The 115343-nt window shown below is 73.3% G+C and carries 95 protein-coding genes and 2 pseudogenes; 41 read left to right on the top strand and 56 right to left on the bottom strand.

Features of this window, described 5'->3' with window-relative positions; genetic code table 11:
• Positions 1-80: 80 nt before the first annotated feature.
• Complete coding sequence (locus tag ACIP82_RS07050; protein ID WP_400651699.1) at positions 81-1718, top strand: M4 family metallopeptidase; 1638 nt, start codon at positions 81-83, stop codon at positions 1716-1718.
• A gap of 135 nt (positions 1719-1853) precedes the next feature.
• Here ACIP82_RS07050 and ACIP82_RS07045 read toward each other — a convergent pair whose 3' ends face one another.
• The 4 genes from ACIP82_RS07045 to ACIP82_RS07030 form a co-directional block, all read right to left on the bottom strand.
• Positions 1854-2018, bottom strand: coding sequence for a hypothetical protein (locus ACIP82_RS07045; protein WP_363606208.1), 165 nt, complete (start codon positions 2016-2018; stop codon positions 1854-1856).
• A 63-nt stretch (positions 2019-2081) separates the two neighbouring features.
• Positions 2082-2483 (bottom strand): TIGR03618 family F420-dependent PPOX class oxidoreductase, encoded by a 402-nt coding sequence (locus tag ACIP82_RS07040; RefSeq protein WP_363606210.1) that lies wholly within the window; start codon positions 2481-2483, stop codon positions 2082-2084.
• 111 nt (positions 2484-2594) lie between these two features.
• Entirely contained in the window at positions 2595-3227 is a 633-nt protein-coding gene (locus ACIP82_RS07035) for an MBL fold metallo-hydrolase (protein WP_400651695.1), read from the bottom strand.
• Positions 3224-4309, bottom strand: a complete 1086-nt coding sequence (locus tag ACIP82_RS07030) for an S-(hydroxymethyl)mycothiol dehydrogenase (RefSeq protein WP_363606214.1) — start codon at positions 4307-4309, stop codon at positions 3224-3226. Before ACIP82_RS07030 ends, ACIP82_RS07035 begins: the two co-directional genes overlap by 4 nt.
• Before the next feature lie 402 nt (positions 4310-4711).
• Here ACIP82_RS07030 and ACIP82_RS07025 point away from each other — a divergent pair, with 402 nt between their 5' ends.
• Together ACIP82_RS07025 and ACIP82_RS07020 are read left to right on the top strand one after the other, a co-directional pair.
• Entirely contained in the window at positions 4712-5920 is a 1209-nt protein-coding gene (locus tag ACIP82_RS07025) for a cytochrome P450 (RefSeq protein ID WP_363606216.1), read from the top strand.
• Positions 5917-6210 (top strand): ferredoxin, encoded by a 294-nt coding sequence (locus ACIP82_RS07020; RefSeq protein ID WP_400651692.1) that lies wholly within the window; start codon positions 5917-5919, stop codon positions 6208-6210. Before ACIP82_RS07025 ends, ACIP82_RS07020 begins: the two co-directional genes overlap by 4 nt.
• Before the next feature lie 73 nt (positions 6211-6283).
• Here the strand turns inward: ACIP82_RS07020 and ACIP82_RS07015 are convergent, their stop codons facing one another.
• Entirely contained in the window at positions 6284-7555 is a 1272-nt protein-coding gene (locus ACIP82_RS07015) for a phosphotransferase family protein (RefSeq protein WP_400651689.1), read from the bottom strand.
• A gap of 140 nt (positions 7556-7695) precedes the next feature.
• On the bottom strand, positions 7696-8568 hold the full coding sequence (locus tag ACIP82_RS07010) for a PhzF family phenazine biosynthesis protein (RefSeq protein ID WP_400651687.1): 873 nt from the start codon (positions 8566-8568) through the stop codon (positions 7696-7698).
• 370 nt (positions 8569-8938) lie between these two features.
• On the opposite strand from ACIP82_RS07010, the gene ACIP82_RS07005 reads away from it, so the two are divergent.
• The 3 genes from ACIP82_RS07005 (at position 8939) to ACIP82_RS06995 (ending at position 11596) form a co-directional block, all read left to right on the top strand.
• A complete protein-coding gene (locus tag ACIP82_RS07005; RefSeq protein WP_363606222.1) occupies positions 8939-9742 on the top strand; it encodes an MBL fold metallo-hydrolase in 804 nt (267 codons plus the stop codon).
• 6 nt (positions 9743-9748) lie between these two features.
• On the top strand, positions 9749-10180 hold the full coding sequence (locus ACIP82_RS07000) for a nuclear transport factor 2 family protein (protein ID WP_363606223.1): 432 nt from the start codon (positions 9749-9751) through the stop codon (positions 10178-10180).
• A gap of 156 nt (positions 10181-10336) precedes the next feature.
• Positions 10337-11596 (top strand): NAD(P)/FAD-dependent oxidoreductase, encoded by a 1260-nt coding sequence (locus tag ACIP82_RS06995; protein WP_400651683.1) that lies wholly within the window; start codon positions 10337-10339, stop codon positions 11594-11596.
• A gap of 69 nt (positions 11597-11665) precedes the next feature.
• Here ACIP82_RS06995 and ACIP82_RS06990 read toward each other — a convergent pair whose 3' ends face one another.
• From ACIP82_RS06990 to ACIP82_RS06950, 9 genes are all read right to left on the bottom strand, one after another.
• Positions 11666-12835 carry an alpha-hydroxy-acid oxidizing protein gene (locus ACIP82_RS06990; RefSeq protein WP_400651680.1) on the bottom strand — a complete coding sequence of 390 codons (1170 nt, stop codon included), beginning with the start codon at positions 12833-12835 and terminating at the stop codon, positions 11666-11668.
• Between the two features lie 195 nt (positions 12836-13030).
• On the bottom strand, positions 13031-14062 hold the full coding sequence (locus tag ACIP82_RS06985; protein WP_363606227.1) for an SDR family oxidoreductase: 1032 nt from the start codon (positions 14060-14062) through the stop codon (positions 13031-13033).
• Between the two features lie 54 nt (positions 14063-14116).
• A complete protein-coding gene (locus tag ACIP82_RS06980; protein ID WP_363606228.1) occupies positions 14117-15367 on the bottom strand; it encodes a beta-ketoacyl-[acyl-carrier-protein] synthase family protein in 1251 nt (416 codons plus the stop codon).
• A complete protein-coding gene (locus ACIP82_RS06975; RefSeq protein ID WP_363606230.1) occupies positions 15364-15618 on the bottom strand; it encodes an acyl carrier protein in 255 nt (84 codons plus the stop codon). The genes ACIP82_RS06980 and ACIP82_RS06975 overlap by 4 nt, the downstream gene beginning before the upstream one ends.
• A gap of 92 nt (positions 15619-15710) precedes the next feature.
• Positions 15711-16985 (bottom strand): aspartate aminotransferase family protein, encoded by a 1275-nt coding sequence (locus tag ACIP82_RS06970; RefSeq protein ID WP_400651676.1) that lies wholly within the window; start codon positions 16983-16985, stop codon positions 15711-15713.
• Entirely contained in the window at positions 16982-17473 is a 492-nt protein-coding gene (locus ACIP82_RS06965; RefSeq protein WP_400651673.1) for a type II toxin-antitoxin system RatA family toxin, read from the bottom strand. The genes ACIP82_RS06970 and ACIP82_RS06965 overlap by 4 nt, the downstream gene beginning before the upstream one ends.
• 4 nt (positions 17474-17477) lie before the next feature.
• Positions 17478-18716: a GNAT family N-acetyltransferase gene (locus tag ACIP82_RS06960; protein ID WP_400651866.1), complete on the bottom strand. Its 1239-nt coding sequence runs from the start codon at positions 18714-18716 to the stop codon at positions 17478-17480.
• Between the two features lie 111 nt (positions 18717-18827).
• A complete protein-coding gene (locus ACIP82_RS06955) occupies positions 18828-19958 on the bottom strand; it encodes an acyl-CoA dehydrogenase family protein (RefSeq protein ID WP_363606235.1) in 1131 nt (376 codons plus the stop codon).
• A gap of 63 nt (positions 19959-20021) precedes the next feature.
• Positions 20022-21089 (bottom strand): cytochrome P450, encoded by a 1068-nt coding sequence (locus ACIP82_RS06950; RefSeq protein WP_400651669.1) that lies wholly within the window; start codon positions 21087-21089, stop codon positions 20022-20024.
• Between the two features lie 1010 nt (positions 21090-22099).
• Here ACIP82_RS06950 and ACIP82_RS06945 point away from each other — a divergent pair.
• The 3 genes from ACIP82_RS06945 to ACIP82_RS06935 all read left to right on the top strand — a co-directional run bounded on the left by ACIP82_RS06945 (position 22100) and on the right by ACIP82_RS06935 (position 26201).
• Positions 22100-24394 (top strand): molybdopterin cofactor-binding domain-containing protein, encoded by a 2295-nt coding sequence (locus ACIP82_RS06945; RefSeq protein WP_400651667.1) that lies wholly within the window; start codon positions 22100-22102, stop codon positions 24392-24394.
• Positions 24395-24469: 75 nt separating this feature from the next.
• Positions 24470-24940 (top strand): (2Fe-2S)-binding protein, encoded by a 471-nt coding sequence (locus ACIP82_RS06940; protein ID WP_400651664.1) that lies wholly within the window; start codon positions 24470-24472, stop codon positions 24938-24940.
• Between the two features lie 64 nt (positions 24941-25004).
• Positions 25005-26201: an alpha/beta hydrolase family protein gene (locus ACIP82_RS06935; protein WP_400651662.1), complete on the top strand. Its 1197-nt coding sequence runs from the start codon at positions 25005-25007 to the stop codon at positions 26199-26201.
• Positions 26202-26231: 30 nt separating this feature from the next.
• Here ACIP82_RS06935 and ACIP82_RS06930 read toward each other — a convergent pair whose 3' ends face one another.
• From ACIP82_RS06930 to ACIP82_RS06905, 6 genes are all read right to left on the bottom strand, one after another.
• On the bottom strand, positions 26232-26825 hold the full coding sequence (locus ACIP82_RS06930; RefSeq protein ID WP_400651659.1) for a TIGR03086 family metal-binding protein: 594 nt from the start codon (positions 26823-26825) through the stop codon (positions 26232-26234).
• Positions 26826-26955: 130 nt separating this feature from the next.
• Positions 26956-27711 carry an SDR family NAD(P)-dependent oxidoreductase gene (locus ACIP82_RS06925; RefSeq protein WP_400651657.1) on the bottom strand — a complete coding sequence of 252 codons (756 nt, stop codon included), beginning with the start codon at positions 27709-27711 and terminating at the stop codon, positions 26956-26958.
• Positions 27712-28005: 294 nt separating this feature from the next.
• Positions 28006-28827, bottom strand: coding sequence for a transglycosylase family protein (locus ACIP82_RS06920; RefSeq protein ID WP_400651654.1), 822 nt, complete (start codon positions 28825-28827; stop codon positions 28006-28008).
• 552 nt (positions 28828-29379) lie between these two features.
• Positions 29380-30048, bottom strand: coding sequence for a response regulator transcription factor (locus ACIP82_RS06915; protein WP_363606246.1), 669 nt, complete (start codon positions 30046-30048; stop codon positions 29380-29382).
• Positions 30049-30124: 76 nt separating this feature from the next.
• Positions 30125-31798, bottom strand: coding sequence for a sensor histidine kinase (locus ACIP82_RS06910; RefSeq protein WP_400651652.1), 1674 nt, complete (start codon positions 31796-31798; stop codon positions 30125-30127).
• A 147-nt stretch (positions 31799-31945) separates the two neighbouring features.
• Entirely contained in the window at positions 31946-34483 is a 2538-nt protein-coding gene (locus ACIP82_RS06905) for a SpoIIE family protein phosphatase (protein ID WP_400651650.1), read from the bottom strand.
• 109 nt (positions 34484-34592) lie between these two features.
• Between ACIP82_RS06905 and ACIP82_RS06900 the strand changes: the two genes are divergently transcribed.
• The 3 genes from ACIP82_RS06900 to ACIP82_RS06890 all read left to right on the top strand — a co-directional run bounded on the left by ACIP82_RS06900 (position 34593) and on the right by ACIP82_RS06890 (position 37091).
• Positions 34593-34919: a DUF4326 domain-containing protein gene (locus ACIP82_RS06900; protein ID WP_363606250.1), complete on the top strand. Its 327-nt coding sequence runs from the start codon at positions 34593-34595 to the stop codon at positions 34917-34919.
• Positions 34920-35047: 128 nt separating this feature from the next.
• Positions 35048-36397, top strand: a complete 1350-nt coding sequence (locus ACIP82_RS06895; protein WP_400651648.1) for a PQQ-binding-like beta-propeller repeat protein — start codon at positions 35048-35050, stop codon at positions 36395-36397.
• Positions 36398-36455: 58 nt separating this feature from the next.
• Entirely contained in the window at positions 36456-37091 is a 636-nt protein-coding gene (locus ACIP82_RS06890) for a uridine kinase (protein WP_400651647.1), read from the top strand.
• Here ACIP82_RS06890 and ACIP82_RS06885 read toward each other — a convergent pair.
• The 10 genes and pseudogenes from ACIP82_RS06885 to ACIP82_RS06840 all read right to left on the bottom strand — a co-directional run bounded on the left by ACIP82_RS06885 (position 37039) and on the right by ACIP82_RS06840 (position 46381).
• Positions 37039-37905, bottom strand: coding sequence for a DNA-formamidopyrimidine glycosylase family protein (locus ACIP82_RS06885; RefSeq protein WP_400651644.1), 867 nt, complete (start codon positions 37903-37905; stop codon positions 37039-37041). The two genes, ACIP82_RS06890 and ACIP82_RS06885, sit on opposite strands and share 53 nt — an antisense overlap.
• A gap of 52 nt (positions 37906-37957) precedes the next feature.
• Positions 37958-38419 carry a universal stress protein gene (locus ACIP82_RS06880; RefSeq protein ID WP_363606253.1) on the bottom strand — a complete coding sequence of 154 codons (462 nt, stop codon included), beginning with the start codon at positions 38417-38419 and terminating at the stop codon, positions 37958-37960.
• A 178-nt stretch (positions 38420-38597) separates the two neighbouring features.
• The gene (locus ACIP82_RS06875; protein WP_400651641.1) at positions 38598-39629 is read right to left on the bottom strand and encodes a zinc metalloprotease; all 1032 of its coding nucleotides are present in this window, start codon (positions 39627-39629) and stop codon (positions 38598-38600) included.
• 293 nt (positions 39630-39922) lie between these two features.
• The gene (locus tag ACIP82_RS06870; RefSeq protein WP_363606256.1) at positions 39923-40624 is read right to left on the bottom strand and encodes an AAA family ATPase; all 702 of its coding nucleotides are present in this window, start codon (positions 40622-40624) and stop codon (positions 39923-39925) included.
• 180 nt (positions 40625-40804) lie between these two features.
• On the bottom strand, positions 40805-41914 hold the full coding sequence (locus ACIP82_RS06865; RefSeq protein WP_400651638.1) for a glycosyltransferase family 4 protein: 1110 nt from the start codon (positions 41912-41914) through the stop codon (positions 40805-40807).
• A gap of 6 nt (positions 41915-41920) precedes the next feature.
• On the bottom strand, positions 41921-42892 hold the full coding sequence (locus ACIP82_RS06860; RefSeq protein ID WP_363606260.1) for a phytanoyl-CoA dioxygenase family protein: 972 nt from the start codon (positions 42890-42892) through the stop codon (positions 41921-41923).
• A 115-nt stretch (positions 42893-43007) separates the two neighbouring features.
• Positions 43008-43742, bottom strand: a complete 735-nt coding sequence (locus ACIP82_RS06855) for a class I SAM-dependent DNA methyltransferase (protein ID WP_400651635.1) — start codon at positions 43740-43742, stop codon at positions 43008-43010.
• A 79-nt stretch (positions 43743-43821) separates the two neighbouring features.
• Positions 43822-44742: pseudogene (locus ACIP82_RS06850) on the bottom strand (YcaO-like family protein); the annotation flags it as partial.
• 270 nt (positions 44743-45012) lie between these two features.
• Positions 45013-46107, bottom strand: coding sequence for an aKG-HExxH-type peptide beta-hydroxylase (locus ACIP82_RS06845; RefSeq protein ID WP_400651632.1), 1095 nt, complete (start codon positions 46105-46107; stop codon positions 45013-45015).
• 118 nt (positions 46108-46225) lie between these two features.
• Positions 46226-46381, bottom strand: coding sequence for a hypothetical protein (locus tag ACIP82_RS06840; protein ID WP_363606267.1), 156 nt, complete (start codon positions 46379-46381; stop codon positions 46226-46228).
• A gap of 293 nt (positions 46382-46674) precedes the next feature.
• On the opposite strand from ACIP82_RS06840, the gene ACIP82_RS06835 reads away from it, so the two are divergent.
• Positions 46675-48120 (top strand): N,N-dimethylformamidase beta subunit family domain-containing protein, encoded by a 1446-nt coding sequence (locus tag ACIP82_RS06835; protein WP_400651629.1) that lies wholly within the window; start codon positions 46675-46677, stop codon positions 48118-48120.
• An 82-nt stretch (positions 48121-48202) separates the two neighbouring features.
• Here ACIP82_RS06835 and ACIP82_RS06830 read toward each other — a convergent pair whose 3' ends face one another.
• Positions 48203-49159, bottom strand: coding sequence for an LLM class F420-dependent oxidoreductase (locus tag ACIP82_RS06830; RefSeq protein WP_363606270.1), 957 nt, complete (start codon positions 49157-49159; stop codon positions 48203-48205).
• Positions 49160-49321: 162 nt separating this feature from the next.
• Between ACIP82_RS06830 and ACIP82_RS06825 the strand changes: the two genes are divergently transcribed.
• Entirely contained in the window at positions 49322-49675 is a 354-nt protein-coding gene (locus ACIP82_RS06825; RefSeq protein WP_363606272.1) for a DUF6401 family natural product biosynthesis protein, read from the top strand.
• Positions 49676-49696: 21 nt separating this feature from the next.
• On the opposite strand, the gene ACIP82_RS06820 is transcribed toward ACIP82_RS06825, so the two are convergent.
• Positions 49697-50506 carry a mechanosensitive ion channel family protein gene (locus tag ACIP82_RS06820; RefSeq protein WP_363606273.1) on the bottom strand — a complete coding sequence of 270 codons (810 nt, stop codon included), beginning with the start codon at positions 50504-50506 and terminating at the stop codon, positions 49697-49699.
• Positions 50507-50700: 194 nt separating this feature from the next.
• Between ACIP82_RS06820 and ACIP82_RS06815 the strand changes: the two genes are divergently transcribed.
• The gene (locus ACIP82_RS06815) at positions 50701-51495 is read left to right on the top strand and encodes an alpha/beta hydrolase (RefSeq protein WP_400651625.1); all 795 of its coding nucleotides are present in this window, start codon (positions 50701-50703) and stop codon (positions 51493-51495) included.
• Between the two features lie 159 nt (positions 51496-51654).
• Here the strand turns inward: ACIP82_RS06815 and ACIP82_RS06810 are convergent, their stop codons facing one another.
• The 3 genes from ACIP82_RS06810 to ACIP82_RS06800 all read right to left on the bottom strand — a co-directional run bounded on the left by ACIP82_RS06810 (position 51655) and on the right by ACIP82_RS06800 (position 56549).
• Entirely contained in the window at positions 51655-52914 is a 1260-nt protein-coding gene (locus ACIP82_RS06810; protein ID WP_400651622.1) for a serine hydrolase domain-containing protein, read from the bottom strand.
• Positions 52915-53168: 254 nt separating this feature from the next.
• Positions 53169-55736, bottom strand: coding sequence for an FtsX-like permease family protein (locus ACIP82_RS06805; RefSeq protein ID WP_363606275.1), 2568 nt, complete (start codon positions 55734-55736; stop codon positions 53169-53171).
• A 3-nt stretch (positions 55737-55739) separates the two neighbouring features.
• Positions 55740-56549, bottom strand: a complete 810-nt coding sequence (locus ACIP82_RS06800) for an ABC transporter ATP-binding protein (RefSeq protein ID WP_363606276.1) — start codon at positions 56547-56549, stop codon at positions 55740-55742.
• A gap of 259 nt (positions 56550-56808) precedes the next feature.
• On the opposite strand from ACIP82_RS06800, the gene ACIP82_RS06795 reads away from it, so the two are divergent.
• Together ACIP82_RS06795 and ACIP82_RS06790 are read left to right on the top strand one after the other, a co-directional pair.
• The gene (locus tag ACIP82_RS06795) at positions 56809-58038 is read left to right on the top strand and encodes a sensor histidine kinase (protein WP_400651618.1); all 1230 of its coding nucleotides are present in this window, start codon (positions 56809-56811) and stop codon (positions 58036-58038) included.
• Positions 58026-58670, top strand: coding sequence for a response regulator transcription factor (locus ACIP82_RS06790; RefSeq protein ID WP_363606279.1), 645 nt, complete (start codon positions 58026-58028; stop codon positions 58668-58670). Before ACIP82_RS06795 ends, ACIP82_RS06790 begins: the two co-directional genes overlap by 13 nt.
• Before the next feature lie 356 nt (positions 58671-59026).
• On the opposite strand, the gene ACIP82_RS06785 is transcribed toward ACIP82_RS06790, so the two are convergent.
• Positions 59027-61546: a DEAD/DEAH box helicase gene (locus ACIP82_RS06785; protein WP_400651616.1), complete on the bottom strand. Its 2520-nt coding sequence runs from the start codon at positions 61544-61546 to the stop codon at positions 59027-59029.
• A gap of 32 nt (positions 61547-61578) precedes the next feature.
• Here ACIP82_RS06785 and ACIP82_RS06780 point away from each other — a divergent pair, with 32 nt between their 5' ends.
• Genes ACIP82_RS06780 through ACIP82_RS06755 form a run of 6 tightly spaced genes read left to right on the top strand, consistent with a single transcriptional unit; the run spans position 61579 to position 66406 of the window.
• On the top strand, positions 61579-61701 hold the full coding sequence (locus ACIP82_RS06780; protein WP_363606284.1) for a lasso RiPP family leader peptide-containing protein: 123 nt from the start codon (positions 61579-61581) through the stop codon (positions 61699-61701).
• A gap of 36 nt (positions 61702-61737) precedes the next feature.
• On the top strand, positions 61738-63615 hold the full coding sequence (locus tag ACIP82_RS06775) for an asparagine synthase-related protein (RefSeq protein WP_400651614.1): 1878 nt from the start codon (positions 61738-61740) through the stop codon (positions 63613-63615).
• Complete coding sequence (locus tag ACIP82_RS06770) at positions 63612-63872, top strand: lasso peptide biosynthesis PqqD family chaperone (RefSeq protein WP_363606287.1); 261 nt, start codon at positions 63612-63614, stop codon at positions 63870-63872. Before ACIP82_RS06775 ends, ACIP82_RS06770 begins: the two co-directional genes overlap by 4 nt.
• A complete protein-coding gene (locus ACIP82_RS06765) occupies positions 63869-64327 on the top strand; it encodes a lasso peptide biosynthesis B2 protein (protein ID WP_400651610.1) in 459 nt (152 codons plus the stop codon). Before ACIP82_RS06770 ends, ACIP82_RS06765 begins: the two co-directional genes overlap by 4 nt.
• The gene (locus ACIP82_RS06760) at positions 64324-65244 is read left to right on the top strand and encodes a phytanoyl-CoA dioxygenase family protein (RefSeq protein ID WP_400651607.1); all 921 of its coding nucleotides are present in this window, start codon (positions 64324-64326) and stop codon (positions 65242-65244) included. Before ACIP82_RS06765 ends, ACIP82_RS06760 begins: the two co-directional genes overlap by 4 nt.
• A 1-nt stretch (position 65245) precedes the next feature.
• Positions 65246-66406, top strand: a complete 1161-nt coding sequence (locus ACIP82_RS06755) for a tryptophan dimethylallyltransferase family protein (protein ID WP_400651606.1) — start codon at positions 65246-65248, stop codon at positions 66404-66406.
• Between the two features lie 58 nt (positions 66407-66464).
• On the opposite strand, the gene ACIP82_RS06750 is transcribed toward ACIP82_RS06755, so the two are convergent.
• The 5 genes from ACIP82_RS06750 to ACIP82_RS06730 all read right to left on the bottom strand — a co-directional run bounded on the left by ACIP82_RS06750 (position 66465) and on the right by ACIP82_RS06730 (position 77898).
• On the bottom strand, positions 66465-67451 hold the full coding sequence (locus ACIP82_RS06750) for a heme A synthase (RefSeq protein ID WP_400651604.1): 987 nt from the start codon (positions 67449-67451) through the stop codon (positions 66465-66467).
• A 338-nt stretch (positions 67452-67789) separates the two neighbouring features.
• Positions 67790-69145 carry a GH1 family beta-glucosidase gene (locus ACIP82_RS06745; protein ID WP_400651601.1) on the bottom strand — a complete coding sequence of 452 codons (1356 nt, stop codon included), beginning with the start codon at positions 69143-69145 and terminating at the stop codon, positions 67790-67792.
• A 341-nt stretch (positions 69146-69486) separates the two neighbouring features.
• Entirely contained in the window at positions 69487-69762 is a 276-nt protein-coding gene (locus ACIP82_RS06740) for a hypothetical protein (RefSeq protein ID WP_400651598.1), read from the bottom strand.
• Between the two features lie 489 nt (positions 69763-70251).
• Complete coding sequence (locus tag ACIP82_RS06735; protein WP_400651596.1) at positions 70252-70740, bottom strand: hypothetical protein; 489 nt, start codon at positions 70738-70740, stop codon at positions 70252-70254.
• A 12-nt stretch (positions 70741-70752) separates the two neighbouring features.
• Positions 70753-77898, bottom strand: a complete 7146-nt coding sequence (locus ACIP82_RS06730; protein WP_400651594.1) for a polymorphic toxin-type HINT domain-containing protein — start codon at positions 77896-77898, stop codon at positions 70753-70755.
• Between the two features lie 494 nt (positions 77899-78392).
• Between ACIP82_RS06730 and ACIP82_RS06725 the strand changes: the two genes are divergently transcribed.
• On the top strand, positions 78393-81926 hold the full coding sequence (locus ACIP82_RS06725) for a ricin-type beta-trefoil lectin domain protein (RefSeq protein WP_400651591.1): 3534 nt from the start codon (positions 78393-78395) through the stop codon (positions 81924-81926).
• A gap of 229 nt (positions 81927-82155) precedes the next feature.
• Here the strand turns inward: ACIP82_RS06725 and ACIP82_RS06720 are convergent.
• A pseudogene (locus tag ACIP82_RS06720) lies at positions 82156-82551 on the bottom strand (glycoside hydrolase family 1 protein); the annotation flags it as partial.
• Between the two features lie 284 nt (positions 82552-82835).
• Here ACIP82_RS06720 and ACIP82_RS06715 point away from each other — a divergent pair.
• A complete protein-coding gene (locus tag ACIP82_RS06715; RefSeq protein WP_400651588.1) occupies positions 82836-83012 on the top strand; it encodes a hypothetical protein in 177 nt (58 codons plus the stop codon).
• An 85-nt stretch (positions 83013-83097) separates the two neighbouring features.
• Here the strand turns inward: ACIP82_RS06715 and ACIP82_RS06710 are convergent, their stop codons facing one another.
• Together ACIP82_RS06710 and ACIP82_RS06705 are read right to left on the bottom strand one after the other, a co-directional pair.
• Positions 83098-84363: a sensor histidine kinase gene (locus ACIP82_RS06710; RefSeq protein ID WP_400651585.1), complete on the bottom strand. Its 1266-nt coding sequence runs from the start codon at positions 84361-84363 to the stop codon at positions 83098-83100.
• A complete protein-coding gene (locus ACIP82_RS06705) occupies positions 84360-85025 on the bottom strand; it encodes a response regulator transcription factor (protein WP_363606295.1) in 666 nt (221 codons plus the stop codon). Before ACIP82_RS06705 ends, ACIP82_RS06710 begins: the two co-directional genes overlap by 4 nt.
• A 124-nt stretch (positions 85026-85149) precedes the next feature.
• Here ACIP82_RS06705 and ACIP82_RS06700 point away from each other — a divergent pair, with 124 nt between their 5' ends.
• From ACIP82_RS06700 to ACIP82_RS06675, 6 genes are all read left to right on the top strand, one after another.
• Positions 85150-85653: a hypothetical protein gene (locus tag ACIP82_RS06700; RefSeq protein ID WP_400651581.1), complete on the top strand. Its 504-nt coding sequence runs from the start codon at positions 85150-85152 to the stop codon at positions 85651-85653.
• Positions 85643-86734 carry an efflux RND transporter periplasmic adaptor subunit gene (locus ACIP82_RS06695; RefSeq protein ID WP_400651578.1) on the top strand — a complete coding sequence of 364 codons (1092 nt, stop codon included), beginning with the start codon at positions 85643-85645 and terminating at the stop codon, positions 86732-86734. Before ACIP82_RS06700 ends, ACIP82_RS06695 begins: the two co-directional genes overlap by 11 nt.
• Positions 86731-87441, top strand: coding sequence for an ABC transporter ATP-binding protein (locus ACIP82_RS06690; protein ID WP_400651576.1), 711 nt, complete (start codon positions 86731-86733; stop codon positions 87439-87441). The genes ACIP82_RS06695 and ACIP82_RS06690 overlap by 4 nt, the downstream gene beginning before the upstream one ends.
• Entirely contained in the window at positions 87438-88634 is a 1197-nt protein-coding gene (locus tag ACIP82_RS06685; RefSeq protein ID WP_400651573.1) for an ABC transporter permease, read from the top strand. The genes ACIP82_RS06690 and ACIP82_RS06685 overlap by 4 nt, the downstream gene beginning before the upstream one ends.
• Before the next feature lie 456 nt (positions 88635-89090).
• Positions 89091-89339, top strand: a complete 249-nt coding sequence (locus tag ACIP82_RS06680) for a hypothetical protein (protein WP_400651571.1) — start codon at positions 89091-89093, stop codon at positions 89337-89339.
• Between the two features lie 109 nt (positions 89340-89448).
• Positions 89449-90543 carry a hypothetical protein gene (locus tag ACIP82_RS06675; protein ID WP_400651569.1) on the top strand — a complete coding sequence of 365 codons (1095 nt, stop codon included), beginning with the start codon at positions 89449-89451 and terminating at the stop codon, positions 90541-90543.
• On the opposite strand, the gene ACIP82_RS06670 is transcribed toward ACIP82_RS06675, so the two are convergent.
• Together ACIP82_RS06670 and ACIP82_RS06665 are read right to left on the bottom strand one after the other, a co-directional pair.
• Positions 90512-91294, bottom strand: a complete 783-nt coding sequence (locus tag ACIP82_RS06670; RefSeq protein ID WP_400651567.1) for an N-acetyltransferase — start codon at positions 91292-91294, stop codon at positions 90512-90514. The genes ACIP82_RS06675 and ACIP82_RS06670 overlap by 32 nt on opposite strands.
• A 26-nt stretch (positions 91295-91320) precedes the next feature.
• On the bottom strand, positions 91321-92166 hold the full coding sequence (locus tag ACIP82_RS06665; protein ID WP_400651565.1) for a class I SAM-dependent methyltransferase: 846 nt from the start codon (positions 92164-92166) through the stop codon (positions 91321-91323).
• Between the two features lie 239 nt (positions 92167-92405).
• On the opposite strand from ACIP82_RS06665, the gene ACIP82_RS06660 reads away from it, so the two are divergent.
• Positions 92406-93854 (top strand): N,N-dimethylformamidase beta subunit family domain-containing protein, encoded by a 1449-nt coding sequence (locus ACIP82_RS06660; RefSeq protein ID WP_400651563.1) that lies wholly within the window; start codon positions 92406-92408, stop codon positions 93852-93854.
• Here ACIP82_RS06660 and ACIP82_RS06655 read toward each other — a convergent pair.
• Together ACIP82_RS06655 and ACIP82_RS06650 are read right to left on the bottom strand one after the other, a co-directional pair.
• The gene (locus ACIP82_RS06655) at positions 93805-94563 is read right to left on the bottom strand and encodes an HAD family hydrolase (protein WP_400651561.1); all 759 of its coding nucleotides are present in this window, start codon (positions 94561-94563) and stop codon (positions 93805-93807) included. The genes ACIP82_RS06660 and ACIP82_RS06655 overlap by 50 nt on opposite strands.
• 10 nt (positions 94564-94573) lie before the next feature.
• Positions 94574-95749, bottom strand: a complete 1176-nt coding sequence (locus ACIP82_RS06650) for a serine/threonine protein kinase (RefSeq protein WP_363606308.1) — start codon at positions 95747-95749, stop codon at positions 94574-94576.
• Positions 95750-96068: 319 nt separating this feature from the next.
• Here ACIP82_RS06650 and ACIP82_RS06645 point away from each other — a divergent pair, with 319 nt between their 5' ends.
• From ACIP82_RS06645 to ACIP82_RS06630, 4 genes are all read left to right on the top strand, one after another.
• Complete coding sequence (locus tag ACIP82_RS06645) at positions 96069-97232, top strand: extracellular solute-binding protein (RefSeq protein WP_400651558.1); 1164 nt, start codon at positions 96069-96071, stop codon at positions 97230-97232.
• The gene (locus ACIP82_RS06640; RefSeq protein ID WP_400651555.1) at positions 97222-98136 is read left to right on the top strand and encodes a carbohydrate ABC transporter permease; all 915 of its coding nucleotides are present in this window, start codon (positions 97222-97224) and stop codon (positions 98134-98136) included. The genes ACIP82_RS06645 and ACIP82_RS06640 overlap by 11 nt, the downstream gene beginning before the upstream one ends.
• Positions 98133-98957: a carbohydrate ABC transporter permease gene (locus ACIP82_RS06635; RefSeq protein ID WP_400651552.1), complete on the top strand. Its 825-nt coding sequence runs from the start codon at positions 98133-98135 to the stop codon at positions 98955-98957. Before ACIP82_RS06640 ends, ACIP82_RS06635 begins: the two co-directional genes overlap by 4 nt.
• Before the next feature lie 62 nt (positions 98958-99019).
• Positions 99020-100117 carry a radical SAM protein gene (locus ACIP82_RS06630; protein ID WP_363606312.1) on the top strand — a complete coding sequence of 366 codons (1098 nt, stop codon included), beginning with the start codon at positions 99020-99022 and terminating at the stop codon, positions 100115-100117.
• Positions 100118-100120: 3 nt separating this feature from the next.
• Here ACIP82_RS06630 and ACIP82_RS06625 read toward each other — a convergent pair whose 3' ends face one another.
• From ACIP82_RS06625 to ACIP82_RS06615, 3 genes are read right to left on the bottom strand one after another with little or no spacing between them, the layout of a single operon-like run.
• Positions 100121-101116 carry a mevalonate kinase gene (locus ACIP82_RS06625; protein WP_400651548.1) on the bottom strand — a complete coding sequence of 332 codons (996 nt, stop codon included), beginning with the start codon at positions 101114-101116 and terminating at the stop codon, positions 100121-100123.
• Positions 101113-101607, bottom strand: a complete 495-nt coding sequence (locus tag ACIP82_RS06620) for an NUDIX domain-containing protein (protein WP_363606314.1) — start codon at positions 101605-101607, stop codon at positions 101113-101115. Before ACIP82_RS06620 ends, ACIP82_RS06625 begins: the two co-directional genes overlap by 4 nt.
• Positions 101608-101666: 59 nt before the next feature.
• Positions 101667-102749, bottom strand: coding sequence for an NAD-dependent epimerase/dehydratase family protein (locus tag ACIP82_RS06615; protein ID WP_400651546.1), 1083 nt, complete (start codon positions 102747-102749; stop codon positions 101667-101669).
• Positions 102750-102997: 248 nt separating this feature from the next.
• On the opposite strand from ACIP82_RS06615, the gene ACIP82_RS06610 reads away from it, so the two are divergent.
• The 4 genes from ACIP82_RS06610 (at position 102998) to ACIP82_RS06595 (ending at position 108131) form a co-directional block, all read left to right on the top strand.
• The gene (locus tag ACIP82_RS06610; protein ID WP_400651544.1) at positions 102998-104677 is read left to right on the top strand and encodes a hypothetical protein; all 1680 of its coding nucleotides are present in this window, start codon (positions 102998-103000) and stop codon (positions 104675-104677) included.
• Positions 104678-104865: 188 nt separating this feature from the next.
• Complete coding sequence (locus ACIP82_RS06605; RefSeq protein WP_400651541.1) at positions 104866-106254, top strand: uracil-xanthine permease family protein; 1389 nt, start codon at positions 104866-104868, stop codon at positions 106252-106254.
• 117 nt (positions 106255-106371) lie between these two features.
• Positions 106372-107343, top strand: a complete 972-nt coding sequence (locus ACIP82_RS06600) for an ATP-binding cassette domain-containing protein (RefSeq protein ID WP_363608106.1) — start codon at positions 106372-106374, stop codon at positions 107341-107343.
• Complete coding sequence (locus tag ACIP82_RS06595; protein WP_363608107.1) at positions 107340-108131, top strand: ABC transporter permease; 792 nt, start codon at positions 107340-107342, stop codon at positions 108129-108131. Before ACIP82_RS06600 ends, ACIP82_RS06595 begins: the two co-directional genes overlap by 4 nt.
• On the opposite strand, the gene ACIP82_RS06590 is transcribed toward ACIP82_RS06595, so the two are convergent.
• From ACIP82_RS06590 to ACIP82_RS06575, 4 genes are all read right to left on the bottom strand, one after another.
• Complete coding sequence (locus ACIP82_RS06590) at positions 108112-111237, bottom strand: AfsR/SARP family transcriptional regulator (RefSeq protein WP_400651538.1); 3126 nt, start codon at positions 111235-111237, stop codon at positions 108112-108114. The two genes, ACIP82_RS06595 and ACIP82_RS06590, sit on opposite strands and share 20 nt — an antisense overlap.
• Before the next feature lie 193 nt (positions 111238-111430).
• A complete protein-coding gene (locus tag ACIP82_RS06585) occupies positions 111431-111613 on the bottom strand; it encodes a hypothetical protein (RefSeq protein ID WP_363608109.1) in 183 nt (60 codons plus the stop codon).
• Between the two features lie 97 nt (positions 111614-111710).
• Positions 111711-112526 (bottom strand): hypothetical protein, encoded by an 816-nt coding sequence (locus ACIP82_RS06580; protein ID WP_363608110.1) that lies wholly within the window; start codon positions 112524-112526, stop codon positions 111711-111713.
• A 387-nt stretch (positions 112527-112913) separates the two neighbouring features.
• Positions 112914-114305 (bottom strand): ParB/Srx family N-terminal domain-containing protein, encoded by a 1392-nt coding sequence (locus ACIP82_RS06575; RefSeq protein ID WP_400651535.1) that lies wholly within the window; start codon positions 114303-114305, stop codon positions 112914-112916.
• Between the two features lie 345 nt (positions 114306-114650).
• Here ACIP82_RS06575 and ACIP82_RS06570 point away from each other — a divergent pair, with 345 nt between their 5' ends.
• Complete coding sequence (locus tag ACIP82_RS06570) at positions 114651-115205, top strand: EF-hand domain-containing protein (protein WP_363608112.1); 555 nt, start codon at positions 114651-114653, stop codon at positions 115203-115205.
• Positions 115206-115343: the final 138 nt, after the last annotated feature.

Below are 115343 nucleotides of genomic sequence, written 5' to 3'. Positions count from 1 at the left end.
GTCCAGCCGCCGCGCCCGCTCGGCGGCGCACCTTGCCGTGCGCCGCCGCCGCGGCCTTCGCCGAGAACCCGAGGAGCACGATGCCGTTCAGCATCCGAACGACCGCCGGTGCCATAGCCGTTGCCGTCGCGGCGGTCACCTTCACCGCCACCGCCCTGCCCGGCACCGCCTTCGCCGCCCCCGAACCGGGCCCGGCCGCCTCCGCCGCCCCCTCCTCGGCCGCCGTCTCGGCCGCCGACGCGGCACTCGCCGCCAACGCCGCCCGGCTCGGCATCACCCCGGCGCAGAGCCGCACCGTCCGGGACGTCGTCGCCGACGCCGACGGCGGCCGGCACGTCCGCTACGACCGCACCTTCGCCGGACTGCCGGTGCTCGGCGGCGACCTGGTCGTCCACCTCGCCCCGGGCGGCGCCTTCACGGGAGCCGACCGGGCCGCCGGCGATCTCGCGGTGCCCACCACCACGCCCGCCGTCCCGGCCGCCACCGCGCGGGCCCAGGCCGTCCGGGCCCTCGGCCCCGCCACCCGAAACGCCGACGCCACGGCCGAGCTGGTGGTCGACGCCCTGCACGGCACGCCCCGGCTCGCCTGGCAGACCACCGCCGCCGGCCAGGACTACCTCGGCAACCCGGTCGCCCGCACGGTGCTGTCGGACGCGGCCACCGGCGGCACCATCGCCACCTGGGACGCGATCGAGACCGTCACCGGCGACGGCGCCTCGCTCTACAGCGGCACCGTCCCGCTGGAGGCCACCGCCGCCGGCGGCTCCTACCAGCTCAAGGACCCGACCCGGGGCGGCACCTACACCGGCGACGCGCAGAACAAGACCGACCTCTGCATCGGCAGCATCTGCATCAGCCGGGCGCCCGCCGTGCTCTTCACCGACGCCGACAACCACTGGGGCACCGGCACCACCGCCGACCGGGCCACCGCCGCCGTCGACGCCCAGTACGGCACCGACGTCACCTGGGACTACTACAAGAACGTGCACGGCCGCAACGGCATCGCCGGCGACGGCAAGGGCGCGTACAACCGCGTCCACTACGGCAGCGGCTACAACAACGCCTTCTGGCAGGACAGCTGCTTCTGCATGACGTACGGCGACGGCGACGGGACGACCTTCGGGCCGCTGGTCTCGCTGGACGTCGCCGGGCACGAGATGTCGCACGGCGTCACCTCGCGGACCGCCAAGCTCACCTACTCCGGCGAGTCCGGCGGGCTCAACGAGGCGACCTCCGACATCCTCGGCACCCTGGTCGAGTTCTACGCCGCCAACCCCGCCGACCCGGGTGACTACCTGATCGGTGAGCAGATCGTGCAGCCCGGCTTCGGCAAGGCCGCGCTGCGGTTCATGGACCAGCCGTCCAAGGACACCAAGTCGGCGGACTGCTGGAGCTCCGGCGTCGGCAACCTCGACGTGCACTACTCCTCGGGCGTCGCCAACCACTTCGCCTACCTGCTCGCCGAGGGCAGCGGCACCAAGGTGGTGGGCGGCGTCACCTACTCCAGCCCCACCTGCGACGGTTCGACCGTGACCGGCATCGGCCGGGACAAGCTCGGCGCGGTCTGGTACCGGGCACTCACCGTCTACATGACGTCCGGCACCACGTACGCCGGCGCCCGGACGGCCACCCTCAAGGCGGCCACCGACCTCTACGGCGCGGGCAGCGCCGAGTACGCCGCGGTCGCCGCCGCCTGGTCGGCCGTCGCGGTCGGCTGACCCTCGCCGCCACCACCCGCCACCGGCCCGGGGCGCCCCCGCGTCTCGGGCCGGTGTGCGCCCCCGCCTGGTCCCGGCCCGCGCTGCCAGAGCGGCACCACCGCCACCGGACCACCGGCCGCCGACCGCCCGCGCTCACACATCCCGGCTCGCGACCGCCGCCGGCCCCGTCCGCCGGTCCGCCGCCAGCGAGTGCTCCAACCGCGCCAGCAGCGCCCGGAACCGCTCGGTGTCCTGCTCTGTCATCCGCCCGTCGGGCCGCACCCGCGCACCCGGCACCTCGGCCGTTCTCTCGTTCATGCCCCCGACGTTATGCCCCGGCGATCAACAGCCGATAAACACCCCCGCCGTCGGGCGGCCGGATCACGCCCGGCCGAGCACCCGGTCGACCGCTATCTCGATGACCACCCGGTCCGGGTTCACCCGCGGCTCCCGGTACCGCTCCGTGTAACGGCGCACGGCCTCGGCCACCTCCCCCGGTTCGTCCCGGACGACGGCCACGCCCTCCAGCGTCGACCAGCGCGCCCGGTCCACCTGGCAGACCGCCACCCGCATCCCCGCAGGGCCGGCCGCCAGCACGTTGCGCACCTTGCGGCTGGTCCGGCTGCTGATCACCCGCGCGACCGCCGTCTCCGGCTGGTACGTCACCCCCACCGGCACCACATGCGGCGAACCGTCCGGCCGCCGGGTGGTCAGCGTGGAGATGTGCCGCTCCCGCCAGAACGAGAGAAAGGCGTCGTCGAGCTCGCGCGGATCATGGGCCATGCCCGCGATCGTACGACGTCCGGCCCGGTGCGCGGGCACCGGGCCGGACGGCGACGCACCGCCTCGGCGCAGGTCCTGGCGACGCCGCACCGCCTCGGCGGCGAGCACGGCTCAGTGACCGCGGGCGATCCAGTCGGCGAGGGCCGGGGCCTCGGCACCGATGGTGGTCGGGTCACCGTGCCCGGTGCGGACCACCGTCTCCGGGGGGAGGGAGAGCAGGCGGTCGCGGATCGAGTCGATGATGGTCGGGAAGTGCGAGAACGACCGGCCGGTGGCGCCCGGGCCGCCCTGGAAGAGGGTGTCGCCGGTGAAGACCGTCCCGAGGTCCGGCGCGTACAGGCAGACCGCGCCCGGCGCGTGCCCGGGCGTGTGCAGCACGGTCAGCACGGTGCCGGCCACCTCGATCCGCCCGCCGTCGGCGAGTTCGGCGTCCGGCAGCCGCTCGGGGTGGGTGAGCTTCCAGAGCGGAAGGTCGTCGGGGTGCAGCAGGATCGGCGCGCCGGTCCGGGCGGCGAGCGCGGGGGCCGCGTCGATGTGGTCGTTGTGCGCGTGGGTGGAGACGATGGCCAGCAGCCGGCGCCCGCCCAGGGCCGCCTCGATCGCGTCGGCGTCATGGGCCGCGTCGATCACCACGGCCTCGGCGTCGTCACCGACGATCCAGACGTTGTTCTCCACCTCCCAGCTGCCGCCGTCGAGTTCGAAGGTGCCCGCGGTGACCAGCCGGTCGATGCGCGCGGTGGTCACAGGACCACCACCGAACGGAGCACGTCGCCCTGGTGCATGCGCTCGAACGCCTGCTCCACCTGGTCGAGGTCGATGGTCTCGGTGACGAACGCGCCGAGGTCCAGACGGCCCTGGAGGTAGAGGTCGATCAGCATCGGGAAGTCCCGCGAGGGCAGGCAGTCGCCGTACCAGGAGGACTTCAGCGCGCCGCCCCGGCCGAACACGTCCAGCAGCGGCAGCTCCAGCGCCATCTCCGGCGTCGGCACGCCGACCAGGACGACCGTACCGGCCAGGTCGCGGGCGTAGAACGCCTGCTTGTACGTCTCCGGACGGCCGACCGCCTCGACCACCACGTCCGCGCCGTGGCCGCCGGTCAGCTCGCGGATCGCCTCGACCGGGTCACTGGTACGGGAGTTGACGGTGTGGGTGGCACCGAGCCGCTGCGCGGTGGCCAGCTTGCGGTCGTCGATGTCCACCGCGATGATCTTCGACGCGCCGGCCAGGCGCGAGCCGAGCACGGCGGCGCCGCCGACCCCGCCGCAGCCGATCACCGCGACCGTGTCGCCGCGGCCGACGTTGCCGGTGTTGATCGCGGCGCCGATGCCCGCCATCACACCGCAGCCCAGCAGCCCGGCGACGGCCGGGTCGGCGGCCGGGTCGACCTTGGTACACTGCCCGGCCGCGACCAGGGTCTTCTCGGCGAAGGCACCGATCCCCAGGGCCGGGGAGAGCTCGGTGCCGTCCAGCAGGGTCATCTTCTGCTTGGCGTTGTGGGTGTTGAAGCAGTACTGCGCCCGGCCGCGCTTGCAGGCCCGGCACTGACCGCAGACCGCGCGCCAGTTGAGGACGACGAAGTCACCCGGCTCGACCTCGGTCACGCCCGCGCCGACCGACTCGACGATGCCCGCCGCCTCGTGGCCCAGCAGGAACGGGAACTCGTCGTTGATACCGCCCTCGCGGTAGTGCAGGTCGGTGTGGCAGACACCGCAGGCCTGAATCCGCACCACCGCCTCGCCCGGTCCCGGGTCGGGCACGACGATCGTCGTGACCTCCACGGGCGCGCCCTTGGCGCGCGCGATGACTGCCTTGACCTGCTGGGCCATCCGATTCCACCTCCGTCGGCCGGCGCGCCTCCGCACCGGCGTGACCTGCATCAATGACTTGCCCACGAAGCGTAGCGCCCGTCCGGCCGCGCCCCCGGCGTACGGGCCTGGTGATCCGGCTCACCGTGACCCGGTCGGCCCGGCCGGCCGCGTCGGCCGGGGCGCGCGCACGGCACCGAGCACCCGTCATCGTGCCCTGAACCGGCCGCCGATGGCTGGAAGTGCCGCTGACTGCGGACCGTCACCCACGTACGGTCGAAGCTGACCTGCCACACCCCGACCGAACCACCCCGGCCGAACCACCCCGACCCGCGCCGAACCGTCCCCGCCCGCGCACCTCCCCGGATCCACCCCCCGTCGGGCCGCCCCGTGCGGCCCACCGCCCTGGAGTCTGGAGTACGGATGTCCGCCGAGAACAGTGCGACCGGCACCGCCCAAGCGCCCCTGATCCCGCTGCACTGCCTGCGCCACCTGGAGCCGGGCCCGCCCCGCCTGGCCGCGCTGCCCACCGGCACCCCGGTCTGGCTGGTCAGCCGGCACACCGACGTCCGGCAGGTGCTCACCGACCCGCGTCTGGGCCGCGCCCCGCTGTACGCCGCCGACGCGCCGCCGCTGTCGCTCACCCCCAACATCCTGGACGACCCGCAGAGCATGCTGAACATCGACGGCACCGGGCACCAGCGGCTGCGCCGCACCGTGCAGCGGGCGTTCACCCCGCGCGCGATCGCGCGCTGGCGCCCCTGGGTGGCCTCGGTGGTCGAGTCCCTGCTGGACGAGCTGATCGACCAGGGCTCCCCCGCCGACATCGTCGCCGCCTACTCCCGCCCGCTGCCGATCGCCGTGATCAGCCGCCTGATGGGGCTGGACGGCCTCGACAGCAAGCGCCTCGCCCACTGGAGCGACCACGCGCTCTCCGCCACCGCCTTCTCCGCCGAGGCGATCCGGGCGGCCATGGACGACTTCGCCGCGTTCGGCACCGAGCTGATCGCCGAACGCCGCGCCGCCCCCGGCGACGACCTGGTCAGCAGTCTGCTCACGGCGGCCGACGAGAGCGGCGACATCGGCGAGGCGCAGTTGGTCTCGCTCGTCATCGGCCTGGTGGTGGCCGGGCACGAGACCACCATGACCACGCTCGGCAACGCCCTGGTCTACCTGCTCGGCGACGGCCGGGACGCCTGGCAGCGGCTCGCCGCGGACGAGCAGAGCGCGGCCGCGGCCACCGAGCAGTTGCTGCGCGCCGTCCCGCTCGGGGACGCCAAGATCCTCCCCGGGCTGCTGCGGCGCACCGTGGAGGACGTCGAGATCGGCGGGGTGGTCATCCCGGCGGGCAGCGTGGTGGCCGCCGACACCGGGGCCGCCAACAAGGACCCCGGGGTGTTCACCGGGGACCTGCTGACCGAGCTCTTCTCCCCGCTCGCCGCGCCGATGTACACCTTCGGGGCCGGCCCCCACCACTGTCTGGGCGCCTGGCTGGCCCGGATGGAACTGGAGCTCGCCCTGCACCGGCTGGCCCGCCGGCTGCCCGCGCTGCGGCTCGCCGGGGCGACGGACATCGACTGGCGGCGCGGCCTGCTGACGCGCAGCCCGAACTCCCTCCAGGTCGCCTGGTGACCGCCGACGCGGCGGACGCCGACGCCGTGGTGGTCCGGGTGGACCGGGACCGCTGTATCGGCTCCGGGATGTGCGCGCTCACCGCACCCGGCTCGCTGGCGCTCGGCGCCGACGGGCTGGCCCGCCCGGTGCGCGGATCCGTCGACGGCGCGGGCGGCGGCGGTGACGGCAGCGGCGGCAACGGCGAGCGGCTGACGGAGGCGCTGGCCGAGGCCGTGGACTTCTGCCCGGTCGAGGCGATCGCCCTCTACTCCGCCCGCCACGGCCACCGGCTCGCCCCGGCCGAGTGACGCCCGCGCCGGTGCCCCGCCCTCCCCGGGAGGGCGGGGCGCCGGTGACGGTCCGCCCGTCCCGGACGGGCGGTCAGGCCGGGACCTGCCCCGGCTCGCCCGCCCAGGCCAGCGCCTTGCGGATCTCGCTCGCCGGATCGCCCTCGTGGTACGGGCGCTCGCTGGTCTCGACGTGGTCCAGGAACTCCTGGTACCGCACCGCGTACGAGAGGTGGTAGAGCGGCTCGACCAGTTCCAGGGCGCGCTCCGGGTCCGAGCCGGGGGCATGCTCCCGCCAGGCGCGCGCCCAGACACCGGCGATCTGCGCCCAGCGCTCGGCGGAGACGTACTGACGCGGGCGCAGCCCGTCCAGCGCCGGGTGGCCGAGGCAGGAGTCCGCGTAGTCGACGATCACCGTGTGCGTGCCGTCGGAGCGCCAGTTGCCGGGGTGGAAGTCGCCGTGCACCAGCGTCTCGGGGAGTCCGCAGGCGGCCAGTTCACCGACCAGTGCGGGCAGTCGCGCGGCGAGGGCGCGGGCGGCGGCGAGTTCACCGGCCGTCAGATCGGAGCGGGCCGGGCCGGTGCCGGCCTCCAGCCGGTCGAGCAGGGAGTCGACCTGGCCGAGGAGGGTGCGCGGGGTGCGGTCGCGCAGACCGGCGGCGGCCGCCCGGCCGTCCGCCGCGAGCGCCGCCTGGGCGGCGACCAGCCGGGGCAGCACGTCCGCGACGGTCTCGGCGGACGGGCCCCAGCAGTCCTCCCCGGGCACATGGTCGAGCAGCAGCAGCCCGCGCTCCGGGTCGGCGCCGAGCACCGGTGGCACCAGGGTCGCGTCGAAGCCGCCGAGCAGGGCGATGACCTCGCCCTCGCGCGCGTTGAACACCGGGTTGATCGCCTTCAGCCAGGCGTCGCCGCCGGTCGTGGTCGAGTAGCGGAACAGGCCGGACAGGTTCCACGTCCTGAGCTGCCGGGCCCGGCCGGCCACGGGACGACCCGTCTGCCCCAGCGTCCGCTCCGCCCAGTCCAGGACGTCGCGCAGCCCGGCGGGCGTGGCCCAGCCGGCCCGCCGCTCGGCCGGGCCGAGCAAGGCGGCCAGGTCGGCGCCCGGCTCACGCGGGGCCGGCGCGGCGGGCCGCTCCAACGCCTCGGCGTGGTAGACCACATGCCCGCCGCTACCGCCCTCGCCGCTCGCCACCTCGGCCAGCCGGACCACCGCCACCGGCACTCCGGCCACGGCCGAGACCCGTTCGACCACCGGCCCGACGGCCGACCACCACCCTCCGTCCACCTCGAACGGGCCCACCGGCCCGAAGTAGTCGTCCCCGTGGGTGAGGTGGACGCTGACCGTCCGACCGTTCGCTCGTTCCATCCGGGCAGGTTCCCTCATCCGGCCCGCCCTCGCGACCGAATTTCGGCCCGCCGGTACGGCGTAGGCGCTGGGCCCGTCCGGGGCCGGCCGCCCGGCCCGCCGGTGCCGGTGCCTCCGTCCCGTCGGCCCCGGTGGCACGGCTACGGGATCGCCACGGCGGCCCCCGAGACCCGCACCCGGGCGTCACCCTCGCGGAGTTCGACGTGCAGCAGGCCCGGGCGGCCGAGATCGTCGCCCTGGTGCAGCGTCAGTGTGGCCGGCACCGTCACCGCGCCCAGTTCGCGCAGGTAGGCGCCGAAGGCGGCGGCGGCGGCACCGGTGGCGGGATCCTCCACGACGCCGCCGACCGGGAACGGGTCGCGGACGTGGAAGACGTCCTCGCTCTCGCGCCAGACCAGTTGGAGGGTGACCAGATCGCGGGCCGTCATATAGGCGGCGAGGCCGTCGAAGTCGTACGCCAGCCGGGCGAGCCGGTCACGGGTGGCCGCGGCGAGCACCAGGTGGCGGGCGCCGCCGTAGGCGATCCGGGGCGGCAGCGCGGCGTCCAGGTCCTCGGGCGACCAGCCGAGCAGGGCGAGCGCCTCGGCGACGTCCGCCTCGCCGGCCTCCTCGACGTGCGGCTCGACGCTGGTGAGGGTGGCGCGCAGCACGCCGTCCGCGTCCTTGTCCACCTCGATCGGCACCTCGCCGGCCGGGGTGGCGAAGACGTAGTGGCCGGGACCGGTCCGCTCGGCGAGCGCGACGGCGGAGGCGACGGTGGCGTGACCGCAGAACGGCACCTCCAGCAGCGGGCTGAAGTACCGCACGGTGTAGGTGCCTTCGGCCCGGCCGGGTATCAGGAACGCCGTCTCCGAGTAGCCCACCTCGGCGGCGATGGCGAGCATCCGCTCGGTGGAGAGGCCGGAGGCGTCCAGCACGACGCCGGCCGGGTTCCCGCCGTCCGGGCGGGTGGTGAAGGCGGCGTAGCGAAGGATCTCGCCGCCGGGGGGCACGGGCACGGTGTCACTGGTCATGACCGCTCGAACGCCGTCCGTCCGACGGCTGTTCCCGTTCGTCGGCCGCAACTGGTGTCACTCGGATCGCCACGCGCCCCCTCCGCCCCGCCCACGCCCCCTCAGCCCAGGCCCTCTCAGCGCAGCACGGCCCGGGTGGCCGCGCGCCGGCCCCCGCGGTGCTGACGGCGCTGCTGACCACCCGGCGGCGGCCCCGGTCCGGTGGGTCCCTCCCGGCGCCGACGAGCCCGGCCCCGTACCCGGCCGGCCGCACCACGCCCGTCCCCCGCCCGGCCCAGTCCGGCGTGCGGGCGGGCACGTCGGAGCCGATGCTGGGCGGCGACGCGCGCCCGGCGTACGGCGGCCGGGCCGGCCCGAGGAAGGACACCCCATGAGCTCCCTCGACTTCGAGGTCATCGACAGCCCCGACAGCTCACTGAACAAGACCTCCGTGCTGGTGACCGGTCCGAACGACGCCCTGCTGGTGGACGCCGGGTTCACCCGCTCCGACGGGCGGCGGCTGGCCGAGCGGATCCGCGCCACCGGCAAGCGGCTGACCACGGTGTTCGTCAGCCACGGCGACCCGGACTTCTACTTCGGCGCCGAGGAGGTCCAGGCCGCCTTCCCGCAGGCCCGGTTCCTGGCCACCGCGGCCACCGTCGAGCACATCCAGGAGTCCTACGAGGACAAGCTGAAGGCCTGGGCCCGTCTCGGGCCGGAGCTGCCGACCCGGCTGGTGCGGCCCGAGGTGCTGCACAACGACGAGCTCGTCTTCGAGGGCCACCGGTTCGAGCTGCGCGGCGCCGACTTCCACCTGCCGGAACGGCACTACCTCTGGCTCCACCACCACCACGCGATCCTCGGCGGGGTGCTGCTCTTCGAGGGACTGCACGTCTGGACGGCCGACACCCCGACCCCGGAACAGCGGGCCGCCTGGATCGACCTGCTGGACGGGATGGAGGCGCTGGAGCCGACGTTCGTGGCGGCCGGCCACCGGACCGCCGGCGCACCCACCGACACCACCGCGATCCGACACACCCGGGACTACCTGCGGGCGTTCGAGACGGAGATCGGCCGCACCACCGACGCGGCCGCCGCCAAGGAGGCGCTGGAGCGCCGCTTCCCGGATCTGGGCCTGAAGCTGGCGGTCGACCTCGGGACGAAGGTCGCCAAGGGCGAAATGGCCTGGGGCTGAGCCGCGATGATCGAGATTCCGAAGGCCGCGGCCTCGTTCGCCGAGTCCGACGCCCCCGCCGACGTGGTGCGCCGCCAGTACCTGGCCTCGGCCCGCGGGGACCTGGCCGCACTGCGGGCCACCCTGGCCGACGACGTGGAGTGGACCGAGATGGCGGGCTTCCCGCTGGCCGGCACCTACCGCACGCCGAAGGGCGTCACCAGCAATGTGATGGAGCGCCTGGCCGCCGAGTGGGACAGCTGGACGGCGCACGACGACCGCTATGTGGTGGACGGCGAGAACGTGGTCGTGCTGGCCCGCTACACCGCCGTCAACAAGGCCACCGGCCGCCCCCTGGCGGTGCGGGTGGCGCACCACTTCACGGTGCGCGGCGGCCGGATCGTCCGGTTCGAGCAGTTCGTCGACACCGCCCTGGTCAGGGCCGCGATGACGGCCTGACCCGCGCAGAACCACCTAGCGCCCGCTCTAAACCCGCTCGAACCCTGCTTCACCCGTTCGGGGGAGCCTGTCGCGGCGCGCCCGGCGCGGCCTCGACAGGCCCGCAGGACGGCGGCAGGCTGTCGGTGATTCCGGCCGGAGAGCGAGGAGTTCAGCATGAGCACGAACACGGCGGGGACGGCCGACGGCGGCGGGCGCGAGCGCCCGTACGTGATCGTCGGGGCCTCCCTCGGCGGCGCGAAGGCCGCGCAGGCACTGCGCGAGGCCGGGTACGGGGGCGGCATCGTCCTGATCGGCGACGAGCACGAGCGGCCGTACGAGCGGCCACCGCTCTCCAAGGGATACCTGCTCGGCAAGACCCCGCGGGAGAAGATCTACGTCCACCCGCCGCAGTGGTACGCCGAGCACGACATCACCCTGCGGCTGGGCACCGCGGTCGCCTCGATCGACCCGGCCGCGCACACCGTCACGCTCACCGACAACGGCGAGATCGGCTACGACAAGCTGCTGCTGACCACCGGCTCGGTGCCGCGCCGGCTGCCGGTGCCCGGCGCGGACCTGGACGGGGTGCTGTACCTGCGCCGGGTCGAGGACAGCGACCGGATCAGGGCGGTGCTGAGGCCCGGCGCCCGGGTGGCCGTGATCGGGGCCGGCTGGATCGGCCTGGAGACGGCGGCGGCGGCGCGGGCCGCGGGCGCCGAGGTCACCGTGCTGGAGGCGGCCGAGCTGCCGCTGCTGCGGGTGCTGGGCCGCGAGGTCGCCCAGGTCTTCGCCGACCTGCACCGCGACCACGGCGTGGAGCTGCGGTTCGGCGCCGGCGTCCAGGAGCTGACCGGCGCGGGCGGCGCGGTCACCGGCGTACGGCTCGCGGACGGCGCGACGGTGGCCGCGGACGCGGTGATCGTCGGCATCGGCATCACCCCGGACACCGCGCTCGCCGAGGCCGCCGGGCTGGAGATCGACAACGGCGTCCGGACCGACGAACGGCTGCGCACCTCCGACCCGGACATCTACGCGGCGGGCGACGTCGCCAACGCCTTCCACCCGCTGTTCGGCCGGCACATCCGGGTCGAGCACTGGGCCAACGCGCTGAACCAGCCGCAGACCGCGGCCCGCGCGATGCTCGGGCAGGACGAGGTGTACGACCGGGTGCCGTATTTCTTCTCGGACCAGTACGACGCAGGCCTGGAGTACGTCGGCTACGTCGAGCCCGGCGGGTACGACCGGGTGGTCTTCCGCGGCGACCCGGCCACCCGCGAGTTCATCGCCTTCTGGGTCGCCGAGGGCAGGGTCCTGGCGGGCATGAACGTCAACGTCTGGGACGTCACCGACCCGATCCGCGAACTGGTCCGGTCCGGCCGGGCGGTGGACCTCAAGGCCCTGGCCGACCCGGCCGTCCCGCTGACGGACCTCTGACGGACCTCTGACGGGCCGCTGACGGACCGCCGAGGCGCGCGGCGGGCCGACGGGCGCCCTGCCGCGCGCTCAGAGCCGCCGCAGGGCGCCGTCGGCACGCAGGTCGGCGAGCGCCGGGTAGCCGTCCACCGCCATCAGCAGGTCCGCCTCGGCGAGCAGCGAGCGCAGGACGTGCACCACACCGTCCTCGCCGCCCAGGGCCAGCCCGTACGCGTACGGGCGGCCGACGCCGACCGCGGTGGCGCCGAGGGCGAGCGCCTTGACCACGTCCGCGCCGGTCCGCACCCCGGAGTCGAACAGCACGGGCAGGCCGTCGGCGGCCTCGACCACGCCGGGCAGCGCGTCCAGCGCCGGCAGGCCGCCGTCGGCCTGCCGGCCGCCGTGGTTGGAGCAGTAGACCGCGTCCACGCCGCCGTCCCTGGCGCGGCGGACGTCCTCGGGGTGGCAGATGCCCTTGAGGACCAGCGGCAGATCGGTGAGCGAGCGCAGCCAGGGGAGGTCGTCCCAGGTGAGCGGGTTGCCGAAGACACCGGCCCACTCCAGCACGGCGGCCCTCGGGTCCTCCTCCGGGGTCTTGGCGAGGCGGGCCCGGAACACCGGGTCGCTGGTGTAGTTGGCCAGCGCGTGACCGCGCAGCTGGGGGAAGTTGCCGGTGGCGAGGTCGCGCGGCCGCCAGCCGGTGAGCCAGGTGTCCAGGGTGATCACGATGCCCCGGAAGCCGGCCCCCTCGGCGCGGCGCACCAGGCTCTCGGCCAGTGCCCGGTCGGTGGGCGTGTAGAGCTGGAACAGACCGGGGGTGTCGCCCAGCCGGTCGGCGACCTGTTCCATCGGGTCGACCGACAGGGTGGAGGCGACCATCGGCACCCCGGTCCGGGCGGCGGCCCGGGCGGCGGCGAGGTCGCCGTGGCCGTCCTGGGCGCAGAGGCCGATCACCCCGATCGGGGCCAGGAACAGCGGCGAGGGCAGCCGCAGGCCGAACAGGTCCACGGTGAGGTCGCGCTGCCGGGCGCCGACCATCATCCGGGGCACCAGGCCCCAGCCCTCGAAGGCGCTCACGTTGGCCCGCTGGGTCCGCTCGTCACCGGCGCCGCCCGCGACGTACGACCAGACCGAGGGCGACAGTGCGGCCCGGGCCCGCGTTTCGAGGTCCGCGAAGGTCATCGGCAGGGTCGGCTGGACGCCGAACAGCCCGTCGAAGTAGATCTCGTTCTGGTAGTCGCCGAACTGCTGCCCTGCCATCGCCGGTCGCCGTCCTTCCGTGGGCCGCCGGGCCCGGGCCCGTCCCGGGCGGCGGCAGCCCCCACCCTGCCAAACCCGCGGCCCGGCGGGGAGGAGGAGGACCGGTGCGGGACCGCCCGGTGCGGCGCGTTCAGTGCGTGACCAGCGCGCCGTGCCGCATCCCCGGCCCGGCTGGACGGCGGATCGGACGGCGGGTCAGACGGCGAGCAGGGTCCAGGGTTCGGGGCGGGCCAGGGCGAGGCGGGGTTTGCGGGCGGCCCAGTGGCGGACGGAGGCCGCCATGACGGCGGCCGGGTCGTGCACCGTCCGGGTGGGTTCGAAGGGCTCGCTCATGCTGGTGTAGCTCTGGAACATGGCGAGCAGCTTGACCGCCTGGCTCTGGAACGGCGAGAGGTACTGGTCCGCGAGCGGCAGGAAGAAGCGGTTCCAGCTGTCGCCGGACACCAGGGGCGGCCGTTCGATGGGGGCCACGCCGTGGGCGGCGCGCCATTCGTTGAGGGTGCCGCAGATGACGTCGAGCAGGGAGTCGAGGGTCAGGCTGCCGCGGCCGGCCGCCAGCACCTCGGTGCGCGGGACGTCCGGGGGCGCGCCGAGCGCGGCCTCGGCGACGAGGGCGGCGACCTCGTCCACCGGGCTGATCTCGGCATAGCCGGCCGGGTCGCCCACGACCACGGCGGCCAGGCCCGAGACGAGCGCCTGTAGCACGGTGTAGGGGCCGGAGAAGCGGGCGATCTCGCCGCTGTCGCGGCGGCCGACGATCAGCGGCGGGCGGACCAGCGTCAGCGGGCCGTCGTGCTCCGCGCGGACGACCTCCTCGCAGACCGCCTTGGACCACTCGTAGCCGTTGCGGTACCCCTCGAACTCGGCGCCCCGCAGGTCCTCGGGGTTGCGGACGCCGCCGACGTAGGCGGTGGAGAGGTGGACGAGGTGGGTGTCCCGGTCGGCGAGGGCCAGGACGGCCCGCAGCGGGTCGATGTTGGCGGCGGTCGCCTCCGCCCGGCTGAGGGTCCAGCGGGTGGAGGCCGCCGAGTGCACGATCACGTCCCAGTGCCCGGCGAGGACGGCGGGCGCGGGCTCGGCGCCGATCCGCCAGCAGAGCACGGAGTCGTCGGCGGCCCGCCGGGCGACCCGGGTGACGGTGTGCCGGGCGGGGCCGTCGGCGGCGCGCAGCCGTTCGACGACCTCGGCGCCGACCACACCGGTCGCTCCGGTGACCAGGATTCGCATGGCTTCCTTTCTGTCGGGGTGCGGCTGTTCTGTCGCGCTGCGGGCGGAGCCTGGTCAGCCGGCCGGGACGAGAACCAGGCAGGCGTTCTGGCCGCCGAATCCGAAGGAGTTGGAGAGGACGGGGGCGGGCCGGACGGAGCGCGGCGCGCCGCGGACCAGGTCCACCAGGTCGGCCTCCGCGCTGGAGCGGAGGTTGGCGATCGGCGGGACCACCCCCCGGGCGGCGCAGAGCAGGCCCAGCACGGCCTCCAGGGCTCCCGAGCCGCCGATCAGATGGCCGGTGACGCCCTTGGAGGCGGTGAGCGGCGGCGGCTGCCCGGCGAAGCAGCGGTCGACCGCCCGGGCCTCGGCACGGTCGTTGAGGAGCGTCGAGGTGCCGTGGGCGTTGATGTGGCCGATGTCGGCGGTGGACAGCCCCGCGTCGGCGATGGCCTGCCGCATGCACCGGGCGGCGGTCCCCCCGTCCTCCTGCGGGGCCACGATGTGGGAGGCGTCGCAGGTGTCGGCGTAACCGGCGACCTCGCCGTAGATCCGCGCGCCCCGGGCGAGGGCGGCGTCCCAGCGTTCGAGGACGAGCACGGCCGCGCCCTCGCCCATGACGAAGCCGTCCCGGTCGGTGTCGAACGGACGGCTGGCCAGCTCGGGTTCGGTGTTCCTGGTGGACATCGCCCGCATCCGCGCGAACGCCCCCACGACGACGGTGGTGACGGCCGAGTCGACGCCCCCGGCCAGCGCCACGTCGAGCTCCCCGTACCTGACCTTCCGGGCGGCCTCGCCGACGGCGGTGGTACCGCTGGCACAGGCGCTGGAGTACGTGGTGCAGGGGCCCTGGAAGCCGTACCGCATGGCCAGTCGGCAGGCCGGCGAGTTGGCCATGGTGCGGGGCACGGTGTGCACCGGCATGTCCCTGGGCCGGTCGCCGTGGCTCAGGGTGACGGCCTCCATGCTCGGCAGGCCGCCGATGCCGGTGCCGATCTGCACCCCCACCCGGTCCGGCGGCAGTCCGGCCGGCAGGGTGGCGTCGGCCACGGCGTCGGCGGCCGCGCAGAGCAGCAGTTGGGTGGTGCGGTCGATCTGACGCGACTCACGGCGGGTGAGGTAGGCGTCGAGGTCGAACGGCGGTACCAGACAGGCGAACTGGACCGGGTGGTCCTGCTCGGCCAGCCACCCGGCGACGGTGGCGGCGGTGCGGTCGGCCTTCAGTACGGTGGTGAACGCCTCCTCCGGGTCGTTGCCCGCCGGTGACTTCACGCCGATGCCGGTGACGGCGACGCGGTGTCCGCCCGAACGGTGACGGCCGGTCATGCGGGCTCCGCCGTGCGGATCCGGAGCAGGTCGATGGCCTGGCCCACGTTCTGCGCGGCGGTCAGGTCCGCCACCTCGATCCGCAGTTTCAGGGCCCGTTCCAGCCGGGCTCCGATCTCCATCAGTTCCAGGCTGTCGATGCCGTAGTCGGCCAGCAGGCTGGTCCGCTCGTGCACCTCCTCCACCTCGGTGCCGAGCACATCCGAGATGGTGGTCCTGACCAGCAGGGCCAGGTCCTCGCGTGTGGGCATGTCCGTCGTTCCTTTCCGATACGGGGCGGTGCGGGTCGGTGCGGCCGGGCGGGTCCCGTCCGGTCGGGTCCGGTCGGGTCGGGTCCGTGGTGTCAACCCGCCGCGGTCGCGGCGATCGCGGCGTCGAGGATCCCGGTCGCCTCCGCGATCTCCGCTCCGGTGCCGACCAGTGGGGGCAGCAGGCGCACGGTGGTCGGCCGGCCCAGGCAGGGCGAGACCAGCAGCCCGGCACCGGCCAGCTCGACCACGACCGCGCCGGCCGCCCGGGGCGTGGCGAAGTCGATCCCCCGGAGCAGGCCCCGGCCGCGCACCTCGGTCACCACACCCGGGTAGCGCTGCCCGAGACCGTCCAGCGCGAGGTCCAGAAGACGGGACAACTCGGCCCCGTGGCCGGCCAGTTCCTCGATCGCGGCGAGGGCCGCCGGCAGCGCCGCGCAGCTCAGCGGATGGCCGCCGAACGTGGCGGAGTGCAGGAACGGGTCGGCGGCCAGCGGGGCGTACATCCGCTCGGAGCAGAGCAGCGCGGACAGCGGCACCACCCCGCCGCCCAGCGGCTTTCCGAGCAGCACCGCGTCGACGGGGAGGCCGTCGGCGAGGGCGACCGACCGCTCGCCGCACCGGCGCAGCCCGCACTGGATCTCGTCCGCGATGGCGAACGCGCCGTGCCGGTGGGCGTCCTCGCACCACTGGCGCAACACCTCGGCCGACAGCGGGACGGCACCGTTCTCGCCCTGGACGGGCTCGAAGACGACGGCGGCCACATCGCCGGCGGAGGCCTCGCGGAGCACCGCGTCCGGGTCCTCCGGGTCCAGATGGACGACGTCCACCGCACAGCCGCGCAGGCCCACCCGGTAGAGCGGGCTGTGGGTCAGCGCGAGCGCGCCGAGCGACTTGCCGTGGAAGCCGCCGCGCACCGCCAGGACCCGGGCCCGGCCGGTGGCGAGCCGGGCCAGCTTGACCGCGACCTCCACCACGTCGGCACCGTTGAGGCCGAAGTAGACCTTCGGCAGCGCGTCGCCCAGGTAGCCGGCGAGGCAGGCCGCCGCCCCGGCCGCGACCGGGTTGGCCAGGCTGCGGGTGGAGGTCGGCATGGTGTCGAGCTGCCGCCGGACGGCGGCCACCACCGCCGGGTGGCGGTGGCCGAGCAGGGTGACGGCGTACGAGCCGAAGTCCAGCGCCGAGCGGCCGTCGGAGAGCGTCACCCGGCACCCGCCGGCGGACTCCTCGACGGCTCCGCGCCCGGCGAAGCTGCCGGTCAGGGCGAGCTTCGGGGAGAGGTGGCGGCGCAACTGGTCGAACACCCCGGTGGCGGTGGCCGGGGCGGTGGAGGCGGCGGTGGCCGGCCCGGCCGCAGGCGCGGCGGTCACGGCGCGACCGCCGGGTCGAGCGGGCGGTGGGTGCCGGCGGCGGGCGCGGCCCCCAGCAGCCGCTGTTCGAGGGCGGCCAGTATCTGGGCGGCGTTCTCCCTGAGGGCGTCCGCGGCCACCGGGTTGAGCATCGCGGCGAGCAGCGGGATGCCGATGTCGAAGTCGACGTGCAGGGAGACGGTGCTGCCGCCGCCCGGTGCCGGGCGGACGGCCCAGTGGCCGGCGAAGTGTCCGAGGTCACCGCTCACCTGGTGGAAGGAGAAGCGGCGGGCCTCGGGGTCGATCACCTCGGCCTCGGTCCAGTGCAGGACCGATCCCTTGAGGCGGACCGACCACGCGGTCGTCCGGTGCCGGTCGTCGGTCCGGTCGGTGACCACCACCGAGTCGACGCTCTCCATGCAGTCCGGGTAGCTCTCCACGTCGACCACCGCCGCCCAGGCGGTGTCGGGCGGAACCTCGATGGGCAGATCCACTTCCACGCGTGGCATGGCTTCACCTTTCTCCGTCGGGGGCGGCCGGCACGCCGACCGGTGGGCCGGCCGCCGGACCGGCCGCCGGAGCGAGCGGGCCCGGACCGGCCGGGGCGTTCGGGCCCAGGGCCTCGGCCACCGAGGCGGCCAGGGCGGGCGGGAGCAGCCGCCGCAGCACGGCGCGGGGCAGCGGCCGGACGTGGGTCATCGCGTGCCGCTGTTCGACCAGGTCGCAGCCGAGTTCGAGTTTCGGCTCGTACGCCGTCTGGGCGAAGCGGATGTGGCGGCAGCCCGCCTCGATCGCGAGCCGGATCGCCGCGTAGTGCACGTTGTGGTAGAGCCGGGCCTCGTGGGCGAGGCGGTAGTCGAGACCGATCCTGGCGCCGACGGCTCCCGACCCGGCGAAGAGGCAGAGCAGGAACGCGACCAGCCGGTCCCCCTCGAAGCAGGCGACCAGCCGGCGGTCCGGGTCGGTGCCGGCGTGCACGGCGGCCAGGAAGGAGCCGTCGAGGACGTCGAGGGTCTGGTCGGCGCGCGCCATCACCTGCCGGTAGAGGGCGAGCACCTGGGGCAGCAGGTGCCCGAAGTCGTCGAGGACCTCGATCCGCAGGTCCGGCCGGGCCTGGAACTTGCGGATCTTGCTGCGGGCGTTGCGCCGCGGCTTGGCCGGCAGCGCGGCGACGTAGTCGTCGAACGAGCCGTACCCGAGGCGGAGTTCGGTGTCGGGCAGGCCCGGGGCGAAGAAGAAACCGGACTCCTCCAGGGCCGGGCGCAGCCGGTCCAGCTCGGCCGGGGCGAAGTCCTTGAAGAGGACGGTGCCCAGCCGCTCCCGCCGGGCGAAGTCGAGCACCGCGCGCACCAGCAGCCGGCCGGCCTCCTCGTCCAGCGGGCCCGGGGCCAGGACGTGCCCCTGGCCCAGCAGGTTGCCGCAGAACAGCATCGGCACCCGCAGCAGCCGCGGCGCCACCCGGCGGACGGGCGCCAGCAGCCGGCGCTCGCGCGGGCCGACCACGTGGTCCAGCCGGAGCTCCCGGAACAGGGAGAGCGGCAGCACCGCGACCACCTGGCCGGCGCGGCGCACCACCAGGCAGGCATAGCCGTCGGGCCCGACGGAGGAGTGCGCCAGCGCGGTGAAGACGCCGCGGGCCCACATCGGGTCGTCGCCGGGGGCGAGTTCCGCCCACAGTTCGCGGGGCAGCGCGTCGACGCCGGGAAGGATCTCGACGCGGTAGCCGGGGTGGCGGGCGGCGGCCGGGTCCATCGAGGTCACCTGCTCACGGGTCGGAGGGACGGGTCGGGGTGGCGGGTCGGGGCACGGGGCGCGGATCACGGATCCGGGCCGGGAGGCGCGGGCCGGCGCCGGGGACGGACGTCAGCCGATCCGCAGCGGGCGGCCGTCCAGGAAGTCGCGCAGCGGGCGGGCCATCCGGTTCCGGGACGGCGGGTGGAAGGTCAGGCCGACGGCCGCCGACGCCAGGTAGGAGCCGTCGGGCGAGCCGATGAACGCCATGCCGCCCAGCGCCGCCAGGCAGGTCCTGGTGGTGCGGGCGATGGCGTCCTGGGCCGCGTACCTGGCGGTCAGCGCCCGGACGAGCAGGGCGTCGCCCCACTCCTCGTCCTCCATCGCGCGGGCGACCGCCTCGACCGCGAGCATCGCGGCCTCGACCCCCACCAGGTACGGGGTCGGGTCCTCCTCGGCGCCGCCCGGCCGGTTCAGGACCCGTTCCACCAGGGCGCTGGCCACCCCGAGATAACCCGCCGTCAGCAGCAGCTCGAACCAGAGGAACCCGGCCACGTTCAGCGAGTCCGGGACGGCGTCGGCGGTGACGTCGGTGAGCACCACCATCTGCGGGTCGAGTTCCACCTCGGTGAGCACCACCTGGTCGCTTTCGGCGCCGGCCAGGACCGGGGTCCGCCAGAAGGGCCGTACCTCGATCCCCGGGGTGTCGGCCGGGACGAGCGCGACGGCGAGCCGGTCGACGCCGTCCTCGTCGGCCATGGTGACGGAGGCCGTCAGCAGGTCCATCGAGCGCGAGAGGCTGCAGGGCATCTTGCTGCCGTTCAGCACGATGCGGTCGCCGCGCCGTTCGGCGGTGATGTGCGGCCGGAGGATGTTCTGGCCGGTGTTGCCCTCGGCGAAGCCCGAGGCCAGCAGCAGCCGGTCGGTCGCGACCGCCTCCAGCAGCTGGCCCTCCAGCCCGCTGCCGTACTTGGCGGCCTCGACCAGGCCGGCGACCGAGAAGTGGTGCATGGTGGTGGCCACCGCCAGCGAGGGGCAGCGGGCGCCGACGGCCCGCTGCACCCGGACGGCCTGCAACGCGGTCGCGCCCGAGCCGGCGTTCTGGGCCGGTACCAGCAGCCCGGGGCCACCGGCCTCCCGGAACGCCCGGATCGCCGGGCTGGGCGCGCTCTCCAGCTCCGCCAGCGGGTGTCGGGCGAGCGCCGCGTCGAGTCCGGGCAGGAAGGTCTCGAGCGTCGCGCGTTCGAGGTGCAGGAAGTTCACGGGAGGCCCTTCGGGGGACGGCTGTGCGGGAGTGCGGGCGGGCGGCGGCCGGCCGCCGGGCCGCTAACCGGTGGCGGCCAGGGGGAGGTCGTCGAACGAGCGGAGGCTGACGGCGGCCCGCCGCACCGGTGGGCCGGCGATCGCGAGATCCGGGAATCTGTCCAGGAGTTGACCGAGCAGGGCGGCGCCCTCCAGGCGGGCGAGCGCCGCGCCCAGGCAGTAGTGCGCCCCGGCGCCGAAGCTGAGCACCCTGGTGTCCGGCCGCCGGACGAGGAAGGCGTCCGGATCGCGGTGCCGGGCGGGATCGCGGTTGGCCGCGGCGAGCACCACGGTCACGCTTCCTCCCGCGGGCACCACCGTGCCGGCGAGCACCAGGGGGCGGGCGGCGATGCGTTCGGTCATCATCACCGGCGAGTCCCACCGGAGCGACTCCTCGACGGCACCGGGCCTGAGCGCGGGGTCGGCGCGGACCAGGGCCAGCTGGACCGGGTGGGTCAGCAGGGCGAACACCATCAGGCCGAGCAGACCGGTGGTGGTCTCGAAACCGGCGACGAACACCAGCAGCAGGAGGTCGACCAGCTCCCGCTCCGTCAGCCGCGCCTCGGGGGCGCCCCGCTGGTCGAGCAGGGCCGAGGCGAGGTCCTCGGCCGGGCGGGAACGGCGCTCGCGCAGCAGGGCGGCGAAGTACTCCCGCAGCGCCACGACCGCGCGGTCGGCGCGGTCCCAGTCCTCCGGGGTGCGCACCGGCTCCAGCAGCCGGCTGGCTCCCCGGCCCAGTTCGTCGAACTGCCCCTGCTCCTCCCGGGGGACGCCGATGAGCTGCCCGACCACCGCGACCGGGAGCGGATACCCCACCAGTTCCTGGAAGTTCGCCGCACCGCCGCCGGAGGTCGCGTCGGCGAACCGGTCCAGCAGCCCGGCGGTGATCCGCTCGACCGCCGCCCGCAGCGCCGCCACCCTCCGGGCGGTGAACGCGCCGGCCACCGGCCGCCGCAGGCGCTCGTGGTCCGAGCCGTTGCGGGCGAGCATCGAGGAGTAGAAGAAGTCCGCGGCCGGATGCCCCGGCCACTCCGGTAGTGCGTGGGCACACCACTCCCGGTCGGGCACCAGGAAACCGGGATCGGCCAGCACGCTCTGGCAGTCGTCGAACCGCGTCAGAAAGCGCGTCCCGAAAGTCTCATGATAGTGAATCGGGTCGATTCTCCGGATTTCGGCCAGCAGCGGATAAGGATTGCTCCTGCCGTCCGCCGTGAAAATCGAAAAAAGAGTCGACTCCGTATCCACCAGCCCCGCCCTCGACTCCCGCCTACCACACCGAGGCCGCCAGGCGGCGGCACGAACAGTTCGCCAATACTCCAGGGGAGGCTAGTCGAGATATACGGCGGGCGCCACGACATACGCGCCCGAATTCACCGGCATATTGATCCTATAATCACCTCTGCCATTCTCCGGGAATTCCCGGCCGGGCGGCCGGTGGCCCCGACCGGGAACGGCATCGCGGGCCGGTCGAACACCGACCGTCCGACGTCAACCCCACTCCCCCGGAGTGTCTCCACGGGCGCGCGGACTCGGTAGCCTTCGCGGGCGACCCAGGGCCGTCCACCGTCGGCCTGGGCCGGAAGGAGGCCGAATCCCATGAGTCCACCCGCCGCACGACGCCCGGCGTTCACGCTCCCGGGGGCGCGCAGGCCGGCGCGGACCGCGAATCCCGCGCCGCCCGGGGCGCCGGCGCTCCAGGCCGCAGGCCGAACAGCGCGAGGGACGCACCCGCACCGGCGGACCGGCGCGCCCGCCCCCACCCCCGCCGCGGGCGGTCCGGCCCGCCCGATACCGCCCTCATCCGTACCGGCACACGGGCACTGAACCCCCGTACGACACCCCGCGTCCGCACCCGGACGGCGGTACCGGACGCCCGACCCAATGTGTCCGGTGCCGTCCGTACCCACCCGACCCGACGTCCGATCAGATGTCCGATCGGGACCGAAACGCCCGTGTTGACCGGCCAGTAGCACGCTCCTATGCTCGTCCGCGTTCGCGTTCGCGTTCGCGATCCGGCACCGGGGCCGGGGCCGCCGAGGCCCGCCCGGCCGGAGCCGCCATCGGCTCGAAGGGCTCCTCCCATCAGCACCTCCATCGACCCAGTGGACAACGCGCGGGACGCCACGGCCCCCGAGGCCGGGTGCGGCACGGCCCGGGACGGCGTCACCCCCCGCGTCCCCGGGCCGCCCCACCGGAGGCCGCCGGCCGCCCGCCGCCGCTTCCTCACCTATCTGCTCGCCGCCCCGACCCTCACCGTCGCCGCCGGGCTCGGCCGGGACACCGCCCCGTCGGCCGCCGGCGCCGTCGGCCGCCCCGAAGGGCCTTCCGGCGGGGTCAGGTTGCCCGGCGTGTCCGGCGTCCCCGACGTGCTCAGCCTCGGCGACGCGCTCATCGTGGCCGGGCTGCCGACCTCCCACCTCCTCGTGCTGGAGATCACCACCGCCGGGCGCGCCGTGCTCCACCTCCCCCGGCTCGAAGTCGGCCAGGGCCTCACCACCAGCGTCGCGATGCTGGTCGCCGACGAACTCGACGCCCGGCTGACCGACGTGGACGTCCCGCTCTCCGACGGCCGCCCGGACCTCCTGTTCAACCAGCTCACCGGCGCGTCCAACTCGGTCCGCTCGCTGTACGACCCGGTGCGCGCCGCGGCCGCCGGGGCCCGTGCCCGGCTGGTGACCGCCGCCGCGCAGCGCTGGGGACTGCCCGCCGCCGGCCTGCGCACCGCCGGCTCCGCCGTCCTCGCCCCCGACGGCCGCCGGGCCGGCTACGGCGAACTCGCCACGGCGGCGGCCGCGATCGCCACCCCGGCCGTGCCCGCCACCCCCAAACCGCCCGACCGGCTGCGCCTGGTGGGCCGGCCGACCGGCCGGATCGACGCCCGTGACATCGTCACCGGCCGCGCCAAGTACGCCGGGGACCTGACCGTCCCCGGCGCCGTGCCCACCGTGGTCGCCCGCCCCCCGACCATCAACGGCACCCTCGGATCCCTGGACGCCGCCACCGCCCGCACCATGCCCGGCGTCCTCGGCGTGGTCACCATCCCCACCGGTGTGGCCGTCCTCGCCGAGACCTTCGACCAGGCCCTCAGGGCCCGCGACGCGCTCCGCACCACCTGGAACCCCGGCCCGCTCGCCGCGCTCTCCGACGCCGGGATCCGGACCCGGCTGCGCGCTGCCCACGCGCCGTTCCTCGTCCCGCCGCTGCTCACCCACCAGGTGGACGGCGAGTTCGACTTCGCGTTCGTCAACCACGCGCCGCTGGAGGTGCTGACGGCCGTCGCCGACGTCCGTGCCAACCGCGCCGAGGTGTGGTTCGCCTCCCAGACCCCGGTCATCGCCCAGCAGACCATCGCCGCCGAACTCGGCCTGCCGCAGAGCGCCGTGACCATCCACGTGGTGCGCGGCGGCGGCTCGTTCGGCCGGCGGCTGTTCTTCGACGCCGCGCTGGAGGCCGCACTGGTCTCCAAGGCGGCCGGCCGGCCGGTCAAGCTGATGTGGACCCGCAACGACGACATGCGCCACGGCCGGATGCGCCCGGCCAGCCACCACCGGGTCCGCGCCACGTTCAGCCTCGGCGAGGTGCTCAGCTACGAACACCGGGTCGCCACCGTGCAGACCGACTTCGGGCACGGCCTCGGCGAGTTGCTGACCGCCGCCGGCTTCAGCCCCTCGGCGGCCGGGCTCAGCGCCTCCCAGGCCTTCTTCCTGCTCAGCGAGCGGAACCCGTACGACGTCGGCGTCCCCACCCAACTGCTGTCCGAGGTACCGCTGAAGATGCACACCGGGAGCTGGCGGTCGGTGTACTCGGGCACCGTCCGGGTCGCCGACGAGATCATGATGGACGAACTCGCCCAACGGCTCGGCCAGGACCCGATCGCCTTCCGGCAGGCCAGGCTGCGCCGCCCGGAGGGGCGGGCCGTCCTCGACAGGGCGGCCCAGGCAGGCCGCTGGGGCCGCCCGATGCCCGCCGGACAGGGCCAGGGCATCGGCTACCACGAGGAGAACGGCGGGCGCGTCGCCTACCTGGTCGAGCTCGACGCCGCCGACCCGCGGCAGCCGCGCGTCACCCGGGCGGTGATCGCCGCCGACCTCGGCCAGGTGATCAACCCCCGTGGTCTGGAAGCCCAGTTGACCGGCGCGCTGGTCGACGGCATCTCGGTGATCCTCCAGGCCGGCAACCACATCGACCACGGCGCGGTCCGTGAGGGAAGCTACGCCGACTTCCGCTACGCCCGGCAGCGGCACACCCCGCCCACGGTCGAGATCCACCTCCTGCCACCGAACGGACCGCCCGGCGGCGCCGGCGAGCTGGGCGTCCCGGCGGCCTCGGCCGCGGTCGCCAACGCGTACGCCCGTGCGACCGGCACCAGCCCGCGCTCCTTCCCGATCGACTTCTGACCCCGCCCGCCCCGCGCGCCCTCCGGCACCCACGACAGCGCCGGCCGCGCCTCCCCCGAAGGGCCCGAACTCCCCATGCCCAGCCACACCTTCGTCCTCAACGGGCGGCCGGTCACCGTCGAGGCCCCCGACGACATGCCGCTGCTCTGGGTCCTGCGCGACAAGCTCGGCGTCACCGGCCCCAAGTACGGCTGCGGGGTGGGCGTCTGCCGCGCCTGCACCAGCCACCTGGACGGCGAGGAGTTCCAGCCCTGCACCCTGGCCGTCCGGGACTGCGCCGGACACAGCGTCACCACCATCGAGGGCCTGGCGGACGGCGAGACACTGCACCCCGTCCAGCAGGCCTGGCTGGAGTGCGACGTCGCCCAGTGCGGCTTCTGCCAGCCCGGGCAGATCATGACGGCGGTCGCGCTGCTGCGCCGCACCCCGGCCCCGACGGACGCGGACATCGACCAGATCCACAACATCTGCCGCTGCGGCACCTACCCCCGCATCCGCGAGGCGATCAAGAAGGCCGCGGCCCGGCGGGCAGCCACCAAGCCCTAGCCTTCGCGGTCCAGACCACCTAGGGTGATCAGCCATCAGACCGACCGATCCGAAGGGCGGATGGATGATCAGGCGCCGTTCACTGCTGGCACTCGCGGGGCTGGGCGGCGCGACGCTCGCCCTGCCCACCACCGTCGCCCAGGCCGTTCCGGCGCCCGCCCCGGCGCTTACCCCAGCACCCGCTCCGGCACCCGCCACCGGGCGGCCCCGGGCGATCACGCTGCCGGCCCCGACCGGCGACCGCCCGGTCGGCACCGTCGATCTGCACCTGGTCGACCGCTCCCGCCGGGACCCGTTCGCCCCCGTACCCGGCCCGCGCGAACTCATGGTCCAGCTCTGGTATCCGGCGCTCGGCACCGGCGGCCGCCCCCGCGCGCCGTACACCACGGCCCGGGTGGCGGCGGTCATCGACGAGATCCTGCCGGTGGACCCGGGCACGATCAGCACCGTCCGCCCGAGCGCGCACACCGGCGCGCCCGCCGTCCCCGGTCCGCTGCCGCTGCTGCTGCTCGGTCACGGCCGCACCGGCGGGCGCAGCAACTGCACCGCCCTGGCCGAGGAGTTGGCCTCCCACGGCTATCTGGTGGCGGCGATCGACCATACCTACGACGCGGCCGCCGTGGAGTTCCCGGACGGCCGGCTGGTGCGTACCGTCCTGTCGAACGACCCGCCGGACCGGGACGCCACCGAGCGCAAGGAGATCGCCGCCCGCGTGGGCGATCTCCGCTTCGTGGCCACCGAGTTGACCTCCCGCCGGCCCGGCAGGCCGTCGGTGGACCCCCGGCGGATCGGGGTGCTCGGCCACTCCATGGGCGGAGCGGCCGCCGCCGAGGCGGTCCGCCAGGATCCCCGGTTCGTGGCCGGGCTGAACCTGGACGGCGGCCTGTTCGGCTCGCCGGTGCCCGAACTCGGCCTGGACCGCCCGTTCCTGATGCTCACCTCGATCGCCGACCACGAAACCTGGCAGCGCTGGCGCGAGCACCAGCGCGGCTGGGGAAGGCAGCTGAGGGTCGGCGGGGCCGGCCATCTCAGCTACACCGACCTGGTGCACGTCGCCGTCCCCGGCGGACTGCCGGGGCACGTCCCGGCCGACCTCTACGTCGCGATCATCGGCACCCTGGCCCCGGCCCGGGCGACCGAACTGACCCGCGCGTACACCCGGGCCTACTTCGACCGGTTCCTCGGGAACCGCCGGTCACCACTGCTCGACGGCCCCTCGACGCGCTTCCCGGAGATCGAGTTCCGCTGGAGCCACGGTTAGGGCTCGCCCGGAGAACGCCCGCCCGGGGCGTCACCCCCGCCCCGGGTCGCGGCCGAAGAAGCCGGCCAGCCGGTCGTAGGGCGGCGCGTCCGCCGGAACGGCCACCTCTGGGCCGAACGAGTGCTTCTCCTCCTCACCCCGGTACTCGGGCCGCAGCGCGCCCCGGGCCCAGGCCAGCGAGGCGCTCGCCACCTCGTGGTCCAGGCCGTCCGTGGACTGCCCGGTGGCACGCGCCAAGTCCCAGCCGTGGACGGCGAATTCGGCGATCTGCTGGTCCACGGGGAAGCGGGCGGGCAGCTCCCCGACGCCGGGCACCACCACGACGCCGCCGAGGTCACCGGCCCGGCGCCAGGCCTCGACCAGCTCCTCCGCGCCGGCCTCGAAGGCGTGCAGCCAGTCGTCCTCCACCCGTTCGAGGGGCTGCGACCAGTCGGGTTTGCCGCCGTTCGCCCGGACGGTGAACTGCCGCAGGTCGAAGAGGAGGTGGCTGATCAACTGGCCGACGTCCCAGGACCGGCAGGCCGTCGGATGGGTGGCCAGCTCGACGCCGGCGCCGTCGATCAGCCCGGCGGTCTGGGCGAGCGCCCGGGCGAGCAGCTCGATCGGGTCTTCCGCTGCGGTCATGGCGCACCTCTCGGGTTCGGGGAGACAGGTCGAACCGGGCGATCGTAAACGCGGCCGCCGACCACCGGCCCGGCGCGACACCGCCGGGCCGGTCCTCGCCCCCGCTCCCCGCCCCGCCCCTCTCAGCGCGTCAGGCCGCGAACCCGCCGTCCACCGCGATCTCCGCACCGGTGATGTAGCGGCCGTCCTCGCCCGCCAGGTGGGCGACGGTGGCGGCGACATCGGCGCCCCGGCCGAACGTGCCGAGGGCCGTCAGTTCCCGCTGTGCCTCGGCCGCCGGGCCGTCCGCCGGGTTCATGTCGGTGTCGATCGGCCCGGGGTGGATCAGGTTGGCGGTGATCCCGCGCGGGCCCAGCTCCCGGGCCAGCGCCTTGGTGAGCCCGATCATCGCGGCCTTGCTGGTCCCGTACAGCGTGGCACCGGGGAAGGCGACCCGCTGGGCGATACAGCTGCCGATGGTGATGATCCGGCCGCCCTCGCCCAGGTGGACGGAGGCCGCCTGGGCGAACAGGAACGGTGCCCGGACGTTGATGTCCAGCACCCGGTCCACGTCGTCCGCCGCGAGCTCCGCGATCGGGCCGAGCACGCCGATCCCGGCGTTGTTGACCAGGATGTCGAGCCGCCCGAAGCGCTCGGCCACCGCCGCCACCACCGCCCGGACGTCCTGCGGGTCGGCGCTGTCCGCGCGCACCGCCCAGCCGCGCCGCCCCATCCCCGTGATCTTGGCCGCGACGGCCTCGGCCCGCTCCGCGCCGCCCCGGTAGGTCAGCGCGACATCGGCGCCCTCCTCGGCCAGTCGCAGCGCCACCGCCTCCCCGATCCCCCGGCTGCCGCCGGTCACCAGGGCCACCTTGCCGTCGAGCCTCGCCTGAACAGAAATCGTCATATCAGCAGAACTCCTCATCATGTTCTCGGACATGAATCGATCTTCTGCCGACTCCGGCCGAAGGTCCGGCGGTATTCGGACGTCGAGTTCAAGCTTCAACAATCACCTGGCGCGCCGCGCCCTGGCAGTACGGGACCACCGCGGGCTGCCCGGGTTCACCGCGCTACCGGAGACCACGATCGAGCCGGTCGGCTCGCCCGTCGCCCGTCGGCCGGGGCACCCGGCCGACCCTGACCGCAGACCGAACAGCCGCCCCTCGTCGGGGGCGGCCGCTCGCACCGTTCGGATCGGGTGTCAGATGCTCAGGGTCTGGCCAGGGTAGATGAGGTCCGGGTTGCCGCCGATCGCCCTGACGTTCTTGGCGTACAGGCTCGCGGTGTCGGTGCCGAACCTGGCCGCGATGCCGCTCAGGGTGTCGCCGCTCCGGACGGTGTAGCCGCCGCCGGAGGTGTTCGTCTGCCCCTGGGCCGGCTTGGCCGGCTTCGCGGCGCCCTGCGCCTTCCCGGCCTGCGCCTTTCCGGACTGCGCCGAACCGGACCCACCGGAGGTGTTGGTCTGCCCCTGCGCGGGCTTGGCCTGCTGCGGCGCCTTGGACTTCGGGGCCTTGGCACCGGCCGGACCCTGCGCGGCCGACCGGTTCGAGGAGCCCGTCGAGCCGTTCCTGGCGGAGGAACCCGCCGAGGTGTCGACGGCCGCCGGGGCGCCGCCCTTGCTGAGGCCCGCCTTCCGGGAGCAGACCGGCCAGGCGCCCGGCCCCTGCGAGGCGAGGACCTTCTCCGCGACCGAGATCTGCTGGGCCCTGCTGGCCTGGTGGGCCTGCGGCGCGTACGCGGTGCCGCCGTACGCCTTCCAGGTGGAGGAGGTGAACTGCAGTCCGCCGGAGTAGCCGTTACCGGAGCTGATGTTCCAGTTGCCGCCGCTCTCGCACTGGGCGACGGTGTCCCAGGCGGAGGCGGGAGCGGCGGAGGCCGAGGTGGCCGTGACGAGGCCGGCCACCGGAAGGGCCGCGACGGCCCCGCCGACCAGGGCCAGACGGGCACGACGGCGGCGCGTTCCGGCGGGGGTGGCGTTGGTGGGGGTGCTGGTGGCAGCGGCGTTCTCGTGACGGAAAGTCATGAAAATCCTCTCGACAAGCCCCGGGCGGGCAGACGGAACCAGGCCCTCGCCGGGGCCGTCGTCGCGCTCACCTCACTCGTCGGGCGGTCACGCACGTGTCCGACGTGCCCTGCCGCCGCCGCCACCCCCGCTCGCCGACGGCCTGTTCGAGCCGATCGCGTCGACGGGCACGGCCCTGACGCCGGGGGTCGGCCGGCGGGCTGTGCGTCGGGGGTGAACCCGGGTGGTGCTCGTTGCACCGCCAATGAAGCTACGGGCCGTTCGGGGCCACTTCAAGCAATTCCTGGACGCTGCAGGTCAGTTGACCGTTACCGGCGGTATTGATCGAGAAAGTGTGCCCGAATTGACAGCTTTTGACCATACTTTCACGATCAAACGATCAATTTCCGTGCCCTCACTCACACCTGCCGGCCCGTGAGAGCGCCCACACCATCGACCCTCCGCGACGCGGATCCCACACACCGTCACCGGGGCCACCGGAGTTCCCGGTTCCGCGCCGGATCGCTGTGGCATCCGCCACGTCCGCTACGCACCGTGTCCGAACGATGCCCCTCAGCCGACCCCGTCCAGCCCCGCGTCCCGTGCGAGCAACGCCGCCTGCACCCGGTTCTCACAGCCCAGCTTGGCCAGGATCCGGCTGACGTACGTCTTCACCGTCGCCTCGCTCATATGGATCCGGGCCCCGGCGTCGGCGTTCGACAGACCCTCACCCAGCAGTGCCAGCACCTCCAGTTCACGCTCGGTGAGCACCTCCAGCCGACGGCGTGCCGCGGCGGCCCGGGCCGCGACCGGACCGGTCCGGCCCCCGGCCAGCGAGTCCACGATGTGCCGGGTGGCCGCGGGCGAGAGGAAGGCGTGCCCCGTGGCGGCGGCCCGCACCGCCTGGATCAGCTCGGCCGGCGCGGTGTCCTTGAGCAGGAACCCGGCGCCGCCCTCGGTCACGGCTCGCAGCACATTATCGCGCTCCCCGAAGGTGGTGAGAATCAGCGCGCGTGCGCCGGGCGCGACCCGGGACAGTTCCCCGAGCGCCGTGAGCCCGTCCATCACCGGCATCTGGATGTCGAGCAGGACGACGTCCACCCGGTGGGCCCGGGCCAGTTCCAGGGCCTCCCGGCCGTCGGCGGCCTCCACGACCACGTCGATGTCGTCGGCGGAGGACAGGATCATCCGGATCCCGGCCCGGATGAGCGGCTCGTCGTCGGCGACGAGGACTCGGATCACTGCTGGTCATCCCCTTGAACGGTGCTGGCGGCAGCGCTGGTGCCGGTGCCGTGCACCATCCTCACACCCCCGGCGCTCACACCTTCACCGGGTAGTTCTCCTTCTCGACCAGGACGCCGTCCTTGAAGCAGAACCTGATGACGTTGTCCTCACCCATGTGCCCGGAGGGCTCGTCCGACATGAAGTACCGACAGGTGGTGCCCGGCGGCGGGGTCGGGCCGCTGCCCTCCCAGTCCTTGCTGAAGAAACGGTTGCCCTTCGGCAGCCGCTCCTCGACCCCGGCCTGGTCCGTGCCCACCTGGATCGAGTCGAACACGCTCTTCTGCACGGTCACGCCGTCGATGCCCCGGACGAAGGCCACCATGCCCCAGACCAGCAGGCCCAGCACGATGAGCACCACGGCCGTCCCGCCGGCCGCGCAGCCGATCGCGGGGCTGCGCCGGCGCCGCGCACCGGCCTCCCCGTCGGCCGCGGGCAGGGTGTCCAGTTCCCACGGCTCCGCGCCGCCGATGTCGGCGGCCTGGTCCGCCGCCCCCTCGTACGGCAGTACGGCGGCGAGCCGGAAACCCGCCTCGGGCGTCGGCCCGGCGTGCACCATCCCGCCGACCAGCCGGGCCCGCTCCCGCAGACCGGTCAGCCCCTGCCCACCGCTGACGGCCGCCCCCGCACCGGCGCGCACACCGACGAGCTCCGGCGCGCACGGATTGGCGACCTCCACCACCAGCGCGTCCGGCTCATAGCGCAGCGCGACGCTGATCGGCGCGCCGGGCGCGTGCTTGTGCGCGTTGGTGAGCGCCTCCTGCACTATCCGGTACGCGGCGTTGTCGACCGCGGCCGCCAGCGGGCGCCGCTCGCCGTCCCGGCCGAGCGAGACGGTCGTCCCGGCCGCCCGCGAGAACTCCACCAGCCGCTCGATCCCCGCCACCCCGCCGGTCCGGCCGCCCCCGGACGCCGCCGGCCCGGCGGCCACCACGGGCGCGGGCGCCGTGGACTCGTCGTGCAGCACCCCGACCACCTCGCGCAGCTCGCGCATCGCGGCGACGGCGGCCAGCCGCAGCACGCCGACCGCCTCCCGCTGCCGGTCGGTCAGGGTACGGTCCACCTCCAGGGCGCCGGAGTGGACGGAGATCAGGGCCAGCTGGTGGCCCAGGCTGTCGTGCATGTCCTGGGCGATCCGGTGCCGCTCACGCAGCCGCGCCTGGTGCGCCACCATGGTGCGCTCGCGCAGCAGTTGGTCGTTGCGCTCGCGCAGCGCGTCCAGCAGCGCCTGGCGCTGGGCCCGGTACCGGCCCCAGAGCGCGGGCAGCACGGCGAGCACCAGATAGCCGCCCAGCCCGAGCCCGATGATGAGCTTCAGCGGCGCCGCGCCGGCGTCCTTCACCACGCCCGCGTACGTCATCAGCAGGAACCCGCCGGTGAAGGAGCCGATCAGCGCCCAGAGCCGGTGCATCCGGGTACCGGCCGACCACCCCGCGCAGACCAGCAGCGGAAACGTCCCGCCGAACCAGCCGCAGGCGGCGGCGGTGATCACCAGCACGGTGCCGGGCAGGCCCCTCCGCAGCAGGAACAGCGCGGCGATGCCGGGCCCCACGAGGAGCCAGAGACCGGTCCTGCCGATCAGCTCGATCGCCGCCGCGAACACGCCCAGCAGCAGGGCGAACCCCAGCTCGCGCACCACCAGCCAGCGCCGCCAGGGCCCGGGAAACGCCGTCCGTACCGCCCTCGACCAGGCCTTCGCTATCGCGTCCACCCGGTGAGGCTAGCGGTGCGGCCCGGGGCCCGCCGCCACCCTTCGTCGCGACCCGCCCCGACGAAAGTCGCACCTCACCGCAGCCGCGGGCGCCGGACGGCCCCACGCGAACCGGGGCCCGACCGGGCCCGGAGCCAACCGGCCCGCTCACCCGTACGCGGTGAGCAGCAGCGCCACGTCGTCCACCCGCCGCGTCGAGCCGACCTCGCGCAGCAGCCGCTCGGCCAGCCGCTCCAGCCCGTCCGCCGTCCCGTCCGCCGCCCGGCCCGCCACCCCGGCGGAGCGCGCCAGCGCGGCGCACAGCCGGTCCACGCCGTGGTCGATCGCCACCGCCGGGTCCTCGACCAGCCCGTCCGTGTAGAGGGCGAGCACCGAGCCCCGTAGCAGCCGCAGCTCGCTGACGGGGTACTCGGCCCGCTGGTCGACGCCGAGCAGCGGGCCGCCCGCCACGTACAGCGCCTCGGCGCGCCCGCCGGGGTGGCGCAGCACCGGCGGGAGGTGGCCGGCCCGGGCGATCAGGGCGGTGCCGTCGGCTGGGGTGAGCCGTACCAGGCAGCAGCTGGCGAGCAGCCCGGGGTCGAGGTCGAGCAGCAGCTGGTTGGTCCGGGCGAGCACCTCGTCCGGCGGGTGCCCGCCGGTGGCGAAGGCCCGGACGGCGCTGCGCAGCTGGCCCATGGTGGCGGCGGCGCCGACGCTGTGACCCTCGACGTCGCCGATGACCAGGCTGAGATCGCGGCCGGTGACGATGGCGTCGTACCAGTCGCCGCCGATCTCCATGCCCTGGGTGCCGGGCAGATAGCGGGCGGCGGTCCGGACGCCCTCCAGGGACGGCAGCCGGTGCGGCAGCAGGGCCTGCTGGAGGCCGCGGGCGAGGGCGAACTCGGCGTCGTAGAGCCGGGCGCGCTCCAGCGCCTGGGCGATGAACCCGCCGAGGGCGGTGAGCATGCCGCGCTCCTCCGGGGAGAACGCGCGGGCCTCGTCGAAGCCGAGTATGCAGCTGCCGACCGGGTGGCCGGAGGCGATCAGCGGCAGGAAGGCCCAGGCGCCCATCTCGTCGAGGGGGATGCCGGGGTAGGCGGCGGCGAGCGCGTGGACGGACTCGAAGAAGATCGGCGTGCCGGTGCTCAGGGTTTCGGCGCCGGGCACCCGGGCGCCGGTCGGGGTGCCCTCGAAGCGGTCGAGGAAGCCGTCCGGGTAGCCGCTCTGGAAGACCAGGTCGAGGCGTTTGTCGCAGACGTTGTAGATGGCGAGCTCCTGGCCTCCGAAGGCCGGCAGGATCTCGTCGGCGACGGCCCGGCAGACCTCGCGGACGGTGACGGCCTCGGTCAGCGCGCTGGCCAGCTGGAGCAGGTGGTGCATCGCGCTGAGGCCGGTCCGGGCGGCGGCCGGGGGGTCGGGCTCGGGCCCGGCCGTGCCGGGGGGCGGTTCGGCGGCGACGACCCGGCCGGTGACGCCGTGCGCGTCGGGGTAGAGGGAGAAGGCGAGCCAGCCGTCCGGCGGGTGGGCGGCGAGGAAGGCGGTCGGCCGCTGGGAGAGCATCGCGGCCCGGTGGCGGTTCTCGTAGACCGGGTCGGAGAGCCAGGGCAGCACGTCCCAGGGGTGGTGGCCGAGCAGGTCCTCGCGGCGGGCGTGCAGCAGCAGTTCGACGCTGTGGTTGGCGTAGACGATCCGGCCGTCCGGGTCGAGCGAGAGGACACCGTCGCGCAGGCGTTCCACGGCGGCCGCGGCGGCGGTGCCGGTCCGGGTGTCGAGGACGGCGCCGACCAGGTGGGTACGGTCATCCGGCCCGTCGCCCTCGGGGACACGGCCCCACAGGTCGACCGGGCAGGGGTGGCCGTCGCGGTCGAGCACCCGGATCCGGGCGGCCAGCACCCGGCCGCGGTTCAGCGCGCCGCGGAGGGCGGCCCGGAACTCGGCCCGGTCGCCGGGGGCGATCCGGGCGTCCACGGTGGCGGCCCGGCCGTCGAACCCGGCGGGGTCCAGGCCGAAGATCTCGCAGAACTGGTCGTCCGCCGAGAGCGCCCCGGTGGCCGCGTTCCAGTCGAACAGGCCGAGCCGGGTGGTCGGCGCGGACGGCGGCGCCAGCTCGGCCACGGCCGTCCCGCCGTCCGGCTCCACCGGGTGCCCGGCCGCCGCCAGCCCGGCCAGCCCGGCCCCGAGCCGGTCGGCCACCGCCCGCAGCTGCCGCCGTGCGCCGTCCGGCACCCCGTCGGCCGAGGCCGCCCAGAGCACGTTGAGCACCCCGTACGTCTCCGGGCCCGCCCTGACCGGTACGAAGGCCGAGGCGAAGTCGTACGGCATCCCGACGGCGAGCTGCGGGAAGCGTCGCATGGTGTCCTCGGTGTCGGCCAGGACGACCGTGTGCCCGGTGCGGAAGCTCACCGCCACCGGCAGCGGCCCGGCGGCGGCCACCCGCCGGAACGGGCTGATGACCGACAGCGGCACACCGGCGAGCGTGCAGAGCGTCAGCGAGCGCCGGTCGCGCGAGCGGAGGTAGACCATGGCGCCGTACGCGTCGGTGCTGCCGAGCACCGTGCGGACGGCGGTCGCGAGCAGCTCGTCCCGTTCGTCCGCCGTCCCGTCGGCGGCACCGCTCTCCCCTGGGCGGCGCAGGTCGGGTCGCGCGGCCCGGGTACCGCCGGTCACATGCGGACCGTCCCGGTCCGCCGGCACACCCTGGCGCATCCTCTCTTGCTACGCCCGGGTCAAGGGGCTGTCAAGGCGGGGCCGGGCCTCCCCCGGCGGGCCGCCCCGCCATCGGGCCGCCCCGCCGTCGGCGGGCCATCATGACAGCATGCCGACCTCCCCCGGTCCCACCACCGTGGTCAACCTCAAGGGCCACCGGGACGACCCGGACTTCGCCGATGTCCTGTACGTCGGCCGCCCGATGCACCGCGGCGGCTGGCACCTGCCCGGTTCCCCGCTCTACTGCCCCTACCGCCCCGGCCCGGACTGCACCCGGGAGGAGATGACCGCCCGGTACCGCGCCTATCTGCTGGCCCGCCCCGACCTGCTGGCGCTCGTCCCCGCCCTGCGTGGCCACCGCCTCGGCTGCTGGTGCGTCCCGTTGCCCTGCCACGCCCAGGTCCTCGCCGACCTCGCCGACCACGGCCCCGGCTGACCGCCCGGCCCGGGGCTTGTCCGAGCACACCGCGACCGGTCTCCCCGGGGGCGGCCCCGCCCGCTTCGGTATTGTCCGTCGGACAGGGCGGCGCGACGGCCGCTCCCGGGGGGAAGCGGGTATCAGGCATGCAGTCGGCAGCGTCCGAGCGTTCCGCCACGCAGGCGTCCGACCCGGCCGAGGACGCGTCCGGCGCGTCCTGGCAGTGGGACGAGGAGGCGGACGACCGGGCCGCCGCGCCCGCGGACGTGGTCGGCGGCGGCGCCGGGCCCGACGGCGACGGGCCCCGGCCGAGCCGGCGGCGGCTGCTGGCGGGGGCCGGCGTGCTGGCGGCGGGCGCCGCGCTCTGGGCGGTCTCCCGCCCGTCCGGCGGCGGACCGGCACCCGGGCCGCCCAGGCCGCTGCCCACCCGGATCGCCGGGCCGGAGCCGCTCTGGACGTACCGCGGCCCGGCGGCGATGACGCCCGAGCGGCTGGCCGACCACCCGGACCGGCCGCTCTTCCTCTCCCGGACCGGGCTCCAGGTGCTCGACCCCGCCGACGGCTCCCCGCTGCGCGGCCTCGTCTTCGAGACGCCCGGCAAGGACCGGCCGGGCGACCTCGGCACACCGGCCGACCGGGTGGTGCTCGGCGCCGACCGGATGTTCACCGTCTCGTACGGCCACATCGACGGCCGTCACCTCACGGACGCGGCCGCCGACTGGAGCCTGCCGCTGCCCGACCACCTCGACGGCAGCATCACGCTCTACGGCAGCGACGGCGCCACGCTGTACGGCAAGGTCTCCGCCCGGCCGGCCGGGGGCGCCCTGGGGGGCGACACCCTGTTCGCCGTGCGGATCGCGGACCGCACGGTGCTCTGGTCCCGTCCGGTGGCGCCCGCCGAACAGCTGTTCACGCCCGTCACCGCGGCCGGCGGCCGGCTCCCGGCCTGCGACACCACGGCGGGCCGCACCGCACTGGTGGTCCGCGGCGCCGCCGACGGCGAGCGCGCCTGGTCGGCGGCGGCCGACGAGAACCTGCGCTGGTGCGCCGCCGACCAGGAGAACCTCTACCTCCCCGACGGCCCGGCCGGCCTGCGGGCGCTGCGGCTCGCCGACGGCTCCGCCCGCTGGGAGACCGCCGCCGACCCGGCCGGGGAGCTGCGCTCGCTGTCCCCGGTGACCGACGGCACCCGCGTCTACCTCCCCCGCGACAACGGCCTGGTCACCGCGTACGACGCCGCCACCGGTGCCGAGCTCTGGTCCCGCCGCCTCCCGTTCCGGCTGGACCGCCGCAGCCACCCGCTGCCGGCCGGTGGCGTCCTCTTCGTCCCCGGCCCGGCCGCCGCCGGTGTCTGCGCCCTCGACGCCGCCACCGGCACCGAACTGTGGACGTTCCGCGACTCCGGTCCCGGCGTCGACGTCTGGTCCCTCGCCGCGGACCGGACCCGGCTCTACGCGGGCCACGACGACATCCTGTACGCCCTCCCGCTCACCTGAGCCCGCCCTGCCCCACCCGAACCCCCCACCTCCCGGCACACCGAGGCAGGATGGCCCGATGCAGGTACGACCGATCTCGCCCGAACGGCTGGCCGACCTCCTCGCCGACCGTGTGACCGCCCTGCCCGGCTCCGGGCAGCGGTGGCTGCGGGTGGCCGTGGACGGCGCCGCGGCGGCCCGCCCCGGTGCGCTCGCGGACGCCCTGGTGGAGCCGCTGCGCCTGCGCGGCCGGCCGGCCCTGCGGGTGTCGGCGGCGGACTTCCTGCGGCCGGCCTCGGTCCGGCTGGAGTACGGGCGGCACGACCCGGACGCCTTCCACGACCTCTGGCTGGACGACGGCGCCCTGACCCGCGAGGTACTGGACCCGCTGGAGCCCGGCGGCAGCGGCCGGGTGCTGCCCTCGCTGCGCGATCCGGCGACCGACCGTGCGACCCGCGCGCCGTACACCACCATGCCGCCCGGCGGGGTGCTGCTGCTGGACGGCCCGCTGCTGCTCGGCCGGTGGCTGCCCCTGGAGCTCACCGTCCATCTCGCGCTCACACCCGCCGCGCTCGCCCGCCGCACCCCGCCCGACGAGCAGTGGACACTGCCCGCCTTCGCCCGCTACGAGGCCGAGACCACTCCCGCCGAGACGGCCGACCTCACCGTCCGGGTGGACGACCCTCGGCACCCGGCCCTGGTCGAACGCCCCTGAGCAGCCGCCCGGCGGGCACCTCGGGCGCCGGGCCGCGCTGGCAGTACGGGCACCAGTAGGCCACCCGGTCGCGCGGCGGCTCGCCCTGACCCGCCGTCAGCACCGTCGTCCCGCAGCGCGGGCAGGGGCGGCCGGCCCGGCCGTACACCCAGTGCTGGTGGCCGCGCCGGGTGTCACCGGTGGTGATGTGGCCGGGGCGCAGCCTGTTGGCGTCGAGGAGCTGCCGGGCCCGCGCCACCAGCCGGTCGGGGCCGGGCAGTTCGCCGACCGCCGTCCACGGTGTCACGCCGGCGAGGAAGCAGAGCTCGTTGGCGTAGACGTTGCCGATCCCGGCCAGGTTGCGCTGGTCGAGGAGGGCCTCGGCGAGCGGGCGGCCGGGGTGGGCGAGGAGCCGGCGGACGGCCTCGGCCGGGTCCCAGTCGGGGCCCAGCAGGTCGGGCCCGAGGTGGCCGACGGCGCGTGGTTCGTCGGCGGTGCGGAGCAGCTCGACGACCGGCAGGCGGTAGCCGACGGCCGTGCCGTGCTCGGTGCCGAGGACGGCCCGGATCTGCCAGGCGGGCCCGCCGGCCCAGCGCTCGCCGGGCCGGTAGACCTCCCACCGGCCGTCCATCCGCAGATGGGTGTGGAGGGTGAGGCCGCCTTCGAGCCGGGTGAGCAGGTGCTTGCCGCGCGGGGCGACCTCCAGCACCCGCCGGCCGGCGAGCGCGGCGGTGGCGTGCGCGGGCACCCGCAGGTCGGCGGTGGTCAGCAGTTGCCCGGCGAGGAGCTCGTGCAGCCGGGCCGCCGCGCGGTAGACGGAGTCACCTTCTGGCATGTCTCCATCCTGCCCTGAGCGCGGCGGCCCGGCGTGGTTCCGCGGACCGTGGTCACCCGGCGGCGGCCACCTGCCCCTCGCGGACCACGACGACCGGGCAGGGGGCGTGCTCGGTGAGGTGCCGGCTGACGGAGCCGAGCAGCGCGCCGGAGAAGCCGCCGAGGCCCCGGCTGCCCACGACGACCAGCGCGGCACCGTCGGCCGCCTCCAGCAGGGCCTGTGCGGCGTTGCCGGGCACCACGGCCTCGGAGACGTGGACGGCGGGGTCGTCCCCGACGACCTTGGCGACCGTCTCGGAGAGCGTCTGCCCGGCCAGGTCCTGGGGGTTGAAGCCCTCCGCCGGGGGCACGCTGAGGCCGGCCCAGCCGTAGAACGCCGGGTACTCCCAGGCGGCCACCGCGTTGACGGTGCCGCCGGTCAGCCGTGCGTAGTCGATCGCCCACCGCAACGCCTGCTCCGAGGCGGGCGAGCCGTCCACGCCGACGACGATCCGGGGGTGCGCGCTGTTGGTCATGCCGCTGCTCCTTGCTCGACTACCTCGGCTTCAGCTGCCGTTTGCACCACAAACATAGATCGATACGGGCAAACGATCGCCAATTGCCACGCCGGAAGCCCCGAATACATTCGAACCCTGTGCCGCCCTGGGCCAACGCCGAAGAAGCACCGCCGCCGGCGCGCGCACCGACCGGCCGTCAGGCCCGGTAGACCGCCCAGGAACCGGCCATCCGGGCGGACTGGCCCGGGGTGAACTGCGTCATGCAGGAGTCGTAGGTGTAGTCCATGAAGTTGTGGACCGGGTCGAGGCCGACGGCGGGGCAGGTGTCCCGGCCCTCGGGGCACTGGTAGGCGGCGTTCGCCTCGGCCGGCGTGTCGTCGACGTAGTCGCCCGGGTCGCTGCAACCGCCCTGGAAGGTGTGGTAGAGCCCCAGCCAGTGGCCGATCTCGTGGGTCGCGGTGTAGCCCTGGTTGTAGTTGGCGGCCGCGCCACCGGGGAGGGACGCGTCGAGGATGACCACGCCGTCGTCGGTCGGGTTCAGCAGGTACTGGCTCGGGAACGTCGCCCAGCCGAGCAGTGACTGGCCGAGGCTGGCGGTGTAGAGGTTGAGGGCGCCGGCGCCGCCCCTGCGCAGCGCGCTCTTCATCGCCTTCTCCGCCGGGGAGCCCGGGGTCATGCCGCTGTACCAGGCGGCGTTGTCGGTGTAGTCGGTGTCGGCCAGCCGGAACTGGAACGGGCTGGCCGTGTTGCCCGCGCCCTGGCCGCCGTAGGTGGCGTTGAGGACGGCGAGCTGGTTGGCGATGTCCGCCGGGCCGAGCCGGCCGGTCGCCCCGGAGTGGATGACGTGCAGGTACACCGGGATGGTGGTGACGCCGCCCGGCCCGCCGGGGACGGGCGGCATGCCGCCCTGGCCCACAGCGGCCAGGGCGGCCCGGATGGTCAGGTCCGTCTCCATCGCCCTGGCCTGGACCTCGGTGACGGCGTTCGGCTCCTGGCTGTCCGGGCCGCCGGCGGGCTTGCGGGCCCCGGCGCCCTGGCCACTCCGGCCGTCCTGGCTGCCCTGGCTGGGCCGGCCGTCGGCGTCGGCGCACCGGGGCGAAGCCGCGTGCCGGGCGGCGGGGAACGCCGCGGGGGCGGCGAACTGGGTCAGCCCGAGGGCGGCGACAAGGGCGGCGGCGCTGAGGAATCTGCGGGGAACACGCGAGGGGACGCGGGCAGAACGACGCATCTGCGCTCCTGAGGGGGAGTTGTCACGGTGGCGGCCACCGGCGGCCGCCCGGCCAGGGCTGCGCAGGGCCGCCCGGACGCGCCGGACCCGCTCGGGCCGGGCACTCTGACGCCCCGTCGGACGCCGCCCGGAAGCCCGATCGGCCCACCCGGCCCGCCCGGAACGGCGGATGCCTTGGCGCTCGATCCCCTACCGCCCCCGTGCCGTCCGACAGTTGACGCACCGTCCCGTCCGACCGGCCGGGGAGCCGGGGAGGACGATCCGGGTCGGCGGCCCGCACCGCCTCGCCGAGACTACGACGCCACGAAGACGATCTCCCGCAGGGCGCGCGCACCGGCCCGGTCGAGTAGCACGGCCGACGCACAGCCGGCCGGCGGCCGTCCGGTGCCCGCCAGCCGCCGGCGCAGCCGTCGCGCGGCCTCCCGGTGCCGGGCGAAGGCGTACGCGGAGACCGCCTGCCCCCGGGTGTGCTGGCCGTCCCGGGCCTCACCGGCACTGGCGTCCAGCAGCACCAGGTGCACCCGCCGGCCCTGGCGGGCGGCGGCCCGGGTGAGCCAGAGCCGCACCCAGGGCAGCGCCCCGCAGTCGTGCACCGCGAGCGGGCCGCCGGCCAGCACCGCGCGCCGCAGCCGCCGGTAGTGCTCGATCCGCACCAGCGGGCGGTAGACGAAGTAGGGCAGCCAGCCGGGCGCCCGGGCGGCGTACTCCTCCCGGACCTGCTGGGAGTCGACCAGCCGGGCTCGTACGCAACGGCGCATCAGTGTGCTCTTCCCGCTGCCGGGCAGCCCCGAGACGACCAGCAGGCCGTCGGCGGGGTAGCGCAGCGCCGTCGGCCGGCGGCCCTCGCACCCCTGCCGCAGGTCGTGCAGGCCGCGCGGGCGCAGCGCCGGTTCCGCCGGCCCGGCCACGGCACGGTGCGCGGCTCTCGGCGCGGGCACGCGCTGCGCCGGTGCCCCCACCGCCGACGGCTCCGCCCCGGACACCTTCGTCTCCACCACCGGCTCTCCCCCTGTCCCCCGGCCTGTCTCCCCGGCCTGTCCTCCCCGGTCGGGCCTCTCGGTGAAGCCTTCCCTTCCCAAGAGAGAGTAAAGACTAGGCCATGGCGACGGGGGCGCCGTCGAGCGGCGTGACACCGTTTCACCCGCCCGTCCGGGCCGGGGCGCGGAGCGGACGGTTCAGTGCAGACCGGCGAGGACGTCGGCGGCGCGGTGGCGCCAGGTGTACCGGTCGAGGACCTGCCGGCGGCCCTCGTCCCCGAGGGCCCGGCGCAGCGCCGGGTCGGCGAGGAGCTCGGTGATCGCGGCCACCCAGGCGGCCGGGTCGTCGGGCGGGCGGAGCAGGCAGTTGACCCGGTCCTGGAGGATCTCGTGCAGGACGGGGAGGTCGGAGGCGACGATGGCGCGGCCGTGGGCCAGGTACTCGAACAGCTTCAGCGGGGAGGCCCACCGGCTGGTCTCCCCGAGCCCTCCGGCGGCGTAGACCTTCTTCTGGTACGGCGCCAGGACGACGTCGAAGAGCGGGACGTAGGCACGGACCGCACCGGGCGGGCGGTGGCCGTGGAAGTACACGTTGGGGAGCCGGCCGGGCTCCTCCCAGCGGGCCCGGTCCTCGGGGGTGCCGCCGACCAGGTGGAAGTCGAGCCCGGGGAGCCGTCCGGCGAGATCGAGGATCAGGTCGATGCCGCGCCCGGCGTAGAGGTGCCCGACGTAGCCGATCCTGGGCACACCCGGGCGCCCGGGCAGCCGCGGCGGTGCCGGGTACGAGCCGGGCGGGTCGGCGCAGTCGGGGGCGACGAGGACCGGAGGGGTTCCCGGGCCGCCGTGGGCCTGCCGGAAGTCGCGGGCGAGGGCGTGGGTGATCACCACGACCCGCGCGAGGGAGGGCCGGGCGAGCAGTTCGCGCTCCGCCCGGCGGATGTCGGGGTCGTCCCAGAGCAGGTGCGTCTCGTACACGAGCGGCGCGAGGTCCGGCGCGAGGGCGAGGCTGTAGGCGTCGCGGCCGTAGATCAGGTCGGGGGCGGCGCCGTCGGTCAGCAACTCGCTCACCCGCGCGGCGCGTTCCCGGTAGCCGGCGGCGCCGGTGTCGGGGGCGGGCACGGACCGGACGGGGAAGCGGTGCCTGGTCCCGTAGTAGGCGTGCGGGTCGTCGGCCGGGTACGAGCCGGGCAGCGCGTACAGGGTGACGTCGTGTCCGGCCTCGGTGAACGCGTCGCACATCCGCATGACGTGGATGCCGTTGGCGTAGACGGAGGGGATGCTGCCGCTGTGCAGGTAGGCGATGCGCATGCCGGCCTACGCCTGGGCCGGGGACGGGGGCGGCGTCCGCGTGTTCTCGTAGGCGGGTGGTCTCCGCAGGGCCGCCCGCAGGAGGTGCCGGCCGTAGGCGGCGGTGGCCCGCGAGCGCAGGGAGGCGAGCGCCGGCAGCGGCCCGTCGAGCAGCCGCGGGTCGTGGTACGGGATCCAGCCGCCGCCCTGCCGGCTGAAGCGCGGGGCGCCGACGCTGATCCGCTTGGTGAGCACGTACCGGGTCTCGTCGGTGGTGTTGGTCTCGGAGCTGTGGACGTGGTCGCCGGCGAACACCAGGATGTCGCCGGGATCGAGGGTGACCCGCACGGGGGTGCCGAGGTCCTGGCCGGGGGCGACGCGGAAGCCCTCCCGGCGGACCGGTTCCCGGTAGAGGTGCGGGTAGATGAGCAGACCGTTGCCGGGGCGGACCCGGCCCAGCGCGATCCACAGGTTGACGGAGTTGACGGGCGTGTTGAACCACGAGTCGATGTGCGGGGAGTGCGGCACCATGAAGCCCGCGAGCGGGTCGAGTTCGGCGCGGCCGGCCACGGCGGCGTGCGGCAGCATGATCCGGACGCCGAGGTGGTGGCTCAGGTAGACCCGGGGGCCGCCCGGGGCCGCCCGCTCGGCGAAGGAGCGCACCGCCTCGGCCGCGACGGGCCGCAGCAGCGTCTCCAGCCGGGTACGGAAGGCGGTCGCCTGCTCGACGGTCGCGGCGGTGTGCAGCGCTTCGACACCGAGGCGCCCGACGGTGGCGGCGGCGTCGGGCGGAAGGGTCCCGGCGGCGGCGTGACCGGTGGCGCGGAGCAGCGGTTCCAGCGCGTCCAGGTGGTGCAGGCCGCGCCTGACCACCACGAGCCGGCCGTCGTCGACCACCTGGCGCAGCGGTACGCCGAGGCCGCCCGGGCCGGGGCGCGGCTCCAGGATCTCGTGCCGGCCGGTGGCCGCGGCACCGGGTTCTCGGGCGGGTGCGGACATGGGAACCTCCCGTTCGTCGACGGCGGTTGGTCGCGGGGGCCGCCCCGGGCGTCTCCGCTGCCGGTGGTCTCCCGCGGGTGCTTCGGTGCTCTCCTGCCGGGGGGCGGACCGCGGGTCAGGCGGTCCGTTCGTAGACGGACACGTGGTAGGAGCTGTCGGAGGTGTAGGCGCCGCCCTTCCAGTCGCCGAAGCGGTCCCGCAGGCGCAGCCCCGCCATCCCGGCCATCAGGTCGAGTTCGCCGGCATGGGCGTAGCGGAAGGAGACCGGGACGTGGTGCACGCCGTCGCCGTCGACGATCAGGTAGTCCGAGGTGTACTGCTGCGCGGCGCGGTCGACGCGGCGGGTGCGGACCGTCACCCCGCCCGGGATCGGGAGGGTGGCCACCGCGGCGCCCGGGTCGGCGAGCGCCTCGGGGACGTGGGCGTCGAGGACGAACAGCCCGCCGGGACGCAGCCGGTCGGCGGCGTTGGCGAAGCAGCGGACCTGGGCGTGCTGGGTGGGCAGTTCGAAGAACGTCCCGTTGACCACGTACACGAGGGCGAAGGTGCCGTCGACCGGGACGTGGCTGAAGTCCCCGGCGGTGACGGGGACGGACCGGCCACCCGGTTTGGCGCGGAGCCGGTCGGTCATCTCGGGTGCGCCCTCGATGCCGTGGACCTCCAGGCCCCGCGCGGCCAGTGGCAGGGCGATCCGGCCGGTGCCGGAGCCCAGTTCGAGGAGCGGCCCGCCGCCGGCGGCCCCGGCGAGACCGGCGAGCAGGTCGACGGTGCTGTCGGTGACGTACGAGGGGAACCAGTCGTCGTAGCGGGCGGCGAACGCGGTGGCGTAGTACGGGTCCTGGTCGGCCATGGCGGACGGTCCTTTTCGTGGCGGCGGGCACGGTGCGGGCGGGGTGCGGGCGGCGGGCGGAGTGCGGGCGGCGGGCCCGTCAGCCGAAGGGATGCGGCCGGCCGGGCCGTCCCGGTCCGGCGGCTCCGGCCGGGCCGCCCGGCAGCGGGAGGGCGCCCGGGGCCACGGCCCGCACCACCCGCAGCCCGGCCTCGGTGCCCTGCGGCGACGGGGTCGGTACGGCGATCACGTCCGCGCCGGTGTGCGCGGCCAGCAGTGGGCCCGGACCGGCGTGGTACCCCACCGGGGCCTGCGGACCGGCGTGGCCGTGGCGGGCTTCGGCGAGCCAGAGGGCCAGGCTGTCCTGCCGGTGGTAGGCCCAGAGCGCGTGTTCCAGCGCGGTGGCCGGCTCCGTGGCACCGGCCCACCGGGCCCAGGTCTCCCGCGCGACCGGGGTTTCCATGCTCCAGCGGACCATCAGGGCCTCGTAGGCCGCCTTCCCGGCCAGGGCCGGATACCGACCGGCCGGGCCGCAACGCGCCCCGAACGCCTGGCCGGTGCCGTCCGGGGCGTGGACGCAGACCACCACGCAGACGGCCCCGGCCGGAGCGGGCAGGAGGAAGGCCGTCGCCTCCAGACCGAGGAGGCCGAGCGACTCGCACAGCCCGGGGTCGGCCCGCCAGGGCACCACGACGGGGGGTTCGGTGTCGTCGCCGTACCAGCTGCGCCGGATCAGGTCGCGTTCCAGGATCTCCCAGAGGGCGTGGTCACGGGCCGTCGCCTCGTCCGGGTGCGCCGCCACCCCGGTGGATCCGGCGCTGATCCCCGCCCGGCAGCCGGGCGGGGGCCGGTGGCGCAGGTACACCGCTCCGGCGGGCACCAGGACGTCTCCCCCGTCCGTCAGCGACCGGCCGACCGCCCAGAGCAGGGCCGCGTCCCGCACGTCGCCGTCGGCTCCCCGGGCGCCGTGGACCAGCAGCGCAGGATCGACGGCCGGCCGGCCGGCGCGGTGCAGCCGCCGGTACGTGGCCCGCCCCGGGCCCGGCCTCCGCCTCCCGCCCGGCCACGATGTTGCCCATCCGCTCGATCAGTTCGCCCCTGGCCCGGACGGCGGTGTCCTGCGCGTCCTGCCCGGCCGCACTGCCGACGACGACCTCGTCACCGCCCGCACGGACGCCGGTGAACAGCGCCGACCGGGCCGCCGCGCGGGCGAACACGACGGCCGGCGCACCGGCGAACGGCCGGAACGCCTGGGCCTCCCACGGCCGGGCCGGCGCCCCTGCGGAGCCGCTCACGCCGACGCCTCCGCGCCGGCCCGGGCCAGCACCCGGCGGCCCTCGTCGGTGAGCGCGGCCCGGTGCGCCTCCAGCGTCGTGGCGGCCTGTCCGACGTCCTCGCGGTGCCGCGCGTACCTGGTGCGCAGCAACTCCTGGTCGAGGGCCGGTCCTGAGCGTCCGGTGAGGAGCCTGCGGTAGAACGACGCGCTGCGGGACAGGACCACCATCTGGTGGAACAGCCCACCGAGGGGGCGCCGGTCGGCGCGCAGCGGTGTCGCCACCAGGGCGCCCTGTTCGGCCGTGCGGTGCCAGAGCGGTGTCGAGATCAGCGCCGCGTTGCAGCGCTGGTGGGTGCCCTCGTGCAGCAGGGCCTCCGCCAGGCGCAGCGGGGCGGGCAGGCCGTCGGGTTCGTCCGTCAGGCGCTCCCGGCCGAGGAACACCGCGCCGTGCACGGTGAAGTCGGTGAACCCTTCGATGGCTTCGCCGGACAGCAGGGCGATCTGGCGCACGGTGTACGTCAGTTCGTCGAGCATGGCCGGCCAGACGGCGGCCAGGAGCCGGATCGCCTCGTCGGCGGTCGCGCGTTCGGTGTCCGTCCACGCGCGGACCTCGCTCGTCGCCGGTGCTGCTCCGTTGCGCGCTCCGGCGGCCGGGGCGGGCGGGGTGTCGGCGAGCGCGCGGGCGACCGAGCGGCTCAGGTGCGGCTGGGGCCCGGCGAGTTCGAGCCGCCACGGGCGGCCGCCGCAGTCCCGGCCGGGCACCGCGCGGGCGAGGGCCAGGGCCGTGTCGAGCCGGGCGGCGAGTTCGTCGTGGCGCTCCGGGGTGAGCGGACCGGAGCGCAGCGCGCGCTGCGCGGTGTGGGCGAGCTCGATCACGGCCGGGTGGCCGAGGTCGTCGGCCGTCAGGCCGGGGTGGCGCGCGGCGAGCGCGGGCGGATGGTGCGGCGGCGCCGCCGGACCGTCCGCTCCGGGAACGGGAACGGGAACGGGAACGGGGGCGGGGGCGGGGGCGGGGGCGGCCAGTGTGGCCCGGCGCAGCGCGCCGAGCGTCAGCCGGCAGACTCCCCGCTGGTCGCGCGCCGCCTCCGCCGCGTTCGGTTCGATGTCCACGTGCGCGCTCCTCTGTGCCGCCGCCGGTGGGCGATCCGCCGGGCGAGGCCGGTCAACGATGGATCAGAAGTGGCACGCGGCGGACCGAATGGCCGCCGCGTGCGTCACGCGGGGGTGGTCACTCGCCCGGAAGGTCGATCAGCAGCGGAAGCTCCGGCAGTTCCTCCGACGTGACGGGCTCGATGTCCTCGTACATGATCCGACTCCCTTCGAACCACCGGATCCCGCCCGGATGACGGGCCCTCGGCGCGCATTCATCATCCTCAGTGATCATGCGGCTTCCAAGAGTGACGATCCGCTTCCGGTGGGAACCGGCCGACCCGTGGGCAACGGGTTTGAACCGGGCCGGTGCCGGTGGAACCACGCGCACGGGCTGGCCGGTAGGGCACCGCACGGACCGGAACGACGGCGTCCGGTGGCGGCGCTTCCACCCCGGGAGAGCCGGACAACGTCCGAATCCGCGCGTGCCTCCGCACACCGGGACCGTCCAGAATCTGATCCGTGACGACCACGCGCCCCGCCCCACCGACGCCGGAGCGGCCACAACCCGGCCGCCTGGAAAGCCCCTTGCCCGATGCGCGGAGCGACGGCGCCCACCCCGCCGACGACGCCCACCCCCTCGTCGACGGCTACCCCGCGAGCCCCAGCGTGCGGGCCGGAGGCGTCCTGCGGCTGCACCTCTCGACCCGGGCGGACCGCTTCCGCGCCGACTTCTTCCGCTGCGGCGCCGAGGTCCGCCACATGGGCGGCACCGGCGGGCCCGGCCGGTACGCGCCCGCCGGCCGCTACGACCAGGACTGGCACTGGCCCGGCCATGACTTCACCGTCCCCGCGCACTGGCCCTCGGGCGTGTACATCGCCGTCCTGCGGCCCCACGCGTCCGGCCCGCCGGACCTCCCGGAGCCCGGCGCCGGCGCGGAGCACCTGGACGCCCGGCACTCGCGCCTGCTGTTCGTGGTGACACCGGCCGGGCCCACGAAGGCGCGGGTGCTGTACAAGGTGCCGGTCCTCACCTACCACGCGTACAACCAGAGCGGCGGCGGAAGCCTCTACGGATCGCTGCGCACCGACGATCCGCCGCCCGGCTCGGACACCCCGGTCACCCAGGCCGTCACCCTGCGCCGCCCCGGCGGCGGCATCGGCGGCCCGGTCAAGGGCTACCCCGACGCCCACGACCCGCGCACCCCCCGGCAGACCTTCGCCCACTGGGACGCCCCGTTCGTCGCCTGGCTGGAGCGCGGCGGTTTCACCGCCGACTACTGCACGGACCTCGACCTCCACCAGGACCCGCACCGCGCCGACGGATACCGCCTGCTGCTCTCGGCGGGACACGACGAGTACTGGAGCGCACCCGCCCGCCGCCACGTCACCGCCTTCCGCGACCGCGGCGGCAACCTCGCCGTCTTCGGCGCGAACACCTGCTGGTGGCGCGTCACGGTCTCGGCCGACGGCACGACCGTGCGCTGCGCGAAGCACCCGCCCGGCGCGGCCCCGGGCGTCGACGTCGACCGGCTGCGCGGTGCCCCCGGCCACTGGTGGGAGTCCGAACCCGAGAACACCCTGACGGGCGTCAGCTACCGCAACGGCGGCGGTCACTGGGAGGGCCCCCGGGCCCCGCTGGGCTTCACCGTCCAGCACACCGGCCACGAGCTCTTCGCGGGCACCGGACTGCGCGACGGCGACGTCCTCGGCGCCGAACACGCCCTCGTGGGGTACGAGTGCGACGGCGCCGCCCACCGCCGCGACGGCGCCGGGCGGGCGGTGGCGACCGGCGCGGACGGTACGCCGCCCGGCTTCACCATCCTGGGGGTGGCCGACCTCCCGGCCGATCCGGCCGCCGGCTGGCACACCGCCGTCCGGGAGGACGGCGGCCCCGGCCGGGCCGCGACCTTCGGCCTGTACACCAGCGGCGGTACGGTCTTCACCGCCGCCACCGTCGACTGGCCGCGGCTGCTCGCCCTCGACCCCCGGGTGCGCACCATCACCCACAACGTGGTCACCGCGCTGTCCTGAGCCCTGCCGCCCCCGCGCATCCCCGCACGTGCCGGTGCCGCCGGCACCCCGGGAACGGGCGTCGGCGGCACCGGCCGGGCGGTCAGCCCAGCTGCGGGGCGACCCGCGAGGCGATCAGCTCCAGGTGGTCGAGGTCGTCCAGGTCGAGGATCTGCAGGTAGATGCGCTGGGTGCCGTGGGCGGCGTAGCGGCCGATGGTCTCCGCCACCTCGTCGGGGGTGCCGGCCAGACCGTTGGCCTTCAGCTCGGCCACGTTCCGGCCGATCGCGTCGGCGCGGCGGGCGACCTCGGCGTCGTCGCGGCCGACGCAGGCCACCAGGGCGCTGGAGTACACCAGGTCGTCGGCCTCGCGCCCGGCCGCCTCGACGGCGGCCCGCACCCGGCCGAACTGGGCCGCGCTGGCCTCCGGCGAGACGAACGGCATGTTGAACTCGTCGGCGTAGCGGGCGGCCAGCGCCGGGGTGCGGGTCGGGCCCGTGCCGCCGATCAGGACCGGGATCTTCTCCTGGGCGGGCTTGGGCAGCGCGGGCGAGTCGGTCAGCGTGTAGTACTGGCCGGCGAAGTCGAAGGTGTCCCCGACCTTGGTGTTCCACAGCCCGGTGATGATGGCCAGCTGCTCGTCCAGCCGCCCGAACCTCTCCTTCGGGAACGGGATGCCGTAGGCGGCGTGCTCCTCGGCGAACCACCCGGCGCCGAGGCCGAACTCGACCCGGCCGCCGCTCATGGCGTCGACCTGGGCGACCTGGATGGCGAGCACACCGGGCAGCCGGAAGGTGGCGGCGGTCATCAGGGTGCCGAGGCGGATGGTGCTGGTCTCCCGGGCGAGGCCGGCCAGGGTGATCCAGGCGTCGGTCGGCCCGGGCAGGCCGGCCCGGATGGCGGCGGCCGGGTCGCCCTCCGGGGCGGAGCCCATCCGCAGGTAGTGGTCGGAGCGGAAGAAGGCGCTGAAGGCCCCGAGTTCCTCGGCGGTCCGCGCCACCCGCAGGAGGGTGCCGTAGTCGGCGCCCTGCTGGGGTTCGGTGAAGATTCGAAGATCCATGCGGCCCATTCTGGTATAGACCGCCCCATGATCCCCGGCGATTCGCCAATCGTCCCGGACGTCGGCCGGGCGAACGGCGGGCGTCCTGAGGGTGGCCAAGGTCTCAGCCCGGAAGCGCCCCCGGCCGCCTTTTCCACGCCGGGGCTCGCCTACGGTGGACGGATGTTCGCCACTCCCGACGAGTCCCGCAGGGGCTCCCCCGACCAGCCGGCCGGCTGTCCGCTGCCCGGGATCGTCGCCGCCTTCACACCGCGGCTGGCCGAGTTCGCGTTCGAGCCCGGCTTCGTCGCCGTGGTCGACCAGCACGCCGCCGAGCTGCGCGAACTGCTGTACGCGCAGGGGCCGGAGCTGCTGCCCCGGCCCCTGGACCGTGAGGAACTGTCGGACTACGCGCTGGGCTTCCTGGACGCGCTCGCCGAGATCGGCTGGCGCGAGCCGGTGGGGTACGACTACGCGGTGCACCGGCTGACGGCGATCTGCTGGCTGGTCCGCGAACAGGGGCTGCTCACGCCCTGACTCCGGGAGCCGCCGGGTGTCCTACCGCGGCTGCCCACCCGGCCGGCCGGGGTCGATGCCCGGGGCCGGCGGGGTGGTCGGGGTGGTCGGGCGGACCGGCTGGTTGGTCAGCGCGTCCGAACGGCCGGCCTGGTAGGCGCTGCCGCGCAGGTTGGCGCTCTCCCGCTCGGCGTGGTCCAGCCAGCGCTCCCAGCGCTGGCGCATCGGGATGATCAGACCGCCGCCGACGCCGACCACCAGGATCCCGGCGATCGAGGCGAGCACCGCGATCAGCACCGGGCCGGTGATGGCGGTGGCGATGCCGGCCTGGCCCAGCGCGGCGATCACGCCGAGCACCACGATGAACGCCCAGGCGATGGTGGCCACCGTGCGCCCGTACGAGGCGCCGGCGAGCGCGTTGCCGACGATGTCGCGGACGGCGTTGGCGATGGCCATCGCGATCACCACGATCACCACGGCGACGATGCCCCTGGGCAGCCAGGAGACAATGCCGTGGATCATCACGCTGATCGGGTTGGGGCCGAAGACGCCGAAGGCCAGTTGCAGGGCCATCAGCAGGATCGCGTAGTAGACGATCTTGCAGATGATGCCGGTCATGTCGTACTTGGATCCGCTCAGGTACCGGGTCATCCCGGCCCGCGCGGCCACCCTCTCGGAACCGACCCGGCGCAGCACCCGGTCGAGGACCTTGGCGATCACCTTGGCGACGAACCAGCCGATGACCAGGATCGCCAGGAACGCGAGGAACTGCGGAATGAACTTGGCGACCTTGGACCAGGCTTCGGTGAAGCCGGACCCGAAGTCGACGGAGAGTGCGAGCTGCTGAGCCACGGGAGTCCTCCACTAGGCGACCCGACGCCCGGAACGGCGCGGGGTACACCCCCCACCCTTCGTGGATAGCAGGGTGCCCGGACCACCGCGCGCGGCGGCGGCCGGCACTGATCCCCCCGGGTGAACCCGTCATCCGGCAGGCGGCGCGTACAGTGGCGGTCCACGGGACGGACGGCGGGGCGGGACGGTACACGGTGAGCGGGCACGCGGTGGAACGTACGGGCGGCGCGGACGGCGCAGGTGGTGCGGCCGCCGCGGCCGGACACCGGGCGCTGGTCTGGCGGGTGCGGCCGGAGCGGCCGGCGGCGGCGGTGCTGGTGCTGCACGGCGGCGAGGAGCACAGCCTGGCCAGGCCCGGCCCGCTCAACCTGCCCGGTCTGCGGATGCACGGCTTCGTCCGGGCGGTGCGCCGGGAGACCGCCGGGGCGGGCGTGGCGATCGGTACGGTCCGCTACCGCCACCGGGGGTGGAACGGCGAGCGCGCCGACGCCGCCCGGGACACCCTGGCCGCGCTCGACGACCTCGCCGGGCAGCTGGGCCCGGTGCCCACGGTGCTGGTCGGCCACTCGATGGGCGGCCGCGCGGCGCTGCGCGCGGCGGGCCACCCGAACGTCACCGGGGTGGTCGCGCTGGCACCGTGGTGCCCGGCGGAGGACCCGTGCGAGCAACTGGCCGGCCGGGACGTCCTGATGCTGCACGGCGACCGCGACAAGGTGACCTCCCCGGCCGACACCCGCCGGTTCGCGGCCCGCGGCCGGACGGCCGGCGCCCGGGTCTGCGGCTACACCGTGGTCGGCAGCGGCCACGCCCTGCTCCAGCGGCTCGGCGACTGGCACCGCGCCACCGCCCGGCTGGCGTCCGGCCTCCTCGGCGTACACGACCTCCCCGCCGCCGCCACCGCCGCGTTCACCCTGCCCCCGGGCACCACCGACGCCCTCGGTGTCCCCCTCCCCTCCTATCCGCGCACCGCCCTCCCGACCGGCGCCTGAGGCCGTGGCCCCGGCACCTGACGGATGGTCAGTGACTCCACCCGGGACAGCCTCCGGGCCGCTGCTGCGGAATGCTGCCGCAGGCCGGGGCCGGAGACCTGGTGTCCGCGATCATCGCCGTACCTGAGATACACCCGGGACGTACCCGGACTGCGCGAATCAGCCCGTCCGGGCCGTGACCGGGCCGGTCGGAGCCGGTTTGCCGAACATGGTGCAGACCACCGCGTCCTTGAGCGCCTTGTCGGCCTCGACGAGCTTCGGGGCGGCCCCGAACTCGAACAGGACCTCCGTCGGGACGAGAACGGTGGCGGTGCGACTGCCGGTGCGGTCGGTGAAGTTGGTGCTGGAGTACCCGGTTATTCCCCCTTCGTGGGCCCAGATGGTGCCGCACGGGGTGGTACCCGTCCCGATGCCCAGCCCGGAGCCGGGCCCGTTCACCGGATTCTCCGGGTCCGTCGGGACGGTGGTCCGCATCTGTTCCAGCTGAGCGGCGGGCAGCAGCTTGCCGGACATCAGCGCGGTGTAGAAAGTGGACCAGTCCCGCGCGGTGGACACCACCGCCCCGGCGGCCCCGCCCCAGCTCGGGTCATTGCCGGAGACGTCCACATGGCCGTCGTGGCGCACCCCGGCGATCTCCCGGAACTCGGTGGGCACATCCGGCGGCATGTGGGCGGAGTCCGGTTCGTAGCCACGGACGTACCGCCCGTGCCAGCTGGAGTCGGTGGCGAGATAGGTGTGCCGCAGGCCCAGCGGCCGGGCGATCCGGTCACGGATCAGGTCGGCCGGGCTCGCCCCGGTGACCTGTTCCAGGACCGCGCCGACCGCGACGTAGTTGGTGTTGCTGTACGACCACTTCGCGCCCGGGGCGAACAGCGGCTCGTGCCGCACGCCCACGGCGAGCAGGTCCAGGGAGGTCCACCGCCGCGGGTCCTTGCCGAGGATCGAGTTCAGGACGGCACCGTCCTCGGTGTAGTCGAACAGGCCGCTGGTGTGGTTCAGCAGCATCCGCAAGGTGATCGCCCCGCCGTTCGGGACCTTGCCCGGCAGCCACTTCTCCACCGGGTCGTCCAGGGTGACCTTGCCCTCGGCGACCAGCTGCAGAACGAGCGTGGCCATCATGGTCTTGGTGTTGGACCCCATCCGGAACTCGTCCCCCACCTCCAGCCGGTGATCCCGCCCGGCCCAGGGAGCCTGCTCGACGATCTCGACGGGCCGGCCGCGGCCGTCGTCCACCCGCACGATCACGCCCGGCGCCCCGGCGGCCACCAACTCCCGCGCCAGCTGCTTCAAGTGGGCCCGCTGCGCGTCGGCCCGGGCCGACGCGGGCGCGGACGGCGTGGCCGGTGCCGCCGAGGCGGGCACCGCGATCGCGGACACCGCCAACCCCACGGCCGACGCCGTCACCACGGCGGACAGCATGCGCGAACGGCGTGACCACACCGCACGATCCGACGAAAAAACATAGCGGGACATTGATCCGTTCCTCTGCGCTTCGGGTGAACTGGACGACCTCAGCCTCCGGCCCGCCACTGACAACCCGCGCACAGCGCGCTGTCAGGCGCCCCGGTGCCGGTAGGGCCAGTGCGGTGTCGGCGGCGCCGAGGACGGGTGCGGAAGGTGCGGGTGATGACCGGCCCCGCGAGGCGCCGGGTGACGGGCGGAGCCGTTCGCGGCTATTCGCGCAGTCCGATGGCCTCCACCGGGCGGGCGCGCAGGGCCAGTCTGGTCGGCACCAGAACGGCCGCCGCCGCCAGCGCCGAGGTCGCCGCCACGATCGCCAGATAGAGCAGCGGCGGGATGTGCGGGACCAGGGAGCCGGTCAGGCCCAGGCTCACCGTCATCAGCGGCAGCACCGGCACCGCGCTGCCGACCACGACCGCGATGAGGATCACCATGAGAGTCTCCGTCCGCATCATCCGCATCACCTGGTCCGGGGTCGCGCCCACCAGGCGCAGCAGCGCGAACTCCCGTGTCCTGGACAGGGTGGTCATCACCAGGGTGTTGGCGACGGCCACCGCGATGTAGCCGAAGACCAGCACCAGCGGCAGGGCGTTGCCGACCAGGCCGACCGTGGCCGTCCGCTGCTGGGCCGCGGAGAGGCCGCCCTTGTCCCGGACCAGCACACCGGGGTAGCGGTCGTTGAGCCCGGTGAGCTCGTCGATCACCCGCTGCCGGTCGGCGCCCTCCTCGGCCCGGACCAGGACGGAGTCGTACATCCGGCGCGAACTGTGCTGCAGGACGGTCTGGTAGGACAGCGTGACGTCGCCGAAGCCCAGTCCACGGCGGTAGACGGCGACCACCCGCGGTTCCATCGTCTGCCCGTCGGGAAGGTGGAGCCGCACCGTGTCCCCGACGCCCGCGCCGAGGGTCCCGGCTGCCGCGCTGCTGAGCGCCACCGTGTCCGCGGACAGCCCGTCCAGGCCGCCCTCGGTCACGTCCAGGTCGACGAGCCGGTCCAGTCGGCCCGGGGTCAGCCCCTGGGCCTGGTATTTGAAGATCTCCGGGGAGTCGAGCATCCGGATGGAGGCGAACAGGTCGATCCGCACGGTGCCGGTGGCGGACTCCACTCCGTCCAGGCCCTCGATGAACCGCGGGGCGTCCACCGGCAGGCCGTCGGCCTCGCTGGTCACGGTGTAGTCGGCCACCACGCCCGCCCGGGCCTGCTCCTCGGCCGCGCCCGCCGTGGTGGTGGGAATGAACAGCTGCACCGAGGCGAAGCCGATCGCCAGGATCAGCGGGCCGATGCCGGCGGCCAGCCGGCGGGCGTTCGCCCGGGTGTTGGCGACGGCCAGGCGCCCCAGCCGGCCGAACCACCACTGGAACGGCGCGGCCAGCAGCCGGGTCGCCCGGGCGACCACCGGCGGGGCCAGCATGAGGATCGCGATCACCATGACCAGCCCGCCGCTGGCCGCGCCGGCCGCCGCGAAGACACTGCCGAAGAACAGCGGCAGCAGCGCCGCACCGAGGCCGAGGACGAACAGCAGCACCCCGAAGAGGACCCGGGCCCGGCCGAGGCCGGGCTGCTCGGTCCGGGCCGCGCTCAACGCCTCCACCGGCCGGACCGACACCACCCGGCGGGCCACCGCGAACGCCGCCACCTGCGCGGCGATCACCCCGATGACGACCGCCGCGACCATCGGCAGCGGGCCGTAGGAGAACTCGAAGTCCTCGGGCACCACACCGATGACGGAGAGCGCGCCGCGCAGCACCTCCGCGGCCGCCGCACCGGGGATGCAGCCCAGCACCGACGCCACCAGTGAGACGACCAGTGTCTCGCCCGAGATCATCTTGTGGATCTGCTTGGGTGTGGCGCCGACCACGCGCAACAGCGCCAGCTCGCGCCGCCGTTGGTGGACACCCAGCGCCAGGGTGCTGCCCACCACCACCATGGTGATGAGGATGACGATGCCGCCGAGCGCGCCCGCCAGCTCCCTCAGACTGCCCCGGGCCGTGGCCACGTCCGGGTTCTCCACGCTGCTGCGCCCGTCGCCGGTGCGGACGTCGGTCCGCGTGCCCTTGAGCGCCGCCCCGACCCGGTCGGCGAGCCTGCCGGTGTCCGTGCCCTTCGCCGCCAGCACCCCGATCGCGCTGACCTGGTCGGTGCGGCCGAACAACAGGCGGGCCTCGTCGTCGGTGAAGAAGACCGGCGGGGTGCGCAGCGCCCCGCCACCGCCCGTGTAGGTCACGATGCCGACGACCTTGTACGGGCTCGCGGCGCGGGTGGAGGCGATCCGGACGCTGTCGCCCGCCTTCACCCCCGCCCGGTCGGCGACGGACTTCTCCAGCACCACCTCGCCGGCCCGCCGGGGCTCCTGACCGCTGCGCTCGAACGGGCCGAGCCCGACCCCGCCCCAGTTCGTCCCGATCGAGCGCCGGTCACCGGCCCCTCTGACCAGCTCCCCTTTCCCGTCGACGAGTTGCGCGGGGAAGTCGAGAACGCCGACGGCCCGGCCGACGCCCTCGGTGCGCGCCACCGTGCCGACCAGGTCGGCGGGGACGCCCACCGCGTCGGTGAGCGCCTTGGTCTTGCTCTTCTTCCCCTCGTGCACCGTGAAGGACCTCTCACCGCCGACCACCACCGGTGCGCCCGCGTACCGCTGGACCGGCACCCCCGACCCGATGCCGGACTGCAGAATGACGCCGAAGGCCGTGATGAGCACCGACGCGCCGAACAGCGCGACGAAGGCCCCGACGAATCCGGCCCTACGCTCCTTGACGGTCTGTACGACGAGCCTGAACACGCCTCACCACTCCCCCAGTCCGGTCATCCGCTCGGCGACCCGCTCAGGAGTGGGCCGCGTCATCTCCTCCGCGTGACTCCCGTCCCTGAGGAACACCACCCGGTGCGCGTAGGAGGCGGCGACCGGGTCGTGGGTCACCATGACCACCGTCTGCCCGAGGTCGTCGACGACCTCGCGCAGGAGCCGCAGCACCTGCTGCGCGGTGCGTGTGTCCAGCGCCCCGGTCGGCTCGTCCGCGAACACCACCTCCGGCCGCGCCGCCAGCGCACGGGCGATGGCCACCCGCTGCTGCTGGCCGCCGGAGAGCTCGGCGGGCCGGTGGTTCATCCGGTCCGCGAGCCCCACCCGCGTCACCAGCTGGTGCATCCACTGGTGGTCCGGCCGACGCCCGGCGAGCATCAGCGGCAGGGTGATGTTGTCGGCCACGGTCAGCGCCGACATCAGGTTGTACGCCTGGAAGACGAAACCGACCCGCTCCCGGCGCATCATGGTCAGCTCCACCTCGCCCAGGGTCGACAGGTCGGTTCCGCCCAGCACCACCGAGCCGGCGTCCGGGCGGTCCAGCCCGGCGGCACAGTGCAGGAAGGTGCTCTTGCCCGACCCGGACGGGCCCATCACCGCGGTGAACGAGCCCCGGGCGAAGGCGAGGGACAGGTCACGCAGCGCGTGCACGGCCCCGGCGCCCCTGCCGTACGTCTTGCGGACCCCGTCGAGGCGCACCACCCAGCGCGGGTCCGGAGCGGCGACGCCGTCCGGCCGGGGCTGCGCCGCGTCCTCCCGTGCGGGCGCGTCCGGGAGCCCCTCCGTCCGCATTCCGCGTTCCCTTCCGCCCACTTCCGGCCCTCCATCGCTCGTACGCACAACCCGACGTTCACGACGGTAGGTTCACGATGGAACGGGGACCAGGGCGTGCACTGGAGACCCGATGGTGCAGAAAACTGCCACCCGCGGTTGGACCACGCACGGTGGTAGGGTGATCGAAATGTCGACTCGGAGGGTCTGAAAAGCCGTGCGAGCGCCCTGGGTTGCCGCGCTACGACGGTTACGGCCCGAGCAGTGGATCCGCCGGACGGTGATCCGTTTCCCGCCCACCGCGGGCTATCTCCTGATCTGCCTCGGCACCGGGCTGGCCGGGGTGGCGGTGGCCTACCTGATGGTCGCGGTCCTCGCACTCTGCCTGGTGGGGACGGGCTTCCCGCTGCTGCCCGGAGCGCTGCGGGTGGTGCGCCGGTTCGCGGAGTTCCACCGCGGCCGGGTCGGGCGTCTGCTGGGAGCCGGGGTGCGCACCCCCTACCGCGACCTGGAGCCCGGTGCGGCCGCGCCCCGGAGGCCGTCCCTGCGCGATCCGGCGGTCCGCAAGGACCTGCTCTGGCTGATCACCCACAGCGTCGCCGGGACGGCCCTGTGCGCCGTCGCCCTGACCGTGTGCGGCCATGCGGTCAACTGGCTCACCGCGCCGGTCTGGTGGAAGCTCGCGCCGAGCGAGCGCGACGCGATCATCCTGCTGAACGTCGACTCGTGGCCGAAGGCCGTCGCCGCGGCGTTCGTCGGCGTCGGCTACGCCGTGGTGGCGATGGCCGCGGTGCGGCTGCTGGCCGGCGCGCACGCCCGGGCGTCCCGGTGGCTGCTGACCGCCCGCCCGCGGGTCGCGCTCGCGCAGCGCGTCCGCGAACTGGCGGTGACCCGGACGGAGGCGCTGGACGCGCACGACGCCGAACTGCGCCGGATCGAGCGGGACCTGCACGACGGGGCCCAGGCCGCCATCGTGGCCGTCTCACTGCGCCTGGGCATGATCAAGCGGGCGCTCGGCCAACGCCCCGAGCAGGTCCCGGAGATGGTGGACGCGACCCAGCTGATCGCCGAGCAGGCCCTGGAGTCCCTGCGCCACCTGGTCCGCGGGATCTATCCGCCCGTGCTCGCCGACCGCGGGCTGAACGACGCGGTGCGGGCGCTCACCGCCCACTGCGCGGTCCCCGCCAGGATCGACATCGACGAGACGGCCGGCCCGCCGCCGCGTGCTCCGGCCGCCGCCGAGGCCGCCGCCTACTTCGTGATCTCCGAGGCGCTCACCAACGTCGCCAAGCACAGCGGCGCGCGGAGCGCGCTGGTGCGGCTCCGGGTCACCGCCGACGCGATCGCGATCAGGGTGGAGGACGACGGCAGGGGCGGCGCCACGGAGGGCGCGGGGAGCGGGCTTCCCGGACTCAGGCGGCGGGTCGCCGCCTTCGACGGGACCACCGAGCTGTTCAGCCCGCCCGGGGGCCCGACCGTAGTGAAGGTGGAAATTCCATGCGGATCCTGATCGCCGAAGACAACGCCCTGCTCCGTGAGGGGCTGGTCCTGCTGCTGGGCAGCGAGGGACACGAGGTGTGCGCCACCGTCGAGAACGGTGACGACCTGCTGCCCGCGCTGCTCGAACACCGCCCGGACGTCGCCGTGGTGGACGTCCGGCTGCCGCCCACCTTCCGGGACGAGGGGCTGCGGGCCGTGGTCGAGGCCCGCCGGCAACTGCCCACGCTCCCCGTCCTGGTGCTCTCGCAGTACGTCGAGCGGGCGTACGCGACGGAGCTGCTCGCCCAGAACGCCGCCGGCGTCGGCTACCTGCTGAAGGACCGGGTGGGGCGCGCCGAGGAGTTCCTCCAGGCGCTGCAACGGGTCGCCGACGGCGGCACGGCGATGGACCCCGAGGTCATCTCGCAGCTGATGGTCCGGCGGGTCGGGGCCGATCCGCTGTCCGCGCTGACCCAACGCGAGCGCGAGGTCCTGGCGCTGATGGCGGAGGGCCGCAACAACGGCACCATCGCGGAGCTGCTGTTCATCACGGAGAGTTCGGTGAACAAGCACATCGGGAACATCTTCGCCAAGCTGAACATGCCGACGCCGGAGAGCGGCCACCGCCGGGTGCTCGCCGTGCTGACCTACCTCCGGGCCTGAGCCGGCGCCGGGCCTGAGCCGCCGCCGGGCGGACCGGGGCGCGGCGCCGGGTGCCTGCCGGTCGGAGGTGCAGAGAACTGCACCTCCGACCGGAAGCAGGCCCCCGTGAAATCCCCCGCGCCCGGCTCCAGAATGAAGTCGTCGAAGGCGGAACCAGCGCCAGGACAACGGACACACGCAGCCGCCGGATCCCACGGGAGCCGGGAAGGACGTCGGCCGCGGTCCCTCCCCGTACCAGTTCGAGTCAGGAGCAGTCATGTCAGATTCAGCCGGCTGGAAGCCCCCGAAGGAACGTCCGATGTGGCCCTGGGTCGTCCTCGCGGTGGTCGCCGTCGGCGTCCTGGTCAACGTGCTCCTCACGATCTGACGGGCGGGCCGTCGCCAGGGCAGGAAACCTCCGCGCTCCCGGCCGGCCGGGCGAGGCGCAGCTGTTCCTCCTCCACGATCAGCGCCGCCAGCGACTGCTCCGAGATGTCGACCGCTTCAGGAGTCGATTCGGCCACGTCACTCCGGCGCGCGTATTCGTCGAACAACCGGCTCTTCGCGCGAAGAATCTCCACCATCCGCTGGTCGACGCTGTCCGTGGCCAACAGCCGGTGCACCCGCACTCGCCGCACCTGGCCCATGCGGTGAGCCCTGGCTATCGCCTGGCTCTCCATGGTGGGCTTCACCTGCGGTTCGCAGAGAATGACAACCGAGGCCGCTTGGATGTTCAGTCCCACACCTCCGGCCTGGATCTGGCTCAGCAGCACCGCATGACCCTGCACAGCGGCGAACTCGTCCACCACGTCCTGCCGTCGAACCGCGTCCAGGCCGCCGTCGACCGGGCCGAACGCACGCTGTCCCAGGGCCTCCTGGACAACCGTCAGAACATCTCGGAAGAACGAGAAGACAACGACCTTCCATCCGTTGTCCGCGGCCTCCTCGACAACTTCCATCAGCCGCTGCAGCTTCGCGGACCTCTCCGGGTCCGCGTACGCGGCACGGCGCATGGCCATGAAGTTCCCCTCGGCGACGGCCAGCCGGTAGGCGGCGAGATCGGATGCCGTCAACTCCTCCCATTCGTCGACATGAACGACGTCGGGAAGCTCGGTGAGAACGTCCTGCTGATTACGGCGGAGGTAGGCCGGGGCGACTGCCTTGCGAAACGACGTCGGCCCTGCGGCGGCCGAACCGCTGTGGATCCGGGGCAGCAGATCAGGCTGCAGATAGTGGACGAGGTTCCGGAACTCCTCCACCCGGTTCTCCATCGGGGTGCCGGTGAGGAACAGGACGCGGTCGACGCGGCCGGTCCACTCGGCCACCGCCTGAGAACGCTTGGCGCCGTGGTTCTTGACGTAGTGGGCCTCGTCCACCACGACCATGCCGACCGGGACCTCCTCCGGAACCTCCAGCCGGCGGAGTCCATCGAACGTCAGGACGGCGACGCCGCCGTTTCCGAGCCATTCGGCGCGCGCCGCCTCCCTCTCCTGGCCATGGAACCGGAACGCCCTCAGCGTGCTGCGTGACTCGATCTCCCTGACCCAGTTGACGAGGACGCTGGCCGGGCAGACGACGAGGAAGTGTGTGCTCCCGTGCGCTCGAAGATGCGCGAGCACGGCAATCGCCTGAACGGTCTTCCCGAGGCCCATCTCATCACCGATGATCACCCGCTTCTGCGCGAGGGCGAAGCGGGCACCGAACTCCTGGTAGCCGCGGAGCGAGACCTTGCACCGCGTGTCGTTCAGTGGCTCGGCCCGGACCCGGTCCGACAGATTCTCCGGAAGGAAGCCCTCGGAGGCGGTGACCCCGTCGGGGCCGAATCCGGCGGTCTCGGCGAGGACACTGTAGAACTCGGCCGAGCGGACTTCGAAGTCCGCCCATGCCTCGATGTCCGTGACCAGGGGGCGGAGAAGGTCCACGGACGCCTGGGCGAAGAGCACGGCCGTCCCTTCGCCCTCCATCTCCGCGACGAGGGCGTCGAGTTGATCGACCGCGGCGAGCGCCTGCTGTCTGCGCTGCCGCCCGGCGAACAGGCCTCTGACAACGCCCCGGGCCGGCTGGGCGGCGGACATCAGGGCGGCGACCTCACCGACGACACGCTCCGCGGTGTCCCTGGCCCGTCTCGCATCGGGCCCGGCGGCGACCAGCCGTTGGAGCGCGATGACCAGTGCGGTGCCGGCCGGATCCTGGTGGTCGATGTCCAGCCGGATGGCCACGGTCCGCTCGGCGGCCCGGGCGATCTGCCCCGCGGCGGCAATGGCCTGGGCGGCAGTCTGGGCCCCGACTCCGGGGAGCAGTTGAAGCGTGTAGGGCGTGGCGTCCACAACCTGCCGCACGGTCCTGAGCCCGGCGGCCTCCAACGCGGCGACGCGCAGCCGCCCCTCGGTCACATCCTTCAGCCGGGCCAGGGGGATGGCGTCCAGCTCGTCCCGGACCAGCCGGCCCCTCAGGCCGGCGGCGGCCTGGCACACCTGCTCGACAGCACTCCGGTGATCGCCGATGACCGCGCGAGCGACCGCGTGGAGCCGTTCGCCGTCCGCGAGGACGACCTTGGGCTTCCGGACGGTCCGTTGCCTCTCTCCCACTGACGGCTCCTGTCCCGACTCGACCGTGCGGCGCCCTCTCCGGGCATCCCCATGATTCCATCCGGGCGCCGGGTCGCCGGCCCGGCCCGGAGCCTGGCGGAAGTGACAGGCCACGCCCCGGATGTGCACACCCCATGCATGCCCTGCGAACGTTCCCGCCCGATTCCGGTCGGAATTCGCGCATGTACCGCCCGGCCATGTCCGCTGCTTTACCATCGCCCAGCCGTCCGGAAGTGCCGCGTCCACAAACAGAAGGACGGATGGGAACTGTTCGCACTCTTGCCGACGCAACTGAACCGTGATTAGCATCGAGGCAAGTTTTCCGGAGGAGGTGAATATCAATGAAGGAGATCGAGGAGACGGAGTACGAGGCTCCCGCGCTGCTGCCGGTCGGTGAATTCAACGAGGTGACCACCTGGTACGGCTGGGCGAGCAACGACGGTGAGGGCGTGGCGATCATCTGATCCCGCCCCGACAGCACGCTGGTGAACGGAGGGGTTGTGGGCAGCACGTCCTGGTTCGTGGCTTTCCCGGGGAAAGCCGAAGGCCCGGCGCCCAGGATCCCGGTGCCGGCCGACGGCGTGCGGGTGGTGCACCACCCGTCGGGGCGTCCGTGGATCGTCGCGGATGCCTCACACGCCCGGCTGGTGGTCGCCGGCACGGGTGCCAGGCGCCTCGCGCTGTTCGGCGAGTTCGACGCCGACGCCGGGCGCCTGGCACGGCTGCTCGACCGGCACGACGACGTGCCCGGCCTGCTGGCCGCGGCGCACCGCGTCCCGGGCAGCTTCCACCTGATCTGCGCCGACGGCGATGCGCTCTGGGTCCAGGGCAGCGCCTCCGGGCTGCGGCAGGTCTGCTACGCCCGCCACCCCGAGGGCGGCTACGCGGCGGCCGACTCGGTGGAGCCGCTGATCGACTGGAGCGGGGGCGCCCCGCGGCCGGAGATGGTCGCCTGGGGGCTGGTCCACCCCGGCTTCGACTACGGCCTGACCGACGGCACCCACTGGACCGGTGTGCACCGGCTGCCCGCCGACCACCGGCTGCGCCTGACCGGCGACCGCGCCGACACCCGGCCCTGGTGGCGGCCCCCGACCGACGGGCTCCCGCTCGCCGAAGGGGCACCACTGCTGCGCGCCGCGCTGGAGGAGGCGGTGGCGGTCCGGGTGCGCACCGCGGCCGGCCTCTCCGCGGATCTCTCCGGCGGCATGGACTCCACCTCGCTCTGCTACCTGCTGGCCGGCCAGGACGCGTCGTTCCGGTCGTTCGTCGAGCAGACCGTCGACCCCAACCACGACGACGCCCGCTGGGCCGCCCTCGCGGCGCGCGAGATCGGCCGGGAGCTGACCGTGCTGGGGCCGGAGGACGTACCGGGCCCGTACGACGGCATCTGGGACGGCGACACCGGCCTGGTCACCGAGGTGCCCTACGGCCTGGGCGAGCCGTACACGCTGATCCGCAACCGCACCCGTAAGACCGCCATGTCCCGGCTGTTCGCCGCCACCGGTGCGACGGTGCACATCGGCGGCTTCGGCGGCGACGAGCTGTTCACCGTCGCCCCCTCCTACTTCAGCGACCTCTACCGGACCGCGCCGGTGGCGGCGGTGCGCGGGATCCGCCCGCTCGCCCGGCTCCGCCGGTGGACGCTGCCGCAGGTGGTCAGGTCGCTGGCCGACCGGCGGACGTACGCCGCGTGGTTCACCCAGGAGCTGAGCACCCTGCACCTGCCGCGCCCGGCCACGGACGGGCCGACCGTCGGCTGGGGGCCGGCCCTGCACCTGCCGCCCTGGGCCACCGCGCACGCCGCCGAGGCGATCCGGGAGATCGCCCGCGAACGGTCCGGCGAGATCCGCCCGCAGGCCGGGGACCGGGCCTCCCACACCGCGGTGGCCGGGCAGCGGATCGGCGGCCAGCGGCTCGGGCCGCTGCGGGACCTGATGGAGCGCTCCGGGGTGCTGCTGTCGTTGCCCTACATGGACGACCACGTGCTGGAGGCCGCGCTGGCCGTCCCGCGCGGCGAGTCGCTCCCGGGCCGGGGCTACAAGCCGCTGCTCAAGGCCGCCATGGGGCCGACCGGGAGCGGGGCGCTCTCCCGCTCGACCAAGGGCGAGTTCAGCATGTCGGTCTACCGCGGCCTGCAGCGCAACCGGCGGGCGCTGCTCGCCATGGTCGAGGAGCCGCTGCTGGCCGAGCACGGCCTGGTGGACCCGGACGCGCTGCGGGCGAGCATCCGGGACACCATGCGCCCCCAGCACGAGACGGCGGCGCTGGAGCTGACGCTCGGCGCCGAGGCCTGGCTGCGCACGGTGGCCGGGCGGACGACCCCGACACCGAGGGAACCGGGAGGAATTCTGGTGAACAGCTATCCGGTGGCGCCGTGACGCCGCGCGTGGTGCCACACGTCACCCTGGTCCGGGAGAGCGAGGCGGCGGTGCTCCTCGACAAGAAATCCGGGAAGTATTTCCGGCTCAATCGGCTCGGCGCCGACGTTTTCGAGCTGTTATCCGCCGGACAATCCCCGGAAGAAATCACGGAAACCCTCCGGAAAAGGTTTCCGGCGGCCCGGGAGAGAATTCCCGAAGACGTCCTCCGGCTGGTCGAACAGCTGCGCGCGGCCCGGATCGTGGTGGACCGATGACCCTGCACATGACCCCGGAGCCACGCGCCTGGCTGCCGCCGCACCGCCGGATCGTGCCGCTGCTGGCGGTCGCCGCGAGCCGGCTGCTGGTCACCACCTCCAGCCCGGACCGGCTGGAGCGGCTGCTGCGCCGGCTGAGCGCCAACGCCCGGCCGGCCTCCTACGCCCAGGCGCTGCGGGCCCGCGAGGACGTGGTCTCGGTCAGCGGCCGCTGTGCCGGCCAGTACTGCCTGGAGCGGTCGGTGGCCGCCGCCCTGCTGGTGCGGGCACGCGGCGGCTGGGCGGACTGGGTCTCCGGGGTGAACCTCGCGCCGTTCGCGGCGCACGCCTGGATCGAGGTCGACGGGGATCCGGTGGGCGAGCCGCTGCGGTTGGACGGGTTCCACAAGAACATCCAGGTCTCCCGCCCGCCTGACCGGGCCGGGCGGGCGGCCACGGCGGACGGAGAGGCATGACGATGGGCACCCTGGACACCGCGGCGATCGCCAAGGAGATCGCCGCCAACGGCTACGCGCTGGTACCGGACTTCGTGACCGGGCAGGCCCTGACCGACGCGGTCGCGGCGATGGAGACCTACTTCCCGGACCCGGAGGACGGCCGGACCACCGCCGAGGAGGTCGCCGCGCTCAAGCACGCGGTGCCGTTCCCGTTCTCCGCCAACGCGCTCAACCGGCTCTCCCTCGACCCGCGCGTGATCGAAGTCGCCGAACACCTGCTGGGCGACCCCGACCTGCGGCTCACCAGCTCGTTCATCCAGGCCAAGTACGGCACGGCGTACGGGCCTTCGATCGACCAGACGCTGCACAACGACGCCTGGGCCGCCAGCAGCCTGCTGCCGCCGCGCGCCGACGGCGTCTACCAGCGGCTGTTCGGCATCGTCTACCTGACCGACGTCACGGTGGACACCGGGCCGACCTACGTGGTCGCGCGGGCCGAGCAGCTCGGTGTGCCGCTGCTCACCGCGACCGGCAAGGCCTCCTACGAGAAGGAGACCTACCCCGAGCTGTACGAGCGGCAGCGCCCGATCGAGGCGAAGCGCGGCTCGGTGCTGCTCTTCGTCGGTGACATCGTCCACCGCGGCGCCGGCTACCAGGGCACGCACGGCCGGCGGCTCGCGCTCTTCTTCAACATCCACGCGGCGGTGGCCCGTTGGACCGACAAGCACCTGTGGTCGATGCGGCCAGCCTCGCCGGGCTGGGACACCTTCCGGGAGTTCATGGTCGAGCTCTCGCCGCGCCAACGGCACCTGCTCGGCTTCCCCCCGCCCGGGGACGGCTACTGGACGGAGCAGTCGCTGGAGCGGGTGGCGGAGCTGTACCCGGGTATCGACACCGCCCCGTACGTGCCGGCCGAGCTCCGCGCGGGCCGCTGAGATGACCACCGACCTCGGCGACCCCGGCACCCGCCCCACTCCCCCGGCCGCTCTCCCGGCCACCGGACCGGAGCGGCGGGCCGCGACGGACGGCTTCGCGGAGCGCGCCGCCCGCGGGCTCCGCTGGCTGGGCGAGGCGCTGGCCCTGGGCCCGGGCTTCGGGACGGCCGTGGACGCCGCCGTGCCGCTGCTGTTCGACGGCTGGGGGCACCGGGACTCGCGCGGCTCCGACCCCGCCGATCCGGCCGCGCGGGTGGCACCGTTCGAGTACTCGCTGGTGCTCGGCGACGGCGAGCCCGAGCTGCGGATCTTCCTGCGCCCGCTGCCCCCGGCCGGGAACACCACGGCGCTCGGCAGCTGGGAGCAGGGCTGGCGGATCCTCGCCGAGCTGGAGCGGCAGAACGTGGCCACGACGGGCCGGGCGGCGGTGCTGCGCGACCTCTTCCGCCCGGTCAGCCGGAAGGCCTCGTTCGGGCTCTGCCTGGCCGCCACGGTCCGGCCCGACGGGCTCTCGGGGGTCAAGGTCTACCTGGACACCCTCGCCCGGGGCCTGGCCCGCAACCGGGAACTGGTCGGCTCCGCGCTGGAGCGGCTGGGCCACGGCGAGGCCTGGCGGTGGCTGCGCGCGCACGACCCGGCGAGCATCGAGGTGCCGATGCCGGCGGTGTTCTCGCTGGACCTGGTGGATTCGCCGGCGGCGCGCGCGAAGTTCTACACCACCGTCACCGAGCGGTCGGCCGGTGAGCTGGAGGAGCGGATGGCCCGGCTCTCCGCGACCGCCCGGCAGAGCACCGCCGCGTTGCTGGACGCCCTCCCGGCCGCCGGGCCGCAGGCGCTGGCGGCGCCGGGGGTGCGGCCGACGCTCTGCTGGAGCCTGACCGCGCGGCATCCCGGGCGTCCCGAGGACGCCACCCTGTACCTGCCGTTCAACCACTACACCCCGCACGCGGCGCCGACGCTGGCCCGGCTCGGCGGGCTGCTCGCACCGGCGGTGCGGGGGCGGGTCGAGGCGCTGGTCGCGCGCTGTGCGGCCGCCGCGCCCGAGGGCGCCGCAGCCAACCCGTTCCACTGGGCGGCGGCCAAACTGGACCGGGCCGACGGCGAGCTGACGCTCTATCTGGCCGCCGACCGGGTCGACGCCGCGGCCCGCGCGGAACGCTGAACCCCCGCGGCACCCGGCGCCGCGGGGGTCCGGGCGGGAGCAGTGCGAGCGATGGCCCTCAGGCCGAGTGCTCCGGAGCCCGAACGGCCGGCGCCGGGAGCACCGGCTCCGGCCCGGGCGCTGCGAGCAGCCGGGCCGGGCGGGCCGCGAGCAGAACCCGGAGCGCACCCACCCAGACCAGGGCGGCACCGAGCAGGTGCAGGATCACCGCCGCCTCGGGCAGGCCGGTCAGCGACTGCACCACGCCGATCAGGCCCTGGGCCAGCACCACCAGCAGGAAGACCGCCGTCCGGCGGCGCGCGGCGGCGCCGGACGTGTCCCGGGGCAGCGCCGCGAACAGCACCGCCGCCAGCACCAGCACCACCGCCGCGAGCAGGCCGTGGACCACGGTGACCGTCGTCCAGTCCAGGCCGATCCGGGGCACGTCGGAGGAGTCGCCGGCGTGCGGGCCGGTGCCGCTGGTGACCGTACCGACCACCACCATCACGGCGGTGACCGCCACCAGGGCCGTCGCCAGGCCCCGGGCGCGCTCGGACGGCGCGGCCCCGGCGGGCCCGCCGCGCGCGTCGTCCAGCGTCGCGTCCCAGGTGACCGCGGCCGCGGTGAGCAGCAGCATCGCGGCCAGGAAGTGCGCCGCGACGATGTACGGGCTGAGCTTCAGCCAGACGGTGACGCCGCCGACCACCGCGTTCAGCACCACGATCCAGAACTGCGCCCAGCCGGCCCGGAGCACCCGCGGCACGGGGGTGCGCTGCAGCCGGGCGGCGATGATCACCCAGCCGACCACCACGCAGAGCACGCCGGTGAGCATCCGGTTGGAGAACTCGATCGCGCCGTGCAGCCCCATCTCGGAGGTCGGCGCGAGCGTGCTGTCGGTGCACATCGGCCAGTCGGGGCAGCCGAGGCCGGAGCCGGTGACCCGGACGACGCCGCCGGTCATGATGATCCCGATCGCCGCCACCACCGAGGTCACGGCCGCCGCCCGGACGCTCCGCGGTCCGAGCGTGTAGCGTCCTGCCAACCAGGACAAGGGGGTTCGCGCCATCGGGGCCATCCTCGATCGAGTCGTCGTTCGGTGGGCCCAGCCTACGACGGCCTTACGGATCGGTGGTCAAGGCCCTCCGAAGCGTCACGACGAGCACGATCCGCCGGGCACCCGCCCCGCTGTCCGCCGCGGAGCAACGCCTCCGCCGGCCCGGCCGTCCGCGGGAGGCGCGGGCGGCCGGGGCTGGGGCGCGCTCAACGGAGGATCAACCTTGATGCTCGTGCACCGCGTTGGCGCCCTGGTTCTTCTTCCACGACTTCAGCTCCGGCAGTGCGCCCGCCTTGACTCTCGGCCACACCATGAATCAAGTCGACTAATTCCCAAATGAGTTGATAAGGTCACCCGACCCCCTGCCCCGCGAACCGCTTCCGGTGCGCGGCGATCAGGTCGCGGTACCAGGCGTACGAGGCCTTCGGCGTGCGCACCTGCGTCGCGAAGTCGACGTGGACCAGACCGAAGCGCTGACTGAACAGTCCCTCCGCCCATTCGAAGTTGTCGAGGAGGGACCAGGTGTAATAGCCGCGGATGTCGATGCCCTCGGCGGCGGCGCGGGCGAGGGCGTCGAGGTGGGCGGCCATGAAGTCGATGCGGGGCTGGTCGGGGACGGTCTCCTCGGCGACGGAGCAGCCGTTCTCGGTGATGGTGACGGGCGGGAGGGCCTTGCCGTACAACTCGCGGAGGTTGAGCAGGAGTTGAGTGAGAGCCTCGGGGACGACGGGCCATCCGAAGGCGGTGTGGGGGACGTCGGGGATGTCGACCAGGTCGAAGGGCAGGCCGGGTTCGGTGGGGGCGGCGACGCGGGTGGGGTTGTAGAAGTTGAGGCCGAGGCCGTCGAGGCCGGGGGTGTGGATGAGGTCGAGGTCGCCGGGGCGGACGGCGCCGAAGATGTCGTCGGGGACGCCGAGGGCGGAGAGGTCGGGGTAGCGGCCGAGGAGGACGGGGTCGGTGAACAGGCGGTTGTGGAGGGCGTCGTAGGCCGCCGCGGCGGCCAGGTCGGCGGAGTCCGAGGAGGCCGGCTCGACCGGGGTGAGGTTGTTGGAGAGCATCGCCTCCAGACCTCGGTCGTGGAGCAAGGACGCGGCCAGGCCGTGGCCGAGGAGCTGGTGGTGGGCGGCCGGGAGGGCCTCGAACATCAGGGTGCGGCCGGGGGCGTGGGTGCCGAGGGCGTAGCCGTACACGGTGTGGACGAAGGGCTCGTTGAGGGTGATCCAGGCGGGGACGCGGTCGCCGAGGCGGTCGGCGACGACGGTGGCGTACTCGGCGAAGCGGTACGCGGTGTCGCGGTTCAGCCAGCCGCCCCGGTCCTCCAGGCCCTGCGGGAGGTCCCAGTGGAAGAGGGTGGGCAGCGGGGTGATGCCGGCCTCCAGCAGCGCGTCCACGAGCCGGTCGTAGAAGGCGAGGCCGGCCGGGTTGACGGCGCCCGCGCCGGTGGGCAGGACGCGGGGCCAGGAGACGGAGAAGCGGTAGCCGTCCAGCCCGAGGCCCTTCATCAGGGCGATGTCCTCGGGGTACCGGTGGTAGTGGTCGCAGGCCACCGCCCCTGTGTGCCCGTCCCGTACGGCCCCGGGGCGGGCGGCGAAGACATCCCAGACGGACGGGCCGCGGCCGTCCTCGTCCACCGCCCCTTCGATCTGGTAGGCGGCGGTGGCGGCACCCCAGCGGAACCCCGCCGGCAGGTCGAGACGATCCGGCATGACAGCCTCCTAACTAATGCGAGGATGACTCATGTTACTGACGTCACGCTGGAACACCAGAATGAGGTCGACGCCCCGAGATCGCGGACCTCAACGACCGCCGAACCCACTTGCCCCTCAGCAGTCGAAAATGGGTGCACACATCACCATTCTGTCTGATTCACGCAGATCTGGGTTCATCTCATCCACCCGCCATGACACCTGATTCCACCTCATGGCACCGGTTCCGTGAGAGGCGCGCGAGAGGACCGTGAGCCGCAGTGAGCTCCCTCACCGCGGCTCAGCGGTGCACCGACTCACCGCGAAGAGCTGTGGAACCATGGCATCTCTGCCCCTCGGAGTCAAAGAACGTGCTTGTTGCAGTGGCCCAGAAAAAGGCCGCTTTCCGAGAAGCCGCAGTGGAGCACGGCTGAAGCCCGTGGGGTGACGCGTCGGATGCGGCGACTTGCTGCGTCGCATTCGATCGCCAGGATGCGGCCGTTGACATTCTCCGAGGCCAGACGCCCCAACTGGTCGTAGCGGTGGGCCAGCTCAACACCCGGGGCGACCGCACTGGCGAGGCGGCCCATCCGATCGTAGCTGTAGGTGATGCGTTGCCCGGCAACGTCCTTGGCCACGAGCCCAGGACGCCATACGTGTAGCCGATGCTCTGGGCACTGGCGACACACAGCCACCACCGATCCGCCCGACGCCGCCGCCATCCCCTCTTCCCCATCACTCACGCCTGAAGCCGAACATGACAGAACGCCGCCCCTGGGTGCTTCAGGTCTCGCAGGCCCGCCCGGTGCTCGGCCCGGCCGAACTGGCCGCGCTGGATGGCCTGTTGCCGACCGCGCGGCCTTCCGCACCGGCCTCGCCCTCCTCCTCGACGGCGTCTCGGCGGCCCCGTCGGACGCGGCGCCGTAACGCAGCCGGCCCCACCGGATACCGCTCCGGTGGGGCTCCTCGGCGACCGGCCACGTCGGCACCACGTCGAGCGGCCTTCCGGAGGCTTTGCCGCCACAACGGCCTGGGCGCCCCTCCGAAGGGTTTCGGAGGGGCGCCACCCCGTCGGCAGCGTCCGACGGCGTCACCTGGGATGCCGGTTCAGCAGGCGGCGCTCCGACTCACAGAGATTCCGAAAGCCAGAGCAAGAAGTCTTCGCCCACCTCCCGAATGTCCTGGTCATCGCTCATTTCGGCCTGCCCGACCAGCCGGTGAAGTGCCGGCCGGTCATTCAGATGCCGGAACAGCTCGGCCAGCCTTCGATAGTCGTCTGCGTCCGCCGTCCGCAGACGCGCGTCGACGATTTGCCGGACAGCCGATATAACGACGTCCGTCTGCCCACTCGCGATCACCCGCCTCGCGGCAAGTGCCCATCCAGGTGAAACCGCGTTGTCGATCAGCTGATCAAGCAACACGGGAACATCTTCCGGCAACACCTCGAGGAACGAGAGGGCTGCGCCTCGCTCCCAGTTGGACCCCTGCAAGGCAGCTGCCAGGACGTCACGACGCGACTCGGCGTTCCGGTAGAAGTCGGCCCGGACATCGGCGGCCCGCCTTTCGGCTGCCACGACTGCCGTCCACAGGTCTTGATCAGACTTCCGAGCGTCCACGGGTCTCCTAGGTCAGGGAAGCTTGACGCCGATGTTCTGCCAATTCATGCTCTTGATCAGTCCATCGAATTCCTCGAACGTCATGCTCCTCGTCGGATAGATAGTAGAGTGCCCCATCGGCATGGGTCCACCGACTCCAGCGCCGTCCGCAATGATGCCGAGGCCATCGGGCAGCGGAGCATTCGGTGCCCGAACCTGGCCGCTCAGGTTGGCTGCGCGAAGGTTTTCAACGGAGTCGAAGACCGACAGCCCACTCACATTCAGCGCCTCCAAACTGGCAGCCGAAGGGCCGTGAACGAATCCTTCAGGATCGACGTCAATATCCCTCCCCGAACGGACGCGTGGGCCACCGGCGATAAGGCAGTCTGGTCCTGCGTTGTGGACGAGGACTGGCGTGTTACCTGCCAGTACATAGTACGTGTGGTGGTCATCGACCGTGAGGTTGAAGCGGTCGGCGACACCGGGTTCCGGGTCGAGACTCGCGACGACCGCCGTCGATCCGTCGGGCGTGGACAGGTGGTGGCCGGGCTCGAGCTTGCCGGCCGGCACCCAGGCGCCGGCCGTGTCGTCCCAGAAGGGGTGATTCGCCGTCGTGCGGAGAACGGCCTGATTCCCGTGCGCGTCCGAGACCGTGACGTCGAGGAGGTCCTTGTCGTGGTTGATCCACAGTGCGCGGACCGTGTCACTTCCGGCTGGTGCTCCGGTTTCCCCATCACCGGTCCGGACTTCATCGCCCGGCCCGACGCTCGCGATGTCCTTGGTGCTTCCGTCGCCGAGCAGGACCTGGGTGTCCGGGGAGAAGCTGCACCCGGCGCCGCCGAAGCCCTCCCCGAGCTTTCCGCCGGCGTACCCCATGGCGGCACCGGCGACCGCGCTCAGGATCATCTTCTGCGTGTCTTTGCAGTCCTCGACGCATTGGGCGGCCATGCCCGATGCCGCGCCCACCATCGCGAGGCAGCCCGCGCCCCATGTCTCGGGGCAGAGTGCCGCCCCCACCAGGCCGACGATCATGCCCGCGAGCTGGCCCTTGGCGGCGTCCCACAGTTCCTCGAGGGTGAGATCGCCGAGCACCATGTGCCTGGCCCGCTCCTCGATCGCCTGGTACGCGGGTGTTCCCGGGACGTTCCAGGTCTTCGGGCTCTCCTCCATGATCATATGGACCGCTTCCTTGAAGTTGTCCAGACGCTTCTTCGGAACCTTGCTCAGTACGTCGGCCGACACCGAGCCCTTGGGAGCCGGGGTCGGGGGCTTGGTCACCACTCCGTGGTGGATGTATCCGCTACCGGGGTCACTGGGGTCGATCGGCCCCTCGGTGACGACCCGCAGCGGGTTGTCCGGCCCGGTGCCGGTCCCGCCGATCGGAGTGCCGATGCCGCACTGGTCAGCACGGCACAGGCCGCTCGGGTCACTGCTGTTGACCGGATCGTTGCCGGAGTAGGCGTAGGCGTTCCACTGCTGGGGGGAGTTGGGGTCGATGACCGGGTCGGGGTTGAGGAACCGGCCGGTGCCGGGCTGGTACTCCCGGGCACCGAGGTTGGTGAGGCCGGTGGCGTCGTCCTTGGTGCCGCCGACGAAGCCTCGCGAGCCGGCCCAGGTGGTGGGCTGGTTGCCGCGGGGCTTTCCGAAGGGATCGCTCAGCCGCCGGGTCTCGGCCAGCGTGGCGCCGTCGAGGGCGAGGACGCCGGTGCCGTGGTGGTCGGCGATCTGGTAGGTCGACTTCCCGCCCTGGCGGACCAAGGTGGTGCCACCTGGAATCGGGTAGTAGCGGACACCCGTGACCGCGTTGGCGGAGCCGACGGTCGTGTCGTAGACCAGTTCGTCGTTGCCGAGCGTGATGGTGATCCTGCCCGGGTCCCGGCGGATGAGCTGGTTGCCCGAGGCGTCGTAGAGATAGGTGGTCGGTCCCGCGCTCCCGGCCTTCTGGTAGGAGGTGAGCTCGTCCTCGCCGTCCCAGGTGAGGGCCGTGGTACCGGACACGTCGGTGATGGACGTGGTGTTGCCGGTCGCGTCGTACTGGAGGCTGGCCGAGCTGGTCCCGCTCGGGGAGGTGGTGGTGGAGGACACCAGGGCGTGGGGGCCCCCGGCGCCGCCGCCGGCATTGACCGTCCCGGGGACCGGGAAGGTCTGGTTGACCGTGGTGTCCTTGGTGCTGTCACCGGACGGGTCGTGCTGGACGAGCTGCTTGCGGTTGCCGGTGAGGTCGTAGCCGTAGCTCTGCCAGTACGGGGCCGGGCCGCCGACCGTGGTCCTCGCCGGCACCTGGACGCCGCTGGTCGGCGTGGCGTTGGCGCACGAGCCGATGCCTCCGACCGCGGGCTGCGCGGCCTGGGTGAGCGCGCCGGTGTCCGACCACGCGGTGGTCAGCCGGCCGAGGTAGTCGTAGCCGAAGCACTGCAGGTCGGTGGAGGACGGGGTGTTGTCCGGGACGTTCCGGATCGCCGTGATCTGCCCGGCGGTGTTGTAGGCGTAGGTGAGCTGCTGGACGGCTCCGGTGGCGGCGGTCTGCTTGTCGACGAACTGGGAGAGCTGACGGCCGGTCGACTCGTCGTAGGTGTTGGTGACGACGATCTGGGTGCCCCACGGGTTCGCGGTGGAGCGGATGTTGCGGCCGTAGGCGTCCCAGTCCGAGGACAGGTCGTAGGTGGAACCGCCGAAGGCGCCGTAGGTGCTCAGCGGGCCGTTGGCGTCGTAGGTGTAGGTGATGGTCTCCTCGGCGATGTCGCCGACGGCCGAGCGCTTGTCGGCGGTCAGCGCGCCGGTGATCGGGTCGTAGACCGCCTGGTAGGTGTAGGTGAACGGGGTGGCACCCTGGCCGATCTCGGTGCCCGGGATCGTGGTGGTGCTCTTGGTCGGGTGGTAGGCGGTGTCGTACGCCAGCACGGAGCTGGTGTACGCGATGCCCGACGCCCCGTTCACATAGCGGGTCGAGGTGGCGGGCTTGCCCTTGAGGACGGTGTCGTAGGTGAAACCGGTCAGCTGGTGGTCCGTCGTGACCGATCCCGAGTAGGTGCCGATCAGGCGGCCAAGCAAATCGTAGGTGTAGGAGGTGGTCTTGTTGCGCGCGTCCGTGACGGAGGCCAGCCGGTTGTCGGCGTCGTAGGTCTTGGTCGTGGTGCCCACGTCCGGGTCCGAGACGGTGGTCTCCCGGCCGCGCTGGTCGTAGCCGTGGGTCCAGGTGTTGCCCGCGGCGTCCTTCTGCGTTGCCAGGTGGCCGTCGGCCGTGTAGGTGTAGGAGGTCACGTCCGCGTCGGCCGGGTTCCCGGTGGCGGTGGCGGTCCGGTACTGCCAGAACTGGGCCTTGTGACCGCGCGCGTCGGTGACGGTCGAGGTCGGCGTACCGCCCGCGGGTGGCGTGACGTCCGTCCGGTCGGCGCCGGGGTAGGCGCTGGTCACCGTGGACTGGACCACGCCGTAGGCGATGAACTGCTTGCTCACCGGACGGCCCAGACCGTCGTAGACCGCGTAGGCCTGCGCCGGAACCTCCTGTGTGGTGGTCAGGTACGGTGTGGTGCCGGGCGCGGCCTTGTCGTTGTACCAGGGGCTGTTCGCCCGGGTGACCCGTCCCTGGGAGTCGTACACCGTGTCGCTGATCAGCCGCCCCTTGTAGGCGGAGAGCGCCGGCGTCGCCTGGGACTGGACGATCCGTCCCTCGCCGTCCATGATGTCGATCTTGACAGCGTAGGAGCCGTTCGCGAGCAGGTCGGAGGTAGTCACCGTCGGAGGCACGGCCTTGCCGTTGACCACACCCGGGAGCGTGTAGGCGAATGTCCTGTTGGCGCTCGCCTTGGTGTCCCGGCCCGGCAGCCACACGCTGGTCAACCGGCCGAGCGCGTCATAGGCCTCGGTGGTCGTCCGGCCGTTGGGATCCGTCACCGTCAGCGGCAGCGATCGCGCGCTGTCGTAGGTGGTGGTGGTGACCCGGCCCGTGGCCGCGTCGCTCGAGCCGGCCGGCGCCGGGCTGGTCACGGTGACCCGGTTGGGCAGTTCACCGGCGTTGGCCGCGGAGTAGGCGGTGGTGACGGTCGCGCCGTTGAGGTGTGCGCCGTCGGTGGCGTTGGGGTCCGTCGTACCCGTGATGCGTCCGTAGCCGTCGTACGTCGCGTTGGCCGAGGTGAACTGCGGGGCCCCGGCCGAGTCGAAGTGGTCGAGGGTCAGCGTGCCCGTCGCGTCGTGCGCCGTGCCGAGCTCCTTGAAAGCCCGGCCGTCGTACAGGGTCCGCTTCCACGAGACGGTGTTGGCCGCCGTGGGCGTCGCGGTGCAGGCGTTCGCGCCAGAGACGGCCACCGACTCGGCGACCACCTCCATGACCTGCAGGTCCGACCCGGCGGCGTAGTCGGTGCGGGTGCAGAGGTCCGGCAGGCCGTCGACGCTCTCGGCCGAGGTGCTGACCCGGTTCCCGTGCGCGGAGTCGGTCTTCGTGGTGGTCGTGGCGGTCCGCCAGGTTCCGTCGGCCTTGAGCGACTTGGCGGTGCTCGTGGTGGTCGTGGCCGCGTACCGGGCCAGGAGCGCGGGCAGGTCCGGGCCCTGGCTGTGGGTGGCGGTGGTGACCGGTCCTCCGCTGTAGGAGGTCACCGTGTAGCCGACGACGGTCGCACCGGCGTCCGCACTGGTGTAGGTGTCGTCCTCCCGGTCCTGGCCGGAGAGCCAGTCGGCGTCGGTGGCCCCTCCGCCCATCGGACCGGCCACCTGGACGCTGCGGCTGGTGCCGTTCGCCAGCCGGTCGCCGTCCATGCCCTGGTAGAAGGTGGTCGACTTCTTCGACTGCGGCCCGTCGTTGCCGCTGCCGGAGACCTGGGTGACGGAGGCGTAGCCGCGGAACTGGTCCCAGGTGCGGACCTTGTCGTCGGTCAGCGCCGAGTCGTTGTGGCGCCAGGCGGCCTTGCCGTAGCTGTAGTTGGTCACCATCGACACCGAGCCCGGGGTGCCCGGGTTCAGCGTGATGCTGGTGACCGGGTACTTCAGGAACCAGTCGTCCACCGAGGTCGCCCCCACCCGGGAGCCCGGCGGGTACCACTTCACGTTGTAGCAGGACCGCGTGTCGCTGTCGGCGGAGGCCGGCATGACGTTGTTGACCCGCGAGCAGCCGGCGTCGGCGTAGGTGACGCCGATGGTGCTGCCGGTCTCAGTGGTGATCATCTGGATGCGCGGCCGGTTGTAGGCCGGCGGCGCGGGCACCAGGTTCGTGCCGTCCACCCGGTTGGGCAGCAGCATCGCGGTGAAGGACACCGCCGGGAGCGTGACCGGGCCGCCGGAGGCCTGGCTGTCCTGGCCGGTGCGCTGGATCGAGGCGAGCCACGGGACCTGGGTGTTCTCGGTGGCGTTCTGCACGTTGACGAACGTGTGGGTGAGCGCGTACGAGTCGACGGTCCGGTAGGTGCCGTTGACCCGGACCTGGGCGGCGACGGACGCCAGCCACTTGGTGCTCCAGAACGTCGGCCCGTACTTGGTGCACGTGCCGGTCGCGTCGCACTGCTGGTCCAGCGGGACGTCCGGCCAGTTCGCCGCGTTCGCCGAGGTGCGCTGCGCCGGGGAGCAGGCCGCGTCGGAGGTGACGCACCGCTCGGTGGAGTTGAAGACGACCTTCACGGCGGGGTTGTAGGCGCCATTGCCGTTCAGCTGGTCCGACAGCAGCTGGCCGTAGCCGATCGTGGCGGGCACGCCGGCACGGGTGTAGGCGGTCCTGGTGCCGTTGCCGTTGTTCTGGCCGCCGCCGCGGGCGTAGTAGTTCGTCTCGGGCGTGTAGGTATAGGTGGTCAGGTTGCCGTGCGGGTCCACGACGAAGTCGAGGTTCCAGCGCCACGCGGCCTGGCACCACGACCCCTGGCCCTTGGCCGGGTCGTAGCACGGGTCACCGCTCTTGGGCGAGTACACCGGCACGGTCCAGGCCGAACCGCTCTCCGCGCCCAGCGTGGTCGGGTTGCCGTTCACGTCCGGTAGGTGGTTCAGGCCGAAGTAGTAGACGATGCCGCTGGTGTCGGTGACCTTGAGGTAGGAGCCGTTCCAGGTGCCGTTCGTCGCACCGGTCAGGAACTGCACCTTGGTGCCGTCGTCGCCCTTGATCCGCCAGGTGCAGCCGGACTGTTCCATCGCGGCGGGGGCCCCGGACGGGCAGGAGGAGTCGTCCGGCACCAGCTGTCCCGAGTGGTTGCCCAGCGAGAGGACCAGGTTCGCGCCCGCCCAGCACTCGTCGCCGGAGTTGGTGATGCCGTTCAGCGAGCAGGGCTTGAACGACCGCTCGACGAAGCCCTGACTGTAGTCCCAGCCGTCGCCGATCCAGGAGGCCTGGGAGTTCGTCGAGGAGGTCTTGCCGTCCACGGCGGACGAGTCGTAGGAGAGCGTCGGCTTCGGGGCCGTGCCGCCGAGCGGCGCCGGCACCTGGATCGGGTAGTCGTAGGTGAACGCGCCCGACGAGCCGCCGGCCGTCCACGCCTGCGACGGGTCCAGCGAGGTGGCCGAGTAGTCGCCCGCGCCGCTGGACGAGCCGGAGACCACGCCGACCGTGGTCGAGGTGGTGGGCGTGGTGGGTGCGTCGGTTCCGGCGAGCGGGACGTCGGCGACGAGCTTCTTCGTCGACGGGTCGTAGTGCGAGTCCAGCGGCGTCTGCTTCAAGCAGTCGGGTGCCTGGGGCGTCGTCGTCGAGCAGTTCGGCAGGAGCACCAGCTGCGCCCGTGCGGCCCAGTTCGCTCCGAACGCCCCGTCGAGGCCGGCCGCGTCGACCTCCAGGCGCACCGGCGGTGCGTCGCCGGCCCCGGGGCGGGTGAGGGTCACCGCCATGCCCGGGAGGCCGGCCGCCGCGGTGGTCCTGGCATCGGCCACGTCGACCTGGATCGTCTGGCCCGCGACGGGCGAGCCCGCCAGGGGCGCGATCGTGACCGGTAGCCCGGGAGCGCTGGAGCCGTCACCGGCCTGCGGACGCCCGTCCGCTCCCAGTGCTCGCGCCTCCGGCGCGGACCCGAGCCGTACCGAGGCGTGCCCGCTCGGGGCCCCGGCCACGCTCTTCGGAGGCGTCCAGGTCGGCGGGACCGGATGGGCCGGTTTCGGGACCGGTACGGGCGCGGCGTCCTGGCCCGCGACCGAAGCGGTCCTCGGCAGCGGCGTGTTGGGCGGGGACCATTTCCGCGAGTAGTCCGGCCCGTCCGCGGCGACCGCGAACGACACTGGGCCCAGCAGCGTCCCGAGGACCGCGACCGCGGTGACGGAGGCCAGCCGCCACGGTCTCCCCTCGCTTCCCCCGATGCGCCGATAACTCCCTGATCGTCTGAATAACACCGTCCGTACCCCCAATATCGTGATGCCTGAACCCGGAATTAAGGTCCGTATATAAATCGGCGGATTCTAGCGACCCCCACTCACGGCCGGTCAAGACATTCCGCGGAGTGACGTTTATCACAGGATGTGCAAAATCAATCATTCCCGGCAAGCCGGGCACCGGCCGTCGAATTCCGCTTGCCGTCGCCGCCGGGAACCCTCCACCGTGCTTCTGACCTGTGCCCACACAGGTCCTTTTGCGATTTCTTTGGGGGGAGATTCCCGTTTTGAACAGAAGAAGCCGCCGCACCGGTGTGCCGGCCAGGGCATTGGCTGCGACGGCAGTCCTGGCTCTCACGACCGCCCTTGCGGGGCCCATCACCCATGCCGCCGATGCGCCGGCGGTGCCCTCACAGGCCGACATCGACGCCGCCACCGCCGAGCTGATGAAGGAGCGTCCCCCGGCCGACGCGACGGAGACGGCCATCGCCGAGGCCAGGGCCACGCACAAGAACGTCCCGATCGAGTCGCTCACCACCGAGTTCAGCGAGACCGTGGCCACCCCCGAGGGCCACCTGGCGCTGACCAGCCACCCGGACCAGCAGCGCGTCAAGCGCGACGGTGTCTGGCAGGGGCTGGACGCCACCCTCGCGGCCAACCGGGACGGCACGTTGTCCCCGAAGTCGGCGGCCCAGGGCCTGGTGCTCTCCGGCGGCGGGGACGGGCCCATGGCCACCATGACGAGCGGCGACGGCAAGAAGCTCTCCCTGACCGCCCCGTTCAGGCTCCCCACGCCCACCGTCACCGGCGACAGCGTGGTCTACCCGTCCGTCGCACCCGACATCGACCTCAAGGTGACCGCCACCAGGCTCGGCGGTCTGAGCACCGTCCTGGTCGTCAAGACCCAGGCCGCCGCCGCCGACCCCGTCCTGAAGAACCTCCACTTCGCCACCACGGCCGACGGCGTCAGCGTCAGCAGCGACGAACAGGGCACCATCACCGCCACCGCGGCCGACGGCAAACCCCGTTGGACCGCCCAGGCGCCGCAGATGTGGGACAGCAGCACCGCTCCCGCGCCGAAGGGCGCCCAGCCCAGCGCCGCGGCGACCGGCGCAGATCCCGCCGGCCCGTCCAAGGCCTCCCCCGCCAGCACCGCGGGCGGCCCCGGCACGGCCGCCAAGGTCGTCACGATGCCCGTCAAGGCGGACGCCACCGGCATCGACCTGACGCCGGACCAGGACGTGCTCGCGCACGGCACCGCGCCCTACTACATCGACCCCGCCTTCCTGCCGTGGTCGCTGTCCGCCAACTCCTGGACCTGGGTCCAGTCGGCCCACAACGGCTCCAACAACTGGATGCGCCAGGGCAGCGCGGACAGCGACCACCCGGGCGTCGGCGTCTGCGGCACCTACCCCAACGGCGGCAGTTGCTCGCCCGCCGACAAGGAACGCAGCTTCTACCAGTTCGACATCAGGTCGCTCGGCGGCACCGTCATCCACTACGCGACGATGAACATGCAGGAGTACGTCTCCGCCGACTGGAACTGCGCCACCACCTACCCGCTCAGCCTCTACATCACCGGGCCGATCGGGAACGGCACGGCCTGGTCCAACCAGCCCGGACAGGTCAGCGGCTCACTCGGCACCGACTGGGTCGGCGGCTCCGGCCGCAACGGCTGCTACGACAACGTGCCGTTCGCATACACCATCACGGGCGCGATGCAGCAGTACGCCAACTACGGTCAGCTGACCTTCGGCCTCTACGGCGACGAGAGCAACGCGTACGGTTTCAAGCGCTTCACCTACCAGCCCTCGCTGTACGTCGAGTACGACCGCGTTCCCAACACCCCGACCGATCCCGGGGTGTGGCCCGCGCCCAAGACGGTCAGCCCGCCGGCGACCAACCAGGCCTGCGGCGACGGCGACGCGAACCACTGGGCCTGGCTCGGCGCCGGTTCCAACCAGGACAACGCCGTCTGGCTCAACGCCACCGTCTCCAGCCCCACCCAGGCCCAGCTCTACTCCTGGGACCACATCTGGGACTACAACCTCCCCGGCGGAGTCGCCGACGTGGCCAGTGGCTACACCCCGCTCGTCAACAGCGGCGGGGTCACGAGCTTCCAGGTGCCCGGCAGCGTGATCAAGGACGGCCACGCGTACGGCTACGGCATCATGGCCACCGACCAACTGGACGGCGTGCCCTGGTCCGCCTCCACCCCGGCCTGCTTCTTCAAGGTCGACCTCACCCCGCCGACCGTCACCTTCCCCACCACGGTCGCCGACCCCAGTAAGCAGTTCCCGCCCTCCGGCAACGGCCAGACGCCCCAGATCTACGCCGGCCAGAGCGGCGGCGTCCCCTTCACGGCCGTCGACCCCGCCCCCAGCGGCGGCTACTCCTCCGGGGCCGTCTGCCTGCGCTGGAGCTTCGACCCGCAGCTCGTCGACGCCACCTGGAAGTGCGGCGGTTCCATGCCCACCGGCCAGATCCCGGTGACCGCCGCGCGCTGGGGCACCAACGTCCTCTACATCCAGGCCGAGGACAACGCCGGCAACCTGTCGCCGGTCGCGCAGTACGCCTTCTACGCCCCGTGGAACCCGAACAGCCCGGCACCGACCTTCGGTGACGTCACCGGCGACACGCTGCCCGACATCCTGACCGCCGACCCGAACGGCGACCTGCGGGCGTACAGCATCCCCGCCACCGCGCCCAAGGCCCCGCTGGCCGCCCCGAAGGCCAAGTCCCCCGGTGGCGACTCCTGGGCCAACTACCGCGTCACCCACCGCGGCAGCCTGCGCGGCGGCATGAACGTCGACGACCTCATCGTCCACAAGGACGGCGGCCAGATCCTCTACTTCTACAAGAACCCGGGCAACACCGGCGTCGACGGCGTCTTCGACAGCAACAGCCTCCTGGCCAAGCCCGCCTGCGACCCCCAGCGGACCGACTGCACCGGGTACAACGTCACCGACTGGTCCACCACGCTGCGGATCGCCGCCAGCGGCGACCCCACCACCACGAACCTCGACGCCGGCAAGAAGTTCCTCAACCGCACCGGCCTGTTCACCGTCGAGACCGGCCCGGACGGCTCGGGCGCCCTCTGGTTCTACCCCGCCGTCGGTGACGCCGCGTTCGGCGCGCCCACCAAGCTCGCCGGCACCGGCTGGAAGGGCTGGGACCTGCTCTCCCCCGGCGACTGGGCCGGCCAGGGCCACCCCGGCCTGTGGGCCCGCAACCAGAGCACCGGCGAACTGCGCGGCTACACGTTCACCACCGGCACCGTCGCCGTCAGCGACCCCTTCGGGGGCACCGTCAACTACCCCACCATCACCGGCATCGCCACCGACAGCCAGATCGGCTACGGCGTCACCGGCGCCAACTGGCCGGTCGTCGGCTCCGACGGCGACCTCACCGGAAGCGGCTCCCCCACACTCTGGGGCATGACCCCCAACGGCATCACCCAGATCTGGACCGGCCACTCCACCACCACCGCCCCCTACTACACCTGGACCACCGGTCCGACCGGTGTGCTGAGCACCTACGCCGAGAACGGCCCCATCGCCTTGGCCTCCCAGACCGGCAGATGCATGGACGTCCACGGCGCCAGCTCCACGCCCGGCTCGGCCGTCCAGCTCTGGGACTGCAACGCCAGCAACGCCCAGTGGACGTTCCAGCCGGACGGCACCCTCCGCACCCACGGCGGATGCCTGGACGCCACCGGAGGCGGCACCGGCAACGGCACCCCGCTGGAGCTCTGGACCTGCGGCAACGCGGCCTCGAACCAGATCTTCCTCCCCCGGCCCGACGGCACCGTCTACAACCCCTACTCCGGACGGTGCGTCGACCTCCCCGGGGCCACCACCACCAACGGCACGCAGCTCCAGCTGTGGGACTGCAACACCTCGATCGCCCAGAAATGGGTTCTCCCCGCCCGAACCTGACATTTCCGGATACTGATGACCCAAAAGGAAAGGTCGGCGTCGCCATGAGCTGACCATTTCACGTGAAATGCCCCCCGCACACCCGGCGGGCCACCGAAATTTCCGTACCGGCCGATATCGGCTCCATGAGCGGAGGCTCCGTCGAGATTTTCGGCGGGGCCTCCGCCCATGCGGACGGGAAATCCGGACGACGGCGGGACAACCCTGGAACGGAAGGCCTCGTCACCGCGCGAACCGTCAGGCCCTGCGGGAGGTCCCAGTGGAAGAGGGCGGGCAGCGGGGTGATGCCGGCCTCCAGCAGCGCGTCCACGAGCCGGTCGTAGAAGGCGAGGCCGGCCGGGTTGACGGCGCCCGCGCCGGTGGGCAGAACGCGGGGCCAGGAGACGGAGAAGCGGTAGCCGTCCAGCCCGAGGCCCTTCATCAGGGCGATGTCCTCGGGGTACCGGTGGTAGTGGTCGCAGGCCACCGCCCCTGTGTGGCCGCCCCGGACGGCCCCGGGGCGGGCGGCGAAGACGTCCCAGACGGACGCCCCGCGGCCGTCCTCCTCCACCGCCCCCTCGATCTGGTAGGCGGCGGTGGCGGCACCCCAGCGGAAGTCCGCCGGCAGGTCGAAGCGGTCGGGCATGACAGCCTCCTGACGAGAACATGAGGGACTGTCATGTTAGCGGCGTCACACCGGAACACCAGAGGCCCGTCAACAAGACTCCGCCTCCGTCACGGGCCTGGGTTCCGGATGAATGGACTTCGACAAGGCCACACACTCCCTGGCGGTGGAGACCCGGCTCGTCCAGCTCGGCTGGGACGTCCTCGAAGGGGGGCCGAAGACCGCGAGCGGCGTTCGGCTGGTCGCGTTCGACCTCGGCACCACGGCTGAAGGCCACCACCGGCCACGTCCGTGGTTTCGCCGGCATGATGACCGGCCTCCGTGGCCACGAACGGCCCGACTGGATCAACGGTGTCTTGCGCGACGACCTGCCGGCCATCCGGGCGTTCGCCCAGGGGCTCCGGTACGACGAGAACGCCGCCGTCGCCGGACTGTCCCTGCCCTGGAGCTCCGGCCAGGACAGGCGCGCAGCAACTCGGTGAACCCCTGCGGTCACAGCACTGAAGGTGCGCAGGCCCTTCGGTGTGGGCACTGTTCGGAGAACGTACAGGCGCCCCAACAGCCGGGTCAGGCCGTGGGGAATTCGACCCGGACCCGCAGTCCGCCCGTGCTGCCGGGGACGGCGGTGACGGCGGCGTGATGGGCGCGCGCGATGGAGGCGACGATGGACAGGCCCAGGCCCGCGCCCTCACGCGGGCCGTGTCGACGCTCCTGAAGGCGGCGGAAGGGCTCGAAGAGATAGGGGACCGTCTCCGGCGGCACCTGGGGGCCGGTGTTGCCGACCTCCAGGACACCGTCGCGCACGCCGACCTCGACCCGGCCGCCGTCGCGGTTGTAGCGCAGGGCGTTGCCGACCAGGTTGCGCACCAGGTGTGCCAGCAGCACCGGATCACCCTCGACGGACACGGGGGCGATGTCGGATCGGACGGTGACGCGGTTCGCTCGGGCTTCCTCCGAGGCGGCGCACTCGGCGGCCACCGCGCGGGCCAGCTGGTCCAGTGCGACCGGCTCGCGGCGGTCCAGCCTCTGGTCGGAGACGGACAGCAACAGCAGGCCCTCGATGAGCCGTTCGCTGCTCTCGGAGACCTCTATCAGTTTGCGGCGGACCCGGGCGACGGCGGCCGGGTCCTCGGTGGCCAGCCCGATTTCGGCCGCGGCCCGCTGCACCGCGATCGGCGTCCGCAGTTCGTGTGCGGCGTTGGCTGCGAACCGCTGCTGCGCACCCACCAGCTGCTCCATGCGGTCGAGCATGGCGTCGAAGGTGTCGGCGAGCTGTTTGAGCTCGCCCGGGGGTGCGTCGAGGGCGATCCGCTCGTGCAGGTTCTCACCCGAGAGCCGCCGCGCCGTGTTGGTGATCACCGCTACCGGGCGCAGCACCCGTCCCGACATCCACCAGGCCAGCGCCACCGAGATGACGGCGAAGGCCGCCAGAGCGATCAGGGAGACGGTCAGCAGCTGGTTCTGGGCGGCCTGCTCGGCGGCCTGGGTGACGACCTTGACGGCCTGGAAGTGGGACTGTCCGCCGTCGGCGGGGGCGGTTCCGGGTGGAGCGTTTGCGGGTGAAGCGGTTCCCACTGTGAGGGTCCCCGCCGAGGTGGCGCCCGGGGTCGCCAGTGTGGCCAGTCGCGGTTCGACGGCGACGGCCGTGCTGATCGAGGTGTACAGACCCTCCCGGACCAGGAAGTTGACCAGGCAGATGAGCATGGCCCCGGCGAGGACGAGCAGCCCGCCGTAGAGCATGGTCAGCCGGCCCCGCTCCCCGCCCGGCAGCCGCGGGCGTGGTCTGCCGGGCAGCGGAAGGCGGTTCGGGCCGACCGGAGCGGGGCGCCTCATGCCGGGACGCCGATGCGGTAGCCGTGGCCGGGCACGGTGTCGATGACCGAGGGCTCGCCGAGCTTGGCGCGGAGTTTGCTGAGGGCGACCCGAACCGCGTTGGTGCGGTATCCCATGTTCCGCTCCCACACCTGCTCGATCAGGTCCTCACCGCTGACCACGGCGCCCTCGGCCTGCATCAGCACCTCCAGTACGCCGAACTCCTTGCGGGACAGGGCAAGGTAGCGGCCCTCCCGGAAGGCCTGGCGGCGAGCGGTGTCGAGGGTGATGCCCGCACGCTCGATGACCGGCGGAAGGGCGGGGTGGGTGCGGCGGCCGAGGGCCAGTACCCGGGCCAGCAGCTCCTCGTAGGCGAACGGCTTCGTGAGGTAGTCGTCCGCGCCCAGGTCCAGGCCGTCGACGCGGTCGCGGACGGTACCGGCGGCGGTGAGCATCAGCACCCGGGTCAGCAACCGCTGCTCGACGACGCTCTGGCACACCTCGTCGCCGTGTGCTCCGGGCAGGTCGCGGTCGAGCACGAGCACGTCGTAGTCGGTGAGGCTCAGCCGTTCCAGCGCGTCGGCGCCGTTGTACACGACGTCGACGGCCAGGGCGTCGCGCCGCAGTCCCTCGGCGATCATGTCCGCCAGGAATTCCTCGTCCTCCACGATCAGTACACGCATGACATCAGGTGTACCTGAAGACCACCTTTCGTCGCCGTAAAGGTCTCGGCTGACAGCGGCGAAATGCGGGTGCGTGCCAGCCTCTGCGTGGTCGGTCACTCGCAATCGGACACGGAGGAATTCCATGCGGAACCACATGCGGAACCACAGGTACGGCGCGGCGGCCGTGCTGCTGGCGGGGATGGCGCTGTTCACCGCGGCCTGTGGCGGAGGCGTCGCGGGCTCCGGAGGGGGCGGCGGCTCGGACTCGTCGGGCAAGGGCGCGGCGGCGGACCAGGCCTACGAGCACCGTAAGTGCCTGCGCGAACACGGCGCCCAGGTGAAGGAGCCGGAGCCGGGCCAGGACCCGCGGGGCCTGGTCCTCGAGGGCGGGCAGGACAAGATGGCGGAAGCCCTCAAGGCCTGCGGGGGCGTCGGTGGCTCGGGCGGCGCGAAGATGTCCCAGGCCGACAAGGACAAGGTCCTCGAATTCGCCCAGTGCATGCGCAGTAACGGTGTGGATATGCCGGACCCGAAGTTCGACGGCGACTCGGCGATATCGGGACAGGCGATGAAGATCCCGGAGGGCGCCGAGAAGGACAGGTTCGACAAGGCGAACAAGGCGTGCAGTGGTCAGCATGCGGAGTGAGCGCGGGCGGAGCCGCCGAACGTACCTGATCGCCGCGCTGGTCACCTCGGTCACGCTGGTGGGCGGGGTCACGGCCCTCTCGCAGACCGGCGGCGGCGGAAGCGCCGGTACGGACCGCACGGACGGGCTGCCGCCGAGCACGGGCTCGGTGGAACGACAGGACCTGAGCAGCCGGACCCAGGTGGACGGGACCCTCGGCTACACCGAGGAGCGCCGGCTCAACGCCGGTGTGCCGGGCACCCTCACCTGGCTCCCGGAGGCCGGCGCGGTCGTGAAACGCGACGGGGTTCTCTACGAGGTCGACGGCCGGAAGGTCCGGCTCATGGAGGGCGAGCGCCCCGTGTACCGGACGCTGAAGGCCGGCGACAAGGGGCCGGACGTCAGACAGCTGAAGGAGAACCTCCGCGACTTGGGCTACGGCAAGGGGCTGGCTGCGGACGAGGAGTTCACCCCCGGCACCGCGGAAGCGGTCAAACGCTGGCAGAAGGCCCACGGTCTGGCCCGGACCGGCGAGATCGGCCCCGAGCAGATCGCCTTCTCGCCCGCTCCGGTACGGATCAAGAAGAACGATGCGGCCGTCGGCGACCAGGCCGCTCCCGGCAAGCCGGTCCTCACCACCACCGGCTCCGAACGGCAGGTGCAGATCAAGATCGAGGTCTCCCGGGCCGACCTCGCCAAGCCCGGCACCCGGGTCGAGGTCGACCTGCCCGGCGGCGGCAGGGCCAAGGGCAAGGTCGCCTCCGTCGACCGCACCATCGGTGAGGACGGCAAGGAGCAGGGCTCCCCGGACAAGCCCGCCAAGATCACCGCCCGGGTGCTCTTCGACGACCCGGGGCAGGTGGAGGGCTTCGACCAGGCGCCGGTCACCGTCGAGCTCGAAGGCGAGGTCCGCAAGGACGTGCTGACGGTACCGGTCAACGCACTGCTCGCGCTGTCCGGCGGGGGCTTCGGCGTCCAGGTCGTGGAGAGCGGGAAGGTGCGCGAAGTCCCGGTCGAGCTCGGCATGTTCGGACAGGGCCGGGTCGAGGTCAGCGGGACCGGCCTGGCCGAGGGAATGAAGGTCGGGGTGCCCAAGTCATGAGCGCGGTGGTCGAGCTGAACCAGGTCACCAAGGAGTATCCGGGCGGGGTCGTGGCACTGCACGGGGTGGACCTGCGCATCGGACGCGGCGAACTGCTCGCCATCGTCGGGCCTTCGGGGTCGGGCAAGTCCACCCTGCTGCACATCGTCGGCACCCTGGACCGGCCCAGCGCCGGATCCGTCACCCTGGCGGGCCACGACGTCGCCGCCCTCTCCGACCGCCGGCTGTCCGCCCTGCGCGCCCGGCACATCGGCTTCGTCTTCCAGTCCTTCCACCTGGTGGCCGGGGTCAGCGCCCGGGACAACGTCGCCGAGGGCCTGCTCTACTCGGGCCTGCCGCGCGCCCAGCGCCGCAGGCGCGCGGCCCTGGCCCTGGAGCGGGTCGGGCTCGCGGACCGCATGCACCACCGTCCGCACGAGCTGTCGGGCGGCCAGCGGCAGCGGGTGGCCATCGCCCGGGCGGTGGTCGGCGAGCCTGACCTGCTGCTGGCCGACGAGCCGACCGGCGCGCTGGACTCCGCCTCGAGCGAAGCGGTGATGGAGCTGCTGCACGACCTCAACGCCGAGGGTGCCACCATCGCGGTGATCACCCACGACGGCGAGATCGCCGACAGCCTGCCACGCCAGGTCCGTATCCGCGACGGCCGCGTCGTAGCGGATCTGCGCACCGGCGCCGCCGCCCCGGCCGATCGGGGTGGGGAGCGATGAGCCGCACACGGCTCTCCCCGGCCCGGCTCGGCCCCCGTGACGTCCTCCACGTCGGCTCGGCGGGCCTGCGCACCCGGCCACTGCGGGTGGTGCTGTCCGCGCTGGGCATCGCCATCGGTATCGCCACCATGATCGCGGTGGTCGGCATCTCCTCCTCCAGCAAGGCCCAACTCCTGCGGCAGCTCGACCAGTTGGGCACCAACTTGCTGGTCGCCTCCCCTGGCCAGGGGCTGTTCGGAGAGAAGGTGAAGCTGCCCAAGGAGTCGATCGGCATGCTGAGTCGCGTCCCCGGGGTCGAGCAGGTCGGCGCGACCGGTGACCTGGCCCAGTCCGTCAGGCGCAGTGAGAAGATCCCCGACGACGAAACCGGCGGCATCACCGTGAAGGCCGCCACCGAAGGACTGCTGGACGTCGTGCGCGGCGCGGTCGGCTCGGGCACCTGGCTCAACGAGGCCAACGGGCGCTACCCGTCGACGGTGCTCGGACACGTCGCGGCCCAGCGCCTGGGCATCACCACCCCCGGTCAGCAGGTCCACATCGGCGGCCGGTACTTCACCGTCATCGGCATCCTCGACCCGCTGCCGCTGGCTCCCGAGATCGAGCGGGCCGCCCTGGTCGGCTGGGACGGCGCCGGCGCGCTGCTGGGCTTCGACGGCCACCCGACCCAGATCTACGAACGGTCGACGGATCGAACGGTCAGCGCGGTCCGCGAGCTGATCCCACGCACCGTCGATCCGCAGAACCCGCGCAACGTGCAGGTCACCGACCCCTCCTCGGCGCTCCAGGCCAAGGCCGCCACCGAGGGGGCGTTCACCGACCTCCTGCTCGGGCTGGGCGGTGTGGCGCTCCTGGTCGGCGGCGTCGGGGTCGCCAACACGATGATCATCTCGGTACTGGAGAGGCGCCACGAGATCGGACTGCGCCGCTCCCTGGGCGCCACCAGGGGCCAGATCCGTCTCCAGTTCGTGACGGAGTCCCTCCTGCTCTCCGGACTGGGCGGGCTGGCCGGCGTGGCCCTGGGCTCGGCCGCCACCTACGCCTTCGCCGCCTCGGGCGGCCTGCCCTGGGTGGTCCCCTTGTGGGCCGTCACCGGAGGCTTCGCCGCCACCTTGCTCATCGGTACGGCGGCAGGCCTCTACCCCGCCGTCCGGGCCTCCCGCCTCTCCCCGACCCTCGCCCTCAGCACCGGCTAGGGCTTGTCCGGTCGATCATGTGCGGAGCCAGATGGCGAGGGCTGCTGCGGTGACGGTGCCGAGGTAGGCGTAGCCGCGTTTGTCGTATCGGGTTGCGACCGCTCTGGCGTGCTTGAGCCGGATACCGCGTCTGCGCAGGTAGGCGCGACACGGCCCGTTGCTGTAGGCCTTGTCGGCGGCCAGGCTGTCGGGCTTCTTGCGGGGCCGGCCCGGACCGGTCCGCGGGATCCGGACCGCGCACCGCGCAGAACGGTGTACTCGGACCAGCGTCGCCGCCGCAAGGCTGCGTGACCACCATTGGTCTACTCCAATCTGTCCTGAATACGTCGTCACAGCGGGCGCCGGTCTGCCGTTCACTGTTTCTTCCGAGCCGCCGGGTCACCTGCCGCGCGACCGGTCGATGTGGGAGTCGTGATGCGAAGATCCGTGCGCTTTCTGATCGTTGGGGTTACTGCCGTGCTCGCTGCCGGTGTGGTGGTGGCCGTGCACATCGATGGCCGGGTGCCGCTCGTGCCCGCCCTGTGTGTGGACGGGTTCGTCGGGGTCGGCTGGCTGTCGCTCGCCGCCCTGGCCTTCCCGCGGCGACGGCCTCCGGTCACCCCGGTGGACGACGGCGTGGGGCCACTGTTCCTCGCCGACCTCCCCTACCGGCCGGAGGGCGAGCCTCGCGCCACCGCGCCCTGGAGAGGCCGCCGCTGGCCCTGACCCCGACGTTCGGAACCGGCCGAGATCACTCCGCACCCTTTCCGCGGCGGGGGGCTCCTGTCACGATGACACGGGACCCCAGAAACGAGGGAGAGTTACGGTGTCGACGGTGCGCGTGAGTTCGGCGGTCATGACCCACCCGGTACGCCTGGTCCAGGCCCGCGAGCTGGCCGAGCGGCTCGGGCTGGACGGCCTGGCGCTCGATCCGGAGCCGGACGGTCCGCCCTCGGCCCTCCGGACGGCCCAGGTCGCCTGGGCGGCGGCGGACTCCGGGGGGAGCCACCACCTCGTCGTCCAGGACGACGTGTCCGCCCCGGAGAACCTGGTGGCGCTCGTCGGCCGCGCGGCCGCCCGGTTCCCCGACGAGGCCCTGGTGTTCTACACGAACTGGCACGCGCGCAACGGCGGCGCCTCCCGGCTCGCCGCGCTCGCCGGCGCCGCCTGGGTGCGGGCCGTGCCCGACGAGTTCACGCCGTCCCTCGCCGTCTGTCTGCCGCTCGACACGGCGGACGGCTTCCGCCGGTTCAGCACCGGCAGCGCCGAGCGCCACGACGACGAGCTCTTCTCCGTCTTCTTCCGCGCCCGCGGCCGGATGAGTCTGATCGCCGTGCCCAACGTGGTGGAGCACATCGGCACCAGCAGCATCAACGGCCATGCCACCCAGGGGATCCGGCTCGCCGTCTGCCCCATGGGCGCCGCCGACGCCGAGCCGCTCCTGGAGCACGGCCGCGTCCTGGAGGAGCCGGGGTGGATCCCGTACATGCGGTACGGCGAGGGCTACATCCGGCTCGTGGGCCAGGAGAACGGCCCGGACGGCGGGCGCGGCCATCACCGTTGGCTCGACGCCCTGCCGATGACCGGCCTCACCGAGCGCGCGGTGCGCGACGTGGTGGCCGACGGCATGCCGGCGGACCTGGCGTCGGAGGTGGCCGGGCGGTTCGGCCGGAGCTTCGCCGAGGAGCTGTGGATCCACTGCCTGCTGCTCGGCCGGCAGGCGGCCGAGGCCGCCCGTCGGCTGGGCGGCGACCCCGGCGACGTCCCGCCGGCCGCCCTCGCCCGGCTGCGGGACGCGGCGGTGTCCACCGCCGGTCCCGCCGGCCTGCCGCCCGAGCGTCGCCCGGAGGCCGGGCCGGACGAGGTGCGGCTCATGTCCGCCTTCGCGTGGACCGCCGTCAGGGCCGGGGAGCAGTGGCCTCCGGCGTGACCTCCCCGGTGACCGGGTGGGTGATCCACACCGCGGGCTCCCAGTACCCGCCGAGATCCCGTGCGCGCTCGATCCGCAGGGTGGCGAGGCCGCCGGGGAACACGTAGTCGCCGTCCTCCGGGAAGGCGAGACCGGTCCAGCGCTCCCATTCGGCCACCGTGCCGGTGATCCGTGACGAGCGCTCCGAGGCGCCGGCGATCGCACCGCCGGCGCCCACCTGGGTGCGGATCCACGGGTCGAGCGGAGCCCCGTCCGCGCGCCGCCAGGTCGCGTACCGCTCGATCGGCACCAGCGGGTACCGGTCCTTCCAGGTGGGCCGCACGGGCACCAGCACCGTCTCCAGGCCGGCCCGCCGCGCCACCTGGCGCATGCCGTCGAGAAGCACACTGGAGAAACCCTTGCGCTGGTAGTCCTCAGCGACCTCGATGCCCAGCGCGCACAGGGCGCCGGCGGTCCGGCCCGCGGTGCGGTCCGCGAACGCCCGGGCGATGGAGTCGTCCAGTCCGGGGCCCAGGTCGGCGGCCGTGCCGTCCCAGGTCCGCGGCAGCGAGCGTCCGGCGCCCGCCACCACCTCGCGCTCGTCGTCGTACAGGACGAACTGGTAGTCGGGGAAATCCGCGAACAGCCGGTCCCAGTAGCCGTCGTTGACATCGCCGTGCAGGTTGTACTCGGGCACGATGCCGGCGAACCGTTCCGGCATGCGGTCCCACAGTTCGGGTTTCTCCGCGTGGGTCACCACGATCAGGGCCATCGGGCCGTCCTCCTCTTCTTGTGGGTCTAAGCGGGGACTTCGACGTCCCAGACGATGACGATCGGCAGCCCGTCCCAGGCCGCGCGGGCGGCGTCCGCGATGAACTCCTCGTAACCCCCGGGCGCGAGACTGCCGTTGAAGAGCGGCTCGTGACAGGCCCGCACCCGCAGCCCGGCTCCCGTGAACGCCTCCAGGTACCGCCCGGGCAGATGGACGTGGTTGCGGACGAACGCGAGCTGCTCGGAGTCGTGCACGAAGACGCACTGCCCCTGGAGGGCGATGACGAACGGGTGCAGGTCCGAGACGATGATCCGCCCACCCGGACGGACCACCCGGGCCAGTTCCGCCACGCCCGCCGCCAGGTCCGGAAGGTGGGTCATGGCCAGCGAACAGACGGCGAGATCGACCGAGTCGTCCTCCAGCGGCAGGCTCTCCAGGCGCCCGACCCGGAACTCGGCCTGCGGAACGCGCTCACGGGCCTTGGCCAGCATCTCGGGCGACTGGTCCACGCCGATGGTCCGGTGCCCGCGGGAGACCAGGGCGCCGGTCTGCCGCCCGGTACCGCAGGCGGCGTCCAGGGCGGTGCCCGCGGGAAGGGTGTCGAGGATCCCGTGCAGCACGGGCTCCTCGACCTCGATGTACGAGCTGGGCAGCGAGTCGTACACCGCCGACCAGGAGGCGTAGCCCTCGGCCAGGTCGAGTTCGCTGACGTCGGTGCCCCCGTCCGGCAGCTCCCCGTCGCCCGACACGAAGCGCCGGATGTCCTCGACGCGTGCCTTGAGGAACTCCTCCTCGCCGTCCAGGGCGTGGCGCAGCAGCGCCAGGCCCTGGATTCCCAGGACGAGTTCCCTCACTCGAAATTCATTGCTCATGCGAATGCCTCGTTCTTGACCGGAGGTGACGGATTTGCGGTAGCCGGTCGGCTTCGGCTGAATTCCAGCTACCCGGCCCGGCGGTAGAGGACTCTCCCCATCCGGTTCGCTGTCCGAAAGGCGGCCTTGAATGACCGGTTTCGCGGCATCGTTGCCCGGAATTCCCGGAACCCCCTACGATGGCGGGCCGAAGCGGCCGAACACCTATTCGCCGGCCGTTCGCTCTGCTGGGAGGCGGAATGATAGAGGGATATCTCGGCCGGGAAAGCGTCACCGCCGGGGAGGAGCTGACCGTGCACGTCTCCACCGACGCCGCCCGGTTCCGGCTGAGGTTCTACCGGTTGGGAGCGGAGCTGGACCTGGTGGCGGAGACCGGCCGGCGCCCCGGTTCGCTCCACCTGCCGCCCGCGCACCCCGACGGCGTCCCCGGCCGGGCCTCGCCCGCCGACGGCTGGAACTGGCCGCCGCTCACCGTGCCCGTGCCGGAGGACTGGACGCCCGGCATGCACCTCGTCCAGTTCGTCGAGGACGGCGACGACCCGCCGCTCCTGGACGCCGCGAGCATCGAGGGCCCCGCTCGCGAGTTCTTCGTCGTGCGGCCCCGGCGGGCCGGCAGCCGGTCCGGCATCCTCTACAAGAAGTCGACCTTCACCCGGCATGCCTACAACCGCTCCGACCGGCCGGACGCGGAGCGCGCCGTCAGCCTCTACGACCACCCCGTGTACCTGCCGAACGACAATCCCCGCGGGCACAAGGTGAGCCTGCACCGGCCCGGCGGAATCATCGACCTCGCCTACTGGGACGCCCCTTTCATCGCCTGGCTGGAGCGCAACGACTATCCGGTCGAATTCTGCACGGATCTCGATCTGCACGAGGATCCGGATCTACTGTCCTCGTATGATCTGCTGCTCAGCGTCGGCCATGACGAGTACTGGAGCGAGGCGATGCGCAGCCATGCCGAGCGATTCGTCCGGGACGGCGGGAACATTGCTTTCCTCAGTGCCAACACGTGTTGGTGGCGCATTCATCCGACCGACCGGAACACCGCCTTCGTCTCGGACACCGACCACCACGTCGGGGACGAGTACCCGCACCTTCCCGCGACCGACCAGTGGTGGCCGGCGGCGCCCGACGGCGTGGGCCGCCCCGAGAACTCCCTCACCGGGGTGAGTTTCCGCAACGGCGGCATGTGGGCGGGCACCGAATGGCCAGGGGACCGTCCGCGCGAGGGGTACACCGTGCAGCACGCCGACCACTGGGTCTTCGCCGGCACCGGGCTGCGCGACGGCTCCGACGGCGGTGAGCCCGACCGGCTCGGCGCGGGCACCCCGCTCATCGGGTACGAGTGCGACGGCGCCGCCTACGTCCGGGACGACCACGGCGTCGCCCGCGCCAGCGGCGAGGACGGCACTCCCACCTCCTTCCTCATCCTCGGCATCCACGTCCTCGAACCCGTCCACGAGGACTTCCACCACTTCAAGTGGGGCCACTGGAACGGCCCGGCCCGGGAGCCGGGCATCACCAGCCCCCGGGCCGCGACCATGGGTGTCTTCACCGCCGGCGGCACCGTGTTCTCCGCCGGTACCACCGACTGGCCGGTGGTCTGCGGGAAGGATCAGGACGCCGGTGTCGTCCAGGTCACCCGCAATCTCCTGGACCGGCTGCGGCACCGCTCGTCACGAGCCTGAGCAGTTCCCCCAGCCCGCGGATCCGGGCCGCCCCGTCCGGCAGGGGCGGCTCGGATCCGAGCACCGCCGGGTCCGGCCGGCACAGGTGGACGGACCGCATCCCGGCCGAGAGCGGGCCGAGCACGTCCGGCGCCCACATGTCCCCGACGAACAGCACGTGTTCGGGCGGCAGTCGGCACCGCTCCAGCAGCGTCCGGTAGATCAGCGGGTGCGGCTTGCGCGCGCCCGCCCGGGCGGAGCCCACCACGATGTCGACCGACCCACCGAGGCCGACGTCCTCCACGCAATCCTCCAGGTTCCAGAACCAGTTGGAACAGACGCCGACCAGCAGCCCCTGCGCGCGGAGCTCTTCGAGGACGGGGCGGGCGTCCTCGAAGAGCTCCAGCCGGAGGGCCTTCATGGCGCGGTCGATCTCCTCGACCAGGCCGTCCAGCTCGTGTTCCGGCACCCCGCAGTCGAGAGCCCTGCGCCGAAGCCGGTCCAACTCCCAGCGGTGGTAGTCGTTCTCCGCGGCGGAGTGGACCGCATGCTCCTCGCCCTCGCCGGGGCCCACCGCCCACTGGTCGCCCCAGCGGGCGCCCTGGGCGGCCAGGCCCCGGCGGTCGAAGATCGCGCGGTGGTCGGGCGGCAGCGGCTCGACCATCCGCACCAGCGTCCCGTAGAAGTCGAAGACGACGGCACGGACCTCCGGTGGCAGCACATACGGCACGGGCCCGGCCTCAGTACCGGCCGTGCCGGCGCGGGAAGTAGTCCTGCAGGTCGCCGTCCCGTTCGATGTCGACGGTCGCGCAGTGCAGCCCGCCGCCGAACGGCCCGACCGCCCGGAACGGCACCGGGACGATCTCGAATCCGTACGAGGACAGCTGCTCCGAGAGCCGGACCTCCTTCTCCTCGATGCACAGGGTGTTCTCGTCGAGGTTCAGCATGTTGCCTGCGAGCCACGGGCTGCAGAACGACAGCTTCGGCGGGTGGTCCCAGCTCGCGGGCTGCACCGCCTCGATGATCTCCCAGTCGTTGAGCCGGAAGAACTCCATCAGCTCGGCGTCCGCGAGCCGCTCGCCGCAGTGCAGCACGAGCCCGGGGCGCAGCGGCACCCAGGTCGCGTCGATGTGCAGCGGGTGGGTGTTGGTGGAGGTGACCGCGTGCACCCGGTGGTCGGGGAAGTGGCGCTTGAGCCACTGGTAGCCGCTGCGGTTGGTGACGAAGGACAGCTGGACGAAGAGGTCCTTGCCGAAGCGGGCGACGTCGGCCGCGTCGAACAGCGGCTCGGCCTCGGTCAGCACCAGGTCGTAGTCGCGGACCCGGGCCAGCTGCTCCTCGGTCGGCAGGTCGTTGTAGGTGTCCCAGAACTTGGTGTTGAAGGAAGCGTCGGTGAGCCGCGGCTTCGGTGCGGCCTCCCAGCGCATGTTCTCGTCGGCGTCGAACAGGCCCTGCAGAACGGGCCGGTAGCACAGGTACTCGTGCCAGCGGCTGCGGTAGGACATGGTCGCTTCCAGGACCTCGTTGCCGACGGTCAGCAGCAGGTCCCGGGGCGGCATGCAGCCGAACATGGAGTCCTGCGTCCAGTCGGGCGTGCTGACCTGCTGGGTGAAGTCGACGGGGGTGGGGCGGTCCACCCTGATGCCGCGGCGGCGCAGCATCTCGGCGAAGTCGTCGAGTTGCTCCTCGGCCTCGGCGACCATGTCCTCGGGCATCGGGCCGTAGGTGCCCAGGGGGAAGCCGTCCTCGGGGTAGTCCCGGCGCACCGCGTGCTCGGGAGCCTGGACCACGGTGCCCTCGGCCCGCCCGACGATCACGTGGCGCAGCGGGTCCCAGCCGTTCCAGGCGTTGACCCGGAGCGGCCGGGCGGAGGCGTCGGGAGTCTCGTCGGACGAAGTCGTCATCTGCTCGGTCACGTAACAAGCCCTTCATATCGGGATCACGTGGGTGCAGAGGCCTAACCTGCGGGTACCGCCCCGGAGGAGTCAAGCGTTGGGCCCTCTGCGGGACACTGAACGTCATCTTCCGGCCGAATGTTCGCGCCTCTGCGACGCGGAGTGATCAGACGGGTAGTCAGGAGGTTGCCCCCATAGTGAACTTGGAGACCTCATGGCCATTCGCATGTCCTACCGCCCCCTTGTCCTCACGTTTCTCCTGTCTCTCGCGGCCACCGGATGCAGTTCCGGGTCGGGGAGCGGGTCCGAGGCGGGCGGCAAACTGACGGTGTGGCTGGCCGTGGACGCGCAGGAGAGTTGGCCGCAATTGGTCCAGTCCACCAACGACCGGTTCACCAAGGCCCACCCCGGGGTCCAGGTCGACGTCCAGTACCAGCAGTGGACGACGAAGAACCAGAAGCTGGACGCCGTCCTCGCCGGGAAGAACGTTCCCGACGTGGTCGAGATGGGCAACAGCGAGACCACCAACTACATCGTCAACGGCGCCTTCGCCGCCGTCGACCCGGCGCGCTTCGACCAGTCGGACGCCTGGCTGCCGGCGCTCGCCGACGCCTGTCGTGCCGACGGCAAGACGTACTGCGTGCCGTACTACGTCGGAGCCCGGGTCGCGATCTACCGCACCGACCAGTTCTCCGGCGCGGGTGTCGCCGGCGCCCCGAAGACCTACCCCGAACTGCTCTCCGCGCTGGACAAGCTGAAGGGCACCTACAGCGCCGGGGACCCCAACTACTCGGCGCTCTACATGCCCGGCCGCTACTGGTACGCGGCCATGGCCTTCGTGAAGGACGCGGGTGGCGAGATCGCCGTGAAGGACGGCGACAAGTGGAAGAGCTCGCTGTCCTCGCCGCAGTCGGTGGCCGGGCTCACCGAGTGGAAGCGGCTGATCGACACGTACTACGTCGGTGACCGCGCCAAGGACAACAGCGACCAGCCGGCCGTCATCGGGCAGGGCCGCGTGGGCGTCTTCTACGGCAACACCTGGGAGGCCGACGCCGCCGCCGACGAACGCTCCGGCGGGGACCCGAAGCTGAAGGACAAGTTCGGCACCTTCCCCTTCCCCGGCCCGTCCGGCAAGCTCCTGCCGCCGTTCCTCGGCGGATCCACCCTGGCGGTGCCGGCCAAGTCGACCCGCAAGGACCTGGCCGCCGACTGGATCAAGATGTTCACCGACCGGGAGTCGCAGAAGACCCTGATCGAGGTGAACACCCTGCCCAACAACACCACTCAGCTGGCCGAGGTCGCCGGCGGCGGCATCAACGGCCCGGCGGCCCAGGCCGCCGCGACCGGAGGCTGGATGACCCCGTTCGCGCCCGGCTGGACGTCGGTGGAGAAGTCCAACATCCTGCCCGAGATGCTGGAGCGCATCGCCAACGGCAAGCAGTCCGTGCAGGACGCCACCCGTGAGGCGGACCAGCGGATCAACGAAGTGATCAATGAGCGCTGACCGGGGCCGGCGGCGGCGTCCGAAGCTGCTGCCGTACCTGCTGATCGGTCCCACCGTCCTCGCGATGGTCCTCGTGCTCGGCTACCCGCTCGTGGACATGGTCGTGCTCGCCTTCCAGGACATGACCCGCGAACAGCTCTTCAGCGGCGCCACACCGCCGTGGGCCGGACTGGACCAGTTCAAGAAGATCCTCGGTGACGGCTTCTTCTGGACCGTGGTGGGCCGCACGGTGCTCTTCACCGCGGTGACCGTCGTGCTCACCGTGCTCTGCGGGCTGTTCACGGCGCAGCTGATGCACCGGGTCTCCCCCTGGGTGCGCGCCGTCATCTCCGGTGTGCTGGTCACCGTGTGGGCGATGCCCGCGATGGTCGCGGCGTCGATCTTCCGCTGGCTCTTCGACACCGACTACGGCGTCACGAACTGGGTGCTCTCCGAACTGCCGGGGGTCGACATGATCCACCACAACTGGTTCATCGACCCCTGGCAGGGGTTCACCATCATCGTCGCCGTCGTGGTGTGGGGTTCACTGCCGTTCGCCGCCATCACCCTGCGGGCCGCGCTGGCGCAGGTCCCGCACGAACTGGAGGAGTCCGCGGTGCTGGACGGTGCCCGGCCGTTCCAGGTCTTCCGGCACGTCACCCTCCCGGTGATAAGACCGGTCCTCCTCATGGTCACCACGCTGAACGCGATCTGGAACTTCGGTGTCTTCAACCAGATCTGGCTCATGCGCGGCGGCCAGCCCGAGCGGGAGTACTACCTGCTGGGCGTCTACTCCTTCATCGAGTCCTTCGCGGTGAACCGGTACAGCACCGGGGCCGCGATCGCGCTCGTGACCGTCGTGCTGCTGCTCGCCGGATCGGTCGTCTACCTGCGTCAGATGCTCAGGACGGGAGAGCTCGAATGAGACGACGACGGTCGCTGGGCCACGACCTCCTCGGGCTGCTCGTCGCCGCGGTGATCGGCTTCCCCGTCTACTGGATGGTGCTCACCGCGTTCCGGCCGGCCAACGAGATCCTGAGCCTTCCGCCGAAGTTCTGGCCGGGCCGGCCCTCGTTGGACAACTTCGCCCGGGCCCTGGGCTCGGAGACCTTCTGGGCCAACGTCCGCTCCAGCGTCATCATCGGCCTCGGCACCGTCGTGGTGTCGCTGGTCGTCGGCACGCTCGCCGCGTTCGCCCTCGCCCGCTTCCGCTTCACGGGCCGCAAGACCTTCGTCGTGGTGATCCTCATCGTCCAGATGGTGCCGCTGACGGCCCTGATCATCCCGCTGTACCTGCTGCTGAACGACGCCGGGCTGACCGACAGCCTCACCGGGGTGATCCTCACCTATCTGGTGTTCACCCTGCCGTTCACGGTGTGGATGCTGCGCGGATTCATCAACGGGGTACCCGTGGAGCTGGAGGAGGCGGCCATGGTCGACGGCTGCGGCCGCCTCGGCGCGTTCCGCCGGGTGGTGCTGCCACTGCTCGCACCCGGCATCGTCGCCACCTCGGTCTTCGCGCTCGTCCAGGCCTGGAACGAATACGTCCTCGTCTACATCCTGTTGTCCACTCCCGAGAAGCAGACCGTCAGCATCTGGCTGGTCTCCTTCACGACCAGCCGAGGCACCGACTACGGCGGTCTCATGGCGGGTGCCACACTCACCGCCCTGCCCGTCGTGGTCTTCTTCCTCATCATCCAGCGCCGGATCGCCTCCGGCCTGGCCGCCGGCGCCGTCAAGGGCTGACCCCGCACACCGAAAACCCGGCTCCCCCGGTCGCACCCCGTTCACGTCCACAGGAGGACTCCGTGACGCACGACCGTCTCGATCTCGTCTCCAAGCTGTACCAGCCATCAGGCTGGCCCCGCGTCCTGCAAGCGGCCGAAGGAGCCGCGTCGGACGCCCCGCTCGTCGTGGATCTCGATCCGACGACCTTCTGCGATCTGGCCTGCCCCGAGTGCATCAGCGGAAAGCTGCTCAACCAGGGCCGCTTCACCCCCGAGCGGCTGGCCGCGCTCGCGGAGGAACTGGTCTCCATGTCCGTCCGGGCCGTGGTGCTCATCGGGGGCGGCGAACCGCTCGCCCACCGGGGCACCCGTAAGGTCCTGCGCATCCTCGGCGAGGCCGGCCTGGCCGTCGGGGTCGTCACCAACGGCACCATGATCGACAAGAACCTCGACGAACTCGCCCGCTACGCCTCCTGGGTCCGCGTCTCCATGGACGCCGGCACCGCCGGAACGTACGGCCTCTTCCGCCCCGACCGAAAGGGCCGCAGCGTCTTCGACAAGGTCGTCGCGAACATGCGGCTGCTCGCCGAGGCGAAGACCGGCGCCCTCGGCTACTCCTTCCTCGTCATGACCCGCCAGGAGCCGGACGGCCGGGTCGTCAGCAACCACACGGAGGTCCTGCAAGCAGCCGAGCTCGCCCACGACATCGGCTGCGACTACTTCGAGACCAAGGCGATGTTCGACGATGAGCACCACGTCATCCAGGTCTCCCAGGACCTCCTCGCATCGGTCGACAGTCAGCTCGCCGAGGCCGCCCGGCTGGAGAGCGACACCTTCCAGCTCATCAACTCCTCCACGCTCACCTCGCTACGCCGGCACACCGGGCCGGTCCAGCCCAAGGAGTACCACCACTGCCGGGTCGCCGAGCTGCGCACCCTGATCACCCCGTCCGGGGTGTACATCTGCTCCTACCACCGGGGCAACCCGCTGGCCCGGATCGGCGACGCCGTCACCGACAGCCTGCCCGACATCTGGAAGACGTCGGACCGCGGCATCGTCGACCCGAGCCGGGACTGCCGCTTCCACTGCGCGCGGCACCGGTCCAACCTGGAACTGGAGCGAATAGCGGAAGGAACGGGCGCAGTCCCCCCGGGAGAGGACTACGACCCGTTCCTGTGACCGTCACCCGGCGCTGACGCCGACCCTGGTCCCCGCCCGGGCACTCCGGCTCCCCGGAGCCGCCCGGGTGGGGATCACCCGTGCCCCGGGGAACGGGCCGCGCAGCGCGTCGGCCAGCCGCGCCACCACCCCGGGCGTGTCGGCCGCGGGGCACACACCCACCAGCGAACCGCCGCCGCCGGCCCCGCTGAGCTTCAACGGCAGGCCGGCGGCGCGCAGCGCCAGCGTCCGCAGCTCCTCCAGGACCGGGGTCGACATGCCCTGGAAGTCGCGCATCGCCCCGTGCGCCCGGGTCATCGCCTCCCCCAGCGCCTGGTGGTCGCGCCGGCGCAGCGCCGCCCATGCGGCGCCCGACGCCCGGTCGGCCTCGGCCCGGTACGCCGCCAGGGCCGGATCGCCGGCCGCCAGCTGCGCCCGCACCGTGCGGATGTGGTCGGCGGTGTTCTTCCGGGTGCCCGAATCCACCACGACCACCCGCCAGTCCTCCGGGAACTCCAGCCGTTCCCGGACCACCGGCAGGCCGCGCTCCCGGCCGTCGATCAGCAGCGCACCGCCCTCGGCGACGGCGAGGTGGTCCATGCCCCCGCCGTTGAACCGGGCGAACTCGAACTCGTACGCCCACTGGACGATCGAGGCGTCCGGCACCGGCACGCCGTCCGGTGCCCCGGCCGCCTCGGCGTACGCCCGGAACAGCGCCACGATCAGCGCCGTGGACGAGGACAGCCCGCTCGCGGAGGGCGCCTCGCTGCTCACCCGCACGGCCGGCGCCGGGCCGGCCGCGCCGGGGAGCCGCTCGCCCAGGAACGTCCACACCTGCGCCGACCAGTCGGCCTCCACCGGCTGCTCCGCCCCGGACGGTCCGCCGGGCACGACCTCGACCGTGGTCCGCAGGTCGAGGGCGAGGCTGACCGAGCGGCCGTCGCCCAGCCAGTCCAGGTCCTCCCCCGACAAACACGCCCGGCACGGCACCGCGACGCGGATCGATTGCTCCTCGCTCACCTTGCCCGGAACCTCCCGTCCGTGAGAAACGCGCGGTACATCTCCAGCACGACCCGCGTGGGCGGGTGCAGCGGCGCCGGCGGGTCGTCGAGGGGCCGGAACTCCGCCCGGCGCACCTCGTCCGCCCCCGGGGAGAGCTCCCCCGACCAGTTCCGGGCCACGAAGCACAGCGCGAAGCAGTGGTTGACGTCCCCGTTCGGGTAGGTCACGGTGTGCACGGCCGGATCGGACAGCGAGCCGAAGGCGACCAGGTCGTCCTTCCCGACCCGCAGCCCGGTCTCCTCCGCCACCTCCCGGACGGCGGCGTCGGCGAAGCCCCCGTCCTCCTCGCAGGCTCCCGCGGGAAGCTCCCACACACCGTTGTCCACCCGCTGCTGGAACAGCCCCCGGCCCGCCTCGTCGATCAGCAGGACCTGGGCACCCGGAACCAACAGCCGCCGGTCGCCCACCTTCTGACGCAGCGACCAGACGTACGATCCGACATAGCCCATGCTCGTACCACCCCCTCCGACGTGCGCCCGACGCCGGGCGGTCACGGGGGCACAGACTGTCACGCGCCGTCCTCGCTGAGCCAGCGCGGCACCGCTTCGGGCGTCTTCTCCAGCCAGCGCACATAGCGGTCGACGCCCTCCGCGACGTCGATCCGGGCCTGCCAGCGCAGCAGTTCCCGGGCCCGCTCCGTGGAGGCGTACCCCCCGAGCGGATCGCCCTCGGGGCGCGGGGTGACGATCCGCCGCGCCTCGGGGAAGTAGGGCATCAGCAGGTCCGCGACGTCCCGGATCGCCGTCGGACGCCCGGTCCCCACGTTCACCGTCCGGCCCGCCATCCCCTCCTCGACGAGCGCGAGCGCCGTCGCCTCGGCCACGTCCTGGACGTGGACCATGTCGCGCACCTGGACGCCACCCCCGTTCAGGCGCATCGGGCGGCCGAGCTTGGCCTGCAGGGACAGCCAGGGAACCATCCAGGAGTGGCTGCCCGGCTTCGGGATCTGCGGATCGCCGTAGACGGAGAAGTAGCGCACGATCGCGTACTCGGCCCCCGACGACGCCCCGAGCATCAGCCGGGTCTGGTGCTCCGCCCACAACTTGCCGTTCGCGTACACCGACAGCGGGAACAGCGCCTGATCCTCGTGGAACATGTGCGGGCCGGGCGAGTCGGTGGGGCCGTCGCCGTACACGGACGCGGAGGAGACCAGCACCAGCCGGCGCACCCCCGTCCGGGCCAGCTCCTCCAGGACGACCTGGGTGCCCTGCACATTGGCCCGGAAGGCGATGTCGGGGTTCCGGGTGCAGGCGGCCACGTCCGCGTAGGCGGCGGCGTGGACCACGAAGTCGGCATCCCGGAGCAGGCCGGCGACCACCTCGCGGTCACAGATGTCGCCGACGACGAGCCTGGCCCCGGACTTCTCGATCCCGAATATGGTGTGGCCGTTCTCGGGGTAGGCGTCCATCCGGTCCAGGACGACCACGTCGGCACCGGCCCGGCACAGCAAGGCGGTGAGCCGGCTGCCGACCAGGCCCCCGCCTCCCGTCACGACGACGCGAGCATCGCGGAGCTTCTCCAACCGGGACTCGACGCTCTCACCGTCGTCGCTCCCGGCCTCGTTCAACGGCGTGTGCGATTCAGCGGACATAGGGGGTTCCCTCCGTGAAGACGGTGAACTCTCGAATACGCGCTCAAACACAGCCACATGCTTCACACGGAAGGTGGCGTGCCCATCCAGCATCCTTGGGACACCAACCGTGACACCAGTGCGAATTCGGCACTCTTGCCAGCCTCCGGCTCTATCCGTACTGTCCGGAATCGATGGCACCCGCAGTAGCCGATTACGACACGAGTGCCACCAAGTCCCCCACACCCCATCAGAAAGAGGGAAACCACGTGACACGCCATCAGCTCAGCGGTGTGGTCATGACCCACCCCAAGCGCCGGCGGGCCGCCGAGCAGATGGCCCTGACCGCGCCTCCGGGCGCGCTGCGCGTCGTCATGGACCCGGACCCGACCGGCACTCCGTCGGTCCTGCGCACGGCCCTCGCCGCCTGGGAGGCCATCGAGGACGGCGCCACCCACCAACTGGTGGTCCAGGACGACATGCTGTTGTCCGAATCGTTCTTCGAACGGGTCAACCTCGCCATCGACGCGATGCCGGACGCGGCGCTGGCGCTGTTCGCCCTGTGGGACTCCCGCAACGGGGCCGCGGTCCGCTTCGGCGCCATGGCAGGCGCCCGCTGGGTCGGCGCGGTCAACGAGTACTTCCCGTGCGTCGCGATCGTACTGCCCCGGTCCGTCGCCGAAGGATTCGTCCGCTACGGCCGCGAGCGCCTCGGCGGCTGGCCCGACGACATTCTGATGCACCGTTATCTGAACGACAGCGGTGTCCCCCGCTACGTCTCCGTCCCCAACCTCGCCGAACACCAGGACCGCGGCTCGATCTCGGGCAACGCCTTCCGGGGGCCGCGCCGCTCGGTCGGCTTCCTGCCCGGCGACCGGCCCGGCGACGAGGAGCGCCGGCTGACCGGCCTGACGGTCCTGCCGTTCTTCAAGTACGGCGTCGCGCGCTGCGCGGTGCGGGTCACCGGACCGGGCCCCGAGCGCTGGCTGCACATGGACTGCGAACAGTACCTGCGCGGTCTGGAGCTGCCCCGCTCGCTGTTCACGCCGCCCGGGCCGGAGTCCGACGCGTCCGACGTCCGGGGGACCTGGCTCACGGCCCTCGCCATGGGTCACGAGGCCGCCCGCCTCGGCCTGGACGTCGACGCCACCGGACCGGCCGAACGAACCGCGGCGCACGCGGAGGCGATCGCGACGATCGGGCCGGGCGGCATCAGCAACGCCAGCACCGAGGAACGGATCGCCGAACGCCGCGAGGCCCTGGCCGCCGTGGCCCGCCGGGCGCTGACCGCCGGGCACGAGGCCGCCGACCGGCCGGCCCCCCGCCGGCCCCGGCGGCCCGCCGGCCTCACCGTACGCGGCGGCGCCACACCGCTCGGCGAGCACCTCGTGGGGAGGCTGACCGACCTGACCGGCGACGGGGCACCCGACGCCGTCCTCGACCTGACCGGCCTGCGCGAGGGAGCCCCGGCCCGGGAGCTGAGGATCCAACTGCCCGACGACCCACGGCCGTACACCCTGGCCGTCGGCGAGGTGTACGGCCCCGGCTGCTCCCGGGACACCCTCATCGGGCGCATGGTGTGGGACGCCCTGCGCAGCCGGCCGGTGACCGTCCAGGGGAGCCCCGACGCCGAGACGCACCCCGTGTACACGGACGACCTGGCCGATGCCATCCTGGCGGTGCTCCGCACCCGCCCTACGGCCCACACCCTGACCGTCGCGGCCGAAAAACCCACCACGATCGGCGAGTTGGCGCACGCCGTGCACGCGGCCGTCCGGCCCGTACCGGTGCGGGCCGAGCCATCTCCACCCGGACCGCCCTCCCCCCGAACCGAGTTCGCGACCAACCCCCGCCCGCCCGCGTGGACACCGGCCACGGGATACGCGAAGGGACTGCACGCGTTCGCGCAGTGGCTGGCGTACGAGGGAACGCTGCTCACCGTCGTCTGACACCGCCCGGCGAGCCGCCCGCCACGGGAATACCGTCGTCGAGCGGGAACACGACGCCCCCGCGCGCCGGGGCGTGGCCGGGGTGTGTCCACTCGTCCGGTGGCGGAGATTTTGCATCGGCGCACGTCGTGTGATCGGCTGATGGCCCGATCTGCCCACATGGGCATTGCCGACGAGGAGAGTGACCCATGGCGGGCTTCGGCTGGAAGCTGCACGGCGACGGAAGGAGCCCCGCGCCCGGTGCGGTCGTCAAGCCGGACGAGCGGCTGAGCTGGGGGCGCACCGTCGGGCTCGGCGCTCAGCACGTGGTGGCGATGTTCGGTGCGACCTTCGTGGCGCCGGTCCTGATGGGGCTTGATCCCAACCTGGCCGTGATGGTCTCCGGGGTCGCGACCATCTTCTTCCTGCTGGTCACCGGCGGGCGCATCCCCAGCTACCTCGGCAGCAGCCTCTCCTTCGTCGGCGTGGCCGCGGTGATCAAGGCCCAGGGTGGTGACGCCGCGACACTGACGGGCGCCATGCTGGTGGTCGGGGCGGTGCTCGTGGCCTGTGGCGCGGCGGTCCGGGCGGCGGGCGCGCGGGTGATCCACGCCGTGCTGCCGCCGGTCGTGACCGGTGCCGTGGTGATGCTGATCGGCTTCAACCTGGCACCGGTCACCGCCGGGACGTACTGGCCGCAGGACCAGTGGACCGCACTGCTCACCATGGTGTTCACCGGCCTCGCCCTGGTGGTGCTGCGCGGCTTCTGGTCACGGATCGCGATCTTCCTCGGCCTGGTCTTCGGGTACGCGATCTCCTGGGTCCTCGACCGGGTCTTCGGGCAGATCCACGCCGCCAACGGGGCCGGAGTGGTGACGGACCACTGGCGGCTCGACCTCTCCGGCGTGGGCAAGGCCGAGTGGCTCGGCCTGCCCAGCCTGCACGCCCCGAGCTTCTCCGCCTCCGCCGTGCTGGTCGCGCTGCCCGTCGTGGTCGCGCTGATCGCCGAGAACGCCGGACACGTCAAGGCCGTGGGCGAGATGACGGGTGACCCGCTGGACGACCGGATGGGCGCGGCGATCATGGCGGACGGCGCCGCCACCATGATCTCCACCAGCGTCGGCGGCCCGGCCACCACCACCTACGCCGAGAACATCGGTGTGATGGCCGCGACCCGGGTCTACTCCACCGCCGCGTACTGGTGCGCCGCCGGGTTCGCGATCCTCTTCGGTCTCTGCCCGAAGTTCGGCGCGGTGATCGCCGCGATCCCGGGCGGCGTGCTCGGCGGGATCACCGTCGTCCTGTACGGCATGATCGGCCTCCTCGGCGCCCAGATCTGGGTGCACAACCGGGTGGACCTGACCAATCCGCTGCACCTCGTCCCGGTGGCGGCCGGTGTCATCATCGGCATCGGCAACGTGTCCCTGAAGTTCACCGACAACTTCTCGCTCAGCGGCATCGCCCTGGGCACCCTGGTCGTGCTGATCGGCTACCACCTGCTGCGCCTGATGGCCCCCGCCCACATGAAACAGCAGCAGCAGTCCCCGCTGCTGGACGCGGGAACCAGCGAGTACGACAGCGGCGCCCCGGAGCGCTGACCCCAACTCCACGCACGGACGGCGGCCCGGTGTTCAACACCGGGCCGCCGTCCGGTTCCAGGACGCTGAAACCATCGTGAAACCGCGCTGAATGCGCCCTGCCGCAAGCTCTGCGGCATGACGACAGCGACATCGCACTCACTCGCCATCGCGGCCAAGGGGCTGCGCAAGGCCTACGGGGACAAGACGGTCCTCGACGGCATCGACCTGGCGGTGCCGGCCGGCACGGTCTTCTCCCTGCTCGGCCCGAACGGCGCCGGCAAGACCACCGCCGTCAAGATCCTCTCCACCCTCGTCACCGCCGACGCCGGCGACCTGCACGTCGGCGGCCACGACCTGGCCGCCGACCCGCAGGCCGTGCGGGCCGCGATCGGCGTCACCGGGCAGTTCTCCGCCGTCGACGGCCTGATCACCGGCGAGGAGAACATGCTCCTCATGGCGGACCTGCACCACCTCTCGCGCCGCGAGGGCCGCCGCACCGCCGCCGAGCTCCTCGGGCGCCTCGACCTGGTGGAGGCGGCCAGGAAGCCCGTCTCCACCTACTCCGGCGGCATGAAGCGCCGCCTCGACATCGCCATGACGCTGGTCGGCGACCCGCGGATCATCTTCCTCGACGAACCGACCACCGGCCTCGACCCGCGCAGCCGCCACAACATGTGGGGGATCATCCGCGAGCTGGTCTCCGGCGGCGTCACCGTCTTCCTCACCACCCAGTACCTGGACGAGGCCGACGAACTCGCCGACCGCATCGCGGTGCTGAGCGACGGCAGGATCGCCGCCGAGGGGAGCGCCGACGAGCTGAAGCGGCTCGTCCCGGGCGGGCACGTGCGGCTGCGGTTCTCCGACCCGTCCGCGTACCGGTCCGCCGCCGTCGCCCTGCGCGAGGTCACCAGGGACGACGAGGCGCTGTCACTGCAGATCCCCGGCGACGGCAGCCAGCGCGAACTGCGCTCCATCCTCGACCGGCTGGACTCGGCCGGCGTCGAGGCGGACGAGCTGACCGTGCACACCCCTGACCTCGACGACGTGTTCTTCGCCCTGACCAGCGGCACCGACGCCCCCGACCAGCCCCAGGAGACCGTCCGATGAGCGCCCTCTCCCTCGCCGTCCGCGACTCGACCACGATGCTGCGCCGCAACCTGCTGCACGCGCGGCGCTACCCGTCCCTCACCCTGAACCTGCTGCTCACGCCGGTCATGCTGCTGCTGCTCTTCGTCTACATCTTCGGAGACGTGATGAGCGCGGGTATCGGTGGCGGCGGCGCCGACCGCTCCGAGTACATCGCCTACATCGTCCCGGGCATCCTGATGATGACCATCGGCAGCACCGTGATCGGGGCCGCGGTGTCCGTCTCCACCGACATGGCCGAGGGCCTCATCGCCCGCTTCCGCACGATGGCGATCCACCGCGGCTCCGTGATCATCGGGCACGTCGTCGGCAGCGTGCTGCAGGTGCTCGCCAGCCTGGTCCTCGTCGGTGCCGTCGCCGTGGCCATCGGTTTCAGGTCCACGCACGCCACGGCCCTGGACTGGCTGGCGGCGTTCGGGCTGCTCGCGCTGTTCGCCCTGGCGCTCACCTGGATCGCGGTCGGGATCGGCATGGCCAGCCCGAACGCCGAGGCGGCCGGCAACAGTGCGATGCCGCTGATCCTCCTCCCGCTCATCTCGAGTGCCTTCATCCCGGCCGACACGATGCCCGGCTGGTTCCAGCCGATCGCCGAGTACCAGCCGTTCACGCCGGCCATCGAGACCCTGCGCGGCCTGCTGCTCGGCACCGGGATCGGCGACAACTGGTGGATCGCGGTCCTCTGGTGCGTCGGCCTGTCCGCGCTCGGCTACCGCTGGTCGACGGCGTTGTTCAACCGCGACCCGAAATGAGCGCGCGGGCTGCCTCCCGCAGCTCGTCCCGCCCCAGGGCGGCGTACTCCGACAGCGCGTCGGCGTACGCCGCCCGGTCGGCGTCCTCGGCCGCCCTCCGGGCGCGGTCCGCCGACATCGTCGGCTGGAAGTCGCGCAGCACCAGCAGCCGTTCGGCCAGCGCGATCATCCGTACGGTACCGGCGTCGCCGGACGCGAGCCCCGCCAGGCCGAGCGCGTGCAGCACCGTCCCGAACACCGGGAGCTCCATGCGCAGGCGGGACGGGCCGGAGAGCAGCGTCCGCAGCCGCTGCCGCAGCCGGTCGACCGGCTCCGCGACCAGCGCGATACGGCCGGCGTGCGCGTGCGCCGTCACCGACGCCGACTGGATCTGAAGCGCCCACGGGTCTAGCCGGGCGTCGTCGCCGTGCGTCGAACCGGCCGCGAGCATGCGCTCCACGGCGCCGCGCCACAGGCCGAGCCCGGTCTCCGTCAGTCCGCGGGCGAGCGCGATCTCGGCGCGCCCGCCGAGGTCGGGCCGGTAGAAGGCGTCCCGCTGCGGGGTGTCGTCGCTCTCCGTCTGCCGCAGCCAGTGCTCGGCCTCGTCGGGGTCGTCGCGCTGCAGGCAGGCGAGGACGAGGAGCGAGCGGATGCCGATGTGGTCGTGGCCGTCGCCGAGCCGCGGCAGCACCCGGAGCGACGCCTTGAGGTGCTCGTACGCTTCCTCCCCCTGCCCCGTCCGCAAGCACAGCTCGCTCAGCCGGGAATGCACCATGAGCCGCACGGAAGGATTGTCGACCGGTGCCAGTGCGACGACCGTCCGGCGGGCCGAGGCGAGCGCGCGGTCGATCTCGTGCTCGTGCTCCCAGACGTAGGAGGCGATGCACTCGGCGACGCCGGCGACCAGCGGCTGCTCGCTGTCGCAGAGCTCGCGCAGCACGTCGTAGTCGGGAGGCAGCATTCCGGGGACCGCGCTCAGCACGAACGCGGTGGCGCGCAGCAGCGTGTCCGGCGGGGCCGGGGGCAGCCTCCGGAGGGTGACGAGCTGGCGTACGGCGCGCGGGCCGTGGCCCATGAACAGGCTCGCCGCGCACAACACCGCGGCGGTTCGGGCGACTTCGACGTGTTCGGGCCCGGGGTGGTAGTGCGACAGCGGCGGGCCGGTCTCCGCGGCGAGGGCGGCGAGGCGGGGAAAGCTGGAGTCGGTGGACCACAGAGCGGCGAGCACGGCGGTGAGGGCGGCGATGCTGGGGCCGTCGGTACGGGCCAGGGCGTGCCGCAGGGCCGGCACGAGGTTGTCCTGCTCGGCCTTGATCCGCTCCCAGGCGGCCGTCGACTCCGAGGCGAAGAGCGCGTCGTGGTACGCGACCCCGAAGTCCCGTGCCCAGGCGAGGAGCCGGCCGACGGCCTCGTCCTCCTCGCCCGCCGCCGTGCGCCGGGCGGCGCTGAACTCCCGTACGGTCTCCAGCATCCCGAACCGCACGCCGGCCGGGGTGTCGGCGACGGTGAGCAGCGACTGATCGGCCAACTGCTCCAGGAGAGCCGGCGCGTCCTCGCCGAGCACCTGCTCCGCCGCTTCGCCCAGGAAGCCGCCGGGGAAGACGGAAAGCGTGCGCAGCGCCGCCCGGGCGTCCTCGGCGAGCAGGTTCCAGCTCCACTCCACGACCGCGTGCAGCGTGCGGTGGCGCTCCGGCATGTCCCGCGCCCCGCCCCGCAGCAGCGCGAACCGGTCGCCGAGACGGCGGGCGATCTCCGGCACCGACAGCACCCGCACCCGCGCCGCGGCCAGCTCCACGGCGAGCGGCAGCCCGTCGAGGTGGCGGCACAGCTCGGCCACCGCGTCCGGCGGCAGCCCCACGCCGGGCCGGGCGGCCCGGGCCCGCTGGGTGAACAGCTCGACCGAGGTGTCGAGACCGAGCTCCGGCAGTGCGTACACCGCCTCCGATGTGAGGCCCAGCGGGGCCCGGCTGGTGGCGAGCACCCGCAGGTCCTTCGAGGACGAGACCAGGGCCTGTACGAGGTCGGCGGCGCCCCGGACGACCTGCTCGCAGTTGTCCAGCACCAGCAGCGCGGGCCCGGAGCCGAGCACGCCGAGGATGCCGGACACCGGGTCGGCCGAGGCGTGGCCGCTCACCGCGCCGGGCCGCCCCTCGCCCGCGCCGAGCGCGGAGGCCACCTCCGCGGCCACGTCCTCGTCCGCGGTGACGCCGGCGAGCGGCACGAAATACACCACGCGCTGCTCGGCCCGGCGGCTGACGGCGTGCGCGAGCCGGGTCTTGCCGAGGCCGCCGGGGCCGACGACGGTGACGGCGCGGGAGGCGCGCAGCAGCCGTTCCACCGCCGCGATGTCCTCGTCCCGCCCGAGCAGCGGGTTCGGCTCGTGCGGCACGCCGTGCCTGACCACGGGCGCCTCGCCGCGCAGCAGCTCCCGCTGTACGGCCTTGAGCCCGGCGCCCGGATCCGTGCCGAGTCCGTCGCGCAGCTCACGGCGGTACGCCTCGTACCGCGTCAGCGCGGCGGACGGGCCCGCCGTCGCCGCCTCGCCGCGCAGCAGCTCGGCGAGCACCTCCTCGTCGCGCGGATGCGCCGAGGCGGCGACGGCCAGTGGCCCGGCCGCCTCCGCGTGCCGCCCCAGCCGGGCGAGCGCGAGCGCCTGCGCGCGTACGAGCGTGCCACGGACGGGGGCGCGCTCCGTGCGCAACGCGGCTATGGGGCCGGTGTCGCCGGCCGCGTCGGGGGTGCCCTTCCACAGCGCGAGCCCGGCATCGGCCGCGGCCAGCGACCCCGCGTGGTCCCCGGCCCTGGCCCGGTCCGCGCTCGCGGCGGCGTGCAGCAGCAGGGCGGAGCTGTCGACCTGGTCCTCGCCGAGGGTGAGCCGGTATCCGGTCGGCGTGCTGACGATGACGCCGGCGCCCAGCTGCGCCCGGGCCCTGGAGACGAGGACCTGCAGCGCCTTTCCCGGCCGCTCCGGCAACGCGTCCGGCCACAGCCCCGCCACCAGCCGCTCGGTGCCGCAGCCCGTGCGCAAGTCGCCCGCGAGCAGCGCGAGGAGGGCACGGAGCCGGGGCGCGGTGACCTCCTGTCCGCGATAGGCGACACGCGGCAGCAGGGTCAGGTCGGTGGTCACCTGGGTAGATTAGCCAAGGCGCCGGCCACCGGAACTCCCGCTGCGCGGGCCCCGCACTCCCACCGGCCGAACTCCCGCTGCGCGGGCGGCCCTTGCCCAACGCGCTTCCGCCCACACGAAACCCTGATCGGCAGGACGATTCCCGTGCGGGGGGCCGGAGTCGGCCGACGAGGTCAGCAACGGCCGCCCCGGGTCAGTCGCGTCCTCGGTGTGATGCCCACCAGGTGAGCGGGGCCGGCGGGAGGCAGACCGTCAGGTAGATCGCCACCGCCGGCAGCACCGGCTCGCCCAGGCGGTGCTGGTCGGCCGCGAGCAGTCCCAGGAAGAGCACCAGCACGCCGTAGACCGGCCACGGGGCGCGCTTGGTGATCCTCATGCCGCACTCCTTGGTCGGGCGGGCTGGGCGTTCTCCAGGCCTCCGCTGCGGCTGATCGTGGATGTCCGGTTCGCCGGCGGGTCGGCGGGTGGGCGGGTCAGCGCCGGATCGCGGGGGCGGCGGACGCGCCGTAGGCCCGCAGCCGTCTCTCCCGGCCCTGGGGCCGGACCCACCCCAGGTCCGTCCCACAGACGCCGAGGACCGTGCCGAGGGCGTGGCTCATCGCCGCGTGGACGGCGGACCGGGCAGCCGTCGCCGACCCGGCGGCGGGGGAACGGCTGTCGGCGAGATCGGAGAGCCGGCGGGCCGGGTTCCAGCCGAGGTCCACGACACCGGCGGTGTCGTCCTCGTCGCCGGAGGGAGGGCACGGTCCGAGCGTGACACCGGGAGCGCCGAGGTGGCCGGCGACGGGCAGCCCGGCGAGAGCGGCGCTGCGCCGGACGGCCCCGACGGCCTCGGGGCCCAGCCCGAGTTCGGCCGGTGTCCGCCCGGGCGGACGCCGCACCAGGACATCCGGCGGAACGTGCACCCCGCTGCCGCGCGTACCGCCGACCCGCAGTTCCCAGCCGAGACGGTCCCGGCGGGCGTCGAGGCCGAAGGCCGGGAGGAACTCGGCGAGCGCGGTCTCCATGCTCGCGGTGACGGTCTGCCGGGCCGCGAAGGCCGGCTGCTGGGGCCGTTCCATGGCTGCCGCGTCGGACAGCCGGCGGGAGGACCGCCAGTGGAGGGCTATCAGCCCGTCGCACCGGTCGTCATCGTCGAGCGGATCCGCGGGGCACAGGTGCACCCCGGGGCCCTGGCCGCCGAAGGCGACCGGCAGGCCGGAGAGGAGGACGGCCTCGGTGATGCGGTCGGCCAGCAGCGGATCGACCTGCCTCGGCAGGTGCGCGAACCGCCCGCGGATCCCGTCCAAGAACACCCCCCGTTCGACCGGTCGGGCCGCCGGCGAGCACCCGCCGCGAGGTTACCGGCGCACCCGGGCGGGCCGCCCGCGAATCCGGAATCTGACCGGATTCCGCCGGTCGGCGGCGCCGAGTACCGCTGCCGGCCGCAGGGTTCGCGGCTCTGCCCTTACGGGCAGTACCGACCGGCGGACGGGCCAGGTTCGCGGAACCACCTTGACATGGCGTCGGCGGGGCGATGAGGTCCGTCGGCGTGCTCGCCGAGGCCCTCGTCTCCGGTCGGCGCCAGATCGCCACCGAGCTGCGGGCGGGCGACCATCAGTGACGGCTGCCGGCCGCTCCCCGGGTGGGGAGCGGCCGGCAGGCGGTGCCGCGGCCGGGCCGCCGGGCCGCCGGGCTCAGGAGGCCGGGTTGCCGACCAGCTGGAGCGGGCCGTTCAGGGTGTTCGGAGTGCAGCCCGGACCGGCCAGGGTCAGCTGGTCACGGGTGTTCACCACGCTCAGCGGGCCGGTCAGGGTGGTGCCGCAGAACCGCACCGTGCCGGCGCCCACCGCCTGGACCGGACCGGTGAGGTCCGATCCCGTGACGACCAGGCTCGCCCCGGCGCGGACCACGACCGGGCCGGTCTGCTGGGCGTCGGTCAGGCAGGTGGTGCCGGTGCCGACCACGAGCGGGCCGGTGTGGCGGCCGGTGACGGTGCTGGTGCAGGCCGGGCCGGTCGCGACCTTGGCGCGGAAGTCCAGGGCGTAGGCGAGCTTGCCGGGCTTGGCATCGGTGATCGGCGCGCTCAGCTTGCCGAACTCGCCGCCGGTGGGCTTCTTTCCGGCGTTCCACGGGGTCAGCCGGCCCAGCTGGTCGGCGGTGCGGCCCTCGGCTATCACGGTGTCCCCGGGCGCGGCCGACATGGCCTGGGAGGCCGTTCGGACCGCCGCCAGGTAGGAGGCGGAGTCGGCCGGGTCGTAGGAGCCGGGCAGGCCGATGCCCTGGCCCCGCAGCCAGTCGCCCCAGAGGAACTCCAGGTACTCGGCCGCGTCGTCCGGCACCGAGTAGCCGATGTCGCGGGTGAAGTAGACGAGGCTGCGGTACGGGTCGTCGTGGAAGTACGCCAGACCCAGGTGCTGCGGCAACTGCTCGACGGTGAGCGGCTGGTTCCTCTCGTCGACCAGGCGGACCCAGTCGCGGGCCCGCATGGCCTGCCAGAAGGCGGCCGGCGACAGGTCGCTGAAGTCGGCCCGGACGATCAGGCGGATGTGCAGCTGCGGACCGCCGTCCGGGGCCTCCAGGAAGGAGGTCAGGGTGTGGTGACCGTCGGTCAGGTAGAGCGCGCCGCCCGGTCCCACCACGACGGTCTTCATCCCGGCGCGGCTGGCGGCGGTCTCCTGGCCCGGCGCGAGGGCGCAGGTGAAGGTCGACGGGTCGGCGAGCCGGGCGCCCGGCCGCACCGTCACGGCCTCGCCCTGACCGTTGGTCTCGCACCAGTCGTTGAAGCGCTTGTTGACGGACCCGTTCAGCTCGTCCTTGGGCGAGGTGTAGCGGCCGAGCTTGTAGTAGACCTCGTCGTAGCCGATCGAGGACTGGGTGGGGCGCAGCTGGTCCAGGCTCACGTCCAGCAGGTCGCCGGGCTGGGCCCGCAGGGCCGCACCCGCGGCGGGCGCGGTGGCCGCACCGGCCGGGGCGGCGAGCCCCGCCAGGCCACCCAGTGCGAGCGCGCCGGCCGCCGCGGCGGCGAGCAGCCCGCGGCCCGGGCGACGACGCCGCGACAACGGTGCGGGGGTGGGGCCGGTGTTCATGGTTCTCCTGCGGGTCGACGGCTGACGGCAATGCGGTGCTGGCGCATATCCATCCATCACCTGCGGCTCGACCGATAGCCGCAGGGCGGCATCGGGGTGGCGGGAGCGTGAACTCTGTTCGTCACGGCGGCCGGCGGGCCCGCACCGGCCACCGCAGGACCGCCGGATCCCCGCCCCTGTCATGCACGCACGACCGGCGGTCCGCCCGGGTGGAGCAACCCGTTCACCTGACCGCAGCAGCACGGGTATTCGTCGCACGACCGGTCAGTTCGTCCACTGCTAGCGTCGCGTTCGGCGAATGCGCCATGCTCGCCGTCCCCCACTCCTTCCGAAAAGGAAGAAGAAATGGCCACTACGGCTCCTGACATCATCACTCTCAAGATCGAGAAGATTTTCAATGCCCTCGACACCGACCACAACGGGTACGTCGAGTGGAGCGACTTCCAGCAGCTCGTCGACCGGCTCCTGACCGAGTACCGGCTGGACCGCGGTGACCGCCGGGCCACGGCCCTCCACGCCGGGTACGCCATGTTCTGGCAGGAGCTCGCCCGCCACGCGGACGCCAACGGCGACCAGCGGATCTCCAAGGACGAGTACATCGCGGCGGCCCGCGCCTCGATCCTCGACAACAGCCGCTTCGACTCGGTCGACGGCCTGAGCAATGTGCTGTTCGACGTCATCGACGTCAATGGCGACAACGAGATCGACAAGAGCGAGTTCGCCCGGTTCCTGGGGAACGTCTGGGGTGTTCCGGCGCCCGACACCGCCCAGGCGTTCGCGGCCCTGGACACGGACGGCGACGGACGGATCTCCCGTTCCGAGTTCGTCCGGGCCGCGCGTGAGTTCTTCATGTCCAACGACCCGGCGGCGCCCGGCGGTCGGCTGTTCGGAGCCGTCTGACGCCTTCTGGATCAGTCGGTTCGCGGCCGGGGCCGGGGGGCCCCGCCCCCCCCCGGGGGGGGGGGCCGGCCCCGGGGGCCCCCCCCCCCCGCCGGCAACGGGGGGGGGGGGTTTGGGGGGGGTGTGTTAAACCTAGAT

The organism is Kitasatospora sp. NPDC088548, from assembly GCF_044753005.1.
GTDB lineage: Bacteria > Actinomycetota > Actinomycetes > Streptomycetales > Streptomycetaceae > Kitasatospora.
Note: the sequence above shows the minus strand (reverse complement) of the source record. Positions and strands in the feature narration are given on the sequence as shown.

Bases quoted from the DNA above. Each gene is read 5' to 3' on its own strand.
- ACIP82_RS07050 (WP_400651699.1), top strand. From the start codon at position 81: ATGCCGTTCAGCATCCGAACGACCGCCGGTGCCATAGCCGTTGCCGTC.
- ACIP82_RS07045 (WP_363606208.1), bottom strand. From the start codon at position 2,018: ATGAACGAGAGAACGGCCGAGGTGCCGGGTGCGCGGGTGCGGCCCGAC.
- ACIP82_RS07040 (WP_363606210.1), bottom strand. From the start codon at position 2,483: ATGGCCCATGATCCGCGCGAGCTCGACGACGCCTTTCTCTCGTTCTGG.
- ACIP82_RS07030 (WP_363606214.1), bottom strand. From the start codon at position 4,309: ATGGCCCAGCAGGTCAAGGCAGTCATCGCGCGCGCCAAGGGCGCGCCC.
- ACIP82_RS07025 (WP_363606216.1), top strand. From the start codon at position 4,712: ATGTCCGCCGAGAACAGTGCGACCGGCACCGCCCAAGCGCCCCTGATC.
- ACIP82_RS07015 (WP_400651689.1), bottom strand. From the start codon at position 7,555: ATGGAACGAGCGAACGGTCGGACGGTCAGCGTCCACCTCACCCACGGG.
- ACIP82_RS07010 (WP_400651687.1), bottom strand. From the start codon at position 8,568: ATGACCAGTGACACCGTGCCCGTGCCCCCCGGCGGCGAGATCCTTCGC.
- ACIP82_RS07005 (WP_363606222.1), top strand. From the start codon at position 8,939: ATGAGCTCCCTCGACTTCGAGGTCATCGACAGCCCCGACAGCTCACTG.
- ACIP82_RS07000 (WP_363606223.1), top strand. From the start codon at position 9,749: ATGATCGAGATTCCGAAGGCCGCGGCCTCGTTCGCCGAGTCCGACGCC.
- ACIP82_RS06995 (WP_400651683.1), top strand. From the start codon at position 10,337: ATGAGCACGAACACGGCGGGGACGGCCGACGGCGGCGGGCGCGAGCGC.
- ACIP82_RS06990 (WP_400651680.1), bottom strand. From the start codon at position 12,835: ATGGCAGGGCAGCAGTTCGGCGACTACCAGAACGAGATCTACTTCGAC.
- ACIP82_RS06985 (WP_363606227.1), bottom strand. From the start codon at position 14,062: ATGCGAATCCTGGTCACCGGAGCGACCGGTGTGGTCGGCGCCGAGGTC.
- ACIP82_RS06980 (WP_363606228.1), bottom strand. From the start codon at position 15,367: ATGACCGGCCGTCACCGTTCGGGCGGACACCGCGTCGCCGTCACCGGC.
- ACIP82_RS06975 (WP_363606230.1), bottom strand. From the start codon at position 15,618: ATGCCCACACGCGAGGACCTGGCCCTGCTGGTCAGGACCACCATCTCG.
- ACIP82_RS06965 (WP_400651673.1), bottom strand. From the start codon at position 17,473: ATGCCACGCGTGGAAGTGGATCTGCCCATCGAGGTTCCGCCCGACACC.
- ACIP82_RS06960 (WP_400651866.1), bottom strand. From the start codon at position 18,716: ATGGACCCGGCCGCCGCCCGCCACCCCGGCTACCGCGTCGAGATCCTT.
- ACIP82_RS06940 (WP_400651664.1), top strand. From the start codon at position 24,470: ATGCCCAGCCACACCTTCGTCCTCAACGGGCGGCCGGTCACCGTCGAG.
- ACIP82_RS06935 (WP_400651662.1), top strand. From the start codon at position 25,005: ATGATCAGGCGCCGTTCACTGCTGGCACTCGCGGGGCTGGGCGGCGCG.
- ACIP82_RS06930 (WP_400651659.1), bottom strand. From the start codon at position 26,825: ATGACCGCAGCGGAAGACCCGATCGAGCTGCTCGCCCGGGCGCTCGCC.
- ACIP82_RS06925 (WP_400651657.1), bottom strand. From the start codon at position 27,711: ATGACGATTTCTGTTCAGGCGAGGCTCGACGGCAAGGTGGCCCTGGTG.
- ACIP82_RS06920 (WP_400651654.1), bottom strand. From the start codon at position 28,827: ATGACTTTCCGTCACGAGAACGCCGCTGCCACCAGCACCCCCACCAAC.
- ACIP82_RS06905 (WP_400651650.1), bottom strand. From the start codon at position 34,483: ATGCGCCAGGGTGTGCCGGCGGACCGGGACGGTCCGCATGTGACCGGC.
- ACIP82_RS06900 (WP_363606250.1), top strand. From the start codon at position 34,593: ATGCCGACCTCCCCCGGTCCCACCACCGTGGTCAACCTCAAGGGCCAC.
- ACIP82_RS06895 (WP_400651648.1), top strand. From the start codon at position 35,048: ATGCAGTCGGCAGCGTCCGAGCGTTCCGCCACGCAGGCGTCCGACCCG.
- ACIP82_RS06890 (WP_400651647.1), top strand. From the start codon at position 36,456: ATGCAGGTACGACCGATCTCGCCCGAACGGCTGGCCGACCTCCTCGCC.
- ACIP82_RS06885 (WP_400651644.1), bottom strand. From the start codon at position 37,905: ATGCCAGAAGGTGACTCCGTCTACCGCGCGGCGGCCCGGCTGCACGAG.
- ACIP82_RS06880 (WP_363606253.1), bottom strand. From the start codon at position 38,419: ATGACCAACAGCGCGCACCCCCGGATCGTCGTCGGCGTGGACGGCTCG.
- ACIP82_RS06875 (WP_400651641.1), bottom strand. From the start codon at position 39,629: ATGCGTCGTTCTGCCCGCGTCCCCTCGCGTGTTCCCCGCAGATTCCTC.
- ACIP82_RS06865 (WP_400651638.1), bottom strand. From the start codon at position 41,914: ATGCGCATCGCCTACCTGCACAGCGGCAGCATCCCCTCCGTCTACGCC.
- ACIP82_RS06860 (WP_363606260.1), bottom strand. From the start codon at position 42,892: ATGTCCGCACCCGCCCGAGAACCCGGTGCCGCGGCCACCGGCCGGCAC.
- ACIP82_RS06855 (WP_400651635.1), bottom strand. From the start codon at position 43,742: ATGGCCGACCAGGACCCGTACTACGCCACCGCGTTCGCCGCCCGCTAC.
- ACIP82_RS06840 (WP_363606267.1), bottom strand. From the start codon at position 46,381: ATGATCACTGAGGATGATGAATGCGCGCCGAGGGCCCGTCATCCGGGC.
- ACIP82_RS06830 (WP_363606270.1), bottom strand. From the start codon at position 49,159: ATGGATCTTCGAATCTTCACCGAACCCCAGCAGGGCGCCGACTACGGC.
- ACIP82_RS06825 (WP_363606272.1), top strand. From the start codon at position 49,322: ATGTTCGCCACTCCCGACGAGTCCCGCAGGGGCTCCCCCGACCAGCCG.
- ACIP82_RS06810 (WP_400651622.1), bottom strand. From the start codon at position 52,914: ATGCTGTCCGCCGTGGTGACGGCGTCGGCCGTGGGGTTGGCGGTGTCC.
- ACIP82_RS06800 (WP_363606276.1), bottom strand. From the start codon at position 56,549: ATGCGGACGGAGGGGCTCCCGGACGCGCCCGCACGGGAGGACGCGGCG.
- ACIP82_RS06790 (WP_363606279.1), top strand. From the start codon at position 58,026: ATGCGGATCCTGATCGCCGAAGACAACGCCCTGCTCCGTGAGGGGCTG.
- ACIP82_RS06785 (WP_400651616.1), bottom strand. From the start codon at position 61,546: ATGCTAATCACGGTTCAGTTGCGTCGGCAAGAGTGCGAACAGTTCCCA.
- ACIP82_RS06780 (WP_363606284.1), top strand. From the start codon at position 61,579: ATGAAGGAGATCGAGGAGACGGAGTACGAGGCTCCCGCGCTGCTGCCG.
- ACIP82_RS06765 (WP_400651610.1), top strand. From the start codon at position 63,869: ATGACCCTGCACATGACCCCGGAGCCACGCGCCTGGCTGCCGCCGCAC.
- ACIP82_RS06760 (WP_400651607.1), top strand. From the start codon at position 64,324: ATGACGATGGGCACCCTGGACACCGCGGCGATCGCCAAGGAGATCGCC.
- ACIP82_RS06755 (WP_400651606.1), top strand. From the start codon at position 65,246: ATGACCACCGACCTCGGCGACCCCGGCACCCGCCCCACTCCCCCGGCC.
- ACIP82_RS06750 (WP_400651604.1), bottom strand. From the start codon at position 67,451: ATGGCGCGAACCCCCTTGTCCTGGTTGGCAGGACGCTACACGCTCGGA.
- ACIP82_RS06745 (WP_400651601.1), bottom strand. From the start codon at position 69,145: ATGCCGGATCGTCTCGACCTGCCGGCGGGGTTCCGCTGGGGTGCCGCC.
- ACIP82_RS06715 (WP_400651588.1), top strand. From the start codon at position 82,836: ATGATGACCGGCCTCCGTGGCCACGAACGGCCCGACTGGATCAACGGT.
- ACIP82_RS06710 (WP_400651585.1), bottom strand. From the start codon at position 84,363: ATGAGGCGCCCCGCTCCGGTCGGCCCGAACCGCCTTCCGCTGCCCGGC.
- ACIP82_RS06705 (WP_363606295.1), bottom strand. From the start codon at position 85,025: ATGCGTGTACTGATCGTGGAGGACGAGGAATTCCTGGCGGACATGATC.
- ACIP82_RS06700 (WP_400651581.1), top strand. From the start codon at position 85,150: ATGCGGAACCACATGCGGAACCACAGGTACGGCGCGGCGGCCGTGCTG.
- ACIP82_RS06695 (WP_400651578.1), top strand. From the start codon at position 85,643: ATGCGGAGTGAGCGCGGGCGGAGCCGCCGAACGTACCTGATCGCCGCG.
- ACIP82_RS06690 (WP_400651576.1), top strand. From the start codon at position 86,731: ATGAGCGCGGTGGTCGAGCTGAACCAGGTCACCAAGGAGTATCCGGGC.
- ACIP82_RS06685 (WP_400651573.1), top strand. From the start codon at position 87,438: ATGAGCCGCACACGGCTCTCCCCGGCCCGGCTCGGCCCCCGTGACGTC.
- ACIP82_RS06670 (WP_400651567.1), bottom strand. From the start codon at position 91,294: ATGGCCCTGATCGTGGTGACCCACGCGGAGAAACCCGAACTGTGGGAC.
- ACIP82_RS06665 (WP_400651565.1), bottom strand. From the start codon at position 92,166: ATGAGCAATGAATTTCGAGTGAGGGAACTCGTCCTGGGAATCCAGGGC.
- ACIP82_RS06660 (WP_400651563.1), top strand. From the start codon at position 92,406: ATGATAGAGGGATATCTCGGCCGGGAAAGCGTCACCGCCGGGGAGGAG.
- ACIP82_RS06640 (WP_400651555.1), top strand. From the start codon at position 97,222: ATGAGCGCTGACCGGGGCCGGCGGCGGCGTCCGAAGCTGCTGCCGTAC.
- ACIP82_RS06635 (WP_400651552.1), top strand. From the start codon at position 98,133: ATGAGACGACGACGGTCGCTGGGCCACGACCTCCTCGGGCTGCTCGTC.
- ACIP82_RS06620 (WP_363606314.1), bottom strand. From the start codon at position 101,607: ATGGGCTATGTCGGATCGTACGTCTGGTCGCTGCGTCAGAAGGTGGGC.
- ACIP82_RS06615 (WP_400651546.1), bottom strand. From the start codon at position 102,749: ATGTCCGCTGAATCGCACACGCCGTTGAACGAGGCCGGGAGCGACGAC.
- ACIP82_RS06605 (WP_400651541.1), top strand. From the start codon at position 104,866: ATGGCGGGCTTCGGCTGGAAGCTGCACGGCGACGGAAGGAGCCCCGCG.
- ACIP82_RS06600 (WP_363608106.1), top strand. From the start codon at position 106,372: ATGACGACAGCGACATCGCACTCACTCGCCATCGCGGCCAAGGGGCTG.
- ACIP82_RS06595 (WP_363608107.1), top strand. From the start codon at position 107,340: ATGAGCGCCCTCTCCCTCGCCGTCCGCGACTCGACCACGATGCTGCGC.
- ACIP82_RS06585 (WP_363608109.1), bottom strand. From the start codon at position 111,613: ATGAGGATCACCAAGCGCGCCCCGTGGCCGGTCTACGGCGTGCTGGTG.
- ACIP82_RS06575 (WP_400651535.1), bottom strand. From the start codon at position 114,305: ATGAACACCGGCCCCACCCCCGCACCGTTGTCGCGGCGTCGTCGCCCG.
- ACIP82_RS06570 (WP_363608112.1), top strand. From the start codon at position 114,651: ATGGCCACTACGGCTCCTGACATCATCACTCTCAAGATCGAGAAGATT.